We start from the raw sequence: 115,343 nt of genomic DNA on the forward strand, positions 1-115,343 counted from the left end.
CGCCAGCAAGGCCTTGCGCGTTTCAATGAACTTGCCATCCACGCCGGCAATATCGAGTTCGCGCAGATACATCCCCGGTCGTGGATGGGCGACAAACCATTGCAGGATCGCCAGGATGCGTGACCATGCGCCCGCCTGTTCCAGCACCGTCATCGAACGGCGCTGCAGCCAGCCGGCCAGCGCTGGAAACAGCTGCAGGGTGATGGCGGCAAGCTGCTCGAAACGCCGCTTGTCCGCCGCCTTGCCGATCAGTTTCAAGGCATCCGTTTCGTCGGCCACCACCACTTGCACCGGCACCCGGTTGCGCCCCAGCTGGCGATGATTGATCTCCCGCCACTCGATCACATAACCATAGCCCTTGTGGCTTTTGCTGCCGTCCTCCAGTTGCCGTATCCAGCGCCGCACGGCGTCGAACTGCTCGCCCATCATCGCGGCGCCGGGCTGGCGTACAGGCAGCGTCATGGGAAACAGCGGTATTGCCGTGACATGCGCGGCCAGCCAGCTGCCGCTGTTCCACAGGCGCAACAAGTGCGCCTGGATGGCGGCCGGCGTGGTCCATTTGCTGCTCATGTCACTCATGCGCTGCGCGCCTCGCGCTCGGCCTGGTACTGCTCGATGCTCAGGCAACGCAACATCGATTGCCGGCCCTCTTCGCTGTGCACGAAACCCAGGCCGGCGACATAGGGTTCGATGATATGGATTTTCTGCAAGGGTGTGACGATCAGCAATTGCAGATTCATGCGCTTGAACAGTTCCAGTCCATAGCGCGCGGATTCATCCGAACCGCGGCCGAACGCTTCGTCGATCACGACAAAACGGAAGGAGCGCGAGCGCACCACGCCCCATTCGAGGCCGAACTGGTAGGCCAGGCTGGCAGCCAGCACGGTATAAGCCAGCTTTTCTTTCTGGCCGCCGGACTTGCCACCGGCATCGGTGTAATGCTCATGTTCGCGGTCATCTTCACGCCAGCGCTCGGACGCCGAAAAGACAAACCAGTTGCGCACGTCGGTCACCTTGCGCGTCCAGCGCTTGTCCACTTCGGCGCTGCCGCTGCGGCCACGGAAACGCTCGATGATGGTTTTCACTTGCAGGAATTTGGCTTCCGAATATTCTTCGTCGCTCGACCCGGTCAGCGCGCCTTCGGTGCAGGCACGCAAATCGGCCTGGAAATCGCGCAAGTCGGCGTCCAGGTTGGGCTCGGCTTCCAGCGCGATATAGCGGTTGGGGTTGTAATCGATATCGTGCAGCGAGCGGTTGATGATATCGATGCGTTCGCGGATGGTTTCCCGCTCGCGCTTGAGCTGCGACTGGAAGCCGGCAATTTCGCGGATCGTGTTTTCATTGAGCAGCTCCTTGAAGCGCTGCGCAAAGCGCGGCAAATCATCGGCCTGCAGCGCCGCCAGCATCTTGCCGAATTCACTGGCGGCATTGATGCTGACATCGACTTCACGCGTATCGAGCGGCCAGGCCGTCACGTAATCGCTCATGGCACTGATGATACGGTCGCGCAAGCCGGCGATTTTCTTGCTGTCAGCATCGATACGCGCCTGCAGGAAACCGCGCATGTCTTTTTCACGGTTATCGCACGACTCCACCGTCAGCTTGTGTTCGGCCAGGGCTTCCGCCTGCAACTGCCGCAGCAGAGGAAAATACAGCGCACGCGCAGGCGCCGGCGTGGCGTCCAGCAACCGTGCGCAGTCGGCCAGCTGGCGCCGCGCCAAGTCCTGGCGTTCGCTGAACCTGGCATGCTCGGAGGTGTGACGGCTGAGGTCCTCGTCCGTGCCGGCTTGCGCTTGCGTCAGCGCCTCAAGCTGGCCCTGCAGCTCTTGCAGCAGATCGGACGCCGCTTCCAGTGCCTCTTTTTCACGCAGCAATTGTTCGATCGCCAGCAGCAGCGGCTTCCAGTCCAGTTCGCCGAAATGCTGGAACACCGCCAGTTGCTGCCAGTGACCCAGGCGGTCCTGATGCGTTTTGACATCAATCCCCAGTGCACTGATGCGCGCACGATGGGCGGTGATGCGCAATGACAAGTCACGCGCCTGCTTTTCCAGCGCCGCGATCTTGGCCTGGTTGGTCCAGCCCAGCACATAACGGGTGCGGTCTTGCAACGAATGACGGTCATCCTTTTCATGGCGCTCGCCGCCCGCCTTGATCTGGCCGTTGCGCGTGATGGCCAGTTTTTCGCGCTGGAATTGCTGCAGCGAGTCACAGCAGGCATAGTCGAAACGCCGCGCCAGTTCACTGGCGATCCAGGGATAAAATGCGGAATCGGGCTTGATCGACAGCTTGCGCACCAGCGAATCCGGATGCAGCGGACGCGCTTCCGGCAGATTGAGCGCGCGCACCCGAAAATACACCAGGCGGGCGCCAAGATGGCTGCGGTCAACCCACGCCGCCACCGCCGCATAATGGGCTTCCGGCACCAGCAGCGCCAGACCGAAATTGTGCAGCAGGCGTTCGGCCGCGCCCTCCCACTCGCCGGCATCGTCGCGTACCTGGATCAGCTCGCCAACAAAAGGCAGCTCGTCACCATCGAGATCGAGCGCGCCACACAGCAAGTCGCGCAGTTTCAGCATCTGGCCCGGAATATTCGAGCGGCGCTGGCGCAACGATGCGAGCTCCGCCGATATCTCGCCATGACTGGCACCCAGTTCGCGCACCATGACGCCCGCCTCGGTCAGGCTGTTCTGGCACTCGTCGCGCTGCGCCACGCATTGCACCTGGCCACTGTCGATGGCACGCAGATTGGCGCGAAAACCTTCGTCATCGGCCGCACCCGGCAAGCCCAGCGCTTGCGCCAGTTGCTCGTAGAGCGCCGCGCGCCGCGCGCGCTCATCCTTCAGCGTTTGCTGGCGAGCAATCTCGGCGTCGATCTGCGCCAGGCGATTGCCGCCGTTGGCGGAAATGGCTTCGCGGATGGCATCGCGGCGCAGGCCTTGCTCGATACGCAGCTGTTGCAGCCGCTGCAGGCGCGCGGCCGTTTTTTCCAGCTCCAGCGCCAGTTGTTCCAGGCGGCTTTCCAGCAGCTCACTTTTCAAGGCGGCAAACCACGGCCGCAGCGCTTCGCGGCAACCGCGCAATTGCTCATCCTGCTGCTGCAAGCCGGCATGGCGCGCGCAATCGGCAGTCAGCGGCAGCAATTGCTCGATCTGCTGTTTCGCCTTCAGTACCGCTTCGTGCGCGCGATGCAGATCATCGAAATGGGCGATCAGGGCGGCGATGCGCTCTTCGACGGGAAACGCTTCGAGCATATGCTCGCGCACGAAGTCGGTCAGGTTGCCGACCGATTTCATCGATACCGTCTGGTGAAACAACTCCATCGCCTGTTCATTGCCGATGCCGAAACGGCGGCGGAAATCGGAGCCATACGGTGGAAAGCTGTCGTGCAGGGTGACGCCCTTGCTGGCGCGCAGGCGCTTGCGCAACTGGTTGATATCGGTGCCGAAGCCGGCGAACTGGTCCGCGATCGACAAGGCACTGTCCGCCACCACATAAAAGCGCTCGGGCTGGCCGCGCGCATCCTTGAGCCAGAAGACCTGCGCCAGGGTCACTGTCTGATCGTAGCCCTCGTTATAAAACACGCCAAGGATCACGGCATAGGTATTCTGGTCGCGCAAGGCGACCGCGCGCGCCGTGCTGCCCGTGTCGCCGCGTTCCGATTTGTAATGGCCCAGCACATAGGTGCGCAGGCTGCGCTCATGCGCATCGGCGCCAGCGGCCTTGTTGTAGGAAATCTTTTGCGCGGGCACCAGCAAGGTGGTGATCGCGTCGACCAGCGTCGACTTGCCCGAACCGATGTCACCGGTCAGCAGCAGATTGTCGCCGCCCGGATGCAGCTTCCACACGCGCGCATGGAAGGTGCCCCAATTCAAGACTTCGAAGTGATGCAGGCGAAAGCCGGCGCGCTCCAGGCTCGCCGGGTTGGCGACATCAAGCTGGGGCGTTACACCGTCCTCATGGTCACGCGCCGTCATCCCGCATCCTCCGACAGTCCCACGCCATGGCTGGCGTAATCGTTCAGGCGTTGCTCGAAATCGCTGAGCCATTGAGCATCGACAAAAGCCTTCAAAATGCGCCGCACCTCGAATTGCTGATCCTGGCCACGCAAACGATACAGGAAGCCCAGTTCGACCACCTTGTTCAAATGCGTCTCCATGCGGTCGAGCAAACGCGCTTCATTGGCGGTATCGGGGAGGAAAAGACGCAATTGTTCGGTGATCTGCTCACGGCTGACGATCAAGCGCGTGTCGCCGGCATTGCTGTCGAACTCCGCCAGCTTTTTACGCAACAGCACCAGGATCAAACTGACCGGATAACTGAGCTGGCGGCGCGGCACCAGGCGCGGCAGGGCAACCTCCCCCTCCGGCGTGGCGCGCTGGCGCAGATAGGCATAGCCCTCGGCTTCATCGAGTATCAGTTCCAGGCCGATGTGCTGGCAATAGTCACGCACGCGCGCTTGCAACAGCAACAGCGGCTGCCACAAGGCGACATCGTTTTCCTGGTACAACACGCCTTGCATCAAGGCGATCAGGATCTGGCTGTAATGGGTTTCGCTGGAAGAATTCATCATGCGCTGAAAATAAGGAGAGGCACCGTGGCAATGCGCGCACGACCTTGGGCATCGGTCCAGTGTATCGTTTCTTCTTGCGTATCGTCGATCACGCTGGGCAATTCCTGCGTCGCCAGGCTCAGATAAGTCGCCAGTTCCGCCAGGCCTTGCTCGAGCGGATACTCGGCGATCAGTGCGGCGAGCGACACTTGCTTGCGCTCCTGCAGCGCACGCCGTATATGCGACGCCAGTTTCAGGCGATCGACGTAGACCTGCTCGAACAAGGCATCCGACGGCACCGGTTCGGCCGCTTCATCGAGTACGCCCTGCAAGATGACGGGTTTGAACGGCGGCGCAAACAAGGTGCGGTCCATCGGCGCCAGCACATTCGGCGCCGCGGCGTCGATATCGATAAAGGCCGCATGCTCGACCACCGCGCGCGCATCGAGCGCCTTTTTTTCTATATCGCGTATCAACTGCATGATGCGGCGATTTTCCAGCCAGGCCTGGTCGTCGAGATAGCGCCGCAGCTGTTCGGACAAACGCGCCACCGTGCGCTGCGTCACTTCGCCCGCCTCCAGCCAGTCGTAATGAATCCGCAGCAAACGGCCATCGGGCGCCAGTTCGCGTACCGGATCGAGCGCCATGACCGCATTCAACAGCGCCGTCAATTCATCCTGGCGCGATGGCGACATCAACAGGTCCCAGAAGGCGCGAAAACTTTTACCCTCATCGGAATCGGCGATCACATCGCGCTTGCCGAAAATCTCCTGCAGCAATTCACCCTTGCTGCCCTCCCAGGTAGCAATACGTTCACGTACCGAGCGGTCCAGGCTGCGAAAATTATGCTCGACGGCGCGAAAGTCGGACAACAGCTCGCGCGCCGTCGACGACATTTGCAGGAAGCGTTCGCGTATCTGGGTCGGCTCCATCATGTCGAGCCGGCCCTGGGCGATTTGGGCGATTTCCGCATCGATGGCCGCCTTGCGTTTTTGCAGCTCGGCGATACGGGTACGGGGATTCAATTCCGTGCCATCGATAATCTGCCGCAGCAAATCGAATACCGTCATCAGGCGCGATTCGGTACCGATGAATTGGCGCTGCCCCAGGCCGAGCAGCCATGCGATCGCCTGTTCGGTCGGCGACGTCAGATCGTAATGTGGCTCATCCTGGCCACTCGGATAATATTTACGCAGCCAGCCCCGTTCGTCGGAAGCCCAGTCGTCCAGATATGCCGTCGCGCTTTTCGGAAACAACACCTCGCCAGCCAGTTCATGCAGATGATACAGATGGTCGTCCAGATGCGACGCCAGTTGCTGGCGTGCGATGGTACGGATATTGGGCGCAATAAAATGACGATGCAGGAAACTGGCGATCATCGGTGCATGATCGGCGGCAAGGAGGCGCCACGCCGGATGGCTGCGCCGCTGGGCTGAGAGCTGTTGATAATCCATCGGCATGCGTTTCGTGGTGTATGGAGCACTGTAGCACCGAACGATATGCATGTTGATGCTAAAACCACCAGACGAAAAAAAACCCCGACCATTTCTGGCGGGGTTTTTCTCTACTGCGTATAACAAGCCTGACGATAACCTACTTTCACACTGGTTGCAGCACTATCATCGGCGCAAAGTTGTTTCACGGTCCTGTTCGGGATGGGAAGGGGTGGGACCAACTTGCTATGGTCATCAGGCATAACTTGTACCGGCATTTGTCCTCAGTGGAGCGACAACGCCATGAATCTGGAAGAAGCAAAGATTGGGGTAATGACTGGTCATATCAACATACACGCAACGTTGTACCGTCTTATCCTCTGCACCTGCTAAGGTTATAGGGACAAGCCGTACGGGCAATTAGTACTGGTTAGCTTAATGCATTACTGCACTTCCACACCCAGCCTATCAACGTCCTGGTCTCGAACGACCCTTCAAAGAGCTCAAGGCTCTGGGAAATCTCATCTCAAGGCAAGTTTCCCGCTTAGATGCTTTCAGCGGTTATCTCTTCCGAACTTAGCTACCCGGCAATGCCACTGGCGTGACAACCGGTACACCAGAGGTTCGTCCACTCCGGTCCTCTCGTACTAGGAGCAGCCCCCTTCAAATTTCCAACGCCCACGGCAGATAGGGACCAAACTGTCTCACGACGTTTTAAACCCAGCTCACGTACCACTTTAAATGGCGAACAGCCATACCCTTGGGACCGGCTACAGCCCCAGGATGTGATGAGCCGACATCGAGGTGCCAAACTCCCCCGTCGATATGAACTCTTGGGAGGAATCAGCCTGTTATCCCCAGAGTACCTTTTATCCGTTGAGCGATGGCCCTTCCATACAGAACCACCGGATCACTATGTCCTACTTTCGTACCTGCTCGACTTGTCAGTCTCGCAGTTAAGCACGCTTATGCCATTGCACTATCAACACGATGTCCGACCGTATCTAGCGTACCTTCGAACTCCTCCGTTACACTTTAGGAGGAGACCGCCCCAGTCAAACTGCCTACCATGCACTGTCCCCGATCCGGATTACGGACCAAGGTTAGAACCTCAAACAAACCAGGGTGGTATTTCAAGGTTGGCTCCACGAGAACTAGCGTCCCCGCTTCAAAGCCTCCCACCTATCCTACACAGATTGGTTCAAAGTCCAATGCAAAGCTACAGTAAAGGTTCATGGGGTCTTTCCGTCTAGCCGCGGGTAGATTGCATCATCACAAACATTTCAACTTCGCTGAGTCTCGGGAGGAGACAGTGTGGCCATCGTTACGCCATTCGTGCAGGTCGGAACTTACCCGACAAGGAATTTCGCTACCTTAGGACCGTTATAGTTACGGCCGCCGTTTACTGGGACTTCAATCAAGAGCTTGCACCCCATCATTTAATCTTCCAGCACCGGGCAGGCGTCACACCCTATACGTCCACTTTCGTGTTTGCAGAGTGCTGTGTTTTTATTAAACAGTCGCAGCCACCAGTTTATTGCAACCCTTTCACCCTCATGGAGTAAACCAATCAAGCTACCGGGGCGTACCTTTTCCCGAAGTTACGGTACCAATTTGCCGAGTTCCTTCTCCCGAGTTCTCTCAAGCGCCTTAGAATACTCATCTCGCCCACCTGTGTCGGTTTGCGGTACGGTCTCGTATGACTGAAGCTTAGAGGCTTTTCTTGGAACCACTTCCGATTGCTTCGTGAACAAGTTCACTCGTCCCATCCCCTTGAATCCTGCGCCCGGATTTGCCTAAGCGCCTTCTATGAGACAGAAACTGACTATTCCAACAGTCAGACAACCTTCCGCGATCCGTCCCCCCATCGCATCATACGACGGTGCAGGAATATTAACCTGCTTCCCATCAGCTACGCATCTCTGCCTCGCCTTAGGGGCCGACTCACCCTGCTCCGATGAACGTTGAACAGGAAACCTTGGGCTTACGGCGTGGAGGCTTTTCACCCCCATTATCGCTACTCATGTCAGCATTCGCACTTCTGATACCTCCAGCATCCTTTACAAGACACCTTCGCAGGCTTACAGAACGCTCTCCTACCATATATATCTGTGATAAATCACAGAACAATATCCGCAGCTTCGGTGACTGGCTTAGCCCCGTTACATCTTCCGCGCAGGACGACTCGATCAGTGAGCTATTACGCTTTCTTTAAATGATGGCTGCTTCTAAGCCAACATCCTGACTGTTTTAGCCTTCCCACTTCGTTTTCCACTTAGCCAATCTTTGGGACCTTAGCTGGCGGTCTGGGTTGTTTCCCTCTTGACGCCGGACGTTAGCACCCGACGTCTGTCTCCCAAGCTCGCACTCATCGGTATTCGGAGTTTGCAATGGGTTGGTAAGTCGCAATGACCCCCTAGCCATAACAGTGCTCTACCCCCGATGGTGATACTTGAGGCACTACCTAAATAGTTTTCGGAGAGAACCAGCTATTTCCAAGTTTGTTTAGCCTTTCACCCCTACCCACAGCTCATCCCCTAATTTTTCAACATTAGTGGGTTCGGACCTCCAGGGCGTGTTACCGCACCTTCATCCTGGCCATGAGTAGATCACTTGGTTTCGGGTCTACACCCAGCGACTGATCGCCCTATTCGGACTCGATTTCTCTACGGCTTCCCTATCTGGTTAACCTTGCCACTGAATGTAAGTCGCTGACCCATTATACAAAAGGTACGCAGTCACGGAACAAGTCCGCTCCTACTGTTTGTATGCACACGGTTTCAGGATCTATTTCACTCCCCTTCCGGGGTTCTTTTCGCCTTTCCCTCACGGTACTGGTTCACTATCGGTCGATTACGAGTATTTAGCCTTGGAGGATGGTCCCCCCATATTCAGACAGGATGTCACGTGTCCCGCCCTACTTGTCGTACGCTTAGTATCACCGGTCCGATTTCACATACGGGGCTATCACCCACTATGGCTCCACTTTCCAGAGGATTCTGTTATCGGTCCGACTATCACGTACAGGCTCTTCCCATTTCGCTCGCCGCTACTTTGGGAATCTCGGTTGATTTCTTTTCCTGCAGCTACTTAGATGTTTCAGTTCGCCGCGTTCGCCTTGCATGCCTATGTATTCAGCATGCAATACCCTAAAAGGGTGGGTTGCCCCATTCGGAAATCTGCGGATCAAAGTGTGTTTGCTCACTCCCCGCAGCTTATCGCAAGCTACTACGTCCTTCATCGCCTGTAATCGCCAAGGCATCCACCATGTGCACTTATTCGCTTGTCCCTATAACGTTAGCCTCTGACTACTAGGTAATCAAAGAGCGCTACAGGGATAAGAAAGTACAACGTTGTTGCTTGTTTGTTGATACATACAATCATTACCCATCAAGTCGCCTCATGCATTCCTGCACGCATAGACTTGATCAATAAATAATCTTTACTTCTTCCAGATTGTTAAAGAACGAAACAGCAATGATCGCTAAAAGATCAAACCTAAACCCACTGGCTTACGTTTGCACTTTCAAAGTCTTGGTGGAGGATGACGGGATCGAACCGACGACCCCCTGCTTGCAAAGCAGGTGCTCTCCCAGCTGAGCTAATCCCCCTGAGATTTACTAATTAGCTGGTAGGGCTGGTTGGACTCGAACCAACGACCCCCGCGTTATCAACACGGTGCTCTAACCAGCTGAGCTACAGCCCCAACGCGGTGCTACAAAACGACTACTGTTTCTTCTTCAGCTAACAGTCGATAAGTGTGAACATTTGATGGTGAAGCATTGCTGCCTCGTGCAAACTCTAGAAAGGAGGTGATCCAGCCGCACCTTCCGATACGGCTACCTTGTTACGACTTCACCCCAGTCACGAATCCTACCGTGGTAAGCGCCCTCCTTGCGGTTAAGCTACCTACTTCTGGTAAAACCCGCTCCCATGGTGTGACGGGCGGTGTGTACAAGACCCGGGAACGTATTCACCGCGACATGCTGATCCGCGATTACTAGCGATTCCAACTTCATGCAGTCGAGTTGCAGACTACAATCCGGACTACGATACACTTTCTGCGATTAGCTCCCCCTCGCGGGTTGGCGGCGCTCTGTATGTACCATTGTATGACGTGTGAAGCCCTACCCATAAGGGCCATGAGGACTTGACGTCATCCCCACCTTCCTCCGGTTTGTCACCGGCAGTCTCATTAGAGTGCCCTTTCGTAGCAACTAATGACAAGGGTTGCGCTCGTTGCGGGACTTAACCCAACATCTCACGACACGAGCTGACGACAGCCATGCAGCACCTGTGTACTGGTTCTCTTTCGAGCACTCCCTGATCTCTCAAGGATTCCAGCCATGTCAAGGGTAGGTAAGGTTTTTCGCGTTGCATCGAATTAATCCACATCATCCACCGCTTGTGCGGGTCCCCGTCAATTCCTTTGAGTTTTAATCTTGCGACCGTACTCCCCAGGCGGTCTACTTCACGCGTTAGCTGCGTTACCAAGTCAATTAAGACCCGACAACTAGTAGACATCGTTTAGGGCGTGGACTACCAGGGTATCTAATCCTGTTTGCTCCCCACGCTTTCGTGCATGAGCGTCAATCTTGACCCAGGGGGCTGCCTTCGCCATCGGTGTTCCTCCACATATCTACGCATTTCACTGCTACACGTGGAATTCTACCCCCCTCTGCCAGATTCTAGCCTTGCAGTCTCCAATGCAATTCCCAGGTTGAGCCCGGGGATTTCACATCAGACTTACAAAACCGCCTGCGCACGCTTTACGCCCAGTAATTCCGATTAACGCTTGCACCCTACGTATTACCGCGGCTGCTGGCACGTAGTTAGCCGGTGCTTATTCTTCAGGTACCGTCATTAGCAGAAGATATTAGCTTCCACCGTTTCTTCCCTGACAAAAGAGCTTTACAACCCGAAGGCCTTCTTCACTCACGCGGCATTGCTGGATCAGGCTTGCGCCCATTGTCCAAAATTCCCCACTGCTGCCTCCCGTAGGAGTCTGGACCGTGTCTCAGTTCCAGTGTGGCTGGTCGTCCTCTCAGACCAGCTACTGATCGATGCCTTGGTAGGCTTTTACCCTACCAACTAGCTAATCAGATATCGGCCGCTCCACGAGCATGAGGTCTTGCGATCCCCCACTTTCATCCGTAGATCGTATGCGGTATTAGCGTAACTTTCGCTACGTTATCCCCCACTCCAGGGTACGTTCCGATATATTACTCACCCGTTCGCCACTCGCCACCAGAGCAAGCTCCGTGCTGCCGTTCGACTTGCATGTGTAAGGCATGCCGCCAGCGTTCAATCTGAGCCAGGATCAAACTCTTCAGTTTAATCTCTGTTACTTTGCCCTGTTACAGGCACCATCATTGCTGATGGGTCGCTCACTCAAAAAACTGACAGGCTACTTCCGAAGAAGTATCCTATTTCATTATTTCTTGTGAACATTTGATATTTTAAGTTTTACAGCAATCCGAAGATCACTGCTGCACTTCATCAAATGCCCACACTTATCGACTGTTAATTGTTAAAGAACGGTATTCGGTACTGCGTTTCGCGCTATCGACAAAGCGTTGTGTTTGTCAGCTGCGAAGAAGGAAGAGTATGAAGCGTTTCGGCCATTTCGTCAACCTTCTTTTTCTCTCGCTTCACTGTGCGACACGCTGTTTTGTGTGCATCGTTTTGCGAGGAGGCGAACTATAGCAAACGGCCATGGCGGGCGCAAGGCTTTTGCCGGCTATTTTTACTCCACTGCTACAATTTCGCCCCCTCGGCGTCGGTTGACGCTTATATATAGTGAAGAATCACATGAAACAACAAAAACGCGCAGGCTTCAGTTCCAGCTTTGGCGTACTGGCCGCCACCCTCGGTTCGGCCGTCGGTCTCGGCAATATCTGGAAGTTTCCTTACCTGACGGGCGCCAATGGCGGCGCCGGCTTCTTGCTGATCTATCTGCTGGCCACCTTGCTGGTAGGATTGCCCGTGATGATTGCGGAAATCACCCTGGGCCGGCGCGCCAAGGTCAATCCCATCTCGACCATGGAACAGCTGGCGCCCAAGGGCAAGCCGTGGTGGCTGGTCGGCGTGATCGGCCTGGTGGCCGCCTTTCTGATCGTGGCGTTTTACTCGGAAGTGGTGGGCTGGGTGTTTGCCTATATCGTCAAGGCCATCGACGGCTCTATCCTCAGCAGCGACCGCCACGTGACGGAAGCGGCGTTTGCCTCGCTGATCAGCAACCCATTGCAGGCATTGCTGTGGCAATGGGGTGTACTGCTGTTTATCGGCGGCATATTGATGCTGGGCGTCACCAAGGGCATCGAGGCGATCGCCAAGAAACTGATGCCGTTGCTGTTTTTGCTGCTGCTGTTGCTGTGTGCGGTCAGCCTGTCGCTGGACAAGGCCGGCGAAGGCCTGGCCTTCCTGTTCCGTCCCGATTTCTCGAAACTATCCGCCGCCGTGGTGCTGACGGCGATGGGCCTGGCCTTTTTCAAGCTATCCGTTGGCATGGGCACCATGATGACCTATGGCAGTTACTTTCGCGATGATCAGGATATTCCACTGACCACCTTGCGCGTGATGGCGGCCGACCTCGGTGTATCGATGCTGGCCGGCATCGCCATCTTCCCTGCCGTGTTCACCTTCGGCTTTGCGCCCAGTGCGGGGCCGTCGCTGGTGTTCATCACCATCCCGGCCGTGTTCTCGCAGATCCCGATGGGCCAGGCGCTGATGGTGGTGTTCTTTATCCTGGCGGCCGTGGCCGCTACCGGTGCGATGCTGTCGCTGATGGAAGTGCCGGTGGTGATCTTTCATGAGCGGCTGGGCTGGAGCCGGCGCAAATCAACCCTGGTCACCATGCTGTCGCTGGCCGCGCTCGGTTCCCTGTGCGCCCTCAGCAACAGTACCCTGGCGCATTTCACGCTGTTCAATCTGAACATGTTCGACCTGTTCGACTTCGTGTCGTCGAATATCTTCCTGCCGATCGGCGGTATCGCAATTGCCTTGTTCACGGGCTGGGCCTGGGGCAAGGACAACTTCAGGCAGGCGATCAGCAACCAGGGCCGCTTGCAGAATGGCATGCTGGCCAATGTGCTGCTGTTCCTGCTGCGCTATATATCACCGGTATTGATCCTGCTGGTGATGCTGAAGGGCTTGAACGTTTTCTGATTACAACACCCGGGTGTAGGTCTGGCGCACCAGCACCCGGTCGCCGCAGTCGAAATGCCACCATTCGCTGTTGATGCCAAAAAATCCCGCCTGGAACATGGCGCCGCGCAACAGACGCCGATTGTCCACCTGCTGCTCGGTGATGTCGCCCCGTTCCAGCATGGCCAGTTCCAGCGCCGGGTGCGAGCGCTCGCTCAAATCGTCGAACCCTGTCCCCATGTCGAGTTCGGCGCCATCGGGCCCGACGATGGTGATATCCAAGGCCATGCCGAACGAGTGGATCGAGCCGCGCGACGGTTCGGCGATATAGCCCACCAATTCCGTTCCCTGCAGGGCATCCCACAATTGTTGCTGCACCCGCTGCGGGCGCAAGGCGTCGAGCACCAGCAGGTGATGGTCGGGCCGGTGCGCCACCAGCCAGGCCACGGCGCTTTCCAGTGCCGCGGCCGCATCGCGGTGCAACCAGGCGCAATCGATGGGGCTGTACAGGTCGCGGCCGACGAAATTGTCGGGGGTGGCGTAGCGCAAGTCGACGGCAATGCCGGCGATGCTGTTCAAGTGACGAAATTGCGGATCGCTGGCGACCGCTTCCAGTTGCAGGCTTGCACCAGCCATTACATTCCTCTTTCCAGGCAGTTGCGGGCCGCCACGCCGATGCTGTCGGCCAGGCGGCGCGCGCCATGCGACAACGGCGAATGGCTGGCCGTCAATAAATACAGTTGTATCGGCACCGCCGGCGCCCATGGCCGGCGCTGCAATAGCTCGGGCGAACCGGAGGCGGCCGTGAACGGGTCGACCACCGCCATGCCGGCGCCCGCTTCCACCAGCGAGCGGGCGATCTGGTAGGTTTGCACCACGGTGGAAAACACGGGGTGGATATCCTGCGCTTCGCAGCCGGCAATCACCAGTTCGCCCAGCGGATCGTTGTCGGCATGGCCGATCAGCTCGCCCGTCAGCCCCTGCGCCGTCAAGGGCGTGCCACAGTCCGCCGCGCGCCAGGTACCGGCCGGCGCGATCACCGTCATCACGCCCTGGGCGATCGGTTCGGCGACGATGCCGGGATGGCGCGGGTCCTGCAGCGACAGGGCCAGGTCCGCTTCACCGAGGCGCAGGGTATTGACGATCTCGCTGGTATGGTGGGTCGCCAGCTGGCAGCGCGTATGGGGAAAGTCACGGCGCCAGGCCGTCATGGCAAACGGCAGGACGCTGATGGCGATCGTCGGCGTCGACACCAGGCGGATGGTTTCCACCGCATGGCCTTTCAGGCTGGCGGCCAGGCGGCGGATGCCGATCAGATCGCGGTTGAGTTTTTCGGTCTCGACAAACAGGCGGTGCGCCTCGGGCTTGGGATACAGCTTGCCGCGCACGCGCTCGAACAAGGGCATGCCCAGTTGCAGCTCGCAATGTTGCAGCACCTTGGTGACGGCCGGCTGCGAGATATGCAGCACTTGCGCCGCGCCACTGATGGTGCCGACCTGCATGATGGCGTGGAAGACTTCGATATGGCGCAGCCGCATGACTTGTTCCTTTGCTCTTTACATTCGACCGCTGAGGCCGGAAAGGTTCAGCTTAATGGAAAAAGTCATGGGCTGGAATGGCATGCTACTTGGCTGCAACAGCCGGCGCAGGGGCAACCACGGGCAGTGGCGTCGTCAATACTTGCAGCAAGGCTGCCGTTTCCGCATCCGCCGTGCCGTCAAACAAGGTGTTGCGGTATTTCATCTGGAAGGCGATCAGCACGTTCTTGGTTTCTTCGTCGAACACGCCCGTCTGCGGCGTGGCATAGCCATGTGCCGCCAGTTTGCTCTGGAACCAGACGGCGTCCGGCAGCGACTGCTCATATACGGCACGCTGGGTGGCCACGCGGGTGGCGTCCGGCCAGACGATCAGGCCGGCATCGGCCAGTTGCTTCCATGGAAACAGCGGACCCGGGTCCTGCTTGCGCTGCGGCGCGATTTCATTGTGGCCCAGGATGTTTTCCGGCGCGATATTGTAGCGGGCCTGGATGTCTTTCAAGAGCGGAATCAGCTGGTCGATCTGCGCCTGCGGGAATGGATACCAGATGCGGCCTTGCGGCGACTCGGTAAAGCCCGGGTTGACGATCTCGATGCCGATCGAGCTGACGTTCAGCTGGGTATATGTCTTCCAGTTGCTGACACCGGCGTGATTCGCCTGGCGCGATTCGTCGACCAGCGCATAGAACTTCGGCTGGGCCGTATCGGTCAGCAGGTAATGGCTGCTGACAACTTGTTCCGTCAGGATCTTGATCGAGCGGGGCAGGTCGCTGACCGTGTAATGGATGACGATGAATTTCACGCGCGGACTCTGGCCGCGCGCCGTCAGGCTGCGGTCGATCTGGGGAACGGTGGTGGTACAGGCCGACAACAGGGCAACCAGCAGGGCAAGAGCGATTTTTTTCATACGGTATCCATAACAGGGTTAATCAATGCATGCTGCAGCCAGCCGGGCGGCCGCCTCATGCGAACGAGCCATCTTTTGTTCCATCATCAACGAGTCCGGCAAAGCGGCGCGCATGGCTGCCGCGATTGCCGGGTGCAACTGCGCCGCGCGGCCGGCCAGCACCACGGGGCGTGGACCATGGCGCGCCGTCAGGGCCAGCGCCAGGCGCGCCAGTTCCTGCCCGGCCCGCTGCAAGATGTCCAGCGCCAGCGGGTCGAGCTCGGCACTGGCGGCCACGGCCAGCGCCAGCCGGCCGATGGCGCCGCGGTCCTGGCCATACATGAACTGGCGCGAACTGTCCCAGTCGCTGCCGCCTATCCGTTCGAACACGGCGCGGGCCATCGCCGATTGCTGCCAGCTGCCCGGCGCTTCATCTTCGCGGCGCCAGATCTGGCGCAAGGCCTCGCGCGCGATCCAGTAGCCGCCACCGCCATCATCCAGCAGCACGCCGCGCCCGCCCGCACGGTGAAACACGCCGCCGGCATCGATCCAGGCGGCAATCGAGCCCGTGCCGGCATACACCAGGTAGCCTTCACCGGGCGCAAAGCTGTCCAGATAGGCGATTTCAATATCATTGCACAAAGTCACGTCCGATGGGCGCAGCGCCAGCAGCGTCGCCAGGGACTGCGCCAACAGCGCGCCATCGCCGCCAAAACCGGTGAGTCCTGCATGCACATGGGCCGGTTGGCCGACGGCAAGCACGGCCTGGCTCAAGGCGGCAAAGGTGGCGTGCAAGGCCGCGCGGCCCGCATCGTTGCTCATTTGCAAGGCCGACAAGCCGTCCACCGCGCCGCTGGCCACGATGGCGCCGTCGCTGGTCGCCAGCGCCCAGCGCGTCTGGGTGCCGCCGGCGTCGATACCCAAGCCTAAGCGGGAAGCTGTATGGAAAGAAGTCATGTCGTGAGTGTAAAGCCAGACGAGACTGGCAGGCATGAAAGCTTACGCACGATACATGCCTGCAGGTTATGGACCAGCTGTCGATCAGGAACGGTTACTGCGCCGCCACCACCGTCGGCTGGCGCAAGGTGATGCGCGGGCTTTCATTGCCGAGGCGGTCGACGGCGCTGACCACCACCGCATTGACCCTGCCGATGGCGTCGTCCACCAGGTTCAGCTCGGCTTGCGTGCCGGACACCACCAGGAAACGCCATTCCTCGCCATAGCGCGCCCACACCGCGTATTGCGCCACCGGCTTGCCGCCGCCGGCCGTCAGTTTCACATTCACGCCGTCGCCAGCGCGCCGCATCGCCACCAGCGGCGTGCCGGGCGCTTCCGTGCCCAGCCATGGCGTGGCGGGGATCAGGGCCGGGCTTTGATACACGCCCGCCTTCAGTTGCTCGCTGATGCCTTTGCGGTTCTGCATCAGGGGCACCATGCTGAAATGCACCTGGCCATTGGCGCCGGGGCGCGTGCGCGTCACTTCGATCTGCTTGACGATTTCCTGCGGCGTGAAGGACTTCGGCGTATTGTCGATGCGGCTGGTGTACAGGCCCGGCCACACATGGCGGCCATACGGGTTCTGCGCCAGCCAATAGTCAAGCAGCACGCCAAATGCCTGCGGCGCCTGCGCCACCGGCCAGTACAGCTGCGGCGACAGGTAATCGAGCCAGCCCTTGGCCAGCCACAATTCCGCATCCGCATACAGTTTGTCGTACTGGCTGAAACCGACGATGCCGGGCGGACGCAGGTTGGGGCGGCCGATGCCGAACGGGCTGATGCCGAAGCGCACCCAGCTTTTCTCCCGGTGGATGCCGGTATACAAGCCCTCGATCAGCTGGTTGACGTTCTGGCGGCGCCAGCCGGCGCGATCGAGTTGTCCGCCACCGAGCAGGTATTGCTGCCACGATGGTTCGTCGGGAAATGGCAGCTCGCGCTTGGCGGCGCCGCTGCCCGCGTCCAGCGCGGCGGTTTCCGCACCGGCGCCTGCGCCCGGCGCGTCGATCGGGTAGGGATAGAAATAATCGTCGATATGCACGCCGTCGATATCGTAGCGGCGCACCACGTCGAGCACCACGTCGGTCGTGTGTTTGGATGCGGCGGCATCGCCCGGGTCCATCCACAGGTAGCGGCCGTACTGTTTCACGGACGCGGGGTTGGTCGAAGCGAAACTGTCGCGCGCCAGCGGCGACTTGGCGGTGGCGTGGCGGGCGCGGTAGGGGTTGAACCAGGCGTGCAGTTCCAGCCCCCGCGCATGCGCCTGGGCCACCCAGAACGCCAGCGGATCATACATCGGCAGCGGCGGCTGGCCCTGCTTGCCGGTCAGGAATTCCGACCACGGCTCCAGCTGCGACGGGTAGATCGCATCGGCGCTGGGGCGCACCTGCAACACGATGGCGTTCAAATTGAGCGACCTGGCGCGGTCGAGGATGGCGATCGCCTCGGCCTGCTGCTTGGCCACCGTCAGGTTGCTGCGGCTGGGCCAGTCGATATTGGCGACCGTCGAGACCCAGGCGGCGCGGAACTCGCGCGGCGCCGGCGGCGGCACTTCACCACGAATATGTTGCACGGGCGGTACGGCCGGCAGGGCGGCCGGGCCGGCTGTCGCATCGACGGGCATGCGGGAACTGGTGCAGCTGCTGAGCAAGCTGGCGGTGGCCAGCGCGGCCACGATGGTGGCGGTGGCAGCCAGCCGTTTCTTAAAAGTAGACAACAAAACAATTCCTTGCAAGGGTAGGGCGCAGGTCTATCGGTGCGGGCATTCTACTGTGCGCGGCCATGCCGCGGCGCGCACACTTGAAAAGCTCAGGCCTCGGCCTTCTTGCCGAATTCGGGATCGATCCTGACCAGGGCCGCCATGATGAAGGCGGGGATGGTGGCGATGCACACCCAGATAAAGAAGTGCTGGTAGCCCAGCATCTGCTGTATCCAGCCGCTGGCCATGCCAGGCAACATCATGCCCAGCGCCATGAAACCGGTGCAGATGGCGTAATGGGCCGTCTTGTGGGCGCCGTCCGAGACCATGATCATGTACAGCATGTAGGAAGCGAAACCGAAGCCGTAGCCAAACTGTTCCAGCGCGATACCGCCCGCGATCAGATAGATATTGCTGGGTAATGCCGTGGCCAGGTAGACAAATACCAGGTCGGGCAGGTGCACCGACAGCACCATCACCCACAAACAGCGTTTCAAGCCGAAGCGCGAAATGATGTAGCCACCCAGCAAACCGCCCAGGGTCAGCGCGATCACGCCGATGGTGCCGTAGACCAGGCCCACCTGCTCGGTGGACAGGCCCAGGCCGCCCTTGGCGACGGGGTCGAGCAGGAAGGGTGCCGCCAGTTTCAGCAGCTGCGCTTCGCCGAGGCGAAACAGCAGCAAAAAGCCGAGGATGACGACAATATCCTTCTTCTTGAAAAACGCCGCGAAGGTGGCGACGAATTCCTGCAGCGGAGAAACACCGGCATCGGTGATGCTGGGCCGGTCAAGGGCCGGCTTGGGCAGGATGAAATAGTGGTACAGGAACAGGGCGATGAACAGGCCCGCCAGGATGGCGAACACCACCGACCAGGCCAGCTGCACGCTGCCGGTCGAGTGCGTCAGGTAGCCGGCCAGATAGACCAGCAGGCCCTGGCCGGAAATCATCGCCAGGCGGTAAAAGGTGCTGCGCACGCCGACAAAGGCCGCCTGCTGGTGCTCTTCCAGGCCCAGCATGTAAAAGCCGTCGGCGGCGATGTCATGCGTGGCGGAACTGAAAGCCATCAGCCAGAAGATCGCCAGGCTGATCTGGAAAAAGTGCGGCAGGGCGGTGGTCAGGGCCACCAGCGCCAGCGCCGCGCCAATCACCAGCTGCAAGCCGACGATCCAGAAGCGCTTGGTGCGGTACATGTCGATAAACGGCGACCACAACGGCTTGATCACCCACGGCAGGTACAGCCAGCTGGTATACAGCGCAATATCGGTATTGGAAAAACCGTAGTTCTTGTACATGATCACCGACAGTGTCATGACCACCACATACGGTATGCCCTGGCCAAAATACAGCGAGGGGATCCACAGCCAGGGGTTTTTCACGCGCGCGGGTGCGGTGGCCGGGGCGGTTTGTTTCACAAGCTTCATACATCCTTCATTGTCAAACAAGCAGAAGAATGCCGCGCCATCGGCTCAGGCGGCCAGTGCCGAGCGCACACTGCCGCCAGCGCCGGCCAACAATGCTTGTGCCTGGTCTGTGGTAATTTTTTTTAACAAGGCAACAATCGCCACCTTGACGTGAAACTGGCATTGCTCCAGCACGCTTCTTGCCTGCGCTTCCTCGGCGCCGGTGGCATGCATGGTCAGTTTGACGGCCCGCAAGATCAGCTTGGCGTTGGTCGGCTTCAAGTCTACCATCAAGTTTCCATAGGTTTTGTGCAAACCGACCATCAGCGCACTGGAAATGGTATTGAGGGTGATCTTCTGCGCCGTGCCCGCTTTCAGACGGGTGCTGCCGGAGATCACTTCGGTGCCCGTGTCGAGCACGATGCCACAGTCGGCTTGCATGGCCACCGGCGCACCGGCATTATTGGCAATGCCGACCGTCAGGGCGCCCGCCTCGCGCGCGGCGCGCAAGGCCCCCAATACATACGGCGTGGCGCCGGACGCGGCCAATAAAAACACCACGTCGTTGGGCTGCGGTTGCAAGGCCAGCAGGTCGGCCGCCCCTTGGCCCTCATCATCTTCCGCGCCTTCGACGGCCGCGAACATGGCGCCGGCGCCACCGGCCAGGATGGCCACGGCGCGCTCGGGCGGCCAGGAAAAAGTGGGATGCAGTTCCACGCTGTCGAGCACGCCCAGCCGGCCCGAGGTGCCGGCGCCGACATACAAGAGCCGGCCACCGGCGGCGATACGGGGCAGGGCGGCCGTGATGGCGGCCGTGATATGCGGCGAGGCCAGCCGTACGGCCTCGACGGCCCAGAACTGGTCATCGACCAGTGCGGCCACCAGTTGCGCGGTTGGATACAGATCGAGTTCCGCATGCCGCGTGCTCGGGGTTTCAGTTTTTAACATGACTCATGGACATGGTTGAACGATGAAACCAGTTTAATACCAACGAGCACAGCCAGCCATGAAAGGATGGCGAACAAGCATAACGGGAGCTTATGGGGCGCGGCGCATCTCGGCCACGAAGTCGTAATGGTCACTGCGGCAATACGAATGCGTGAGTTCCACCGCGACACCCGACTCCAGGTAGGCGAGGCGGGTAATGAACAGCACGGCCTGGCCGTCCGGCACGCCCAGCTGCCCGGCCAGCACGCCGGTGGCGTTCATGGCGCGGATATGCTGCAGCGCGCGCACGGGCGACTTCTTGATCTGGGCCAGGTAGGCGTACAGCGAGTCGCCCACGGCGGCCGGGTCCGGCACCACGCTGAAGGGCAGCACGCTGACCTCATAGGCCATCACCACGTCGTCGGCCAGGCGCAGGCGCTCCAGGCGCGCCACCTTGGTGTTTTGCGCCAGGCCCAGGCTCAGCTGTTCCTCGCTGCTGGCGATCACCACGTCGCGCTTGAGCCAGCGCGAGCCGGCCCGGTAACCGCGTTGCTGCAATTGTTCCGAAAAGCTCGACAGGTTCGACAGCGGCTGCTCGATGCGCGGCGCGATATAGTTGCCCGAACCGCGGCGGCGCACGACCAGGCCCTGCTCGACCAGCTGGTCGATGGCCTTGCGCGCGGTGACGCGCGAAACGTCGAGCAATTCCGACAGCGTGCGTTCGGACGGCAGGGCCTGGTCTACCTGGTAGCGGCCATTGCGTACGTCATCGCCCAGCTTGCGGGCGATCTGCATATACAACGGCGAATTGTCATTTAAATCGACCTTGAGTTCCATGCTGGTCTGGCTCATTACCGTTCTCCTAGTCTGCCTAGTGTAATGGCGATGGCGCTTGCGCGTGGCGCGCCGCCCATGAATAAATGGAAAACAGGCATAAATAACGGTTATACGCTTTTAAAACACTGGTTTTTTCGAATAATTCGCTTGAGGCATAACTTGAAATTATAGATAAATAAGCAATTTTCATTGGCGCCGCCCTGCGGCGCCCCCTATGCTGGCCCATCATGGCAAGCGTATTCAAGGAAAACCACATGAATCAGACGATGCTGCGGTGGCTCGGCGGCTGGATGGGCGGATTGCTGCTCGGTAGCACGGCAATGGCGGCGGCAGGCGAAGTGGGCAAGGTCAAACTCGACAATCAGCTGGCGGCCATCGTCGGCGACGTGCGCCAGCCCTTGGCCAGCCTGTCGGTGCTGGCGATACGCCGTGGCCAGCCTGTGTACCAGCAGCAATTCGGCGACCGTTATCTGCCGGCGCAAGGAGGGCAAAGCCTGCCCGTCACTGCGGACACCCTGTTTCGCATCGCCTCGGTCTCGAAAATGATGACCACGCTGGCACTGATGCGGCTGGTGGAACAGAATAAATTACAGCTGGACCAGGACGTCGGCATCTACCTGGGCTTTTCCCTGCGCAACCCGTACTTTCCCACACAGGCGATTACCCTGCGCAGCCTGCTCAGCCATACCTCGTCGCTGCGCGATGCGGCTGGCTATTCCTGGGGCGCCGAACGCAGCCTGCGCGATGTCTTTACGGCCGGCGGCGATGCCATGTGGGCGAACAACGCCGCACCGGGCCGCTATTTCAGCTACGCCAACCTGAACTGGGGCGTGATCGGCACGGTGATGGAAAAGGTCACGGGCGAACGCTTCGACCGCCTGATGCGGCGTTTGCTGCTGGCGCCGATGGGCTTGCGCGGCGGCTATAACCCGGCAGAATTCTCTCCGGGCGAACTGAACGACATGGCCACGCTGTACCGCAAGCGGCCAGCCGACAGCGAAACGTGGAACCCGGACGGCCCGTGGATCGCACAGGCCGATGATGTCCATGTACAGGCACCCGTACAGCCGGCCGGACTCGACAACTATGTGATCGGCAGCAATGCCACACTCTTCAGCCCCACCGGCGGCCTGCGCATCTCGGCGGCGGACATGGGCAAGGTCATGCAGATGCTGCTGGCCGGCGGACGCTATCGGGGCCAGCAACTATTGCAGCCGGCCAGCATCGCACTGATGTTTACAAAGCAATGGCAACTGGCGGCGGACGGCGGCAATGGCGACAGCGATCAAGGACTGTTCCGTGCCTGGGGCCTGGGTAACCAGCAGTTCGATGCGGATGGCGCACGCGGCAACGGGCTGGTGGCAGAGGCGCGCTTTTCCGCCGCCGGCCACCTCGGCGACGCCTATGGCTTGCGGTCCGCCTTCGTGCTCGACTTTGCCAACAGGAACGGCATGATTTACCTGATCGGCGGCACCGGCAGCGATCCGGACCAGCAGCGCGGCCCGCATACCGCGCTGTCACGGCCGGAAGAGGCGGTGCTCGACGCGCTCTACCATGGCGCCATTGTCAATCTTGACTAATGCGCACCAAATTAGTGCATTCCTGTAAGTTATGGCTGCACCATGATGTTTCATTGGCCCGCCCCGTACGCACCCTCTAAGCTCTCACCGAATGCTCCCGTGCCATGGGAGTACCTACGCAGCGAGGCAGCATGCAGCAACAACAAGTCATCATTATCGGTGGCGGCGTCGTCGGCCTGACGTCGGCCTGGTGGCTGGCCGAGGCCGGCTACAAAGTCACGGTGCTGGAACGCAACGCACAGGTCGGCACCGCCGCCAGCTACCGCAATGGCGGCCAGCTCAGCTATCGCTACGTGGCGCCGCTGGCGGACGCCGGTGTCCCCCTGAAAGCGCTGCAGTGGCTGCTGCAGAAAGATGGACCGCTGCGCTTCCGCCCGGAAGCGGACTGGCGCCAGTGGCGCTGGATGGCCAGTTTTTTGCGCAACTGCAATGCCGCCAGCAATGCCCGCACCACCGCCAAGCTGCTGGAACTGGGCGAACTGAGCCGCGCCGGCATGGCCCAGCTGGAATGGGCGGTGCCGCCCGAAGCCTATGCCTGGCGCGATGCGGGCAAACTCATCGTCTACCGTTCACCCTCCATTTTCCAGCGCGCCGTAGCCCGCCCCGAATCGGAAGAGGCGCGCCTGGTATTGACGCCGGAACAGGCCGTGCAGCGCGAGCCGGCCCTGGCGGCGCTGCAAAAGTCGCTCGCTGGCGCCATCTTTACCGAAGGCGAAGCGGTGGCCGACTGCCACGCGTTTTGCCTGGCGCTGGAAGCGCGGCTGCGGCAACACCCGAATTGCGCGCTGCTGCTCAAGGGCGAAGCCCACAAATTGGTGCTGCGCAATGGCAAGGTGACGGGCGTCGAGACCAGCCTGGGCCTGCTGGACGCCGACCAGTACGTGCTGGCGGCCGGCATCCAGAGCCGCGACCTGGCCGCCACGGCCGGCATCTATCTGCCGCTGTACCCATTGAAAGGCTACAGCCTGACGGCGACCATCCGCGCGCAGGATCTGGCGCCCGCAATCAGCATCACGGACTTCGAGCGCAAGGTACTGTATGCGCGCATCGGAGGGGCGTTGCGCGTGGCGGCCATGGTCGACATGGTGGGCGCCGATACCAGCATCACGCCAGCCCGCATTGCCGGCCTGAAGCGGCTGGCGCGCGAAGCGATGCCGCAGGCGGCCGACTACGAGTCGGCCACGGCCTGGGCCGGCTTGCGGCCGGCCACGCCGAACAGCGCGCCGCTGGTCGGCGCCAGCAAATACCCGAACCTGTGGCTGAACGTGGGCCACGGCCCATTGGGCTTTACCTTTGCGGCCGGCACGGCGCGCATCCTGGCCGACCTGATGGCCGGCAAGGCGCCACCGTTTGCGCTGGACTTCCTGCAGCCCAAGGCCTAGTGCCGAAGCGCAGCACGCGCCTTTCCCTTATGGCGGATAATTGCGGAACTTTCCGCTCTTGCCGCCTATCGCATGTCCAACTCGTCTCTTCCCACCGCCTGCCCCTGCGGCGGCGGCGCCTATGCCACTTGCTGCGGCCCGTATATTGCGGGCAGCGCCTTGCCGCCCACGGCCGAAACATTGATGCGCTCGCGCTACACGGCATTTACCCTGCGCGACGAGCCATATTTGCGCGCCACCTGGCATGCCAGCACCTGCCCGAGCGATGCTTTATTCGCCGAAGAAGAAAAAGTCCAGTGGCTGGGACTTGAGGTAAAATCTGCTTTACGTTTACGTCAACGTAAAGCAGAATCTGCCGATCAGGCCGAAGAGATCCACCGCGATACCGTCGAATTCGTGGCCCGCTACAAGGTCAAGGGCCGCGCCCACCGCCTGCATGAAGTGAGCCGCTTCGTGCGCGAAGCGGACACTGGCGGCACCGTGCGCTGGTTGTATCTCGACGGCAGTTTTCCCGAATAGCGCGACCCGAGAGACCGGGCGATAATAAAAAGGAACAGCAATGCCGCACATCGAAAGCAAACTCAATCCGCGCAGCGACGATTTCAAGGCCAATGTGGCCGCCATGCAGGCCATCGTCGACGATTTGCGCGACAAGGTAGAGCGCATCGCGGCCGGTGGCGGGGAAGCCGCTGCCGCCAAGCACCTGGCGCGCGGCAAACTGCTGCCGCGCGACCGCGTGCAGATGTTGCTCGATCCCGGCACGCCCTTCCTCGAGTTTTCCCAGATGGCGGCCTACGCCATGTACCAGGACGCCAATGGCGTCGATGCGGCGCCCGCCGCCGGCATCATCACCGGCATTGGCCGGGTCTCGGGCCAGGAATGCGTGATCGTCTGCAATGACGCCACCGTCAAGGGCGGCACCTATTACCCGATGACGGTGAAAAAACATCTGCGCGCCCAGGAAATCGCCGACCAGAACAACCTGCCCTGCATCTATCTGGTCGACTCGGGCGGCGCCAACCTGCCGAACCAGGACGACGTGTTCCCCGACCGCGACCATTTCGGCCGCATCTTCTACAACCAGGCCAACCTGTCGGCCAAGGGCATCCCGCAGATCGCCGTGGTGATGGGCTCTTGCACGGCCGGCGGCGCCTATGTGCCGGCCATGAGCGACGAATCGATCATCGTCAAGGAGCAGGGCACGATTTTCCTCGGCGGCCCGCCGCTGGTGAAAGCGGCCACCGGCGAAGTGGTGACGGCCGAAGACCTGGGCGGCGGCGACGTGCATACGCGCTTGTCCGGCGTGGTCGACCACCTGGCGCAGAACGATCTGCATGCGCTGTCGCTGGCGCGCACCATCGTCTCCAACCTGAACCGCAAGAAATCGCAGCAGATGGCGCTGCGCGAGTCGATCGAGCCGCACTATCCGCCGCAGGAACTGTATGGCGTGATTCCCGTCGATACGCGCAAGCCCTTCGATGTACGCGAAGTGATCGCCCGCATCGTCGACGCCAGCGCTTTTGACGAATTCAAGGCCCGCTACGGCACCACGCTGATCTGCGGTTTTGCGCATATCCATGGCATCCAGGTCGGCATCATCGCCAACAACGGCATCCTGTTTTCCGAGTCGGCGCTGAAGGGCACGCACTTCATCGAGCTGTGCTGCCAGCGCAAGATTCCGCTGGTGTTTTTGCAAAATATCACCGGCTTCATGGTCGGGCGCAAATACGAAAACGAGGGCATCGCCCGCAATGGCGCCAAGATGGTGACCGCCGTGGCGACCGCCGCCGTGCCGAAGTTCACGGTGATTATCGGCGGCAGTTTTGGCGCCGGCAATTACGGCATGTGCGGCCGCGCATTCTCGCCGCGCTTCCTGTGGATGTGGCCCAATGCGCGCATTTCCGTGATGGGCGGCGACCAGGCCGCGTCGGTGCTGGCAACCGTCAAGCGCGACGGCATCGAGGGCAAGGGCGGCGCCTGGAGCGCGGACGAGGAAGCGGCCTTCAAGCAGCCGATCAAGGATCAATACGAACACCAGGGCCACCCCTACTACGCCACCGCGCGCCTGTGGGACGATGGCGTGATCGACCCGGCCGACACCCGCATGGTGCTGGGCCTGGGCCTGTCGGCCGCGCTCAACGCAGAGATACCCGAGACGAAGTTCGGCGTATTCCGGATGTAAGGGAGAACAACCATGGAATTTGAAACCCTGAAACTGGTCATCGAAGGCAATGTCGCCACCGTGACCCTGAACCGCCCCGACGTGCGCAACGCCTTCAACGAGACGACGATCGCCGAACTGGCGCGCGCCTTCGAGGGCCTGGGCCGCAGCGACATGGTGCGCGCCATCGTGCTGGCCGCGAATGGACCCGCGTTTTGCGCCGGCGCGGACCTGCACTGGATGAAGAAGATGGCCGGCTACACGCATGCCGAAAACCAGGCCGACGCGCTGCAGCTGGCGCAGATGCTGCGCACGATTTACGAGTGCCCGAAACCGGTGGTGGCCAAGGTCCAGGGCGACTGTTATGCCGGCGGCATGGGCCTGGTGGCCGCATGCGATATCATCCTGTCTGCGGAAGACGTGCAATTCTGCCTGAGCGAAGTGCGGCTGGGCTTGATCCCGGCCACCATTTCACCGTATGTCATCAAGGCCATGGGCGAACAGGCGGCGCGCCGCTACTTTATCTCCGCCGAGCGATTCTCCGCCCACGAAGCGCTGCGCATCGGCTTTGCCCACGAGGTAGTCGCTGCCGATGCGCTCGATGCGAAAACCGCCGAGGTGCTGAAAGCACTGACCGGCAACAGCCCGCACGCGGTGGCGCAAGCGAAAACGCTGGTGCGCGAGATCGCCGGCCAGCCGGTGACCGACGCGCTGCTGCTGGACACCGCCGAACGCATCGCGCAGATCCGCGCCTCGGAACAGGGGCGCGAAGGCGTGCAATCATTCCTGGACAAGCGCAAGCCGGGTTGGCTCATGGGCTAGCGCATGGACTAAGAAAATCATTGGAGCAGTTTTGAAATCAGAAAAACAATCGGCATGGGTTGAGCGCAGCCTGCGCAGCGTGTGGCATCCGTGCACGCAGATGCAGCACCATGAAAGTGTGCCACTCATTCCCGTCAGCCATGGCCGCGGCGCCTGGCTGTACGACCACGACGGCCGGCGCTACCTGGACGCCATCAGCTCCTGGTGGGTGAACCTGTTCGGCCATGCCAACCCGCGCATCAACGCGGAACTGAAGGATCAATTGGACCGGCTGGAACACGCCATGCTGGCCGGTTTTACCCACGAGCCGGTGATCGAGCTGTCGGAAAAACTGTCGGCATTGACCCACGGCGTGCTCGGTCACAGCTTCTATGCGTCCGATGGCGCCTCGGCCGTGGAAATCGCGCTGAAAATGAGTTTTCATGCCTGGCGCAACAGCGGCAAGAGTGACAAGCAGGAATTCGTCTGTTTAAAAGGCAGCTACCACGGCGAGACCATCGGCGCGCTGGCCGTCACCGATGTGGCCCTGTTCAAGGATGCCTACGGCCCGCTGCTGCGCGCCACGCAGACGGTCATGTCGCCGGACTTCCGCCAGGCAGGCGAGGGCGAAACCGCCGCAGATGTGGCGCGCCGCGCGGCGGCCGAAGTGGAAAGCCTGTTCCAGCAAAAGGCCGACAAGATCGCCGCCATCATCATCGAACCGCTGGTGCAGTGCGCGACCGGCATGGCGATGCACGATCCGCTGTACCTGTCGCTGGTGCGTGAGTTGTGCGACCGCCATCAGGTACACCTGATCCTCGACGAAATCGCCGTCGGCTGCGGCCGTACCGGTACCTTCTTCGCCTGCGAACAGGCGGCCATCTGGCCCGATTTCGTGTGCCTGTCGAAAGGCATCAGCGGCGGTTATCTGCCCCTGTCGCTGGTAATGACGCGCGAAGAGATCTACCAGGCCTTCTACAGCACCGACGTGCGCCGCGGCTTTCTGCATTCGCATTCGTACACTGGCAATCCGCTGGCCTGCCGCGCCGCGCTGGCGACCCTGGCCATCTTCGAGGAAGACGATGTGCTGGCCACCAACCGCATGCGCGCCGACAAGATCACGCAGGCACTCATGCCGCTGGCCCAGCATGGCAAGGTAAAACACTTCCGGCAGCAGGGCATGATCTGGGCCTTCGATGCGGTGGACGCCACGCCTGATTTTTCACGCCGCTTTTTCAGCACCGCGCTCGAACATGAACTCCTGATGCGCCCGATCGGCTCCACCGTCTACCTGATGCCGCCGTATATCCTCGACGACGAACAGATCGCCGGCCTGGGCACGCAGATGCTGGCCGTGTTCAATCACGTGATGGGAGCGTGACATGGAACTGATCACGCGACTGCAGCAGCAGTTAAGCACACTGGAAGAACGCAGCCTGATACGCCGGCGCCGCACGGTCGAGACCCCCTGCGCGCCGCGCATCACGGTCGATGGCCGCGAGATGCTGGCCTTTTGCAGCAATGATTACCTGGGCCTGGCCTCGCATCCGCGCATCGTGGATGCGCTCAAGGACGGCGCCGACCGGTATGGCGCCGGCAGCGGCGCGTCGCACCTGATCAGCGGCCACAGCCGTGCCCATGCGCTGCTGGAAGAGCGGCTGGCCGAGTTTGTCGGCGCCAACCTGGAAAGCCCTCGCGCGCTGTATTTCTGCACCGGCTATATGGCCAACCTGGCCGTGTTGACCGGCCTGGCGGTGGGCGACAAGGATACCGAGATTTTTTCCGAAGCGCTCAATCACGCTTCGCTGATCGACGGGACGCGCCTGGCGCGCGTGGCCACACGCGTCTATCCGCATGCCGATCTCGATGCGCTGAAGGCTTTGCTGGCCGCCAGCCAGGCGGCCACAAAAATCGTCGTCACCGACAGCGTCTTCAGCATGGACGGCGACATGGCGCCCTTGCCCGCGCTGCTGGCCCTGTGCGAGCAATACGGCGCCTGGCTGGTGGTCGACGATGCGCACGGCTTCGGCGCGCTGGGCGACAACGGCCGCGGCGCGCTCGAACATTTTGACCTGCATTCGCCCAACCTGGTGTATGTGGGCACGCTGGGCAAGTCGGCCGGCGTCGGCGGCGCTTTCGTGGCCGCGCATGAAGCCGTGATCGAAACGCTGATCCAGAAGGCGCGCCCGTATATCTTTACCACCGCCGCACCGCCCGCGATGGCCCATGCGCTGCTGGCCAGTCTGGACATCATCGCCGGCGAAGAAGGCCGGCAGCGCCGCGCGCACCTGGCCGCGCTGGTGGCACAATGGAATGCCGGCCTGCAATTGCGCCACTGGCAGCCGCTGGCGTCCAGCACCGCGATCCAGCCCGTGATCATCGGCGAGAATGCCGCAATGATGGACATCGCGGCCAGCCTGTATGCGCAGGGCCTGTGGGTGGGTGCGATCCGTCCACCGACCGTACCACTCGGCACGGCGCGCCTGCGCGTCACGCTGTCGGCCGGCCACACGGAGCAGGAAGTGGCACTCTTGATCAATGCAGTGAATAACCTGGAAAGGACGCGCCATGAGTCTTGATGATCCCATCGTCATCGGTACGGCCGAAGTCAATGAACTGGAACCGGTGCTGGAAACAGCCCTGGAACCGGCACCCGTGGCAGCCAGCCTGCCATCGCGCTTTGCCTGTTTTGTCACCGGCACCGACACGGAAATCGGCAAGACGCTGACGTCTTCGGCGCTGCTGCACGCGCTGGTGCAACGGGGCGTGCGCGCCTGCGGCATGAAGCCGGTGGCGGCCGGCGCGGAGCTGCGCGATGGCGAGCTGCATAATGAAGACGCCGACAGCTTGAAGGCGGCCGGCAACGTCACGCTGCTGCGCAATCTGACCACGCCCTACATGTTCAGGGAACCGGCCGCGCCGCATATCGCCGCCGCGCTCGAAGGCGTCACCATTGAATCGGTGCCGATCCTGGCCGCCTACCTGGAAGTGGCGGCCGCCTCGGATGCGGTGGTGGTCGAGGGCGTGGGCGGCTTTCGCGTGCCCTTGTCTGCCACTTTTGACACGGCCGACCTGGCGCAGCAGCTGGACCTGCCGGTGATCCTGGTGGTCGGCATGCGCCTCGGCTGCATCAACCAGGCCTTGCTGACGCTCGAAGCGATCGAAGCGCGCGGCTTGACCGTGATCGGCTGGGTCGCCAATACGCTCGAAGTGGAAATGCGCTTTATCGACGAAAATATCGATGCGCTGATCGAGCGCATCCCGGCGCCGCTGCTGGGCAAGGTGCCGCGCATGGCGCAGGCGAGCGCCGCGGAAGCGGCGTCGTATCTCGATTTTACCGGCCTGCCGAACTGGCCGGCGCAACACCCCAACAATTGAAGCAACTGAAAACCAAGGAATCACGATGTCATTCATCCAAGAAGCAGCAAAAACCGTCGAACTGCACCGCCCGACTGCGCGCATTACCGTGCCGGAAGCGGCCACCTGGCCCGTCGCCGACGTGCTGGCCCTGTTCGACCTGCCGTTCAACGACCTGATGTTCAAGGCCCAGCAAACCCACCGCGTCAACTTCCCGGACGGCGACGTGGAACTGGCGACCCTGTTGTCGATCAAGACCGGCGGCTGCGAGGAAGACTGCGGCTACTGCCCGCAGGCGGCCCGCTACGACACGGGCGTGGAAGCGAAAAAAATCCTCGATATCGACACCGTACTGGACGCCGCGCGCCAGGCCAAGGCCAATGGCGCCACGCGTTTTTGCATGGGCGCCGCCTGGCGCGGCCCGAAGGATCGCGACATGGAAAAGGTCGAGGAAATGGTCAGCAAGGTCAAGGCCCTGGGCCTGGAAACCTGCGCCACCCTGGGCATGCTGGAAGAAGGCCAGGCCGACCGCCTGAAAAACGCCGGCCTCGATTTCTACAACCATAACCTGGACACCGCGCCCGAGTTCTACGACAACGTGATCTCGACCCGCGAATACCAGGACCGCCTGGACACCCTGGGCCGCGTGCGCGAAGCGGGCCTGAAAGTATGCTGCGGCGGCATCGTCGGCATGGGCGAGACGCGCCTGCAGCGCGCCGGCCTGATCGCCCAGCTGGCCAACCTGAATCCGTATCCGGAATCGGTGCCCGTCAACCACCTGGTGCAGGTGGAAGGCACGCCGTTGTTTGGCCTGGAAGCGCTGGACCCGTTCGAATTCGTGCGCACCATCGCGGTGGCCCGCATCACCATGCCGAAAGCGCGCGTGCGCCTGTCGGCCGGCCGCCGCCAGATGGGCGAAGCCGTGCAAGCCATGTGCTTCCTGGCCGGCGCCAATTCGATCTTCTACGGCGACAAGCTGCTCACCACCGACAACCCGGAAGCGGAAGACGACCGCACGCTGCTCAATAAACTGGGCCTGCAGACGCGCGGTGCGATGCTCGAATCGGTGCAGAAAGAGAAGTGCGGCTGCTGATACAGCAATAGCAGCAGGTTTCACAAAAGAAGGCTGGGGTCAGACCCACCGGGTCTGACCCCGAATAAAAAAACTTCCAGCCACGAGCTGCAAAGAGAGAGACCATGTTCACCAAAATCCTGATCGCCAACCGTGGCGAAATCGCTTGCCGTGTGGCCGCTACCGCGCGCCGCATGGGCGTCAAGACGGTCGCCGTGTATTCCGAAGCGGACGCCAATGCCAAACACGTGGCCGTGTGCGACGAAGCCGTATTGATCGGCCCCGCGCCGGCCAAGGAAAGCTATCTGTGCGGCGACAAGATCATCGCCGTGGCGCTGGCCACCGGCGCGCAGGCGATCCATCCTGGCTACGGCTTTTTGTCCGAAAACGCCGACTTTGCCGATGCCTGCGCAGCGGCCGGCCTGGTATTTATCGGCCCGCCGGCGTCGGCCATGCGCGCCATGGGGTCGAAATCGGCGGCCAAGTCGCTGATGGAAAAGGCCAACGTGCCGCTGGTGCCCGGCTACCACGGCGAGGAACAGGATGCGGACTTTTTGCACGCGCAGGCCGACCAGATCGGCTACCCGGTGCTGCTGAAGGCTTCGGCCGGCGGCGGCGGCAAGGGCATGCGCGTGATCGACAGTTCGAATGACTTCAAGGCCGCGCTGGCCTCGTGCAAGCGCGAAGCGATCAGCTCTTTCGGCGACGACAAGGTGCTGGCCGAAAAATACCTGTCGCGCCCGCGCCATATCGAGATCCAGGTGTTTGCCGATACCCTGGGCAATTGCATCTATCTGTTCGAGCGCGACTGCTCGGTGCAGCGCCGCCATCAAAAGGTGCTGGAAGAAGCACCGGCGCCGGGCATGCCGCTGGAACGCCGCGCCGCCATGGGCGAAGCGGCCGTGGCGGCGGCAAAAGCCGTCGGTTATGTGGGCGCCGGCACGGTGGAATTCATCGCCAACCAGGACGGCTCGTTCTACTTCATGGAGATGAACACGCGCCTGCAGGTCGAGCATCCGGTGACCGAAATGATCACCGGCACCGACCTGGTGGAGTGGCAGTTGCGCGTCGCCTTTGGCGAGCCGCTGCCGAAAACGCAAGGCGAATTGACCATCCACGGCCACGCCATCGAGGCGCGCATTTATGCGGAAAATCCGGAGAAGGGTTTTCTGCCGTCGATCGGCACCTTGCGCCATATGCGCGCACCTGCGGCGGTGACGTTCGAGCTCGGTGGCACAAGCGTGCCGGCCGGCGTGCGTATCGATTCGGGCGTGCGCGAGGGCGATGCGATTTCGCCGTTCTACGACCCGATGATCGCCAAGCTGATCGTCTGGGGTGCGGACCGCCGCGAGGCGCTGGCACGCATGGCGCAGGCGCTGTCCGAATACCAGATCGTCGGCCTGGCCAGCAATATCGCCTTCCTGAAACGCCTGGTCGAAGGTGAGGCGTTCAGCACTGCAGATCTCGATACGGGCCTGATCGAGCGCAACCAGGAAGCGCTGTTCCCGGCCCTGCAGGCAGCGCCCGACACGGCGCTGGCACTGGCGGCGGTGGCGCTGCTGACGCAGGAAGCGGCCGCCAGCCATGGCAGCGGCCCGTGGGGCGATGCGCTGGGCTGGCGCTTGAACAGCACCCTGGGACGCAGCTTGTCGTTTGCCGATGAATTCGCGATCGCTGGCGAGAGCAAGGCCTATGCGGTGCGCATCGCCTACCAGCCGGATGGCTGGCTGTTCAACGGCCAGCGCTTGCGCCTGAGCGCGCGCGACGGCCAGGAACTGCATGTGAAACTCGGCGAGCGCGCCGTGCATGGCACCGTGCACCGCGACGGCGAGCAGTTCCACGTATTTACGGGTGGCGCGCATTACACGCTGCAGTACAACGACCCGATGGCGCATGCGGGCGAAGCGGAAGCCGAAGGCGGCCGCCTGACGGCGCCGATGCCCGGCAAGGTGGTGGCCGTGCTGGTGAACAAAGGCCAGGACGTGAAAAAAGGAGAACCGCTGGTGATCATGGAAGCGATGAAGATGGAGCACACCATCGCCGCGCCGCATGACGGCCTGGTGGAGGACGTGCTGTATGCGGTCGGCGACCAGGTGGCCGACGGCGCGCCACTGCTGGCCTTCAAGGCCGCGGCCTAGGAGCCATCATGCGCATACTGCTGCAACGCCTGGACGGCAAGGAAGCGGAGTGGATCAGCGAATTTGCCGGACAGCTGCCCGAAGCCGAGGTGATCGCCTGGCGCGAGGGCGAGTCCATACCCGACTGTGATTACGCCGCCGTCTTCCGGCCACCGGCCGCCATGCTGGGCGACCTGGGCAAGGTCAGGGCGATTTTCAATCTGGGCGCCGGCGTCGATGCGCTGCTGAAATTCGGCGAGGCGCTGCCGGCCCACGTACCGCTGGTGCGCCTGGACGACGCCGGCATGGGCGTGCAGATGGCCGAGTATGTGAGCCACGCCGTGCTGCGCCACTTCCGCCGTTTCGACGACTACGAGGCGCAGGCGCGCGCCGGCATCTGGCAGCCGCTGCCCGCGTTCGACAAGGTGGATTTCCCTGTCGGCGTGCTGGGCCTGGGGGTGCTCGGCACGCGCGTGCTGGACGCGCTGGCGCAGTTCGAGTTTCCCCTGCGCGGCTGGAGCCGCAGCCAGAAACACATCGATGGCGTCGACTGCTTTGCCGGCGAGGAGGGGCTGGAAGCCTTCCTGCGCGGCACGCGCGTGCTGATTTGCCTGCTGCCGCTGACACAAGACACGCACAATCTGCTCGACCGCGCGCGGCTGTCCATGCTGCTGCCGGGCGCCTATGTCATCAACGTCGCGCGCGGCGCGCACCTGGCCGAACCGGACCTCTTGAGCCTGATCCGTTCGGGCCATATCGCCGGCGCCACGCTGGACGTGTTCCGCAACGAGCCGCTGCCGCAGCAGCACCCGTTCTGGCAGGAGCCGCGCATCACCATCACGCCGCATGTCTCCGCCAATACCCTGCGCCGCGAAAGCGTGGCGCAGATCGCCGCCAAGATACGCCGCCTGCAAGCTGGCGAGCCTGTGGCCGGCACCGTCAACCGTTTGCAAGGATATTGAAATGAACAGCCAACCGAGTTTGCCGAAACAGGTCAAGATCGTCGAAGTGGGCCCGCGCGACGGCCTGCAAAATGAAAAGGAGACCATCAGCGCCGCCGTCAAGATCGAGCTGGTCGACCGGCTGACGCAGGCGGGTTTCGCCAATATCGAGGCGGCGTCGTTCGTGTCGCCCAAATGGGTGCCGCAGATGGCCACCAGCACGGAAGTCATGGCCGGCATCGCGCGCCGCGCGGGCACGATCTATTCCGCGCTGACGCCGAACATGCAGGGTTTCGAAGCGGCGCTGCTGGCCAAAGCCGATGAGGTGGTGATCTTCGGTTCAGCGTCGGAGGCGTTCTCGCAAAAGAACATCAACTGTTCGATTGCCGAATCGATCGCCCGCTTCGAAGGCGTGGCGAAAGCGGCGAAGGAGAACGGCTTGCGCCTGCGCGGCAGCATCAGCTGCGCCTTCGGCTGCCCGTACCAGGGCGAGGTGCCGCTGGACGCTGTCGCCGACGTGGTGGGGCGCATGCGCGACCTCGGCTGCGACGAGATCGATATCGCCGACACCATCGGCGTAGCCACGCCGAGAAAAACCCAGGCGGTGATGGCGCGCGCCATCGAGGCGTTTCACGTGGGCGGCCTGTCCGGCCATTTTCATGACACCTACGGCCAGGCGCTGGCGAATATCTACGCCAGCCTGGAGCTGGGCATCGCCATCTATCACTCGTCGGTCTCGGGCCTGGGCGGCTGCCCGTACGCCAAGGGCGCCACCGGCAATGTCGCCACCGAAGACGTGCTGTACATGATGAACGGCCTGGGCATCGCCACCGGCATCGACCTGGACCTGGTGGTGGACGCGGGCCAGTTCATTTCGCAGCAGCTGGGACGCAAGGGGTCGAGCCGCGCCGGCAATGCGCTGGCGGCAAAGCGCCTGGCCTGAAAAAACGACTCCTGCAGTGTGAATGCAGGAGTCGTTTTTCGCTGGACATGTACAGACGAAAAAAAACCCGAGAGCCGTAACTCTCGGGTTTTTTTCTACAAATTTGGTCGGAGTACAAGGATTCGAACCTTGGACCCCCTGGTCCCAAACCAGGTGCGCTACCGGGCTGCGCCACACTCCGAAGACCAAGATAATACAGACCATATTCAATTCGGTCAAGGGTCAGGCAAAACTTCCCGTAAATAATTTACGCCCCTGCCGGCCTCATCTGTTTTGATGCCAAAAAAGTATGCGACACTGGGCGCCAGTTTTCTCTCACAGGATGCGAAAACATGACGGCATTACCTTTCAGCTATTCGTCTCATGATTACCCGGGCCCGGCGCGCCGGCACCACCTTGTGCTGGGCGCTGGCGTCTTGCTGCTGCACCTGGCTTTTCTGTATGGCTGGCGTTATGCCAAACCGCCACCCCTGCCCGACGCGGGGCCGAAGGTGGAATCGGTCGCCGTCTGGATACGCCCGCCCACGCCCATCATCAAGCCACTGCCGCCGCCACCGCCCTTGGCCAGGGTGGAACCGCAGCGCGAAAAGAAACCGCTTCGTGTCGCGGCCTCACCCAGGACAGCGGCGCCGGCCACGCCGGCGACAGAACCCATCGCGAACGCCATCACGGTGGCGCCGTCACCCACGCCAGCCGACCCGCTGGCGGCGGACGCACCGAAGTTCGACATGGAAGCGGCCCTGAAAACCGCGCGCAAGGTGGCCAGCGAACGCGATCCGGCCAAGGCCGGCACGGCGGTCGGCCAGATCCCCGACAAGCCGCTGCGCACGGAAACCCAGCTCGCGCGCGATATCGCCAGTGGCAAGCGCGGCGATTGCCGCACTGCATATGCGGGTGCCGGGCTATTGGCCCCGTTGGTGATGCTGCTGGATAAAAAGGATAGCGGGTGCAAGTGGTGACGATCTCAAGACATAAATAACTTGAATATACCCATATTGGGTACTATCATACCCAATATGGGTATATATGCAGATACGTTATTTTCCAAGACACAGCAACGCGTGCTGGCCTTGCTGTTTGGCCAGTCGCAACGCTCGTTTTACGCCAACGAGATTATCACTTTCGCCGCCATGGGTTCGGGTGCGGTACAGCGCGAGCTGGCGAAGCTGGTGAAGTCGGCGCTGGTGACCGTGAAAAAAGTCGGCAACCAAAAGCACTATCAGGCCAATCACCAGGCACCGATTTTTGATGAGCTGCGCAGCATTGTCATGAAGACCTTTGGCGTGGCCGACGTGCTGCGCGTGGCGCTGCAAGCACACTGGCCGCAGATCGAGCTGGCGTTCGTGTATGGCTCGATGGCCAAAGGAAGCGAGCAGGCCCACAGCGACATCGATCTGATGGTGATCGGCGAGCAGATCTCGAATGCCGCCCTGCTCGACGCATTGCAACCGCTACAGCAGCAACTGGGCCGCACAGTCAACCCGACGCTCTACACGCCGGCGGAGTTTATCCAGCGCGTACGCGACGGCAAGTCGTTTATCGTGCGCGTGCTGGAACAGCCGAAGATCTTTGTCAAAGGCAGGGAAGATGAACTCATCCGCCTCACAGGCACTGGAGAATCTGGCGCGGATCTGGCGGCGGCTCAGACACTCGCCATCGAACCGCCAGCCTGATTGTCTTACTCCTGCCCCTTCAACTGCAGCGCCCGCTCATATAAAGCATTTTTCTTGCGCCCGGTAATTTGTGCCGTCAGGTTGGCCGCCTGCTTGACGCTGCATTCGGCCAGCAGAATATTGAGGATGCGTTCGGCTTCCACGTCTTCGGCGTCCTGGGCTTCGGTGGCGCCGTCGAGCAGGATCACGAATTCGCCTTTTTCGCGGTGGGCGTCGGCGCGGATCCAGGCTTCGGCCTCGGACAGCGGGCAGCGGTGGATTTCTTCGAACAGTTTCGTCAGTTCGCGCGCGAACACCACCTGGCGCGTCGGCTCGAACGCTTCGGCCAGCGCGGTGGCGCAGTCGAGGATGCGGTGCGGCGCTTCATAAAAGACCATGGTGGCGGTTACGCCGCGCAGGCTGTGCAGCATGTTTTCGCGCTGCTTGGCTTTCGCGGGCAGGAAGCCGACAAAATAAAACTGGTCGTTCAGCAAGCCGCTGGCGGAAATCGCCGTAATCGCCGCCGATGGACCGGGCAGGGGCAGCACGCGCAGGCCGGCCGCGCGCACGGCGTCGACGATGCGCGCGCCGGGGTCGGACACGGCAGGGGTTCCCGCGTCGGAGACCAGCGCGATGCGCTCACCGGCATGCAGGCGGGCAATCAGGGTCTGCGCCACTTCGCGTTCGTTATGTTGATGCGCAGCAATTAACGGCTTGTTCAGACCAAAACGCGTCAGCAGGTGCGCCGTATTGCGGGTATCTTCACAGGCGACGGCGTCAGCCAGGCTCAGCAAGTGCAAGGCACGCAGGCTGATATCGGTGACATTGCCGATGGGCGTGGCCACTACATACAATGTTGCGATAGGATAGACCTGGTGCGCCGCCTCTGTCATGATGGGCAGGCTGGCGATGGAACTGATTTCTTGTACGGTCATTTTGGAGGTTGAATGCTTGCTAATAGTGTGAAGTTACTGCTTGTTTGTGCCGCGACCGGCATGCTGAGCGCTTGCAGCACGCCTTGCGACGCGCCCGGGCAATTGTGCGCGCCTATTGAATCAAACACAAGGGCGCTGCTGCCGCCACCGCCGCCACCTGTCCCCGCGCCGCTGCCCAAGCCGGCCGCACCGGAACCGGTGACCTTTGCCGTGGCCGTGCCCGACATTACCTCGTATGACGACAGCGGCAAGGCCAACGTGGCGCCCATGACCGGCACGCCGGCCACGGGCACCGCGCAGGACATGCCGGCCGCCACGGCGCCGGCGCCGTCCGACGGCAAGATCCACCATATCGGCCTGTTGCTGCCGCTGCGCTCGGCTTCGCTGGGTCCGGCGGCCAGCCTGTTGCGGGCCGGCTTCATGGCCGCCTACGAGCGCGACCGCAGCGGCTTCGAAGTGGCCGTGATCGATACGGGCGACGGCAGCGCCGATGTACTGGACAAGTTTGCGCAGGCCCAGCAGGAGCAGGATATCGTGGTCGGCCCCTTGTCGCGTTCGGCCGTCACGGCGGTCGCCAACAGCGACCTGGTGAAAAAGCCGACCATCGCCTTGAACCACCCCGACAACCGCGGCGAAGCGCGCCTGCCGGCCAGGCTGCTGGTGATGGGCCTGTCGATCGAAGCGGAAGCGCGGCAGGTGGCCGCCTGGGCCGCCAGCGAACAGCCGCGCGCCAATGCCTTGATTTTGTCGGCCAATTCGGCCTCGCAGCGCCGTACCAGTACCGCCTTCAAGCAGGAATGGCTGCGCCAGGGCGGCAGCGCCGACCAGGTCGACCTGACGGCCACCAACGGTTACCTCGGTGACGCCGAGCTGGTACAGCTGCGCGCCCGCCTGTCAAGCAATCCACCGGCCCTGATCTTTGCCGCGCTGGACGCCGACCAGGCGCGCCAGCTGCGCGTGGCGATCGGTCCCGACCTGCCGCTGTACGGCACCTCGTCGCTGAACCCGGGCCTCGGCCGCGGCGCCAGCGGCCCGGAACTGGACGGTGCGCGCCTGCTCGACCTGCCATGGCAGGTGCAGCGCGATCATCCGCAAGTGATGGTGTATCCGCAGCCGCCGCAGCCCGCCGACGGCCGCCTGACGGCCGACATGGAGCGCCTGTATGCGCTGGGCATCGACGCCTTCCGCGTGGCGCGCGAAGTGGCGCTGCGCCCCGAGGCGCCATTCACGCTCGATGGCGTGACGGGCCGCCTGGCCGTGCGTTATGACGGCGGGCAGGCGCGCTTCGAGCGCACCGAGCAGGCCGCCACCTATCAGCAGGGCGTGGTCGGTACCTGGCCACCGAAGCCGGTCGCCGAGCAAGCGCCGGTGTTGCCGGCGGCGCAGTAAGGAAAGCACCCATGCCGCCGCCAGACAAGCGGGAACTGGGGCGGCTGGCGGAAGACGATGCGCTGGCGTATCTGCTGCTGCAGGGACTCAAGCTGATAGAACGCAATTTCCTGTGCAAGGGCGGCGAACTGGACTTGATCATGCGCGACGGCAAAAGCGTCGTCTTCATCGAAGTGCGCCAGCGCAGCGGCAGTGCTTTCGGCGGCGCCCTGGCCAGCATCACGCCGGCCAAGCAGCGGCGCATGACGCGTGCCGCGCAAACCTGGCTATTGAGCCAGAAGAACTTGCCGCCATGCCGTTTCGACGCCGTCGTCATCGATGGCGGACGCATGGAATGGCTGAAGAACATTCTCGATATGTAAGCATTTTTAACAGCGCTTGTTCGCCTTGCCGCGCGCCTGCACTATAATCGGCAGACTATGAATAATCAACGCATCCTCTCGCACTTCCACGAAAGTGCCGAACTCAAGATCCAGGCCGCTACGGTGCTGGCGCCCGCGATTGCCCAGGCGATCGAGCTGATGTTTGCCGCGCTGTCGAACGGTAACAAGATCCTGGCCTGCGGCAATGGCGGTTCCGCCGCCGACTGCCAGCATTTTGCCGCCGAGCTGGTCGGCCGCTTCGAACGCGAACGCTTTCCGCTGCCGGCGCTGGCATTGACCACCGACACGTCGATCATGACGGCGGTGGCCAACGATTACAGCTACCGCGAAATTTTCTCGAAGCAGGTACAGGCCTTCGGCCAGGCCGGCGACATCCTGCTGGCCATTTCCACGTCGGGCAATTCCGGCAACGTGATGGCGGCGGTGGAAGCGGCGCTGGAGCGCGAAATGCGCGTGGTGGCGCTGACGGGCAAGGACGGTGGCGCGATCGGCAAGCTGCTGACCGATGCCGACGTGCATATCTGCGTGCCGGCCGAACGCACGGCGCGCATCCAGGAAGTTCATCTGACAACCATACACTGCATTTGCGACGGCATCGACGTCGCACTATTCGGAGGAGACGTGAATGACTAAATTCGGTACTGGCCCAGGCTGGAAACGCGTACAACGCCCATTGGCGACCGCTCTGTTGTGCGGCGCCATGCTTACCTCGCTGACCGGCTGTATCGAATTGATGGTCGGTGGCGCGGTGATGAGCGGCGTGGCCGCGGCGGACCGCCGTACCCTGGGCGCCCAGACCGAAGACAAGGCGATCGCCGTGAAGGGCGAATCGCGCGTGCCGGCCGTCACCGGTGACGCCGGCCATGTGAATGTCACCAGTTTCAACCGCCGCGTGCTGCTGACGGGCGAAGTGCGCGACGAAGCGATGAAAAACGCCGTCGAACGCGAAGTGCGCAATATCGCCGGCGTGGAATCGGTGGCCAACGAGCTGATCATCGCTGGCCCGGCCAGCTATACCTCGCGCTCGAACGATGCGCTGATCACCACCAAGGTAAAAGCCAGCCTGGTCGACATGAAAACCATCTCGGCCGCCTCGTTCAAAGTCGTCACCGAAAACGGCACCGTCTTCCTGATGGGCCGCGTGACCCAGCGCGAAGGCACGGTGGCGGCCGACGTGGCGCGCGGCGTGGGCGGCGTGCAGAAAGTGGTCAAGCTGTTCGACTACATCTCGGAAGCGGAACTGAAGCAATTCCAGGCCGATCCGGCGCCGGCGCGCGTCAACAACCCGGTCGGGCAGTAAAACCCCTAGGCCTTCCGGCCTACGGCGCGAACACAACGATGGGGCTATAATGGCCCCATCGTTACGTATCTGGTGTGTAAAACTATGTCAACATCGACTTCCAAATCCTGGCTCAAGCCTGTCCTGATCGCCGTACTGGTGGCGGGCGTGGCGGCGGCAGGCTATCTGTCGCTGAACAACAAGCAAAGCGCACCGGACGTGACCTTCCACGCCATCGACGGCGAAAAGATCTCGTCAAGCAGCCTGCGCGGCAAGGTGGTGCTGGTCAATTTCTGGGCCACCTCCTGCACCACCTGCGTGGCGGAAATGCCGGAAATGGTCGAAACTTACAACAAATACAAGGCGCAGGGCCTGGAGTTTGTCGCGGTCGCCATGCAATACGACCCGGCCAACTACGTGCTGAACTTTGCCCAGACGCGCCAGCTGCCGTTCAAGGTGGCGCTCGACGTGACGGGCGAGGCCGCCAAGGCGTATGGCGACGTGGCGATGACGCCGACCACCTTCGTGCTCGACAAGCAGGGCAAGATCCTCAAGCGCTACGTGGGCAAGCCCGAATTTGCCGAACTGCACAAGCTGCTGGAAACGGCCATCGCGGGATAAATACCCGCACACAACACATAACGTTGTTGCAAATGATTGCCTGCTTGATATAACCTTCCATTTCGTGAATCCCGTTCACCTTGTGAAGGTTAGCCGTGTCTCCTGACGCCCCATCGCTCGACCCGCAACAACTGAAAGCCTGGCTGCTCGCGGCCGGCAACAAGGACGCCAAGGCGTTCCGTCAACTATATAACGCCACATCATCGAAACTGTTTGGCTTCGCGCTGCGTATATTGCATAAGCAAGAGCTCGCTGAAGAAGCCTTGCAAGAGGGTTTCGTCGCCATCTGGAACAACGCCGCCACGTATCAAAGCCACTTGGCGGCGCCGATGACCTGGATGGCCACCATCGTGCGCAACAAGGCGTTCGATGTGCTGCGGCGCAGCGACGACACAGTTGAAATCGATGCCGAACAGTTTGATAGCGAAGTCATGAACGCACTACGAGATCCCCAGGCCACGCCGATAGAGTCGCTGCAGATGAGTGGCGACGCCAAGGCGCTGGCGTTTTGCATGTCGGCCCTGGAAGGGCTGCACCGCCAGGTGGTCGCGCTGGCGTATTACCATGACCTGTCGCACAGCGAAGTGGCGCAGCAGATGTCGCTGCCGATCGGCACCGTCAAGACCTGGATACGGCGCAGCCTGGAACGGCTGCGTACCTGCCTGGCCAAACGGGAGGCACCATGAATATCCGCGGCAATGATCCGCTGCGCCAGAAGCTGGCGTCCGAATACGTGCTGGGCACCTTGAAGGGGGGCGCGCGGCGCCGTTTCGAAGGCTGGCTCTACAACGACGCCGACCTGCGCAATATCACGGCCGAATGGCGCCAGCGCCTGGAACCGATGGCCGAGTTCGCCACCCCGGTGGCGCCGCCCAAGCGCGTCTGGCAGCAGATCGAGCAGCGGCTGCACCTGGCGCAGGCGAAGCATGGCGGCTGGACACTGTGGCGCGAGTCGGTCTCGTTCTGGCGTTCGCTGGGCCTGGCCTCAAGCGCGATTGCCGCGCTGCTGGTGATCGTCATGTCGACGCAATTGATGAACACGCCGCAGATCAGCCATGTGGCGACCCTGATGGACGAGAAATCGCAGACGGCCTTGCTGCTGACGGCCGACAGCCGCCACGACACGCTGGAAGTGCGCATGGTGGGCAATGCCCCGGTGCCGAGTGACAAGGATCTGGAACTGTGGGCCGTGCCGAAAAGCGGCAACCCGCGCTCGCTGGGCCTGCTGGCCGACAAGGGCAGCGTAAAGCTGGCCTTGTCCGACCGCGCGATCGGCAACGATGTGGCCCTGCTGGCCGTGACCCTGGAGCCGCGCGGCGGCTCGCCCGATCCGAATGGACCGACCGGGCCGATCTTGTATAAAGGTAATTGGGTAAGGTTGTAGCCTTATTTCGGATACAGAATCATCTGCGTGCAGCGAAACAGGGCCAGGGTCTTGCCGGTTTCCTTGCTTTTCACCACGGCGTCCCACACTTGCGTGTTGCGGCCCTTGTGCTCGACTTTCGCCGTGCAGACGATGGTGCCGTCGCGGGCCGTGCCCAGGTGGTTCGATTTCAGTTCGATGGTGGTGAAGTTGTTGGCGCCTTCGGGCAGGTTGGCGATGCAGCCATAGCCTGAAGCCGTGTCCGCCAGGGTCACCACGCTGCCGGCGTGCAGATAGCCGTTCGGCGCCAGCAAATGCGGCTGCACTGGCAGTTCGGCCGTCACCTGGCCGTCGCCGACGGAGGTGATGACAATGCCCAGGTGGCCGGGCAGGCGGCCGATGCCGCGCTGGTTCAATACTTCCAAGGTGATCTCGGGATTGCTCATGGTTATCTTTCTTATAGGGTCAGAAACACTATGATGATAGCAACTTTCCCTTGCAACGGTATGTTGTGCCACTGCTTCATAAAGCAAATCAATTGCAACAGACGCTGACAACGATACCGTTTTCTTGCTACCATGCGCCACATGTCCACCCGCCAACCACCTTGCAAGCCAGCTTATCAAGCGGCGTCCGCCTTCGCGCGCACGCCGTGGCAGCTGTGCGTGGCCCTGTTCAGTGCGCTGGCCCTGGTGTTCCTGCTGTCGACCGCCGCCTCGCATCTGCACAAGACCAGCCTGGACGCGGAAGAGTGCACGCTGTGCGCCACCGCCATCGACAAGGTGGCCGACCTTGCCGTGCCGCCGGCCCTCGTCGAGCCGCCGGCGCAATTGCTGCCGTATCGCTTGCTGGCCCTGCTGCCGGCGCTGCCCGCTCCCATTATCACCCTGCTGTTGCCGCCCGTGCGCGGCCCCCCGTCGACCTCGCTGTAGTTCCCACGCTTTTACTTTTTTTCAGGCTGCCTTGCCGCGTCCACCGGGACCGCGCCATGCCGCCTGGCGTACACTATTTTGAGGTTCACCATGCAACACACTCCACGCCTGAGCGCGCTGTCGCTCGCCATTGCCAGCCTGTTTGCCGTTTCCGCCCATGCCGATGAGGCAGCGCCGCAGGAGATGCAGACCGTCGAAGTCACCTCGGCCCACCTGCGCAGCGCGCGCATCGAGCTGTCGCCGAAAGTGGGCACCACCATCTACAGCATCGACAGCCATATGGTCGACATGCTGGCCCAGGGCGACAACACGCCGTTCAATGAAGTGCTGCTGCGCCTGCCGGGCGTGTCGCAGGATTCGAAAGGCTCGGGCGCCCTGCACGTGCGTGACGACCATGCGAACGTGCAATACCGCATCAATGGCGTGCAGCTGCCGGAAAGCATCAGCGGCTTCGGCCAGTCGATCGACACGCGGCTGATCGACAAGACCGATTTCATCACGGGCGCCTTGCCGGCCCAGTTCGGCCTGCGCACGGCCGGCATCGTCGATATCGAAACCAAGGAAGGCGGGCTGACACCAGGCGGACGGATCGGCATCCTGGTGGGCAGCCACAACCATATCGAACCGAGCGCCGAGTTTTTCGGCAGCGTCGGCAAGTTCAATTACTATTTGTCCGGCAGCTACCTGGGCAACTCGCTGGGCGTGGAAAACCCACAGGACACGCGCAATGCGCTGCACGACAAGACGCGCCAGAACAAATCGTTCGGCAATCTGTCGTATTTCCTTGATGACAATACCCGCCTGGGCGCCATGTTCGGCACTTATAACGGCCGCTTCCAGATCCCGAACAATCCGGACCAGGCGCCCGGTTTCACCCTGGCCGGCCGCAGCGACGCGCAGGCTGGCACCTCGACCCTGCCATCGTCGCAGCTCGATGAAAACCAGCGCGAAGTGAACCGCTTCGTGGTGCTGTCGCTGCAAAAAAGCCTGGGCGACCTCAACTACCAAGTCTCCGCCTTCCACCAGTATTCGCAATTGCACTTCACGCCCGATTCGATTGGCGACCTGATCTACAACGGCGTGGCTTCGGATTCACGCCGTTCGAACAGCGCTTCCGGTGCCCAGTTTGACATCAGCTACAAAGTGCACCAGGACCACACCTTGCGCGCCGGCCTGGCCTACACGCGCCAGAAAACGGCCAGCGACAATACGGTGGGTGTATTCCCGGCCGATGACAACGGACAGACCTCCACCACACCGGTCACCATCGTCGACAACAGCGGCAAGACCGGTACCCTGTCCAGCTTTTACCTGCAGGATGAATGGCATATCAGCAAACCGCTGACCCTGAACTACGGCGCGCGCTTCGACAAGGTTTCGGCCTATACCAGCGAACAGCAATGGAGTCCGCGCGTCAACCTGGCCTACCAGCTGGCGCCAGGCACGGCCTTGCACGCCGGCTACTCGCGCTACTTCACGCCGCCACCGCAGGAACTGGCCGCGCAGGGCAGCATCGACCTGTATGCGAACACGACGAATGCGCCGGAAATCGCCACCTCGGACAACGTCAAGGCCGAGCGTACCCACTATTACGATATCGGCATCAGCCACCAGGTCAACTCGAAACTGACCTTGACGGCCGACGCCTACTACAAGAAGATCAGCAACCTGCTCGACGAAGGCCAGTTCGGCCAGGCGCTGATCCTCACGCCGTTCAACTACGCCGAAGGGTATGCCAAGGGCCTGGAATTGTCGGCCATCTACAGCGAGAAAGACTGGGGCCTGTTCCTGAACGCCAGCACGCAAAAGGCGCAGGGCCGCAATATCAATTCCGGCCAGGCCCTGTTCGGCGCCGATGAGGTGGCGTATATCAAGAACAACTATGTCTTCCTCGACCACGACCAGACCTACACCATGTCCGGTGGCGGCCATTATCACTTCGGCGATTCGCAAGTAAGCGCTGACTTCCTGTACGGCAGCGGCCTGCGCATGACACCGGACGGCGGCGCACCGAATTCCGGCCACCTGCCGCATTACTTCACGGTCAATACCGCGCTGACGCACACCTGGAAAAACACGCCGCTGGGCAAGGTGGAAGGCCGCCTGGCGCTGATCAACCTGTTCGACAAATCGTATCTGCTGCGCGATGGTTCCGGCGTCGGCGTCGGCGCGCCGCAATATGGCGCACGCCGCAGCTTGTACGCTGGCCTGTCGACCAGTTTCTAACACCAGACCAAACCTACTGCGCGGCGCGATTTGCGGCCTCCGATGCTCACTACCTCGGCGGCCCCGTGCATTCGCACAGCTCCGCTTCTCAGCCACAACTCGCTGCCGCTCGCTACGGTTTTGTCCGGCGTTATGTTCTAAAGAGTTACGTGCGAAGACAGCGGCCGGGAGCAACGCCTGCCGCTGTCGGTTGCCGTGGCTTCAGCCCCAGATGATCGGCTGCTGGCCGTTTTCCTGCAAATAGGCATTGGCCTGGCTGAACGGCTTGCTGCCGAAAAAACCCCGGTGCGCGGACAGCGGCGACGGGTGCGGCGAAGTCAATACCTTGTGCTTGCCTTCGTCGATCAGCGCGCGCTTGGCGATCGCATACGCTCCCCACAAAATGAAGACGACGCCTTCGCGCTCCTGCGACAGATGGCGGATCGCGCTGTCGGTCAGCTTTTCCCAGCCCTTGCCCGCGTGCGAACCGGCCGCGCCCGAGCGCACCGTCAACACGCTGTTGAGCAAAAACACGCCTTGCCCGGCCCAGTCGGTCAAGTCCGTGCTGGTGCGCGCGACGCCGATATCGCTTTTCAATTCCTTGAAGATATTTTGCAAGCTGGGCTGAGAGCGGGTGCCCTCGGGAATCGAAAAGCACAAGCCCATGGCCGCGCCCGGCGTGTGATACGGGTCCTGTCCCAGGATCACCACCTTGACCTGCTCGAACGGCGCCAGGTCGAATGCCCGGAAGATCGCTTTACCGGCCGGGAAGCACGGTCCCGCCGCATATTCTTCCTTGACGAACGCCGCCAGAGTGGCCCACCAGGGCTGCTCGAATTCGGCCTGCAGCCGCTGCTTCCAGGATTCCTCGATACGTACTTCCATGCTTTACCTCATTAATATGTTGAAGAACATCATGGGCAAAGTATAACGGCGGCAAGACCGGGCGGCGTTACCGTTGCCAATGGCAACACTTACTTTTCGTCATAGTGATAGCGGCAGGCAGCGACATAGATGCAGCCACCATCGGGCAAATACACCAGCCGATGCTGACGGTCGATGCGGCGCGACCAGAAGCCGGTCAGGTCGCCTTTCAAGGGTTCCGGTTTGCCGATGCCCTTGAACGGATCGGCCAGGCAGCCATCGATCAGTTCATTGATGCGCTGGACGATTTTCGGATCGGCGCCTTGCCAGTACAGATAATCTTCCCAGCCATGATCGGACCAGGCCAGTACGGCATTGCCGCCTTGCTGCTTGTTCTCAGCCTTCTTGTTTTTCATGGCGCAGCAATTCACGGGCCTTGGCTTTGCCAGCCTTGATCTGCGCCACCGACGCCATCAGGCGGCTGGCGTTCTTGGCAGTCCCCAGCAGGTACAACGTTTCTTCCATGCTGTTGTAGTCGGCCAGGGACAACATCACCACATGCTCGCCATTGACCCGCGTGATCACGGTCGGCTGATGGTCATTGCAAACGTCGTCCATCACGCTTTTCAAGCCCGCGCGCGCTTCGCTGAAAGTGAGAATATTCATGTTGAATCGTTGCCTCCGTGGTTATGCCTGAGCGACAATCGCCCATCACTCTTGAAATAATTGTACAGGATCTTGTACTTTACTTCAAAGAGGCGTAAAAAAGCCGCCCGGCTTGCGCGGGGCGGCTCGATCTGGTTGTTGCCGGTGCTTAGTTATTCAGCGCCGACTCCACCCCAGCCATATGCGCCTGCTCATCCGCGTGGTACGAGCTGCGCACCATGGCGCCGATGGCGGCGTGGGTGAAGCCCATCTTGTAGGCTTCTTCTTCGAACATCTTGAACACGTCCGGGTGCACGTAGCGGCGTACCGGCAGGTGGCTGTTCGATGGCGCCAGGTATTGGCCGATGGTCAGCATGTCGATGTCGTGCTCGCGCATGTCGCGCATGACTTGCAGGATTTCCTCGTCCGTCTCGCCCAGGCCGACCATGATGCCGGACTTGGTTTTCACGTCCGGGTACATGGCCTTGAAGTCCTTCAGCAGTTTCAGCGAATGCATGTAGTCCGAACCGGGGCGCGCTTCCTTGTACAGGCGCGGCGCGGTTTCCAGATTGTGGTTCATCACGTCCGGCAAGCCATCCTTGAACAGGTTCAGGGCTTTTTCCAGGCGGCCGCGGAAGTCGGGCACCAGTACTTCGATGCGGGTGTTGGGCGACAGGGCGCGCGTTTGCTGGATGCACTCGACGAAGTGGCCGGCGCCGCCGTCGCGCAGGTCGTCGCGGTCGACCGAGGTGATCACGACGTAGTTCAGGCGCAGCTTGGCGATGGTTTTCGACAGGTTGGCCGGCTCTTCCTTGTCCAGCGGATCAGGGCGGCCGTGGCCGACGTCGCAGAACGGGCAGCGGCGCGTGCACTTGTCGCCCATGATCATGAAGGTGGCGGTGCCCTTGCCGAAGCATTCGCCGATATTCGGGCAGCTGGCTTCTTCGCACACGGTCACCAGCTTGTTTTCGCGCAGGATGTCCTTGATTTCATAGAAGCGGGTCGAGGCGGAAGCGGCCTTGACGCGGATCCAGTCCGGCTTTTTCAGGCGCTCGACTTGCTCGATCGGAATGATCTTGATCGGGATGCGCGAGGTCTTGCTGGCGCCTTTTTGCTTTTCGCTCGGGTTGTAGACGGGAGCGGCGGTGGCTACGGGGGCGGTGCTGGAAATGGTCTCAGAAGTCATGGCTGCGAGCCCTTGGGGGGCATGTTGGTTTGTTTGCTCAGGCATCCGCTGCCTGAGGCGCGCCTGCGGCGCTCTGCTGTACATCGAGTAATTCGGTCAGTTCACGGGCCAGCGCGTGCTGCACGCCGGCCAGCGGGGCGTCCACGCCCATGCTGCGCATGTCGACCGTTTTCAGCCCGGAATAGCCGCAAGGGTTAATCCAGGAAAACGGCGCCAGGTCCATCGCCACATTGAGCGACACGCCATGGTAGGTGCAGCCGTTGCCGCGCACTTTCAAGCCCAGCGCAGCGATCTTCGCACCCTTGTCGGGTCCACCGGCGATATAGATGCCGGGCGCGCCATCGATGCGCTCGCCTGCAAGATTATACGCCGCCAGCACATTGATGATGGCCTGCTCGATTTTATGCACGAACTGGCGCGCATACAGCTTGCCGCCCGGCTTGTTGCGGCGCAGGTCCATCAGCAAATAAATCACCACCTGGCCGGGGCCGTGGAAAGTCACTTCGCCGCCGCGGTCGGTCTGCACCACCGGAATCGCCTCGGCGCCGGCCAGCAAATGGCCACGGTCGGCCGCCAAGCCCAATGTAAATACGGGCGGGTGCTCGACGATCCACAGTTCGTCGCGCGTTTCCGTCGTGCGCGCGTCGGTGAACGCGCGCATGGCGGCAAAGGTCGGCTCGTAATCGACGCGGCCCAGCTCGCGGATCAGGGCCGCTTCGGTTCGGGTGGTGGTCATGACAGATTCTGTGGTCGGCTGCCGGCGCGGGTGGACGCTGCGGCGAAGCCGTGATTATACCGCCACCGGGGGGCGAGGGCGGGCCATGGCTCAGATCTGCAACAACAACTGCGCCAATTGCGGCGCCGCCAGCCGGATCTGCGCGCCGCTCAGGGCCGTGTAGCCGACCAGCACGGCCGGCGGCAAACGCGCCTGCTGGCAAAATTCGCCCAGCCCCTGCAGCGCCAGCCCTGCCTGCGCGGCGCGCGCGCAGAAGGCCGCTTCATCGCTGCCGGGCTGCAGCCACAGCACGAAATGAAAACCGGCTTGCTGGCCGGAGATGCTGTAGCGGCCGGGCGCCAGTTGTTCCAGGCAGGCCAGCAGCACGTCGCGCCGCTCCTTGTAGGCCAGGCGCGCCTGGCGCAGATGGCGCACGAAGGCGCTTTCCTCCATCCAGGCGGCCAGCGCCAGCTGGTCGGTCATGCCCACCGAGCGGCCCGTCAGCTGCAAGGTGCGCAGCAGCAGCGGACGCAAGCCGGGCGGCAGCACCATGAAACCCAGGCGCAGCCCGGCGAACAGGGTCTTGTTGAAGCTGCCGCAATAGATCACGCGCTGGTACTGGTCCAGCGATTTGAGGGCCGCCAGCGGCGCGCTGTGGTAATTGAATTCGCTGTCGTAGTCGTCTTCCACCACCCAGGCGCCATGATTGCTGGCCCAGTCGAGCAGCGCCAGGCGGCGCGTGACGGACATGGTCACGCCCAGCGGCGACTGGTGTGCCGGCGTGACATATACCAGGCTGGCGTCGGCATGCGCCTGCAGGGCGGCGCAATCGATGCCTTCGGCGTCGACGGCAATATCGACGGGAGCGGCGCCGGCCAGGGTGAACAGGGTGCGCGCGGCCGGGTAGCCGGGGTCTTCCAGGCAGACCTTGTCGCCCGGACGCACGGTGGCGCGCGCGATCAGGTCGAGCGCATGGCGGATGCCGGTGGTGATCACGATATCCTGCGGGTCGCAGCGGATGCCGCGGTACTTGGCCAGGTAGTCGGCCAGTTGCCGGCGCAACTCGGACGCGCCGGCCGGGTCGGCGCTGCACAGTTGACCCGGCGTGGCGGCGGCCAGCGCCCTGGCCGCGCAGCGCGACCAGGAGGCGGTCGAAAACAGGGCCGCGTCGGCGCGCCGGGCCACGAAGGGCAGGCCGTCCCGCACGCCGGTGTCCAGCGCGGGCGCAGGGGCGACGGCTTGAGTGCCGGGCAGATCGAAGCCCGCCATCAGGAAGCGTTCCGGCACCACCGCGCACACGCGCGTGCCGGAACCGGGCACGCGCGTCACATAGGCTTCCGCATGCAGGCGGTCGAACACGGTTTCGATGGTGCCGCGCGACAGTTCCCAGCACGCGGCCAGGACCCGGCTGGACGGCAGGCGGCTGCCGGCCGGCAAGACCTTGCCGAGGATGGCTGCGCGCAGCGCTTCATACGCGCCATCCTGCTTGCTGATGCCCGGATTGTCGAGCCAGCTGGTAGGGCGTGGCAACTCCAGGGCTAGCGGTAATTTTCCTCGCGGCATAGGTAACTGTCCAAGTGGTCCAATGATTTTTCGTGTTAATGGCTCTTCGCATTACACCACAACCATTTTACTCTCACCGTTCTGGTGCGCCAGCCCTGGCGCATCACTTTTTTGTATTGTGGACAACATGAAAAAACCGCCGCCGCCCTGGGCCTGGAGCGCCATCCTGCTGCTGCTGGTCTGCCTGCCGCGCCTGAGCATCGATTTGTACCTGCCGTCGCTGCCGGCGATGGCCGATGCGCTGCACGCCAGTGATGGACAATTGCAACTGACCCTGAGCGTGTTCATGGCCGGCTCGGCCGCCTCGATGCTGGTCTGCGGGCCGCTGGCCGACCGCTACGGACGCCGTCCGGTGCTGCTGGCCGGCACGCTGATCTACGTGCTGGCCAGCCTGGTGTGCGCCTGCGCCGGCAATGCGCCGGTGCTGATTTGTGCGCGCCTGCTGCAGGCCTTTGGCGGCTGCAGCGGCACCATGCTGGGTCGGGTGATGGTGCGCGACCGCTTTGATCGCGCCACGCAGGCGCGCCTGCTGGGCCGCATCTCGATGGGCATGGGCCTGTCGCCCATCGTCGCGCCGCTGGCCGGCAGCGTGCTCGATGCGGCCTTCGGCTGGCGCGCCGTGTTTGGCGTGCTGTGCGCGCTGGGCTTGCTGTCGCTGTGGATGACCTTGTGGTACGTGCCGGAAACCCGGCCGGCCAGGGTGGAATCGAAGGAAAGCGTGCTGGCGCTATACCGCCGCCTGCTGGGCGACGCCTACTTTCTGCGCTATGCGCTGGCGATCGGTTTTGTGTATTGCACTTATTTTCCGTTTATCGCGGAATCGTCGGTGCTGCTGCAAAGGGGCATGCATTTGTCCCCTGGCGCCTATGCGCTGGTGTTTGCGCTGACGGTCAGCGGCTACATGCTGGGGTCGACGCTGTTTCAGCGCTGGGGAGCGCAACAGGGAGCGGACCGCATGCTGGGCCTGGCCGCCGGGCTGAACCTGGCGGGCGCGGCCAGCCTGCTGGCGGCCGGCAGCCTGGCGCCGCAGCACCTGGCCTCGCTGGTGGCGCCGATGCTGCTGGTGATGGTGTCGGTCGGCATGGCGATTCCGGCCTGCCAGCTGGCGGTGCTGCAGCCGTATGGCGCGCAGGCGGGCAGCGCCACCGGCCTGTTCTTTTTTATCCAGATGGTGATCACGGCCGCCTGCGGCGCGCTGGTCGCGGCCATCTCGGACGGCAGCGCGCGGCCTATGGTGTGGGTCACGGCCGGCGCCAGCGCCGCGTTTGTGCTGGTCGTATCAACCACCAGGCGCCGCGCGGCGGCACATACCGCAGTTACATCACGATCTTGACCATCGGGTGCGCCGACAGCGCGTTGTACAGGGCGTCGAGCTGTTCGCGGCTGACGGCGCGCACGGTCACGGTCAGGCCCGTGTAATTGCCCTTGCCCGACGGACGCACTTCCAGCCGGCCTTCGTGGAAGGTCGGATCATGGCTGATCACCAGCGCGGTGATGGTGGGCGCGAAATCGACATGCGTCGGGCCCATGATCTTGATGGGGAAGTCGCTCGGATACTCGATCAGCGATTCGCTGGGAGGGATGGTTTGCATGGTGGTTCCAATCAGAAGCGGTCAGGGCGGACGTGTCGCGCCCGCATAAGCCTGTATTGTAGCGAAATTCGACAGCGGGCGAAGCGGCCGCCGGCGGCGCGCCGGACGGGCAAAAAAAAGCCAGCTGGGTAAGCTGGCCAAAACTATTTCGTTTGCACAAACAAAATAGCCGGAAAAATCGGTGCTGTCTTGCCGCAAGGCATTGCGCCGTGCTGCAATGACGCTACTGTAGACAAAACACCGACGCTTTACTTCCGGCATGTGACGAACTGCCAGTTTGGCGGCATGAAGCGCCTGAATCGCCGCCAGACGGTAACGCTCAGCGCTCCGCTTCCTGGATGCGGCCATTGTTTCTGCCCTGGCTGGGGCGTTCACGCGCAGGATTTCCGCGCTCGCCGCCACGCTCACCGCCGCGCTCGACACGCGGTTCGGCGGCGGGCCGCGGCGCGGGCATGGCGGGTGGTGGCGCCGCAGGCCGTGGCGCGGCCACCGGCGCAGCGGCGGCGGCCGGTTGCGGCGGTGGCCGGTTGCCACGGTCGCCACGGTCCACGCGTTCGGTGCGGTCCGGGCGTTCGATACGCTCCGGACGGTCGCCGCGTGGCCGCTCTTCGCCGCGCCAGGCCGGACGGCCCGGCTGGGCGATCGCATCCTGTACCGGCGGCAAGGCGGGTGCGGCGGGCATGGCGGGCGCCGGTGGGGCGGCCGGTGTCGCCGGCATGGCCGGTACGGCCGGGCGCCTTGGTTCGCGCACCGGCATGGCGCCGTCCTCCGTCTGCAAGCGTCCGGGCCGGTTATTCCAGTCGCGGCGCGGAAAATCGGGACGGTTCGTTTCGCGCGGCGGACGCTGTCCGCCGGCGCCGGGACCAGGCTCGGGCGCCGTACTCAGGGGCACATTGTGGATTTGCGGCGGCGGCATCGTCACGCCGTCGCGGCGACCTGGATTGCGGTCACGGTCCCGGTCGCGGTCCATCGGGGTGGGACGGCGGCCATCGGGAAGACGGTGCACGCGGTCGCCCGGCACATAACGGTCGCGCGGCGACAAGGGAAACCAGCCCATGCCGGGACCCGCCCCCGCGCCCGGGCGCGGTCCATGCTGCAGGCCCGGCCGTGGACCGTGATCGCCGCTGGCCCAGCCCACCAATGCCGGCGCCCAGGCGTTGCGGGTCCGTTCGCGGCCCGGCGCCCAGCCCCAGCGCTGGCCGACCTGCACCCAGCGGCCATAGTGCGACGGCGCATAGCCCCACGGCGCATTGTCGATCCAGGTCCAGCCCCACGGCGCGATCCAGCTCCAGCGTCCATCGCTGTAGGGCGCCCAGCCGACGGGCACGGCGCGCGGCAGCCACAAGGGGCCGTATTCGGCGCTTTCCTGCCATGCGCCATGGCGGTCCAGCTCTTCATAGCCGGTCACGTCTTCGGTGACATAGCGCAGCGCCGGCGAGGCGGACACCACCGTTTCGGGCCAGCTGTCAAAGGCGATGCGCTGCAACGGCCCGGTGCGCAATTCCTCGTCCGTCAATTCGGCACGCTTGCCGGCGCGTAGCATCACGCTGGCCGTGCTGCCGTCGACGTCGGCCGCGCCTTCGAGCACGCTGACGACGCTGGTGCCGGGCGGACGTTCGGCGTCTATCCGCACCCAGCCTGGCTGCGTCAGCACCACGCGCGCCTGGGCGGTGGTGATTTCCAGGCCGCGCAGGGCGTCCGGATTGCGTACCCGCACGCTGGCGCTGCCGTAACCAAGGTGCAATTTGAAACTGTCGTCATCGAGCTGCGTCACTTCCAGCTCGGAATCGCCGTCCAGGCGCACGGCGGCGCCGCCCACGCGAAACTCGGCCAGCGCATTGCGCCTGGTGGTGATCAGGTTATCGGTGCTGACCGGCCAGTTCAGCAGGGCGTCCTGCGGCGCGCCATCGCCGGCGCGCACCAGCACCTGCCCTTCGACCGTGGAAATGCGCCCGACGCGCTCGGGGGAATCGGCCAGCGCCGGCGCGCCTGCAGAGGACAGCACGAGGGCAAATACGGTATTCAGGAAAGTCGGACGCATGATGGCGCTCCAGTCAGGGACAACAATCAAAGGTGGCGTGGATACTGATTACAGCCCGATGCGCGCGGCGCCACAAGCCGGCTTACAAATCATTGCAACTGCTACATCATGATGCATGCGCGCCGCGCTTGACGAAAAACAGCGCCGCGCCGACCGCCATCAGCAGGCCGCCAAAAAAGCGGTTCTGCTTCCTGACCGCCCTGGCGTCGCGAAAAAAGCGCTGCATCGACGAGGCCAGGTAGGCATAGCTGTGCATGACGATCAGGTCGATGGTGCACATGGTCACGGCCAGTATCAGCAGCTGCGGCAGCACCGGCGCGGCGGGACTGATAAATTGCGGCAGCACCGCCACCATGAAGATGATGCCCTTGGGATTGGTCACATTGGTCAGGAAACCGGTCAGCACGCGCCGGCCCATGCCCGGCAGCACGGCGGCCGCATGCAGGTCGCCGGCCACCGCGATCTTCGCGCGCCACTGCGACAGCCCCAGCCAGATCAGGTACAGGGCGCCGACGGTTTTCACGATATTGAAAGCCACTTCCGAGGCCAGCAGCAGGGAACCGACGCCGGCGCCGGCGATGAACAGCACTACCAGCAAGCCCATCTGCAGGCCGAGGATGGTGGCGCTGGTCTTTTTCACGCCGTACGACAGGCCGTGCGACATCGACAGCACGGCGCCGGAACCGGGCGAGACGGCGATGATGGAAGCGGCAAGGACAAAGGCGATCCAGGTGGCAAAGCTCATGCGAAATCCAGAAAGGAGAAGAAGACGGCGATTTTACCGCGCCGCGTGCGTCGCTGCCGGCCGGGCTGGGTTAAGATCATGCCACCTCCTTTCTTGCATCTCAACCAATAAGAACATGATGAACATTCCCCTTATTTTATTGTCGCCATTCGCTTCCACCACCCTGGGAGGCGATTGAAATGGCCGGCTCCAGCCTGTTTGCCCTGCTCGACGATATCGCCAGCATCCTCGACGATGTTTCCCTGATGACCAAGGTGGCCGCCAAAAAAACGGCCGGCGTGCTGGGCGACGACCTGGCCCTGAACGCGCAGCAAGTGTCGGGCGTGCGCGCCGAACGCGAATTGCCGGTGGTGTGGGCGGTGGCGGTCGGCTCGCTGAAAAACAAGGCCATCCTGGTGCCGGCCGCGCTGGCCATCAGCGCGTTTGCGCCGTGGGCCATCACGCCGCTGCTGATGGTGGGCGGCGCCTACCTGTGCTTCGAAGGCTTTGAAAAGATCGCCCACCCGTACTTGCACCCGGACGACAGCCACAAGGCCGAGCTGGCCGAGGCGCTGCGCGACCCGAACGTGGACCTGGTGGCGCTGGAAAAAGACAAGATCAAGGGCGCCGTGCGCACCGATTTCATCCTGTCGGCCGAAATCATCGTGATCGCGCTCGGCACGGTGGCCACCGCCACCTTTGCCGAGCAGGTGGCGGTGGTGGTCGGCATCGCCATCATCATGACGGTCGGCGTGTATGGCCTGGTGGCCGGCATCGTCAAGCTCGACGACGCCGGCTTCTGGCTGGCCGCGCGCAAGGGCGCCGGCGCGCTGATGGATGGCGTGCGCGCCTTTGGCCGCATGCTGGTGGCGGCCGCCCCCAAGCTGATGAAATTTTTATCGGTGGTCGGCACCCTGGCCATGTTCATGGTCGGCGGCGGCATCCTGACGCACGGCTGGCCGTGGGCCAGCAACCTGCTGCACCAGATGGAACATGCGGTGGCCGGCGTGGCGGTGGCCGGCGGCGTGCTGGCGGCCATCCTGCCCAGCGTGGTCAACGCCATCGTCGGCGTGATCGCCGGTGGCCTGGTGCTGGCGGTGGTCAGCGGCGTCCAGGCTTTGTTGCGCATGGTCAAGCCCGCCAAATGAACTTTCTGGTCTGATCAGGTGGCAGCCGCAAGCGTGGCTGCCTTCCGCATCCCTTTTAACCACCTCAGGAGCCTAGCATGCCGCAACCAACCTTCCAACGTCCGAGCAGCGCCTTTGTCGGCGCCTCGTGGGCCGCGCTGCTGATCGGCGCCGTCACCTATCTGGCGGGCCTGTGGAACGCCGGCATGGCACTCAATGAAAAAGGCTATTACTTCACCCTGCTGATGTATGGCCTGTTCGCCGCCATTTCCCTGCAAAAATCCGTGCGCGACCGCAGTGAGGGCATCGCCGTCACCGGCATCTATTTCGGCCTGTGCTGGATCTCGGTGCTGCTGGCCTTGCTGCTGCTGACGGTGGGCCTGTTCAACGCCACCATGCAGAACAGCGAAAAAGGCTTTTATGCCATGTCATTCCTGCTGAGCCTGTTTGCGGCGGTGGCGGTGCAAAAAAACGTGCGCGATGTCGCGCAAACGGCCAGCGCCACGCCTGACGAGTCCGCCAGTGCGCCGCCCCCCCTGAACCGGCCGGGAACTAAAATCCGCTTTGCCCCTCTATCTGTTTTTATGAGGGGACGGCGTGATGGGGGACCAGCAAAAACGTTTGCAAATGGCACTGGATGCGGCGCACATGGCGATCTGGGATTCGCACATCGTCGGCGGCCAGGTGATCGACGGCACGGTGACCTGGTCGGCGCGGGGCGCGGCGCTGCTGGGGGTCGCTGAACGGCCGCTGACGCAGTCCTTCCGCGATTTTCTCGCCTGCGTGCATGCCGATGACCGCGACCACGTGGTGCAGGTGCTGCAGGACGGCGTGCAGCGGCATGGCGCCTACGCGCTGCAGTACCGCGTGGTGTGGCCAGACGGCAGCGAACGCTGGCTGGCGGCACGGGCCCACGCCTTCATGGACGCCAGCGGCCAGCCCGAACGCACCCTGGGCATCATCTGGGACATCACCGAACACACGCAGCAGGAAATCATGATCGCCGAACGCAAGGAACTGGCGGAAGTCACGCTCAGTTCCATCGGCGACGCGGTGATGACCACCGACCCGCAGGGCAAGACGCGCTACCTGAACCGCATGGCCGAGCAATTGACGGGCTGGACCACCCAGCTGGCGCTGGGGCGCGATATCTGGGACACCATGCCGCTGGCCGACGAGCACACCGGCGCGCCGCTCGAGCACGTCGCCGTCAAATGCCTGCACCAGCGCCAGGCCATCGCCACCTCGGCGCATACCAACCTGGTCACGCGCGACGGGCGCCAGATCGCCATCGAGGATTGCGCCGCGCCGATCTGGTCGCGCGACGGCGAGATCCTCGGCGCGGTGGTGGTGTTTCGCGACGTCAGCCATGAACGCAAGCTGAGCCAGCAACTGTCGTGGCAAGCCACGCACGACCACCTGACCGGCCTGATCAACCGGCGCCATTTCGAACAGCTGGTGGCCGGCGCCCTGCACACGTCCAAGGAGCAGGGCCATGTGCACGCGCTGCTGTACCTGGACCTGGACCAGTTCAAGGTCATCAACGATACCTGCGGCCACAGCGCCGGCGACGTGCTGCTGCAGCTGCTGGCCAAGCTGCTGCAATCGCAGATGCGCGACAGCGACATCCTGGCGCGCCTGGGCGGTGACGAACTGGGCGTGCTGCTGCCGCACTGCCCGATGGAACATGCGCGCCAGATCGGCGAACAATTGCGCCAGTCGATCCGCGATTTCCATTTCGCCTGGGATGGCCGCAATTATGAGCTGGGCGTGAGCATCGGCATGGTGGAAGTCAACCAGGACAGCAAGTCGCTGAGCGAACTGCTGATCGCCGCCGACCAGGCCTGCTACCTGGCCAAGGAACAGGGCCGCAACCGCATCCACGTGTACCAGGAAGCCGACGTGATGCTGGCCCAGCGCCATGGCGAAATGCTGTGGATTTCGCGCCTGAACGAAGCGTTCGAGCAGCAATATTTCCGCCTCTACGCGATGCCCATCGTGCACCTGCGCGAGGGCCAGGAAAGCCACGACGAGGTGCTGCTGCGCATCCGCAACAGCAAGGGCGACCTGATATTACCCGGCGCCTTTATCCCGGCCGCCGAGCGCTATGACATGATGATCTCGATCGACCGCTGGGTGATCCGCGCCGTCTGCGCCCATATCCAGAGCATCCGCGACAGCCTGGCGCCGGTCGAGGCGCTGGTGGAAGAACGCCGCCGCGCACCGGCCCTGTATTCGATCAACCTGTCGGGCATGTCGCTGGCCGACACCGGCTTGCAGCATTATATTACCGAGCAATTCGTGCAATACGCCATCGCGCCCGAGCAGATCTGCTTTGAAATCACCGAAACGGCGGTCATCGCCAACCTGCCCAAGGCGCAGGTCTTCATGCGCAAGCTCAAGGCGCTGGGATGCCGCTTCTCGCTGGACGACTTCGGCGCCGGCTTTTCCTCGTTCGGCTACCTGAAAGCCTTGCCGGTCGACTACCTGAAGATCGACGGCGTGTTCGTGCGCGATATCGCCGCCAATGCGATCAACCGCGCGATGGTCAAGGCCATCAATGAAGTGGGCCACGTGATGGGCCTGAAAACCGTGGCCGAATACGTCGAAGACGAAGCGACGCTGGCCGTCATCCGCGAACTGGGCGTCGATTATGCCCAGGGCTACGCGGTGGGCAGCTTGCGCCCGCTGGTGGCCGGCATGGATTGAAGCGCCAGCTACGCCAACTTGCCAAGGCCATGGTCACTATGGCGGTAGCGGCCAAACCTCCTCCTCTGCAAAAATGACTAGCCGTGTCTGCGCGCCGTCAAATTACCCACTCCAATTTTAAGGATTTTGATCTACATCAATAAATTTGCGCTGGCGACTCCTTACACTGATCCACGTTCTTGCAATCCTGCAAGCTTTATTCAATAAACGCGTCCGACTGCCGTTCGACGCACCTGTCCGGGAAGCCGTCATGCGCCAGAATTTGCCAGTTACCAACCGTGAAACCCTCGTGCTGGAAGACCAGGCCATCGTCTCGAAAACGGACATGAACGGCAACATCGTGTATGTGAACCCGTATTTCAGCCAGGTCAGCGGCTTTACCGAAGCCGAATTGATCGGTTCGCCGCAGAACATCGTGCGCCACCCGGACATGCCGGCCGAGGCGTTTGCCGACATGTGGGCCTCGCTGCAGGCCGGCACGCCGTGGACCGGGCTGGTGAAAAACCGCTGCAAGAACGGCGACTACTACTGGGTGCGCGCGAATGTCACGCCGATCCGCGAGGCCGGCCAGACCATCGGTTACATGTCGGTGCGCGTCAAAGCCGACAAGGATCAGGTCAAGGTGGCCGAGGAAGCCTATCATGCCATCCGCAACCAGGAGGGCGGGCGCATCGTCATCAAGCACGGCCAGATCGTGCGCCCGGGCCTGGCCCACGTGCTGCACAAGCTGACCCATATGTCGCTCAACCTGCGCATCTGGATGGCGACCAGCGCCGTCAACTGCCTGCAGTTGCTGGTGTGCGCCATCACCCTGTTTGCGGCGGGCGGCGCGGCGACCAACTACGGCATCTTCGGCGCCACCCTGGTCGGCTTCCTGATCAACGTCTTCCTCTGGTACACCCTGCGCACCTCGGTGCTGCAGCCCCTGAACAAGGCGCTGAACGGCGCGCGGGCGATTGCCGCCGGCGACCTGTCGGGCAGCTTCGAGACCGACAGCACCGACGAAGTGGGCCAGCTGCTGCGCGCGCTGCAACAGATGAACAGCAACCTGATCGCCACCATCCGCGACGTGCGCATCAATGTGGAAACCATGGCCGTGGCGACCAAGCAGATTGCGGCCGGCAATATGGACCTGTCGGGCCGCACCGAATCGCAGGCCGCCAGCCTGGAAGAGACGGCGTCGAGCATCGAGGAATTCTCGTCGACCGTCAAGCAGAACGCCGACAACTCGATACAGGCCAGCGACCTGGCCGTGGCCGCCTCGAAGGTGGCGGTGCAGGGCGGCGAGATCGTCGCCGACGTGATCACCACCATGGATGACATCAACGCCTCGTCGAAGAAGATCGTCGACATCATCGGCCTGATCGAAGGCATCGCCTTCCAGACCAATATCCTGGCCTTGAACGCGGCCGTGGAAGCGGCGCGCGCCGGTGAACAGGGCCGCGGCTTTGCGGTGGTGGCTGGCGAAGTGCGCAACCTGGCGCAGCGCTCGTCGGTGGCGGCCAAGGACATCAAGCAGCTGATCGATATTTCCGTCAGCAAGGTCGGCGCCGGCATGGTGCAGGTCAACCGCGCCGGCACCACCATGGAACAGGTGGTCAGCTCGGTGCAGCAGGTGACGGCCATCATGCAGGAAATCTCGATCGCCTCGCGCGAGCAGAGCATCGGCGTCGACCAGGTCAACACCGCGATTGCCCACATGGACCAGGTGACGCAGCAGAACGCGGCGCTGGTCGAGGAAGCGGCGGCGGCCGCCACCCGCCTGTCGGAGGAAGCGGCCAGCCTGTCGCAGGCCGTCAGCCTGTTCAATTTCGGCAAGATGCCGCCAGCGCGCCGGGTCACCCTGACCGGCAAGGGCCGCGGCGGCGCCGCCAACGCCGGCAAGAACGCCGGCCTGAAACGCCTGGCCGCCTGAACTTTACAAGAATCGATCCATCATGACCACATTACTCAGCAATGCTTCCGGCGAACTCGACGCCGTCGTCGAATTCGATCCTGTCATTATCGGCAAGATGAGCCAGTCCGGCCCGCGCTACACCTCCTACCCGACCGCCGACCGTTTTACGGCCGATTTTGGCTACGGCAACTTCCTCGAAGCGGTAGCCGCGCTGCGCATGCGCGGCGGGCGCCGGCCGCTGTCGCTGTATGTGCACGTGCCGTTCTGCGACACCCTGTGCTACTACTGCGCCTGCAACAAGATCATCACCAAGGACCGCAGCAAGGCGGCCACCTACCTCAGCTACCTGAAGCAGGAAATCGCCATGCAGGCCAAGCTGTTTGCCGGCATCAACCAGATCGAACAGCTGCACTTCGGCGGCGGCACGCCGACCTACCTGAGCGAAAAGCAGATGGACGAGCTGATGGCGCACCTGCGCCAGCACTTCGACTTCGCACCCGACGCCGACGGCGAATATTCGATCGAAATCGATCCGCGCACGGTCTCGCGCGAACGCGTGTTTTCGCTGCGGGCGCAGGGCTTCAACCGCATCAGCCTGGGCGTGCAGGACTTCGACGCCGAGGTGCAGAAGGCCGTCAACCGCATCCAGCCGGAAGCGGAAACCGTGGCCGTGATGCAGGCCGCGCGCGACGCGGGATTCCGTTCCGTCAGCATCGACCTGATCTACGGCCTGCCCAAGCAAAGCATGGAGACCATGACGGAAACCCTGCGCAAGGTGATCAACGCCAGCCCGGACCGCATCGCCCTGTACCACTACGCGCACATGCCGCATCTGTTCAAGCCGCAGCGCAGGATACTGGACGCCGACATGCCCGACAGCGCCACCAAGCTGGCCATGCTGGGCCTGTGCATCGCGCGCCTGACGGCGGCCGGCTACGTGTATATCGGCATGGACCATTTCGCCAAGCCGACCGACGACCTGGCCGTGGCGCAGCGGCAAGGCCGCCTGCACCGCAACTTCCAGGGCTATTCGACGCGCGCCGAAGCGGACCTGATCGCCTGTGGCGTGTCGGCCATCAGCTCGGTGGGCGCCGTCTACAGCCAGAATGAAAAAACGCTGGACGCGTATTACGAAAAACTCGACGAAGGCGTGCTGCCGATCGCGCGCGGCATCAAGCTGGAAACGGACGACATGCTGCGCCGTATCATCATCCAGATGCTGATGTGCAATTTCGAACTGTCGATCGCCACCATCGAGCAATCGCATCCGGTGATCTTCCGCAGCTACTTCGCGGCCGAACTGGAAAAACTGCGCGAACTGGCGCGCGACGGCCTGCTGGTCATCGAGGAAGACTGGCTGACGGTGACGCCGAAAGGGCGTTTGTTGATCCGCAATATCTGCATGGTGTTCGACCGCCACCTGGCCGAAGCGCGCGCCAAAGCCGCGCTGGTGTCACCGGACGCGCCGCAGCCGCTGCGCTACTCGAAAACGGTGTAGCGCCGCGCCATGAACGCCTTCAGTTTCCTGCCGCTGTTTATGGTCGGCCTGGCCGGCAGCGTGCACTGCATCGGCATGTGCGGCGGCATCATCGGCGCGCTGTCGGTCGGCGTATCGACGCCGGCGCCACGCGCCGTGATCGCCATCCACGCGCAGCGTGCGGTATCGGACAGCCATGCCCTGCGCGTGCTGGCCTATAACGGCGGGCGCATCGGCAGCTACATGCTGGCCGGCGCCTTGGCCGGCGGCCTGGCCGGCGCCGGCATGGTGCGCATGGCGTCCTTGCAGGTGGCCGGCTACTGGCTGGCCAACCTGATGCTGGTCGCCCTGGGCCTGTACCTGATGGACGCCTGGCGCGGCCTGGCGCGGCTGGAAGCGGCCGGCAACCTGGTGTGGCGCCGCGTGCGCCCGCTGCTGGCGCCATTGATGCCGATGGATACGCCCTTGAAAGCGCTGGCCGTCGGCGGGCTGTGGGGCTGGGTGCCGTGCGGCATGGTCTACAGCGCCTTGCTGACCGCCATGATGGGAGGCTCCGCCGTGCATGGCGCGGCCGCCATGGCCGCCTTCGGCCTGGGCACCCTGCCGACCCTGCTCGGCATGGGCCTCTTGGGCGCGCGCCTGCGCCGGCAACTGCAGCGCCGCCCGGTGCGCATCGCCAGCGGCCTGCTGGTGCTGGGCTTTGGCTTGCTGGGCCTGCTGCGCGCCGCCCATGGCGTCTCGCTGGGCTGGCTCGACGCCCTGTGCGTGGCGCCCCATCCATGAAAAGTCGCTTATGAACGCCGTATTACAATCGACCGACTGCTTCCACTGCGGCTTGCCCGTGCCGCCCGGTTCCCACTGGAGCGTCACCGTCGACGAGCTTGAGCGCGCGATGTGCTGCCCCGGCTGCGAAGCGGTGGCGCAAACCATCGTCGACATCGGCCAGAGCAAGTACTACACGGAGCGCGACGACTACGCCGCCAACGCATTTGGCGCCACCCTGATGCCGCCCGAGCTGCGCCTGTACAGCAATGACGATGCGCAGTTCGCGCGCGACGCCAGCAGCTGCGAAGCGACCCTGTCGGTCGAAGGCATACGCTGCGCCGCCTGCGTCTGGCTGATCGAGCGCCAGCTGATCCGTTTGCCCGGCGTGCAGGCGGCCAGCCTGAACGTCGCCACCGAACGCCTGTATGTGCGCTGGAGCAAGGCGCAGTGCGAGCCGGGCGATATCCTGCAGGCCGTGCGCCAGGTCGGCTACACGGCCTATCCCTACGACGCCGTGCGCCATGGCGAGCAGTTGCAAAAGGCCAGCAAGACCCTGGGCCGCCAGCTGTTCGTGGCCGGCCTGTCGATGATGCAGGTGATGATGTATGTGGCGCCGTCCTACCTGGCGGCCGAAGACGGCACCCTGGACCCGGACATGGCCACCCTGATGCGCTGGGCCAGCCTGATCCTGACGCTGCCGGCCATCTGCTATTCCGCGCTGCCGTTTTTCCAGGGCGCCTGGTCCAGCCTGCGCGCGCGCACCCTGGGCATGGACGTGCCCGTCACACTGGGCATCCTGGCGGCGTTCTTCGGCAGCCTGGTGGCGACTTTCACGGGCCAGGGCGAGGTGTATTTCGACTCGGCCACCATGTTCATCTTCCTGCTGCTGTGCAGCCGCTACTTCGAACTGCAGGCGCGCCGCAAGGCCGCCTCGGCGCTGGAACGCTTGCAGCATGCCTTGCCCGCCTCGGCCACCCTGCTGCCGGGCTTTCCCGACAGCCGCGCCACCGCCATGGTGCCGGCCGGCAGCCTGGCCGTCGGCGACGTGATCCTGGTGAAACCCGGTGAAGCGGTCGCCGCCGACAGCGTCATCATCGAAGGCAACAGCGCGCTCGATCTGTCGCTGCTGACGGGCGAAAGCGCGGCGCAGCGCAGAAAAACCGGCGAACAGGTGCCCGGCGGCGCCATCAACGCCAGCGCGGCGCTGCTGCTGCGGGTGCTCAAACCGGCCCGTGACAGCACCTTGTCCGACCTGCTGAAACTGATCGAACGGGCCGGCAGCGGCAAGCCGCAGATCGCGCAGTGGGCCGACAAGGTGGCCGCCTGGTTCGTGCTGGGCCTGCTGCTGTTCGCCGTCGCCGTCTTCGCCTTCTGGAGCTGGCACGATCCGTCGCAGGCCTGGCCGGTGGCGATTGCCGTACTGGTGGTGTCGTGTCCGTGCGCCTTGTCGCTGGCGACGCCGACGGCGCTGGCGGCGGCCACCGACAGCCTGCTGCGGCGCGGCGTGCTGATCGTCCAGCCGCATGTGCTCGAAACCCTGCACCGCGCCACCCATATCGTGTTCGACAAGACGGGGACCCTGACCCTGGGCCGCCCGGTGCTGCGGCAGATCGACAGCCTGGACACGCTTGACGAACACGCTTGCCTGCAGATCGCCGCCGCGCTGGAAACGGGCAGCGCCCATCCGCTGGCGCAAGCCATTTCAGAGGCGGCAGGCAGCATCGAGCACGGCCACGCGCAGCAGTTGCAGGAAGTGCAGGGCCAGGGCCTGGAAGGAATCATCGACGGCGTGCGCTACCGGCTCGGCAATGCGGCGTTCGTGGCGGCGATCGCCGGCCCGCCGCTGGGCGACACGGCGCTCGGCGTCGACGGCATGACGCCGCTGTACCTGGGCGCGCAAGGGCAGTGGCTGGCGCGTTTCCTGCTGAGCGATGCGCTGCGGCCGGAAGCGCGCGAGGTGGTCGGCTATTTCCAGCGCCATGGCAAGCAGGTGGTGCTGCTGAGCGGCGACCAGGAAGCGCTGACGCAAGGCGTGGCGCGCGAGCTGGGCATCGCCACCGCCTGCGGCGAATGCCTGCCCGATGAAAAACTCGATTTCGTGCAGCAGCTGCAGGCCACCGGCGCGGTGGTCGCGATGGTCGGCGACGGCATCAACGACGCCGCCGTGCTGAGCGCGGCCGACGTCTCGTTCGCCATGGGTTCGGGCGCCGCGCTGGCACAGGCCCATGCCGACACGGTGCTGCTGTCGAGCCAGCTGCGCTCGGTGCTCGACACGGCCAGCACGGCCGCGCGCAGCATGCGCATCATCCGCGAAAACCTGGGCTGGGCCACCTTGTACAACCTGACCGCCATTCCCGCCGCCGCGCTGGGCTTTCTGAACCCGTGGCTGTCCGGCGTCGGCATGGCCGCCAGCTCGGCGGTCGTGATCGCCAACGCGCTGCGCCTGAGGAAAACCTGATGGAGTCCTTGTACCTGCTCATTCCGCTCAGCATCGTGGTGGTCTTTATCGCGCTATGGGTCTTCTTCAAGGCCTCCGACGGCGGCCAGTTCGACGACCTGGTCGGCCCGGGCATGCGCGTGCTGCAGGACGACGACACAACGCCGGAAAAACCGGCGCAGCAGCAAGCGGATCAGCGCGAGTAACCCTGCGAACCGGGCCGCGCATCGTAACGCCGGCCCCACCAGGGCAGGAACACGGTATTGCCACCGCGCGCGCGGAACCACGGCGCATCATGGTCGACCGGCCGCACCACCGCCGGCGGCGCCACCACCACGGCGCTCACCTGCCGCGCGTCGCTGGTGCCCGTTACCAGCACCGGTCCGCCCACATGATTCGCATAGGCAATGGCCAGTGCCACGTTCGTCAGCGCCGTGCCGGCGCCCGTCTCGCCCAGCAGCGCCGGCAGATTGAAGCTCTGCTTGTTGAAATCGAATTCCGGCAATTGCTCCGTCACGCTTTGTGCCAGCGGACCGATGCGTTCGGACGAGGCCGGATACGTGACGCCGGCGTCGTGGATCAGATAGCCGATGGCGGCCTCGCTGGTCTGCGCATTGGTCGCAGCCTCTTCGATGGCCTGGCTCCACGCCTGCACGATGCGCGGAGATTGTCCCTTTTCCGCCTTGAAATCGGCCACCGCGCGCATGACGGGAAAGCCCAGCCACGCCAGCGGCGCACGCCCGGTCTTGTAGCCGGGCCCGGCCAGCACCAGCAGCACCATGTTTTCATTGATTTGCTCATCCTTGGGCGGAAAGCTCGGCGCATCCCAGCTCATCACCCACACGGTTTTGTCCGGGTTGGCCTGCAGATACGCCAGGCCGGCCGTCAACGACGCAAAGCCGGCATTGGCGCCACCCATGGTGACGCGCACATCGGGCGGGGTGGCGGTGGTCCAGGAGTCGGGGAAGGAAGTATTGCCAATGTCGAAAGCATCAGTGATCGTTTCAACCATATATTTTCCCGCTTCGATTGGATCGAGGCGTCCTTCAGGCAAGGCATACTCGACATGGATGCCGGCCAGTTCTCGCCGTGTGGATTTGTCGGTCAGGGAATGGGCATTGTAAAAATACTCTGCGCTGGAAAAATAAATGTCACGAAAACGGTAAATCAGCTCCGTCACATATTTGTGATGGTAACCGTGGAAGGTTTCCTCGCCGTCATTACCTGCAGCAATCATGCCGATCGATTGCACCTTGCCAAAGCGCACAGGATTTTCTTTCACTTTGGCATCATCCTTGTTCGGCTTGGCCAGACCGAGTGTCCACAGCAGTTGCCATTCGGTTGGATAGTCGCGCCGCTGCAGCGGATTCAACCACTGCACGCCCACCACTTGCGCCATGTATGGCCGTACTGGCGAGGTTGGTGCGGGTACGGTAGCCGGTGTTGCTACAGTTGCTCTGCTGGCACAGGCTGACAGAAAGAAAAGGAACGTAAGCGCCAGCAGCGCTGGCAACAGCAATAATCGTTTCATCAATATTCCTTCTCGAAGAGACTCATCGAATGGCGTGGCGTGTGTTACAGACCAGAGTGCAATAGAAAAGGCAAGACCGAATACCAGCAGACTCCAGCCAAGCCGGCGCGGTAAGGTAGCAATCAACGTGCGCATCAGGAGGTCTCCGGCCGCTGGTACATGCGTTCGTCTTCGATCTCGGACGGCATGGCACCGGTGCTTCCACCGCTACGTACCCAATTAAGCAATGACAATTTTTTGAACAGTCCAGACACAAAATACTCATTAAATATTTTCTGCGGATTGTTATCGCCGAGACCATTTAGCAATCGCCAGTCTGCTGCAATGCGCAGTTTTTTCATCGCCTCCTCGCTGATCAGACTGAGGTGTACTGTCAATAGCGGACACTCTTGTTTCAAGCCACCCGCGGCTGTTTGCTGAATTTTTCAGCGAACAACGCGGGCGGAACATTGCCAAGGCGCGAATGGCGTCGCTGGCGGTTGTAAAAGCTTTCGATATATTCCTGTATTGCGGCTTTCGCGTCGGCCCGGGTCGCGTAACGTTGATGGTGCACCAGCTCGTTTTTCAGGGTGCCCCAGAAGCTTTCCATGGGCGCGTTGTCATAGCAGTTTCCTCGGCGCGACATGGACGGCTTCATGCCGAACTGCGTCACCAGTTTCTGATAGTCGTGGGCGCAATACTGACTGCCACGGTCGGAGTGGTGAATCAAGCCCGGCGCGCGGCGTTTGTTGCGCACGGCCTTCCACAGTGCTGTTGCCGTCAGCGTTTGCGTCATGCGCTCGTCCATCGCGTAGCCCACCAGCTCGCAGGTGAACACGTCCTTGATACCGGCCAGGTAAAGCCAGCCCTCGCCGGTCGCCACATAGGTGATGTCGGTCACCCAGGCTTCGTTCGGCCGGGTCGGCGCGAAAGTCTGATTGAGCAGGTTGTCGGCCACCGGCAGGTCATGATTCGAGTTCGTGGTGGCCTTGAACTTGCGCTTTTGCTTGCAGCGCAGGGCGAGCTCGCGACGCAGACGGACGATACGATCACGGCCGGCCGGAAAGCCTTGCGCCGTCAGTTCCGGCTGCATGCGCAACGGGCCATAAGTCTGCCGGCTCTGCGCGTGCACGGCCTCGATGGCGACCTTCAGGCGTGCGTCGTCCTGCGCCCGCTGCGACGGTTTGCCGTTCGACCAAGCGTAGAAACCGCTGCGCGAGACGCCAAAGACGCGGCACATGATGGTGACAGGAAATTCGAGTCGCAAGGTCTTCATGACCGCGTACTTGGCAGCGACTCCCGCGCAAAGTACGCTGCCGCTTTTTTTACGATATCGCGCTCCATGCGTGCCTCGGCAAGCTCTTTGCGCAGCTTGGTTACCTCAGCCTCAAGCTCCGGCACGGAGCGGCTACCAGGGGCTACTTTGGGCGACGTGCCGCGCCTTGCCGCACTGACCCAGTTCGCTAGCGTGCCCTTGGGAATGGTGAGACGCAACGCGGCGTCTTCCAGCGTCAGGCCTTGTGTCAGGACCAGTTTTACCGCTTCTTCCCGAAGCTCCGGTGTGTATGTTGTTGAGCGTGTCATAAGTTCTCCAGTTGGTGAAGTTTACCAAACTAGAGTGTCCGAAAAAGTCAGGGTACCTCAGACTCACCCCGATCGCCACGTCATACGCCAGCGCCATTTCCGCATGCGCGCCGTTCGTCAGAATGGTGGAATGGTCGGTGGCATGGGTATCGCAGGTGGCCGCCAGTTGCGCCTGGATTTCCTGCCTGCGCCAGTGTCGATATTCGGGCGTGGCGGTCGACAGGTCGTCTTCCATGCTGACCTTTTCGCCATTGCCATACCGCTTTTCGCGCCGCGCCTTCATGCGCAGCCGGGCGTGATCCTCGTAGCGCAACACCGCCTCCGTATCGCGGTTGCCGGCCGGCGGGGCGCCCAACTCCTCGTCCGCATAGGGATCGTCCACGTCGCGCACCTTGCCGGCATGGCGGTGCGTGGCGGGTGGGTCGAGATCCTGGTCGAATTGCGCGCTGGGCGTGCCGAAACGCACGGCCTGCGGCAAAAAAGTGTTCGGCAGCGCAGGCGCATTGACGGGAATGCGCCAGTCACCGGGCGGCACGGCGTGGATCGGGATGCTCAGCCACTTCATCAGTTGCGAGGTGGCGGCGGCCGTGCGCACGGTGGCGGCCTTGCCCGCGGCGCTGGTATTGGCACGCACGCCCTTGTTCGGGTCGTATTTTGAGATCGGCGAATGGGGAAACCAGAAATCAAGGCTGCCACGCTCGGGCTGCCGATAGTGGTTGCTCCAGTAGTCATAATTACCCTGCTGGCCCACCGGGTGGCCCTGCGCAAAGACACGTTGGCTGAACACGCCATCGCCGCGCGTGCCCTGGATCTCTTCGGCGCTGAGGCCTAGCCAGCCGATGCCCTGTATCGGCGTGGCCGAGATCACCTGGTCATGCGGATTGCAATACAGCGTGACGCGGCCGCGCGTCGACCGCTGCGGGCCGCAGCCATACATGGCCTTGTCCTGGTCCAGGCTGAAATCGTGTTTCTGGTTGTCCGCCATGCGGCTCAGGCAGGGATCGACAGGGGGTTCCTGCGCCTGGCCGCGCACGATATCGAAGAAGGCCGCCAGCGTCTTGCGGCGCGCCTTGCCGCTTTGCCGGCCGACATTGCCGTCGACATCACGGACTTGCCCCTGCAGCCAGCCTTCGGTGTCGTTCCGGCGCAGCAGGCTGTAGGGCGGGTTGCACAGCACATAGGTGTCGGCCACGCAGCGGCCGGCCTTTCCCACCGCATCCTGGACATTGGCCATCTTATTACCAAGAAATGCCGCCGCCATGCCCACCATATTGCCCTGGCTATGACAGACAATGGTAATCGGTACGTCGGCCTGTTCCTTGCGGATCGCTTGCACCAGATGCGCCAGGCGCAGCGCGGCCAGCACGAAGTAGGGACGCGGCGGACAGGCATACACGATGCGGTCGTTGACGGGGTTCAGGTGCTCGATATGGATCCACAGGAACAGGGCGTCCGACAGCCCCTCGCCCCACAGATCCGGCAAGGACGAGCAGCCATTGGCGAACGGGCCGCCGCCCCAGTAATCGTGTTCGTTCAGGTAGACCGAATCGCCATAGTGCTGCAATTCAGTGGCGCTGGCCTTGTAGCCCCAGCGGAAGTGGATCACCGGCGAGAAATGCGCTTGCGGCGCGATGAAGGTGCTGGCCGTGTAATCGGGATCGACGTAACCGTCATCTGTCAGCTCGCCTTTGTAGCGCACCGGCGTCAACTGCCCGGCTTGCGCCGTGGCATGGCACAGGTGCTCGTCGCAACGCTTCATGCGTGTATTCAAGCCCTTGCACAGGCCTTCCTCCGCCGCGCGGTACCACTCGCCGTCGGAATTGACGCCGTGCACGAAGATGACGATGCCGGGGGACGGCATCTGCTGCACGCACGTGAGCAGGCTGTGGCTGTACAGGCAAGTGCCACTGAAGCGCCCTACGACATAATTGGCGGCATCATCACCCGGGTTGCTGGCATCGGTCATGGCAAGCCTTTGAAGTAACTGGACTCACCACTGTAAGGCGTTGCTTATATGCACTTGTTAAGCCAAATCAATCATGAAGCCAGATCAATTGCGCGTCTCCGCCCGCTGGCACACCACCCCATACCAGCCCAGTCCCTTGTACGTTTCGTAGCCCGGCGTGGCGGCGAACGAGACGGTCATGCCGCCGTCCTGGTAGAAGCCGGCACGGCGCTGGTCGGGGCGCAGCGGGAACACTTCGGTGAGCACCCCCTCGCCATCGGAACTGGCCAGCACGCGAAACGAAGAATCGAGGATCATGCAGCGCGTGCGCGCCCATTCCGCGTCCGTCAGGCGCACGCCCTTGACCACCGCTTGCGCCTGTGGCGCCCAGTCGAAAAAGATCACCAGCGCGCCCAGCACCTTGCCGTGCGTCGCGCCGCCTTCGCGGATCGCCGTCGCATAGGTGGCCACCTGGGCGTTGTGCAGCAGCGAGGTGGTGCACACGTCATCGGCCACATACTCCTCGCCGCTGACCGTGTTCAGCGCCGCCTTGAACCAGGGCGCCCTGGCGACGTTGCGGCCGGCCACCGGATACTGCTCGGGGCGGCCGCTGGCGACGATCATGCCGTCGGCATCGAGCACCCAGATATCCTTGTAGACCGTATAGCTGTCGAGGATCACCGACAGGCGCCGCGACGCATGCGCGCGCGCCGCCGCACCCGCATCACCGAGGCACTCCACCAGCGCCGAGTCGGTGGCCCACCAGCGCACGTCGCACGAGCGCTCGTACAGGTTGCGGTCGATGATGTCGATCATGTTCAGGGCCAGGTCGGCGCAGCGCTGGCCTTCATGCGACTGCATGCGCCCGATCATCAGGTCGCCGAGCGCGGTCAGGCTCGACAGCGAGCCGACCAGCTCCCGGTTCAGGCTGTCGGTCACTTCGCCGATGCGTTGCGAGACGTGCTTGACCTGGTTCGCCACCACGGCAAAACCGCGACCGGCGGCGCCCGCCCGCGCCGCCTCGATCAGGGCGTTGAGCGCCAGGAAATTGGCTTCGCGGTTGATGTCATTGATGTCACCGATCTTGCTGGTGGCAAGTTTACGGACCTGGTGCGTGAGATCGACGATTGCCTGTGGATTTGCCATGTGGACGCCCTCCTTTTTGAATTAACAGACATGCAAAAAGCGGGCCAGCAAATTAAATATGGAAAATTTATTCCAAAACAACTTTATATGCCAAATTGCACTATTTTGTCGCATTATTTTGTGCGCCGCACAATCCGGTGCGACAGCAGCACAACATTGGTGAGAAATCATGCATTTTGTCGTGCTGTCATGCCGCGGCCGTACTTTCCATGACGGCGCCACGGTGCGCTTGCAGGGATCTTGTCCGGCTTTTTTTACCTGGGTCAGGATTTATTTTGATGCTGCCGCACTAGCCATCTTTCATCTTGGGAATTTTGATCCACATCAAAGTTTTTTGGCCCCCAAACACTTAACCTCTGGCCACCATCATAAATAGACATTCCAGGGAGTCTTTGTGGATCAATCGCTGAACTATAACTACAAGATCGTGAAGCAATTCGCGATCGCTACTGTGGTATGGGGCGTCATCGGCATGCTGGTCGGCGTCATCATCGCCGCCCAACTGGCCTGGCCCGCCCTGAACCTCGACATACCGTGGCTCACTTACGGTCGTTTGCGGCCGCTGCACACGAATGCGGTCATTTTTGCGTTCGGTATCTGCGGCCTGTTTGCCACCTCGTACTACGTGGTGCAACGCACCTGCCAGGTTCGCCTGTTTTCCGACAAGCTGGCCGCCTTTACCTTCTGGGGCTGGCAAGCGGTGATCCTGTGCGCGGTCGTCAGCTTGCCGATGGGCCTGACGCGCGGCAAGGAATACGCCGAGCTGGAATGGCCGATCTCGATCCTGATCGCCGTCGTCTGGATCGCCTACGCGATCGTCTTCTTCGGCACCCTTATCAAGCGCAAGGTCAAGCATATCTACGTGGCCAACTGGTTCTTCGGCGCCTACATTCTGGCCGTGACGATTTTGCACGTGGTCAATGGCGCCGTCATGCCGGCCTCGTTCACCAAATCCTACTCGGCCTATGCCGGCGTGCAGGACGCCATGATTCAATGGTGGTACGGCCATAACGCGGTGGGCTTCATCCTGACCGCCGGCTATCTGGGCATGGTCTACTACTTCATCCCGAAACAGGCCGAGCGCCCGGTCTATTCCTACCGTTTGTCGATCGTCCACTTCTGGGCGCTGATCTTCACCTACATGTGGGCCGGCCCGCATCACCTGCACTACACGGCTTTGCCGGACTGGACCCAATCGATCGGCATGGTGTTTTCCCTGGTGCTGCTGGCGCCAAGCTGGGGCGGCATGATCAACGGCATCATGACCCTGTCGGGCGCCTGGCACAAGCTGCGCACCGATCCGATCCTGAAATTCATGATCGTCTCGCTGTCGTTCTACGGCATCGCCACCTTCGAAGGCCCGATGATGTCGATCAAGACCATCAACTCGCTGTCGCACTACACCGACTGGACCGTGGCCCACGTGCATGCGGGTGCTTTGGGCTGGGTCGGTTTCATCACCATGGGCTCGATCTACTACATCCTGCCGCGCGTGGCCGGCCAGACCAGGATGTACAGCACGCGCCTGGTCGACGTGCACTTCTGGGTCGCCACCATCGGTATCGTGCTGTATATCGCCGCCATGTGGATCGCCGGCGTGATGCAGGGCCTGATGTGGCGCGCGGTCAACCCGGACGGCACCCTGACCTACACCTTCGTCGAAGGCGTGAAAGCGACCTACCCGTACTACGTGGTGCGCGTCGGCGGTGGCCTGCTGTACCTGGCTGGCATGTGCGTGATGGGCTACAACACCTACATGACCTTGCGCGGCACCAAGTTGCCGGTCGCACGCATCCCGGAACTGAACGCGGCGCACGCCTGATAGGAGCGAAAGCAAATGAAATTCTCACATGCATGGATTGAAAAAAACCCCTGGCTGCTGATCGGCCTGGTCACCCTGGTGATCAGCGTCGGCGGCGCCGTTGAAATCGTGCCCCTGTTCTTCCAGAAGAGCACCACCGAGCCGATCGCCGGCCTGAAACCGTACTCGCCGCTGCGCCTGGCGGGGCGCGACATTTATGTGCGCGAAGGCTGCTACAACTGCCACTCGCAGATGATCCGTCCGCTGCGCGCCGAAACCGAACGCTATGGCCATTATTCGGTGGCCGGCGAGTTCGTCTACGACCGTCCGTTCCAGTGGGGTTCCAAGCGTACCGGGCCCGACCTGGCCAGGGTCGGCGCGCGCTACAGCGACGAATGGCACCGCACCCACCTGAACAATCCGCGCGACGTGGTGCCGGAATCGAACATGCCGTCCTACCCATGGCTGGCGAAGACCAAGCTGGCGCCGGAAGACATCGTGCCGAAGATGCGCGCCCTGAAACGCCTGGGCCAGCCGTACAGCGAGGAAGAGATCGCCGCCGGCCCGGAACAGCTGAAGGACAAAACGGAAGAAGACGCCTTGGTGGCCTACCTGCAAGGCCTGGGCACATTAATCAAAACGAGGAATTAGCATGGCAATCGAGAATCTGTTCGACAGCGCCAGCAGCGTCATGACGGTGGTTTCCTTTACGACGTTCCTGGCCATCCTGTGGTGGACATTCAGCCGCAGCAACAAGGACTTCGACGCGGCGGCCAACCTGCCGTTCGCCGATGAAGCGCTGGACTATCCGACCAACGCCGGAGCGGCAAAAGAGGAGCGCGGCCATGTCTGACTTTACCAGTGGTTTCTGGAATATTTACATTGTCGTGCTGTCCCTGCTGGGCATCATCGGCTGCGGCGTGCTGCTGTACTCGCAGTCGAAAGTGACGATACTGCCGGGCGCACCGGCCGACGGTACCACCGGCCACGTGTGGGACGAAGACCTGAAGGAACTCAATACGCCGATGCCGCGCTGGTGGATGTGGCTGTTCTACATCACCATCGTGTTCGCGCTGGCGTATCTGTTCCTGTACCCGGGCCTGGGTACCTATGCCGGCAAGCTGGGCTGGAAATCGTCGGGCCAGTACGAGCAGGAACTGAAAAAGGCGGAAGCCGACTACGGCCCCCTGTTCGACAAGTACCTGAAGCAGGATCTGAAAACCGTGGCCGCCGATCCGCAGGCGAACGCCATCGGCCAGCGTTTGTTCCTGACCTACTGCGCGCAGTGCCACGGTTCGGACGCGCGCGGCAACAAGGGTTTTCCGAACCTGACCGACAAGGACTGGCTGTATGGCGGCGATCCCGACATCATCAAGACCACCATCATGCACGGCCGTAACGGCATCATGATCCCGATGGGCGCCGCCCTCGGTTCGGAGCAGGATATCGAGAACGTGGCCCATTACGTGCTGAGCCTGTCGGGCTCGACCTCGGACCCGGTCAAATCGGTGCTGGGCAAATCGAAATTCGGCGCCTGCATGGCTTGCCATGGCGCCGATGCCAAGGGTAACCAGCAGCTCGGTGCACCGAACCTGACCGACAAGATCTGGCTGTATGGCGGCAGCGCCGACACCATCATGGAAACCATCCGCAAGGGCCGCAACAACACCATGCCCGCCTTCGGTGACTTCCTTGGCGAGTCGAAAGTACATGTGCTGTCGGCGTATATCTGGAGCCTCTCCAACCCTCAGCCTGCGGTTCCTGTGAAGTAATGTAATGGAACCCCAAGTCATCAAGATGTATGCGGCCCGCGAGCAGATCTACCCTCGCGAGGCCAAAGGACGCTATGCAACATGGCGCTGGGTGTGCGTCTGGCTCACCCAGCTGGCGTTCTACGGCTTGCCGTGGCTCAACTGGAACGGCAGGCAAGCCCTGCTGTTCGACTTGACCACGCGCAAGTTCTACATTTTCGGCGTGGTGCTGTGGCCGCAGGATTTCATCTATCTGGCGGCCCTGCTGATCATCGCGGCGTATTTGCTGTTCCTGGTCACGGCGATTGCCGGGCGGGTCTGGTGCGGCTTTTCCTGCCCGCAAACGGTGTATACCGAAATCTTCCTGTGGGTCGAACGCAAGATCGAAGGCACGCGCAGCGCGCGCATGGCGCTCGACCGCCAGGGCCCCTCCGTGCGCAAGACCGGCAAGAAGGTCGCCAAGCACCTGGCGTGGGGCGCGATCGCCCTGTGGACCGGCTTTACCTTTGTCGGCTACTTCACGCCGATCCAGGACCTGGTGCAGGAAGTGCGCACCTTTAACTTCGGCCCGTGGGAATGGTTCTGGATTCTGTTCTACAGCCTGGCCACCTACGGCAACGCGGGCTGGCTGCGCGAACAGGTGTGCAAATACATGTGCCCGTATGCGCGCTTCCAGAGCGCCATGTTCGATCAGGACACCCTGATCATCACCTACGATGACAAACGCGGCGAGCCGCGCGGTGCACTGAACAAGAAGGCGGCCAAGGAGGGGACGGAAAAAGCGCTGGGCGACTGCATCGACTGCACCCTGTGCGTGCAGGTGTGTCCGACCGGCATCGATATCCGCAACGGCCTGCAATATGAATGCATCGGCTGCGCCGCCTGCGTCGACGCCTGCAACAGCGTGATGGACAAGGTCGAGCGGCCGCGCGGGCTGATCCGCTACAGCACCGACCATGCGATGGAAAACAACTTCAGCTCGAAGCAGATCCGCCGGCGCGCCATGCGCCCGCGCGTGCTGATCTACACCTCGATCCTGGGGCTGATCATCATCGCCGTCTGTACCTCGCTGTTCCTGCGCACGCCCCTGAAAATGGACGTCATCCGCGACCGAGGTTCGATGGGCCGCGAAGTCGAAGACGGCATGATCGAAAACGTGTATCGCCTGCAGATCATGAACACCTCGGAAGAGCAGCAGCACTTCAGGATCGGCGTGTCCGGCTTGCCAGGCTTGAGCCTGGTCACGCGCGAGGAAGTGACCCTGCAGCCGACCGAAACGCTGGGCTGGCCGGTGCGTTTGCGCGTGCCGCACGGCGTCGGCGAGAAGGGCTCGAACAAGATCCATATCGAGCTGCAGTCGCTCGACGATCCGTCCTTGCATGTGCGCGAAAGCGCGGTATTCATCGTGCCGCGTTAAACCAAGAAGCGGCGCCTGGCCTTGCCTGGCGCCGTGTTGAATCAGGAGAAACACCCATGTCCAAGACCGCCAAACTGCAAGCTCCCGTCGATCCCTGGTACAAGCACCGCTGGCCTTGGCTGCTGATGATCGGCCCCGGCCTGTCGGTCGTCGTCGGCAGCTTCATGGGGTACATCGCGTTTACGCAACCCGATGCGCTGGTGGTGGGCGACTACTACAAGAAAGGCAAGGCGATCAACCAGGACTTGCGCCGCGACACCGTCGCCAGCGACCTGGCGATGGATACCAGCCTGGCCTACGACGTGGCGCAATCGCGCATCACCGGTTCCGTGCACAGTTTCGGCAAGGCCTACCAACAGCCTTTGCTGCTGCACCTGGCGCACGCCACCTTGCCGGAAAAAGATATCCGGCTGATGGTGCAGCCCGATGCGGACGGCAATTTTTCGGTATCGCTGCCGATGCTCGAACGCAGCCGCTGGCAGGTGCTGGTGGAAGACCAGCAGCGCGTGTGGCGCCTGTCGGGCATCTGGACCTGGCCGGCCCAGCGCGACATCACCATCCAGGCCGACAAGGAACTGTAATTATTTGCAGACGTCGGTGCCGGCCGTAATCGCCTTGAGTTTGGCCGGCTGCAGGATTTCAATCTCGCGGTTCGACACGCGCAGCCAGCCTTCCTTCTTGAATTTCGAGAGCAGACGGCTGATGCTTTCGATCGTCAGGCCGAGGTAGTTGCCGATTTCCTCGCGCGACATGCGCAGCTGGAAGTTACTGCCCGAATAGCCGCGCGCTTCATAGCGCGACGCCAGGTTGACGATAAAGGCGGCAAAGCGCTGGGTCGCCTGCATATTGCCCAGCAATAGCATCACGCTTTGCTCGCGCGTGATTTCCTGGCTCATCATGCGGTGGAAATGGCGCAGCAGGATCGGCATATTGCCCAGCAGTTGTTCCAGGCTGGAAAATGGAATTTCACACACTTCACTGTCTTCCAGCGCCACCGCATTGCAATGATGGCGATCGGCGCTGATGGCGTCCATGCCCAGCAGTTCGCCGGCCATCTGGAAACCGGTCACCTGTTCTTCGCCACCCTGGTTGATCTGGTAGGTCTTGAAATGACCGAGGCGGATCGCATACAGGTTCTGGAACGCGTCGCCGATACGGAACAGCGAGGCGCCGCGCACCACCTTGCGGCGCCGGCCGATAATCTGGTCGAGACGGTCCATGTCACCCACATCGAGTCCCATGGGCAGACACAACTGGTGCATGCTGCACGTCGCGCAACGCGCACGCAACACTTCCACGTTCACGGTGGGCAGGGTTGGCGTCAAGAGCTCTGGTGTCATGGTGAGTACCTTTTATAAAATACAACAACAAGTTTACTGTATATGCAGAGGTAGTGTGCCAATTTCGGCGAAATACGCCGAATAAACGACTTTCGTCATTTATTTTCATGGCAACCCCGCCACAAGCACACGCTTGCCAAGTTGATGTATTGATAGGAGAATTCCTCATAGCATCTCTCGCAGCGCGCTTGTGCCGCTTGCCCGTTTGCCAAGGATAAGGAAATGATGAAGCCTCTGGGCATTAAAGCAAAAGTCGCGCTGGCCACCAGCCTGACCTCGATCGCCATGATCGCCCTGGTGACCCTGGTGCAAGTGCAGCGCATGCGCGACGATTTCACCAAGGTACTATTAAGCCAGCAGACGGCGATGATCGACCGCACCGCCGAGGAACTCGACGACAAGCTCGGCATGCTGCTCGACGTGATCAGCGAAACGGCGCGCCGCCAGCCGGCCGCGCTGATGGCGCAGCCGGCCCAGTTGCGCCAGTACTATGAGCAGCGCGCCATGCTGGCCCTGTTCGACGACGTGCTGGTGCTCGATGCGCGCGGCAAGGTGATCAGCGACGTGCCCGAAGTACCGGGCCGCAGCGGCGTCGAGGTGGGCGACCGCGACTATTTCCGCACCGTCATGCGCACGCGCCAGCCGATGATCACCGAACCCTTGCTGGGCAAGAAAAGCGGGATGCCGATCGTGCAGATGGTCGCGCCGGTGCTGGGCGCCAACGGTGAAGTGGCCGGCATCGTGATCGGCGTGCTGCGCCTGTACAAGGACAACCTGCTGGGCGACCTGCGCACGACCAAGGTCGGCAAGAACGGCTATTACTTCATCCTCACGCAAGGCAAGGTGCCGCTGTACGTGCTGCATCCCGATCCGGCCAAGCTGCTGCAGCCGCGCGCAGCCAACGCCAATCCGGCCACCAGCGAGCTGATCGCGCGCGGCGGCGAAGGCAGCATGGTCAGCACCAACAGCCGTGGCATCAATGCTGTCAACAGCTTCAAGCATTTGAAATCGGTGAACTGGCTGCTGGCGGCCTCGCTGCCCATCGATGACGCCTTCGAGCCCTTCGATGGCGTGCTGTACCGGCTGGTGCTGTGGAGCGCCTGCGCCTCGCTGCTGGCAGCGCTGGTATTGGGCTGGGTCACGGTGCGGCTGCTGTCGCCGCTGGTGCGCCTGCGCGATACCCTGCTGGCCCTGCGCAGCAGCGGCCAGCGCTTCACGCCGCTGCCGGTCGAGCAGCGCGATGAAATCGGCGAACTGACGGCCGCCTTCAACAGCCTGATGAGCGAGCGCGACCGCCTGCAGCACGAGCTCGAAGCGCGCGCCAGCGAGCTGGAAAACGAGCGCGACCGCGCCGAAGCGGCCAACCGCGCGAAAAGCGATTTCGTCGCCAACATGAGCCATGAAATCCGCACGCCGCTCAATGCCGTGCTGGGCATGGTCTATTTATTGGGCAATACCAGGCTCAATACGGAACAGCGCAAATACCTGACCATGGTGCGCGTGGCCGGCCAGTCGCTGCTGGGCATCCTCAACGACGTGCTCGATTTTTCCAAGATCGAGGCGCGCCGCATGGACTTGTCGCCGGTCGAATTCGACCTCGATGAAGTGATGAACACGCTGGCCACCACCATGACCATGAATGCCGGCGAAAAGGAACTGGAACTGGCCATCGCCGTGGAATCGGACGTGCCGCGCCGCCTGGTGGGCGACGCCCAGCGCCTGCAGCAGATCCTCGTCAACCTGGCCGGCAACGCCATCAAATTTACCGCAAGCGGCGAAGTGGTGGTGGCCGTCAGCCTGGCCGAACAAACACCCGGCCAGGCCTGGCTGCGCTTCGAAGTGCGCGATACCGGCATCGGCATGACGCCGCAGCAGCAGGAACAACTATTTACCGCCTTCTCGCAGGGCGATCAAAGCATCACGCGGCGCTTCGGCGGCACCGGCCTGGGCCTGGCCATCAGCAAGCACCTGATCCACATGATGGGCGGCGATATCGCCGTGGCCAGCAGCGAAGGCAAGGGCAGCCGCTTCTGGTTCAGCGTGCCGTTCGAGGCGCTGGCACAACCAAACGAAGAGCGCCGCAAACCGGCCCTGGGCCAGCTGCGCCTGCTGGTGGCCGACGACAACCGCACCACGCGCGAACTGATCGTCAAACTGATCGAGGCCTGGGGCTGGGCCGCCGATGAAGTCGATTCCGGCTTTGCCGCCATCGAACTGTACCGCGAACGCCTGGAAAGCCAGCAGCCGTATGACGTGGTGCTGGCCGACTGGCACATGCCCGTCATGGACGGCCTGGCCACGGCCAAGGCGATACGCCAGGCGGCCACCGGCCAGCGCCAGCCGATCGTGGTGATGGTCAACGCCTTTGCCCGCAACCACCTGGAGGAAATCTCCAGCGCGGCCGAGGCCGACGTGGTGCTGATGAAGCCGATCACCGGATCGAGCCTGTTCGATGCGCTGCACCAGGCTTTGAGCGCCAAGCAGGATGGCGAACAGCATATCGCGCTGCAGCAGACCGGCACCGAACTGGCCGGCGTGCATTTCCTGCTGGTGGAAGACAATCATCTGAACCAGGCGGTGGCGCGCGGCATCCTCGAACACATGGGCGCCACGCTGGACGTGGTGGGCGACGGCCTGCAGGCGGTCGAGCGCCTGCGCATGGAGTCCCTGCGCTACGACATCGTGCTGATGGACATGCAGATGCCGGTGATGGACGGCTTCAGCGCCACCCACATCATCCGCACCGAACTGCGCCTGCAGTTGCCGGTGATCGCCATGACGGCCGGCGTGCTGGCCTCCGAGCGCGAGCGCTGCATGACGGCCGGCATCACCGACTTTATCGCCAAGCCGGTGGTGGTCGAGGAAATGATGGAAGTGATCAGCCGCCACCTGCCGAAACGCCCGACAGTACAGGCGGCAGCGGCCGCGCCGCTCGACGAGGAAGTGTTTTCCATGGCCGCGCTGATGCGCGTGATGGGCAAGGACCCCAAGGGCAGGGGCGTCTTGCGGCGCATGGTGGAAGACGCGCTGAACAAGGGCATGGCGCCCTTGCGCGACGCCGAAGCCGTCTTGCAGGCAGGCCGCCACAGCGACGTCGCGCGCATCCTGCACGGCCTGCGCGGCTCGGTGGGCACCCTGGGCACCAAGCGCCTGATCCGCGCCTCGTTCGCCACCGAGCAGGCCATCGACGAAGGCCGCCACGACGAAGTGCCGGCGCTGCTGGCGCAGACGGTACTGGAACTGGAGCAGGTGCTGGCGGCGGCGGCCGACTGGTTGTCGCGGCTGGAAGAGTAGGGCAAAGTAGGTCGGATTAGCGCTTGCGCGTAATCCGACATCACCACCGGCGCCAACAATGTTGTCGGATTACGCGGGCACACCCAGAATCACGCTCGACGCCTTGAACATCGCCGTCAGCTTGCTGCCGATGGCGATTGCCATCTCGCTGGCGCTCTGGTTGGTGATGATGGCGGCGATGGTTCCGCCACGCGGCAGATCGAGCACCACCTCGGTATTGACGGCGCCCGTCTGCACGCGCGTGACGGTGCCGGCCAGCTGGTTGCGCGCCGAGAAGCGCGCGCCTTCGCCATCCGCCACCAGGATGATGGACGAGGCCTTGATCAGCGCGAATGCTTCCACGCCGGGCGCCAGGCCCAGGCTGTCGCTGCTGCCCTGGGTGATGACGGCCACGATCTGCTGGCCGCCGGGCAGTTCCAGGATCACTTCGTCGTTGACCGCCCCGGACTTCAGTTCGGCCACCTTGCCCAGGAATTGATTGCGTGCCGTGGTTTTCATGGCCATTCTCCGTATCAGTAAAAGGTCGTCGGCGATGCCCTCGGCCTGGCTGCCCAGCTGGCGCAGGTAGCGCTCGTGCTCGCGTTCGATGATGCGAAAGTTGTCGACCAGCTGGCGCCCGCGCTGCGTCAGGCGCGTGCCGCCGCCGCCCTTGCCGCCCGCCAGGCGTTCCACCAGCGGCTCGCCAGCCAGGTTGTTCATCGCGTCGATGGCGTCCCAGGCCGCCTTGTAGCTCATTTTGACCGCCTTGGCCGCCTGCGTGATCGAGCCGCATTCGGCGATCGCGCCCAGCAACGCCACCCTGCCGGCGCCACCGAGGTGTTCACCGCCCACCGTCATCCATACCGAGCCTTGCAGGCCGATTTCTGCCTTATCCAATTTTCACCTCGTGTCTGTTTTCTTCCATCGTGTCGATGCGGCCATCGCGCAAGTAAAGCACATGGTCGCCGAGGATGCGCGCGTCTTCCGGGTCGTGCGTAATCAATATCATCGGCACGCCCAGGCGCTGCTGCCACTGGCTCAGTTCCAGCCGCATGGTGACACGCAGGGCCGGATCGAGGGCGGCGAACGGTTCGTCCAGCAGCAGCGCGGCCGGCTCCGACACCAGTGCCCTTGCCAGCGCCACCCTCTGGCGCTGGCCGCCGGACAACTCGTCGGGATACTGGTGCGCCAGTTCCTGCAAATGAAACGCATCGAGCCAATGCTCGACCTTGGCCAGTTTCTCACGCGCGCGCGGATTGAACCAGCCGCGCGCCAGCCCGAAGCCCACGTTCTGGCGTACCGTCAGGTGCGGGAACAGCGCATAGTCCTGGAACAGATAGGCCACATTGCGCTGTTGCGGCGCCAGGTTGATGCCGGCAGCGGAATCGAACAGCGTACGGCCATTGAGGCGGATATGGCCGGCGTCCGGGGTGAAGAGTCCGGCAATTGCCTTCAGGGTCATGCTCTTGCCGGCGCCGGACGGGCCATACATGGCGATGCGCTGGCTGGTCGAGCTGCACTGCACGTGCAGCTCAAAATGGCGTTTGCCGGAGCGCAAGGTGGCGCGGATATCGAGGTCGAGTTGCATGGTTTTACTTGTGAACGATGCGGCCAGGCGCCAGCGTGCCGGCCGACAGCAGCACCACGATGCAGACCACCGAGGTAATCAGTACCAGCATATTGGCGACCTCATCCTGGCCCGCCTGTACCGCCTCGTACACGGCCACCGACAGGGTCTGTGTCTTGCCGGGTATGCTGCCGGCCACCATCAAGGTCGCGCCAAATTCGCCCAGCGCGCGCACAAAGCCCAGCAGAACGCCGGCCAGGATGCCGCGCCAGGCCAGCGGCAGGGTGACGCGAAAGAAAATGGCGATTTCGGATATGCCCAGCACGCGCGCCGCCTGTTCCAGCTGGCCATCGACCGCTTCAAACGCCGCCCGCGCCGGTTTGAACACCAGCGGAAAAGCGACGATGGTGGAGGCGATCACGGCGCCCTGCCAGGTAAAGATCAGGTTGATGCCGAAGTGTTCCTGCAGCCAGATGCCGATGCTGCCGCGCCGCCCCAAGAGCACCAGCAGATAATAGCCCAGCACCGTGGGCGGCATCACCATCGGCAGGGTCAATACCGCGTCGAGCAGGTCGCGCCCGGGAAAGCGGGCGCGGGCCAGCAGGTAGCCGGTACCGATGCCCAGCAACAAATTGAGCGCCGTGGCCCATGCCGCCACTTTCAGCGACAGGGCCAGCGCGGTCCAGGCGATATCCATCCGGTGCGATCAGCTTATGGTTTTTTGAATCCGTATTTGGCCAGGATGGCTTGCGCCGGCGCCGTTTGCAGATAGCTGACAAAGCGTTTGGCCTCGGCCGCATTGGCGCTGCCCTTGATGGTGGCGATCGGGTACAGCACCGGCGCTTCCAGCGGCACCTCGAACACCACCTTGACCTTGTCTTTCATGATGGCCGCGTCGGTGCCGTACACAAAGCCCGCATCGACTTCGCCACGCGCCACATAGTCGAGCGACTGGCGCACATTCTGCGTGCTGATGGCCTTGGCCTGCACGCCGTCCCACAGATTCGCCTTTTTCAGCGCGCCTTCCGAATAGCGGCCCACCGGCACGCTGGCCGGATTGGCGATCGCCACGCGCGTCACGCTTTTCTGCGTCAGGTCATTCAGGTTCCTGAGTCCGAGCTTGCTGTCCGACGGCACGATCAGCACCAGGCTGTTGCTGACGAAATCATGGCGGTCGGCTGGCAGCACCAGGCCTTCTTTTTGCGCCGTGTCCATGGTTTCCTGGTCGGCCGAGGCAAACACGTCGACCGGCGCGCCCTTGACGATCTGCTGCAGTAGTACACCCGAAGCGGCGAAGTTCAAGGAGACCTTGCTGCCCGGATACTGCGCCTCATAGCTTTGCGCCGCATCCTTGAAGGCGTTCGTCAGGCTGGCCGCAGCCGACACCACCACTTCGCCGGCCATGGCGGAGGTAGCGGCAGTGGTCATGAAAAAAGCGGCGGCAAGAAGGCGGGCAGCAGAGGTCAGGCGCATGGTCATATCCTTGAGAGTGAGCAATCAACAGAAGCGTAATATACACGGATATATAGCGTCTTGCCATTGCATGGATCAAGCAGGCGTTAGCCGGCCATCCCTGATATACTGTATATACATACAGTATTGAGGTGCCCCATGGAATTGACGGACAAGCTGGAAATCCTGGCCGATGCGGCCAAGTACGACGCGTCCTGCGCCAGCAGCGGTGCGCCCAAGCGCCACTCGATCGGCAAGGACGGCTTTGGCGCCACCTCGGGCATGGGCATCTGCCACAGCTATACGCCGGACGGGCGCTGCGTGTCGCTGCTGAAGATCCTGTTGACCAATTACTGCCTGTACGACTGCCAGTACTGCGTCAACCGCCGCACCTCGAACGTGCCGCGCGCCCGCTTCACGGTGGCCGAAGTGGTGAAACTGACGGCCGACTTTTACCTGCGCAACTACATCGACGGCCTGTTCCTCAGTTCCGGCATCATCCAGTCGGCCGACTACACGATGGAGCAGCTGGTGCAGGTGGCGCGCGAGCTGCGCGAGGTGCACCAGTTCCGCGGCTATATCCACCTGAAAACCATCCCCGACGCCGACCCGGCCCTGATCGAACAGGCGGGCCGCTATGCCGACCGCCTCAGCGTCAATATCGAACTGCCGACCCAGGACAGCGTGCAGAAGCTGGCGCCCGAAAAAAGCGTGCACACCATCAAGCTGGCGATGGGCTCGATCCGCCGCAAGCTCGATGAAAAAGCCGAGGAACCGAAGTCACCCCGTTTCGCGCCGGCCGGCCAGAGCACGCAGATGATCGTCGGCGCCGACGCCAGCGACGACCAGCAGATCCTCAACACGGCCGAGACCCTGTACGGCAGCTATAAACTCAAGCGCGTGTATTACTCGGCCTTCAGTCCGATTCCCGACAGCCCGAAAAGCGTGCCGCTGGCGCCGCCGCCGATGCTGCGCGAACACAGGTTATATCAAGCCGACTTTTTGCTGCGCAGCTACGGCTTCCAGGCCAGCGAACTGCTGCCCGCCAGCGGTGGCAACCTGGCGCTCGATATCGACCCGAAACTGGCCTGGGCGCTGGCGCACCGCGAGCATTTTCCGATGGACCTGAACCGCGCCGCGCTGCACATGATCGCGCGCGTGCCTGGCATCGGCCTGCGCAACGCGCAGCGCATCGTCGATCTGCGCCGCCTGCGCCAGGTGCGCTACGCCGACCTGTCGCGCCTGCGCTGCAGCATGAAAAAGATCTCTCCCTTTATCATCACGGCCGACTACTTTCCCGCGCGCGACACCACCACCTCCGAAAACCTGCGCCGCGCCATGACGGAAGCGCCGCAGCAGATGAACTTGTGGCCGGAGCTGCAGGCGGCATGAACCAGGTCGTGCGGCTGGCGCAGTCGTTCGGCGAGTGGCGTGCTGCAGCGCGGGAGCTGATCGCGCTTGGCGTGGCGCCAGTCCATATCGCCTGGCAATCGCAGCCCGGCGACGGCGACCTGTTTTCGTCAACACCGGACGCAACCGATACCAGCGCGCCGCCGCTGCGCCTGCCGCGATCCCTGGTGGAACTGCTGGAAAGCGCCGCCTGCTTCAATGTGCAGGATCGCTGGGCGTTTTTATATCAGGTGCTGTGGCGCTGGCAGCAGGGCCAGCACGATGTGATCTCGCCGGCCGATGCGGATGGCGCGCGCTTGCACGGCATGGCCAAGGCCGTGCGCCGCGAAGAGCACGACATGCACGCCTATGTGCGTTTCCGCGAGCGCGAAGAAGCGCAGGGTGCGCCGCGTTTCGTGGCCTGGTTCGAGCCCGTGCACGACGTGCTGCCGCAAGTGGCGCGCCACTTCGCGCGCCGCATGGGCCCCATCAGCTGGATGATCGCCACGCCGACCGCCACCATGCTGTGGGACGGCACAACCCTGCACGCCGGCCCGGCCCTGATGCGCGGCGCGGCCGAGCGCGGCCCGGCCGATATCGACGACGCCGGCGAAGCGCTGTGGCTGACCTACTACCGCAGCATCTTCAACCCCGCGCGCCTGAATGCCGACCTGCTGCGCAGCCATATCCCCTCGCGCTTCTGGAAAAATCTGCCGGAAGGCGCCATCGTGCCCGCCATGGTCAGCAGCGCCGCCAACGGCGAGCGCCGCACGGGCCAGACCGCCACCGTCGGCCAGCGCAGCGGCGCAGCGATGATCCCGATCTCCGCCGAACGCGCCCAGCCCGCGCGCGAACTGCCCACCACGCTGGACCAGTGCCGCCGCTGCGAACTGTGGAAAAGCGCCACCCAGGCCGTGCCCGGCGTCGGTCCCGCGCAAGCGGCCATCATGCTGGTCGGCGAACAACCGGGCGACCAGGAAGACCTGGCCGGCTTGCCGTTTGTCGGCCCGGCCGGCGCGGTGCTGGAGCGCGCCATGCTGGAGGCGGGCGTGGCGCGCGACAGCATTTATCTGACCAACGCCGTCAAGCATTTCAAATGGGAACCACGCGGCAAGCGCCGCCTGCACAAGACGCCAGCACAACGCGAAATCGCCGCCTGCCATGACTGGCTGGAACAGGAACTGGCCAGTGTAAAACCGCAAGTGATCGTGGCGCTGGGCAGCACGGCCTTGAAGTCGATATTGCAGGATGGCTCGGCCACCATGACGCCGCTGATCGGCACGCCGATTCAGCATGACGGCCGCTGGGTGGTGACCGTGTATCACCCGTCGTATGTGCTGCGGGCGCCGGATGAGGAGGCCAGGGGGCAGGCGTATCGGGTGATTGTCGAAGGGCTGCGGCAGGCATTGCGGCTGATCGACGGCAAAGGGCCGGTCGCTCCCGCTTGAACAACAAATTTGTATTGACATTATTATTGATGATGATAGCGTTCATTGAGAGCGGTGACAAAACCTGCGCTCTCAAACAGCGCCTGCTGCGGGAGTTGCTGACCGGAAGGATCGCCTGGCATGAAAGAATCCCAGAACATCGAATGGAAGCAGTCCTGGCGGGATGACTACCTGCGATGGATCTGCGGCTTCGCCAATGCAGAGGGTGGTACGCTGGAGATCGGCAAGAACGACAGCGGCAAGGTGGTGGGGGTCGACAACGCGGCCAAGCTGCTGGTGGACATCCCCAACAAGGTACGCGATATTCTGGGTATTGTGGTGGCGGTCAATTTGCACACGCAGGCCGGGCGAGACTGGCTGGAGATCGTGGTCGAGGCCTACCCGAGTCCAATCAGCTACAAGGGTGAATACCACGTGCGCAGCGGCAGTACCAAGCAGGAGTTGCGTGGCGCGGCACTCGATCGTTTTCTTCTGCGCAAACTAGGCAGACATTGGGATGGCGTACCAGTGCCGCATGTGGCGATGACCGATCTGGCGCCACGCGCCATGCTGGCGTTTCGCAAGCTGGCGGCGAGAAGCGGCCGCCTGAGCGCGGAGGCATTGGTCTAGGATGATGCCGCGCTGCTTGACAAGCTGCACCTGACCGAAGGGCAGTATCTCAAGCGGGCGGCGACCTTGCTGTTTCATGCCGATCCCGAGAAGTTCACCACCGGTGCCTGCGTGAAGATCGGTTTCTTCCGTACCGACTCCGACTTGCTTTACCAGGATGTGATCGAGGGCGATCTGTTCACGCAGGTGGAAAAAACGCTCGAGCTGCTGCAGACCAAATACCTTCGCGCCGGAATTTCCTACCAAGGCGCGCAACGCATGGAGCGCTTGCCGGTGCCTGAGGCAGCCTTGCGCGAGGCCGTGATCAATGCCATTGCGCACAAGGACTATGGCGCCGCGATTCCGACGCAGATCAGCGTGTACGATCACAAGCTGATCATCTGGAACGCCGGCCAGTTGCCGCCTGACTGGTCGCTGACGCGCCTGATAAGCAAGCACTCGTCGCAGCCCGCCAACCCGGACATTGCCCGCACCTTGTTCCTGGCCGGCTTGATCGAATCGTGGGGCCGTGGCATCGACCTGATTCGCCGGGCATGTGTGGCCGAGGCCAGTCCGGTACCGAGATTCGATTGTGACAGCGCGGCATTCTGGGTGGAGTTTCCGTTTCCTTTGCTTGCATCGACAAATGCATCGCCGGTGTACGGCGTCGGTGAAAAAACGCCGGTTAAAACGCCGGTTAAAACGCCAGTTAAAACGCCGGTTAAAACATCAGAAGCAATCCTGCAATATCTTGCGGCTAACCCGGACATGACGCTGGCCGAAGTGGCGGCCCGGATCGGCAAATCGCTCAGTGCGGTCCAGCGGGCCAGCGCAAAGCTCGTCAAGGATGGCAAGCTGAAATATATTGGCCCTCAGAAGGGCGGCCATTGGGAAGTGCCGACATGACATCACGCACTCACTTCGCAGCGCCTTTCTTTACAAGGTAGACACCGGCACTTCTTTCTCCTCATCCCTGCGCGCATACCGCTGCGCAATCACCGCGCACACCATCAGCTGGATCTGGTGGAACAGCATCAGCGGCAGGATCACCATGCCCAGCGAGCGGGTGGAAAACAGTACCTTGGCCATCGGCACGCCGCTGGCCAGGCTTTTCTTGGAGCCGCAAAAGACGATGGCGATTTCGTCTTCCTTGGAAAAGCCCAGGCGGCGACTGACAAAGGTGGAAATGCCCAGCACCAGCGCCAGCAGCAGCAGGCTGATCAGGCCCAGGGCCACCAGGGTTTCGACCGACAGGGTGTGCCAGATGCCTTCATTGACCGCTTCGCTGAAGGCCGTGTAGACCACCAGCAAAATCGAGCCCTGGTCGACGTATTTCAGGGTGGCCTTGTGGCGGTCGACCCAGCGGCCGATCCAGCGGCGCAGGAACTGGCCGGCCAGGAAGGGCAGCAGCAGCTGCATCACGATCGACAGCACGGCGTCGACGGACGATTTGCTTTCCGCGCCTTTCGCCACCAGCAGGCCCACCAGGATGGGCGCCAGGAAAATGCCGATAAAGTTCGAGGCCGAAGCGCTGCAGATGGCGGCGGGAACGTTGCCGCGCGCCATGGCCGTCATGGCGATCGAGGACTGCACGGTGGACGGCAAGGCGCACAGGAACAGAATGCCCATGTACAGGTCGGGCGTGAGGAAAGTCAGGGCCAGCGGACGCAGCGCCAGGCCCAGCAGGGGGAACATGACAAAGGTACTGGCCAGCACCAGCAGGTGCAAGCGCCAGTGCAGGGCGCCGGCCACCACCGCTTCGCGCGACAGCTTGGCGCCGTGCAGGAAAAACAGCAGGCCGATGGCGACCGTGGTGACATGGCCGAACACCACGGCAGTGGTGCCCGAACACGGCAGGAAGCTTGCCAGCGCGACGGTCACCAGCAGGGCGATCGTGAAGTTATCGGGTTTCAGATTGCGCAGCAGGGCGCCGGGAGAGAAAGAAGACATGCGTAGGCCTGGTTGCGGCGCACCCTTGCGCCAGTGCCAGGCATTCTACCTGCTTGCCTGGCGGCATGCCTTTAAACTGCATGCCGCCTTGACTATTTCACTTAGACAATACCGCTGCTGCTCGCTCCGGCTTTGGGAGGGCGCGCCACGCCGCGCGCTTCGCGGTAGCCGCTGCTGCGGTAGCAGGCGACCGGATCGATGGCCGCGCCCGAACGCAGGCGCGCCATGGCCAGGATGGCGCTGACATCGGTGCGGAAGGCCTGTTTCAAGGCTTGCGCCGAGGCATGCACGTCATTGCTTTCCTGCAGCTGGCGCAGGCCGGCGCGGTCGACCAGCGCGGACTGGATAAAGGCGCGCTGGACTTCCACGGCGCTGCTCATCAGGCTTTCGATCGGGTCGGTCACATTGTGCGACTGGTCCAGCATATAGGCTGGGTTGAAGGTGCTGCCTTCGCGCTCGGCCGCATCGGCCAGTTCGTTGAAGACCAGGAACAGCTGGAACGGATTGATGCTGCCCGAATCGAGGTCGTCGTCGCCGTATTTGCTGTCGTTGAAATGGAAGCCGCCCAGTTTGCCGAACTGCGCCAGGCGCGCGACGATCATTTCGATGTTGGTGTTCGGCGCATGGTGGCCCAGGTCGACCAGGCATTTGGCTTTCGGTCCCAGGGTGGTGGCGCAGGCAAAGCTGGTGCCCCAGTCGGCGATCGTGGTGGCGTAGAAGGCCGGCTCGAACAGCTTGTGCTCGATGAAAATATTCCAGTCGGCGGGCAGGGCGCCGTAGATGTCGCGCATGCTGTCCAAGTAGCGCTCCAGCGCGCCGCGCAGGTTATGCTGGCCGGGGAAGTTGGCGCCGTCACCGACCCACACCGTCAGCGCTTTCGAACCGAGTGCACGGCCCAGTTCGATGCACTCGATATTGTGCTCGACCGCCTGCGCGCGCACTGCCGCGCTTTGCGAGGTCAGGCTGCCGTGCTTGTAGGTATGCGCCTGGCCCAGTTGGTCTTGAAACGTGTTCGAGTTGACGGCGTCAAAGCCCAGGCCGTAGCCTTCGGCGACTTCGCGCAACGCGGCCGTGTCACTGACCTTGTCCCATGGAAAATGCGGCGAGACGGCCGGCGTGGCTTGCGTCAGCTGGTTGATGACGGCGCAGTCTTCCAGCTTTTCAAAGATATTGCGCGGCTCGCCCACGCCCGGGAAGCGGGCAAAGCGCGTGCCGCCGGTGCCGGCGCCCCAGGTGGGCACGGCCACGGCAAAGGTCTGCGCCAGCGCCGTCAGTTTTTCAATGTCCTGGCCGCGCCGCTCCAGCACGCCGGCCAGCGCCGCATAGTCGGCGTCGAGGTTGGATTGCAGTTTGGCATTGTGTTCGGCCACCAGGCCTTCGTTGATCATGGTGTTCATGGTTTGTCTCCTTGTGCGCAGCGCGGCGCGTCGGCCGGCTGCTTTTTTATAGGACTTGATTATCGCGGATTATCGGGTAAACGCGGCCGCATTGCCGGCGTCCACATTGATGATATTGCCGGTGCTCTTGGCGGCTTTTTCGCTGGACAGGAAATACACGGCTTCGGCGATGTCTTCCGGCAGCACGCTGCGTTTGAGCATGCTGCGCTGGCGATAGAATTCCTCGATATCGTCCGAATCGATCTTGTTCGACGCGGCCCGCTCTTCCTTCCACTTGCCGTCCCAGATGCGCGAACCGCGGATCACGGCGTCGGGATTGACCACATTGACGCGGATGCCATGCGGCGCGCCTTCCAGGGCCAGGCAGCGCGCCAGGTGGATCTCGGCCGCCTTGGCGGTGCAATAGGCCGAGGCGCCACCGGAGGCCACCAGGCCGTTCTTGCTGGCCACATATACCATGCTGCCGCCCAGTTGCTGCTGCTTCATGATGCGGAAGGCGGCGCGGCTGACGAGGAAGTAGCCGGTGACCAGAATCGACTGGTTGCGCTCCCACATTTCCAGGGTCGTGTCTTCCACCGGCGCGGACGAGGCGATGCCCGCGTTCGACACCAGCAGGTCGACGCCGCCAAAGCGCAGCGCGGTGGCGTTCAGGATGGATTCCACCTCCTGCTCACCCGTGATATTGGCGCGCACGGTGGCGATATTGTCGCGGCCAGCTACCTTGAGCAGGTTCTGCTCGGCTTCTTCCAGGGCGCCGCCATCGATATCGGTCAGCATCACGCACGCGCCTTCCTGCAGCAGCTGGCGGGCCACGGCCTGGCCGATGCCGCCGCCGCCGCCCGTCACCAGGGCGATACGGCCGGCCAGGCTTTTCGGTTTCGGCATGCGCTGCAGCTTGGCTTCTTCCAGCAGCCAGTATTCGATATCGAACGCTTCCTGTTCCGGCAGGCCCACATAGGTGTCGACGCCATTGGCGCCGCGCATCACGTTGATCGCATTGACATAGAACTCGCCGGCGATGCGCGCCGTCGCCTTGTCCTTGGCGAACGACAGCATGCCCACGCCGGGGATCAGATAGATGATGGGGTTCGCGTCGCGCACGGCCGGGCTGTTGTCGTGCTTGCAGCGCGTGTAGTAGGCGATATAGTCCTCGCGGTAGGCGGCCAGCGCCTCGTCCAGGCCCGCCACCAAGCGATCAAAATCGGGGCTGGCGGGATCAAAATCGATCACGAACGGGCGGATCTTGGTGCGCAAAAAGTGATCGGGGCAGGAGGTGCCGAGCGCGGCCAGCGGCAGCAAGTCATTGCTGCAGACAAAATCGAGCACATTGGCGCTGTCGTCGAAGTGGCCGAGCTTGTATTCGTCCTGGCTGATCTTGCCGCGCAGCAGTGGCATCAGGCGCTGCGCCAGCGCGGCGCGTTCTTCCGACGGCAGCGGTGCGACCTTGGCGCCGCCGAATGCCGGTTGTTTGGTGTTCGCCGCCAGCCAGTCTTCGGCGCGCTTGATGATGGCCAGGGTCACTTCATAGCAGGACTTGGCCGTGTCGCCCCAGGTAAACAGGCCGTGGCCTTCGAGGATAATGCCTTTCAGGTTCGGCTGCGCCTGCGACACGGCTTCCAGTTTCAGGCCCAGGTCGTAGCCGGGGCGCTGCCATGGCAGCCAGCCCAGTTCGCCTTCGAAGATCTTTTGCGTGAGCGCGCGGCTGTTGGCGCAGGCGGCGATCGCGATCACCGCGTCGGGGTGCATATGGTCGACATGCTTGCGCGCGATATACGCGTGCAGCGGGGTATCGATGCTGGCCGCGCGCGGGTTCAGGTTGAAGGTGCAGTGCGGCAGATAGGCCACCATCTCGTCTTCCAGCGCCAGGCCCCGGTAACGGCCTTTCAATGCGTTCAGCTTGTCCATGTACAGGGTGGAAAAGCCGTCGAGCTTGATGCTGCCCAGGTCGCCGCCGGAACCTTTCACCCACAGCACTTCGGCTTCGGTACCCGTCAGCGGGTCGGTCATGGTGATCTTGGCCGAGGTATTGCCGCCGCCAAAGTTGGTGATGCGCATGTCCGAACCGAGCAGGTTCGAGCGGTACAGCAGCAGTTCCGGTTCGCTCAAGGTTGCGGCGTGCGCGTCGTCCCACAGCGAAGCCATGGGCGCGGGCGATTTGGTGTCCATCGTGGCGGTCATACAGTGTCTCCATTATTGGTTATGTGTGCCCATTGCCATGGCCGCATCTGTGTGCGGAACGCCATGACGGCAGCAGCGCTCAGTAGAAATCAGTGGCCTGGTCATGTCAATCAACAAGCAATCAAAACGGTGAGAGAAACGCAAATAATCATCATGTTGATCGGAACCCCGATCACCCATTTGCGCGATCGCCAAATAATCACCATGTTGATTGATTGATTGTTGACATGGACTGCTCAACTGCTTAGGCTGGCTCACCGATAAAGAAGTCGTCCCTGGCCTTTGCGCACCGCGCCGCAGCCGCCAAGGAGATGACTCAAGAGGAGACAACGTGATCAATCACAAACGCCGCAAAGGGCTGTTGAAGTTACTCGCCGAGCACACCACGGCGAGCGTCGACCAATTGGTCGGCTGGCTCAATTCGTCGCCGGCCACCGTGCGGCGCGATATCGCCTGGCTGGCCGAGCGCAATCTGCTGGTGCGCACCCGTGGCGGCGCGGAAAGCCTGCCGCAAAAAAAACAGCGTACCTTTGCGCTGTCGGGCGAGACATTCCAGAACAATATCGACCGCTGCGCCGCACAGAAACGCGCGATTGCCAGGCACGCCTGCGGCCTGTGCGCGGACGGCGACACCATCATCATCAATGGCGGCACCACCACCTATCGCATGGTGGAATTTCTGGTCGACAAGCGCCTGAAAATCCTCACCAATTCCTTCATGATGGCCGAGCGCCTCCTGATGACGAGCGAGAATGAAATCATCCTGCCGGGCGGCAAAGTCTACCGCGAGCAGAACGTCATTTTGAGCCCCTTCGACAACGATATCAGCCAGCACCATTACGCCGGGAAAATGTTCATGGGCGTGTACGGCCTGTCGATGCTGGGCCTGATGGAAGCGGACCCGATGCTGATCCAGGCCGAGAAGCGATTGATCAGCCAGGCCGAAGAACTGATCGTGCTGGCCGACAGCAGCAAGTTTGCGCGCAAGGCCGGGCTGATCCTGTGCGGCCTGAACCGCGTGTCCTGCGTCATCACGGACACGGGCGCGTCGGATGCGGCCGTGCAGATGCTGGAACAGTCGGGCGTGAAAGTGCTCACGGTGGCGCCCGAGCCGATGCCGGAATCGACCCTGCTGCCGGCGGAACCGGAATGGCAAGTCAACTAAAAACCAATAACAAGATGGCAGGGGACATGGTGTCTACCGCCACATCAATAATAAAAGGAGACGTGGCATGAAGATGAACAAAATGATGGTGGCGGTGCTCGGTACCTGCATGATGGCCTGCCTGGCCACCGGCGCCCAGGCGGCGGAAAAAATCAAGATCGCGATGGTGGTGAAGAACCTGGGCAACGGCTTTTTCGACGCCGCCCACGAAGGCGCGAACGAAGCGGCCAAGCAGCTGGGCGATGTGGAAATCATCTACACGGGCCCGACCACGGCGACGGCCGAAGGCCAGATCGAAATCATCAGTTCCCTGATCAGCCAGAAGGTCAAGGCCATCGTCATTTCCGCCAACGACGCCAATGCGCTGGTGCCGATCACCAAGAAAGCCATGCAGCGCGGCATCAAGGTCATTTCCTTCGACAGCGGCCTGGCCAAGGACGGCCGCCTGATGCAACTCAATCCATCGAGCCCGGCCCTGATCGGCCAGAAGCAGATCGAGATGGCGTCCGACGCCATCGGCGGCGCCGGTGAAATCGCCATCCTGTCGGCCACCGCGCAAGCGACCAACCAGAATATCTGGATCGGCGAAATGAAGAAAACGCTGGCCCAGCCCGCGTATTCGAAAATCAAACTGGTATCGACCGTGTATGGCGACGACCAGTCCGACAAAAGCTACCGCGAAGCGATTGGTTTGCTCCGCAGCAACCCGAACCTGAAAGCCATCATCGCCCCGACCACGGTCGGCATCAATGCGGCCGGCAAGGCCGTGGTCGATGAAAAACTGGTCGGCAAAGTGTATGTGACGGGCCTGGGCCTGCCATCGGAAATGGCCGGCCACGTGAAAAGCGGCGCCGTGAAAAGCTTCGCGATCTGGAATCCGATCGACCTGGGCTACGCCGCCACCTATGCCGCGCATCAATTTGTTATTGGCAAAGCCACCGGCAAGGCCGGCGAATCGATCGCCGTGGGCCGCATGGGCAAGCTGACCGTCGATGCGGCGGGCGAAGCGGCGCTGGCGCCACCGTTCACCTATGACAAGGATAACGTCGACAAGTTCTCGAAGATTTTCTAAGTAGGTCGGATTAGGCGCGTGGCGCCGTAATCCGACAACACCTGCGATGTCAACAATGTTGTCGGGTTACGGCCTTCGGCCTAACCCGACCTACGAATATCTCTCAAGTGTGAATGGCTATGTCACAGAATCCCCCAATTTCGCAGATGGACGCGCCGGTATTGCGCCTGCACGGCATCTGCAAGCATTTCCATGGCGTCACCGCGCTGAAAGACGTGGCGCTGACGGTGCGCGCCGGTGAAGTGATGGCGCTGATCGGCGAGAACGGCGCCGGCAAGTCGACCCTGGTCAAGACGCTGACCGGCATTTATCAACCGGACGCCGGCCATATCGAAGTGAACGGCCAGCGCGTGCTGTTTGCCAGCCCGCAAGACGCAATGGATGCCGGCATTACCGCCGTGCACCAGGAAACCGTGATGTTCGACGAACTGACGGTGGCCGAAAACATCTATATCGGGCGCCAGCCGCAGACCGGCTATCCGGCCCGCATCGACTGGGCGCTGATGGCCAGCCAGGCCGAAGCGATCTTCGCGCGGCTGGAAGTGCAGCTGCCGGTCCTGGCCAGGGTCAAGGACCTGAGCGTGGCGCAGCGCCATTTTGTGGAGATCGCCCGCGCCCTGTCGCAGGACGCGCGCGTGGTGATCATGGACGAGCCGACGGCCTCGCTGTCGCAGCGCGAAATCCACGAGCTGTACCGCATCATCGGCCAGCTGCGCGCGGCCGGCACGGCGGTCATTTTCATCTCGCACAAATTCGATGAAATCTTCGCCGTCGCCGACAGCTATACGGTGCTGCGCGACGGCCATTTTGTCGCCGCCGGCCAGCTGGCCGACATCAGCGAACCGCAGCTGGTGTCGCTGATGGTGGGGCGCGCGATTCACCAGGTATTTCCCAAGGTCGAGGTAGCGCTGGGAGCGACCCTGCTGGAAGTGTCGCAGTTCTGTCATCCGACCGAATTTCGCGATATCAGTTTTTCGGTGCAGCAGGGAGAGATCGTCGGCTTCTACGGCCTGGTGGGCGCCGGCCGCTCCGAGGTGATGCAGGCGCTGTTCGGCCTCACGCAGGGCGTGACCGGTAAAGTCAAAATTGCCGGCAAGGAAGTGGCGATCCGCAGCGCCAGCGACGCCATCAAACACGGCATCGCCTATGTGCCGGAAGACCGCCAGCACCAGGGCGCGCACCTGTCGCTGTCCATCGTGCAGAACATTACCTTGCCGATCCTGGACGGCATCGGCTTTTTCCTGCGCAGCAAGCGTTCGCGTGAAACGGCGATTGCGCGCCAGTTCAGCGAACAGCTGGAACTGAAGGCGCACCACTTCACGCAGATGGTGTCGGAACTGTCGGGTGGCAACCAGCAGAAAGTGGTGCTGGCCAAATGGCTGGCCACCAAACCCAAGGTCATCATTCTCGATGAGCCGACCAAGGGCATCGATATCGGCTCGAAGGCGGCCGTGCACCGTTTTATCAGCGAGCTGGTGACGCAAGGCCTGTCGGTGATCCTGGTGTCGTCGGAATTGCCGGAAGTACTCGGCATGGCCGACCGCGTGGTGGTGATGCACCAGGGCCATATCAATTGCGTGTTGCCCCGCGCCCAGGCGACGCCGGAAAAAGTGGTCGCCGCCGCGTCCGGCAGCGCGCATACCAACGAGGAACTCATATGCACTACCTGAAACAACGCGAAGTCCAGCTGGCGCTGCTGATCGTGCTGCTGGCCGGCGCCGTGGGCCTGCGCGCGCCCGTCTTTTTGACGCCGGGCAGCCTGGCCAACCTGCTGACCGACAGCACCTTGTTGATCATGCTGGCGCTGACGCAGATGTTCGTCATCGTCACGCGCGGCATCGATCTGTCCGTGGCGTCCAACCTGGCCCTGTCCGGCATGATGGCGGCGCTGCTGGCCGTCAATTATCCCGAGCTGCCCCTGGTGCTGGTGATGCTGGTGGCGGTGGTCATCGGCCTGCTGCTGGGCCTGGTCAACGGCTATCTGATCGGCTACCTGGACCTGCCGCCCATCGTCGTGACGTTGGGCACCATGAGCGTGTACCGCGGCCTGGTGTTCGTCTTGTCCGGCGGCGCCTGGGTCTCGTCGCACCAGATGCCGGCCAACTTTATCGCCTTTCCATTGAGCCATTTGTTCGGCATCACGCACCTGGTGTGGATCGCGGCCGCCACCATCATCGCCACCTGGCTGCTGGCGCGCTACACCCGTTTCGGACGCGACCTGTATGCGATCGGCAACCAGCCGCTGGCGGCCCGCTATGTCGGCATCTCGACGGCGCGCCGGCTGTTCTGGACCTATGGCCTGTCGGGCATGATGGCCGGCCTGTGCGGCTATCTGTGGGTGGCCCGTTATGCGGTCGCGTATTCGGAAATTGCCTATGGTTTTGAATTTACCGTGATCGCCGCCTGCGTGATCGGTGGCATCAGCATCGCCGGCGGCGCTGGCACGGTGGCCGGCGCGGTACTGGGCGCGCTGTTCCTGTCCGTGATCAACAACGCCTTGCCGATCATCAAGGTCTCTCCATTCTGGCAGAGCGCGCTGACGGGCATCGTGATCCTGACGGCCGTCCTGATCAATGCACGCGGCAATAAAAAGGCCGGGCGCCAGATCCTGCCGCTGGCCATGCTGCAACCCTCATCAAGGAGCGCCGCGTGAACGCGATTTCCACTTCCCTCCACAGTGCCGACATGAACGATACATCACTGCCCAAAGCGCCCGGTTCGCGCTATACCATCCTCGACCGCAAGGCGCCGCGGCTGTCGCATTACCTGGCGCACTGGGAAGCGCTGCTGGCGCTGCTGCTGGTCGCCGTCTTCATCGGCAACAGCGTGTTCCTGCCGAACTTTTTCGATGCCTATAATCTCGCCGACAGCACCTTCAATTTCAGCGAAAAAGCCCTGATCGCGCTGCCGATGGCCTTGCTGATCATCTGCCGCGAAATCGATATTTCCGTCTCCGGCACCTTGGCGCTGTCGTCGGTGGCGATGGGTTTTGCGCACCACCATGGCGTGCCGCCGGAAGGCCTGTTGTTCGTGGCGCTGGCCATGGGCGCCGTCTGCGGCAGCCTGAACGGCGTGCTGGTGACGCGCTTTGCCTTGCCGTCCATCGTCGTGACGATCGGCACGGTGGCGCTGTTTCGCGGCCTGGCCAGCGTGATCCTGGGCGACCAGGCCTACACCGGCTATCCGCAACTGCTGATCGACTGGGGCCAGGGCTATTTCTTCGACATCATTCCCCGCCCGTTCGTGATCCTGCTGGCCTTCGCCATGCTGTTTGCCGTGCTGCTGCATGCGACCAGCTGGGGCCGGCGCATCTTTGCCATCGGCTGCAACCCGATGGCCGCGCGTTTCTCGGGCGTGGCGGTGGACCGCTACCGCTTTGCCCTGTTCGTGCTGACGGGCGCCATGGCCGGCCTGGCGGCGTACCTGCTGACGGGACGCATCGGCAGTACGCGGCCGAATATCGCCATGGGCTGGGAACTGGAAGTGATCACCATGGTGATTCTGGGCGGCGTGAGCATTGCCGGCGGCAAGGGTACGATCGGCGGCGTGATGCTGGCCGTGCTGCTGCTGGGCATGGTCACCTACGGCCTGGCGCTGCTCAATATTCCCGGCGTCATCATGACGATCGTGGTCGGCATTTTGCTGCTGATTACGATTGCCCTGCCACGCCTGCTGAACCGCAAATCGACGAAAAAATAATCAAGAAAATGCGCATGGAACAAATCGCTTTCAGAATGCAGCTCAAACCCGGCAATGCCGTGGAATATCAACGCCGCCACGACGCCATCTGGCCCGAGCTGGCGGCCTTGCTGCACGAGTCCGGCGTACGCGACTACAGCATCTTTCTGGACGAGGCCACCGGCGCGCTGTTCGCCGTGCTGCGCCGCATGGATGGCCACGCGATGGCGGCGCTGCCGCAACATCCGGTCATGCGCCGCTGGTGGGACCATATGGCCGACCTGATGGAGACGCAGGCGGACGCGTCGCCCGTCGCCGTGCCGCTGGCCCCCGTGTTTCATCTCGCCTGAGGAGGGCCTTGATCATCGACGCCACCGTTGTACTCGATATCGGCAAGACCAATGCCAAGCTGACCTTGCTCGACGCCGCCGGCGCCATCCTGGCCGAACAGCGCTGCCCGAACACCATACTCGACACGGCACCGTATCCGCACCACGATACGGAGCGGCTGTGGGACTGGCTGCAAACCACCGTGGCCGCCTTTTCACAGTTGGCCCGCATTACCGCCATTGTCCCCGTCACGCACGGCGCCACGGCGGCGCTGGTCGACGATGCGGGGCTGGTGCTGCCCATCCTCGACTATGAATCGACCTTGCCGCAGGCGCTGGCGGCGGAGTACGACACGCTGCGTCCCGCGTTTGCCGACACCCTGTCGCCGCAACTGCCGTGCGGCCTGAACCTGGGCTTGCAGCTGTACTGGCTGGCGAAAACGTGTCCGCAGGAATTTTCCCGCGCGCGCCATATCCTGACGTACCCGCAATACTGGGCCTGGAGATTGTCGGGCGTGGCCGCCAGCGAAGTGACCTCCCTCGGTTGCCATACGGATTTGTGGCAGCCGCAGCAAGGGTCGTTTTCTTCGCTGGTGCATCGCATGGAATGGACGCAGCTGTTTCCACCGTTGCAAGCGGCGTGGGCTCCGCTGGGGCCGGTGCGAGCCAACCCCGCGCTGCCCGACTGCCAGGTACTGTGCGGCATCCATGACAGCAATGCCTCGCTGCTGCGCTATCTGGATGCGGAGGCAAATAACCAGCCGCGCACGGTGCTGTCGACCGGCACCTGGGCGATTGCCGCCGCGTTTGGCGCTTCCCTGGCCCGGCTCGATGAAACGGCCGACATGTTGGCCAATGTCAATGCGCTTGGCCAACCCGTGGCCTGCATGCGCTTTATGGGCGGACGCGAGTTTTCCGTACTGGCGGGAGCGGCGCCGCAGGTGTGCGATAGCGCCGATCTCGAGCGGCTGGTCAGGCAGGGCACGCTGGCGCTGCCGTGTTTTGCCGAGTCCGGCGGACCTTTCGTGGGGCAGGCGGGCCGCATCGTCGGGCCGGCACCGCAAACGGCGCAGGAACATTATGCGCTGGCCACCCTGTATTGCGCGCTGATGAGCGATTATTGCCTCGACGCCCTGGATGCGCAGGGCACGATCACCGTGGAAGGCAGCTTTACCGACAATCCCCATTTTGCCTGCGTGCTGGCGGCGTTAAGGCCAGCGCAGGACGTGGCCGTATCGACCGACGCCAGCGGCACCACCTGTGGCGGGTGGATGTTGCATCGCTGGGGTGAGGTGCCGGTGATGGAGGCGACGGTGGCGCCAGTAATGGAAGTGGATGGTTTGACCGCGTACCGTGCGCAGTGGCGGGCGCACATTAACCCAACGGCGTAAAAATGGCCGGGATCGGACCCGGCGGGGGAATACGTCCCAATGGGAAGTATTCCGATCGCGAAGCGACTGACCCCGGGGTTTGCTTTTGGGGTAAAAATAAGGGCAAAAAAATGCCCTGTCCGCAGACAGGGCAACCCGGAGTAAAGTACAGCGCGAGGGCGTTAGCCGGCGGCTTTGACTTTCAGTTCGTTCTTGATTTCTTTCACGCCGCTTACGGAAGCGACGATCTGCACGATGCGGTCGCCGGCTTCGGCGCTTGGCACGTCGCCCGACAGGACCACGACGCCTTGTTGCGTTGCCACGTTCACCGGCAGGGTAGCGGCTTGGGCATCGGCGCCCAGGGCGGCCTTGGCCGACGAGGTGATGGTTTCATCAGGGACTGCGGCAGCAGCGTTGGCGGCTACGACGGTGTCAGCAGGAGCTTGTGCTTTTGGTGCGGAGTCAGCGGCATGCGAAGCGGTGATCGAGGCGCCCGACAGTACGATAGCGGCAACCAGGGTATTGAACAGTTTCGATGTTTGCATGGTAGTTCCTCTCAATGAAGTTAAAAGCTTCTTACTTGGTTAAGGCAACACTTTGAAGCGTTACATAGGTCCATACAGCAAGCAGCGTGCCAGCTTTTATAACTTCTTTAAAATCAACCACTTACATAAAAACTGCATTTTTCCGGCCTGGCATGGCCCGGAAAACCGCGCTTTTTGTCGCCTGACAGCGACAGCTTGTGAGCGTCAAATTAGGCACCAGCGATAAATCATTGATTTCAAACGATTTTATCTTGTCGCTATTCGGCGACAGGGTCGTTTTCGCCCCGAAACAAGGCCGGCGTCAGCTCGTATTTCTGCAGCAGCCGGTAGAACTCGGTACGGTTGCGGTCGGCCAGTCTGGCCGCATCGGCCACGTTGCCGTCGGTCAGGCGCAGCAACTGGATCAGGTAATCGCGCTCGAAGCGCTGCTTCGCCTCGTTATAGCTGAGCGCTTCCAGTGACGGCACGCGCAAGGCGCGCTGTACCAGGCTCAGGGGCACCAGCGGCGCCATGGCCAGCGCGCACACCTGTTCCACCACATTGACCAGCTGGCGCACATTGCCGGGCCAGGGCGCGCTGACCAGCGCCGTCAGCGCATCGGGCGCAAAGCCGTTCAGCGGCTTTTGATACTTGTCGGCCAGCTTGTGCAAAAAATGATTCGCCAGCAGGGCGATATCTTCACGGCGCTCGGCCAGCGGCGGCAGGGTGAGGGTCACCACGTTCAGGCGGTAATACAGGTCTTCGCGGAATTGGCCGTCCGCCATCGCCACGTCCAGGTCGCGGTGGGTGGCTGACAGCAGGCGCACGTCGATCGCCCGCGTCTGGTCGGAGCCGACGGGGCGCACGGCCCGTTCCTGCAGCACGCGCAGCAATTTCACCTGCAGCGGCAGCGGCATGTCGCCGATCTCGTCCAGGAACAGGGTGCCGCCGTCGGCCGCCTGGAACAGGCCTTCGCGGTTGCCGACCGCCCCCGTAAACGAGCCTTTTACGTGACCGAACAATTCGGATTCCAGCAATTGCTCGGGGATGGCGCCGCAGTTGACGGCGATAAACGGCGCCTTGGCGCGGCGGCTGGCGTTGTGCAGGGCGCGCGCCAGCAATTCCTTGCCGGTGCCGCTGGGACCACGGATCAAAATGCTGGCGTCGGACCCGGCCACCAGCTTGGCTTCGGCCAGCAGCTCGGCCATCTGCGAACTGCGGCTGATCAGCTCGGCACGCCAGCTTTCGTCGCTGGACGCGGCGGCCGGCATCACGGTCGACAGGTTGACGGCATACGCCACTTTTTCCATCAGCGCCTTGCCGTCGAACGGCTTGGTCAGATACGCAAACGCGCCGCGCGCGGTGGCGTCGACGGCGTCGGGGATGGTGCCGTGCGCGGTCAGCAGGATCACGGGCAGGGCCGAATGCTGGCGCCGGATATCGTCGAACAGGGCCAGGCCGTCGCGGCCCGGCAATTGCACGTCGGTAATGACCAGCGCCGGCAACTCCACCGCCAGGCGCGCCAGCGCCGCTTCCGCGCTGCCCACCGCCGTCACCCGATAGTTTCCGGCCTGCAGGCGGATCGTCAGCAATCGCAGCAGGTCCGGGTCGTCATCGACCAGCAATATATGAGGATGGTTCACGGCATTCATTTCGGCGCTCCCGCGGCAGGCCGCACCGACAGGCTGCGTTCGATATTTTTCAGCGCTTCGAGTTTTTCATTCAATTGATCGTTGCGGCGCTGGGCCTCGCGCACCTGGCCGTTGAGCCGTTCCACCGCCTCGTCCTGGCGCCGCAAGTCCGCATACTGGCCGGACAGGAACTGGGCCAGCGGCGCCAGCAGTTTCGCTTCGTCGCTGGAGGCTTGCGTGATCGAATCGAGCAGGGTCTGCGCGCGCGCGAGATCCCCCGGCGTGCGCAAGGTGGCCTGCAGCATGGCGCGCCGTATCGTGTTTTGCGGCGCATGGTCGGCCCTGGACAGTTCCAGCTGGGCTTTCACCAGTTCGGCCGGCGTCATCGGGCGCAAGCTGGCCTGGTAGGCCAGCAACTCGCTGAGCTTGGGATCGGCCACGACGACGATGCGCGGCGGCGTCTGCACCAGCACGGCAGTCTGTTTCACGGGCGGTGGCGCGGCGCAGCCAGCCAGCAGCAGGGCGCAGGCGGCCACTAGCGGCGCGGAAAGTTTGATCATCATAAGGGCAGTTCTATCCGAAAGTGAGCGCCGGCCGGGCGCGGTAAGAGGAGGACGCGGCCATCGTGGGCGGCAATATATTCGCGCACGATGGACAGGCCGATGCCATTGCCGTTGCGCGCACCGGCCATCTGGCGCACGCCCTGGTAAAACGGCTCGAAAATACGTTCGGCATCTTCGGGCGCGACGCCGGCGCCCTGGTCGATGCAGTCGATGCGGGCACAGCCCTGGTCGCCCGACAGTTCAAAGCGCACGCTGCCGCCCTCGGGGCTGAAGCGCACGGCGTTCGACAGCAGGTTGGCCAGCACGGTGGCCAGCTTGTCGCGGTCGGCCTTGACCACCAGCGACTCGCCGCGCACGTCGATGCTCAGGCGGCGCGCCTGCCATTGCAATTGCTGCGCCGCCACGACTTCCTGCAGCAGCGCCAGCAGGTCCACCTTGCTGTGCGCCAGGTGCTGGGCGTCAAAGGCGGCGGTATTGTAGCGCAGCAAGTCTTCGATCTGGGTTTGCAGGGAGGCCGTGTTCTGCTGCAGGATGCCGGCGATTTCGCGCTGGCCATCGCTGAGTTTGCCGGCCACCTCGTCTTCCAGCAGGGCCACGCCTTCGCGCAGCGCCGCCAGCGGGGTTTTCAGTTCGTGCGAGATATGGCGCAAAAAACGTTCCTTGTCGGCGTCGAGGCTGGCCAGGCGCTGGCGCAGCCAGTCCAGCTGCTGGCCCAGCAAGCGCGTGTCGGCCGGGCCGCCGACGACGATGGTCTGGTCGTAGCGCTTGTCGCCAAGGCGCTCGATGGCGCGCTCGATGCGGCGCAGCGGGCGCGACAGCAGAAAGCCGAAACAGGTGGCCAACACGGCCGCCAGCAACACGGCGCCGATCACCAGCAGGCCCAGCAGGCGGCGCTGGCGTTCCAGTTCGACCAATAAATCGTCATTGCGGCTGCCGATTTCCGTCTTGCTGTCGCGCGCCACCGTGTCGTTGATCTGCGCCATGCGCACAAAGGCGCGCGACACCACCGCGTGACCGTCGCGCTTGCGTCGCTTGCCCGCCTGTAATACTTCCCAGGCCGATTCGGCCTGCGCCGTCCATTCGTCGGCCAGCTGCGGCGCAAAGTGCGGCGTGGCGCGGTTCAGTATTTGCAAGGCCGCCGCCGCTTCTTCGCGCGCGGCCGCATAGCGCTCGCGGAACACCGGGTCGTCCAGCACCATGAACTGGCGCGCGCTGCGCTCCATCGCCAGGGTGCGTTCGGCCAGGCGCTGCGACTGTTCCGTCAGGGTGATCGCCTGCGCCGCCGTTTCGCGGCCGAGACGGGCCAGGTGCTCCAGGGTCAGCAAGGCTTGCACGGAGGTGGCCGCCATGATGCCGGCCGTCAGGATAAACGCGGCAAATAGCAGCTGGCGAAAGGAAAGTCTGGACAAGGTGCGGCCTTCGGCTCGGTGAGCGTGGGAAAAGGCGCATGGTACGCCAAGCAGGCGCAGCATGACGCCGCCTTCCCTCAAATGGCCGATATTACAAGATTGCCGGATTGCCTGCTGTCCAGGGTAGCGGCGGCGCACGGCGAATAGTCCTAGTACAATAGGAAAAAACCTCAAATCACCATCACACCGGCGGCCAGCCCTGGCTTTTCGCCGTGTTGCCCCAAGATACGATGCAAGCCCCGAGCCAGTCCCAGTCACCTACAGCAGAGATCCCATACCGCATGAGCACATTTGAAAAAGTCAGCAGCAACTTCATTCCAGTCTTGCAGGCAACCATCGAGCAATACGTCGAGCCCGCATCGGGCATGCGCCATATCCACATGCATACCGAGCAGGCTGAAATGGTGTTCCTGGTGGCCTTTCCCACCGTGCCTGAAGTGAGCGACGGCCGCGCGCATATCCTGGAACACCTGGCCTTGTGCGGTTCGGCCCGCTATCCGGTGCGCGACCCGTTCTTCTCGATGCTGCGCCGCTCGACGGCCACCTTCATGAATGCGATGACCTATCCGGACCGCACCGTGTATCCGTTCGCCAGCACCGACCGCAAGGATTTCTTCAATCTGCTGGACGTCTACCTGGACGCCGCCTTCTTCCCGAATCTCGACTACCTGAACTTCCGCCAGGAAGGCTGGCGCCATGCGTTCGAAGGCGACAAACTGGTGTACCAGGGCATCGTCTTCAATGAAATGAAGGGCGCCTTCAACAGCCCCATGCGCGCGCTCGACAGCGGCATCGCCAGCACCTTGTTGAAAGGCACCACGTACGAAGTGGAATCGGGCGGCGATCCGCTCGATATCCCGGAACTGACGCACGCCATGCTGAAGGAATTCCACGCCAGCCACTACCATCCTTCGCAAGCCGTGATCATGACCGCCGGCAATATCGAAGCATCGGCCGTGCAGGAACAGGTGGCCGAGCGCGTGCTGTCGAAACTGAGCGGCTTTTCACCGCGGCGCCTGCCGCAACTGGCCCCGGCCTGGACCGCGCCGCAGGAAAACGTCGTGAAAATTCCGTCGCAGGAAGCGCGCGACGATGAATTCGGCCTGCAGTTCGCCTGGCTGCTCGGCGAATCGTCCGATCCGCTGGCGTTCTACCACGCCCACCTGCTGTCGGCCGGCCTGCTCGGCGAATCGTCGGCACCCGTGATGCGCGCCATGGAATCGGCCGGTTACGGCCGTCCGTCGGACATGAACGGCCGCGACGCCGGCACGCGCCAGATGGTGTTCCATATCGGCATGGAAGGCTTGACGGAAGAACAGATCGCCGACGCCCATGCCCGCATCTGGACCGCGCTGGAAGAAACGGCCGAAGAGGGCATTCCGGCCGCCGTGCTGCATGCGGCCCTGCGCGACATCAAATATGGCCAGCGCGAAATCAGCAGCGGCCGCATGCCATACGGCCTGGGCCGCTTGCTGCACGCCTTGCCGCTGGCCATGTATGACGGCGACGTGATGGATGCCTTCGACAATGCGGCCATCCTGGAAACGCTGGAACAGCAGATCGACGACCCGGAATTTTTCAAGCAGCTGGTACGCGAGCTGATCGCCAATCCGACGCGTTTGACCACCCGCGTGGTGCCCGATGCCGCCTTCTTCACGGAACGCGCGGCCCAGGAAGACGCGAAACTGGCGGCCTTGCAGGCCAGCCTGAGCGACGAACAGCGCGCCCATATCGTGGCAGAGTCCGCAGCGCTTGACGCGCACCAGCAACTGCCGTCGAACTCGGAAGTGCTGCCGCGCATCCGCCCGGGCGACGTCAGCGCGCATCCGCGCCCGGCGCTGGCGATTCCCGACGCCGTCAACGGCGCGGTGGCGTTTTCGATCGCCTCGAACGGCATCAGCTACGCCAACGTGCTGTACGACGTGTCGCATCTGCCGGAAGCGTCGTGGCCATGGCTGCGCCTGTACACCGACCTGGCGCCGGAACTCGGTGTGGGCGACATGTCGTTCGACGACGCCAGCGCCTGGCGCCAGAGCATGGTGCCCTCGTTCCATATCGGCCTGGAAGCGATTCCACGCCCGCAGCAGACCATGCGCGTGGAACTGTCGTTCTCGGCCAGCGGCCTGCGCGAAGAACACGAGGCGATCGCCGCCGTGCTGTCGGCCTGGATCGCAAAACCGCGCTTCGATGAGGAAGAGCGCCTGGCCTTCCTGATCGAAAGCCTGGTGCAGGACAAATTGAGCAGCCTGGCCGAGTCCGGCAGCCGCTACGCCATGCTGGCCTCGACCGCGCCGCTGTCGCCGATGCGCCGCTTCGACGACCTGATCGGCGGCCCGGCCGCGCTGCCGTTCTACCGCCGCTTGCAGCAGCTGAGCAAGACCTCCGAGGGCTTGCAGGAAATCGCGCGCGAACTCGACGCCCTGCACGCCCACATCATCGCCCAGCCGCCGACCGTGCTGTGCGCCGGCCTGGACCAGGACGGCGTGATCCTGGCCGGCCTGCTGGACCTGCCACGCGTCGACCAGACTGCGGCAAAGGCAGAAGTGGTGGAAGAAGGCGCGGTGAACGCGCCACCGGTGGTGCCGCTGGTGCTGGCCAATACGGCCTTGCACGCGACCAGCCAGATCAACCATTGCTTCGTCTCCTGGACCGTGCCCGGCGTGCACAGCCCGGACGCATCGGCGCTGGCCGTGGCGGCCGAACTGATGACCAACCAGGTGCTGCATACGGCCCTGCGCGAAAAAGGCGGCGCCTATGGCGGCAGCGCCAGCTATGCGGCCGGCGCGGGCACGTTCACCCTCAGCTCCTACCGCGATCCGCGCCTGGCCGGCACCTATGCCGACTTCGACGTGACCCTGACGCAGATCCTCGACGGCACGTTCTCGCAGGAACAAGTTGAAGAAGCCATCATCTGCGTGATCAAGGGCCTGGACAAGCCGCACTCGCCGTATGCGGAAGCGCTGACGGCCTGGAATATGCAGCAGCGCGGCACGACGGAAGCCGTGCGCCAGCAGTTCCGCACTGGCGTGCTGACCTGCACGCTGGAGCAGATCAAGGCCGTCACGCGTACCTGGCTGAAAGACGGCCAGCCGAGCCGCGCCGCGTTTGCGGGCAATACGACGCAAGACCTGGCGGGGCTGGAAGTGGTGGATTTGCTGGCGCTGGCGAGTTAAGGCCAATAAGGCCAACAATGTTGTCGGGTTACGCGCGAAGCGCTAACCCGACCTTGTATTATTCCTCTCATGCGGTTGGTGGTGTTGCGAACAACATCGACCGCTGTCAAAATTCTTGGTAGGCATATCAAGACCGGGTAACTGGATGCCGTATCCGCCCTTAGGCTCAAAGCCAGCGATGTAGATCTCGCACCAGTTACCCACCCTCCATGTCAAGATCGGACAGTATCTTTGGCACCGGCACGCCGGTAGCCCGCATTCACAAGGTAGATCGCAAGAGGACCACAGCATGTTTAATTTAGGAATCGACGTTGCCAAGGCCAAGCTGGACTGCGCACTGCGCCTGCCCAATGGCAAGCACCGTAACAAGGTAGTAGAGAACAATCACAAAGGATTTGCTGCACTGAGCGAATGGCTGCTCAAGCATGATGCCGGCAACCCGAGAGTATGTATGGAAGCGACTGGCACTTACTGGGAAGGGGTTGCCGAATATCTGGCCGGACTTGGCATGGTGGTCAGTGTCATCAATCCGGCACAGATGAAGGCCTTTGGCGCCTCGCGCATGGTACGCACCAAGACCGACAAGGTCGACGCGCAGTTGATTGCCGACTTTGCCCATGAGCGCCAACCGCAGCCGTGGACAGCGCCGTCGCCCGCCGCGCAGGCACTGCGCGCCTTGGTGCTGCGCCTCGAAGCGGTGCAAGCGATGCGGTTGCAGGAAACGAATCGGCTCGACGTCGCGCGAGAAGCGGTACGCCAGGGTATCGAGGATCACATTGCCTGGCTCGACAAAGAAATCAAGGAACTCATTCGCGCCATCAAGCGCCATATCGACGATGATCCGGATTTACGCGATAAGCGCGAGCTGCTCGACAGCATCCCTGGTCTGGGTGAGCGCACGATACCAGTGTTGCTGTCGTACTATGCCGATACCGAGCGCTTCGACAACGCCAAGCAAGCCGTGGCGTTTGCGGGACTCGACCCGCGCCAGCACGAGTCAGGATCGAGCGTACGTGGCAAGCCACGCATGTCGAAGATTGGTCACAGTTTCCTGCGAAAGGCGCTGTACATGCCAGCCATGGTGACCGTATACAGGACACCATGGGGTCAGCGCTTTGGTCAGCGGCTCAGCGCTGCCGGCAAGCCACCGAAACTGATCATCGGCGCCATGATGCGCAAGCTGGTGCACGTGGCATTCGGCGTGCTCAGGTCGGGAAAAATATTTGATCCAACCTTGCACAACGCTTGACGGGGATAACAGTATCTACCCGACCTACATCATGATGGGATCGCTTCCGGTTCCATAAACATCACTTCCCACTGATGGCCGTCCGGATCCTGGAAACTGTGGCCATACATGAAGCCGAAATCGAGCGGCTCCTTGTAGAGGCTGCCGCCGGCCGCCACGGCTTTCGCCACCAGCTGATCGACTTCGGCCCGGCTCTCGGCCGACAGACACACCAGTACTTCTGTCGCCTGCGTTGTATCGCACAGCTGCTTGGGCGTGAACTGTTTGAATTTTTCCTCCGTCAGCAGCATCACGAAACTGCTCTCGCTGACGATCATGCAGGTCGCCGTTTCATCCGTAAAATGGGCGTTGAAACTGAAGCCCAGTGCGGTGAAAAACTGTACCGAGCGGTCGAGTTCCTTGACGGGCAGGTTGACAAATAGTTTGCGGGACATCGTATCTCCTTGAAGTCGATCGAATAAAAGTGCCCGCCGATTTTACCTGCACTGCTCAAACGCCGGCGCGCCCCACCGTCTTCGCCGCATAGCCAAAATACCGGCTGAAGGCGGCGCTGAAATTGGCCGGATGGCGGTAGCCCACCTGCCAGCCCGCTTGCGCCACCTGGCAGCCGTTTTCCAGCAACAGATGGGCACGCCGCATGCGCAGCGCCAGCAGGGTGCGATACGGGCTGTCGTGGTAGCGGTGGCGCCAGCCCTGTTTCAGCTTGAACAGGCTCAGGCCCACCTGTGCGCACAGATAGGCTAGCGTCAGTTCCTGCGCCAGCTGTTCTTCCATCAGCGCATGGACGCGCTCGATTTTCGCGATCTCGGCCTCGCTCCAGCGCGTCGTCATGACGGGCGCCGGCTGCAGCGCGCGCAGCTGTTCGGACAGCAAGCTGAGCACGCCGATATGCATGGCCAGCGCATCGTGTGCATGCAGCAGGGAACGCACCAGCAAGCCGCTGGCGCGCGTGGTGGCGCCAAACCCCAGCGGCCGCACGCCATGCTCGGGCAGCAACGCCGCATGGCCATAGCGCGCCAGCGCCGGTTCATCGACCAGCAGGCGCAATTGCGCCACGCGCTGGCCCGCCTCGAAACGGCGCTCGCCGCTGCCCTGGCGAAACGCGGACACCGTCGTATGGCCCTGTTCGAAGCGCAATCGGGCGCCGTCGTGCCCGACATAGCCGGACCGGCCGTGCAGCCCGACGGTAATCACCAGTCCTCCCGCCTCGCCGCTGCGCACGGCCTGCTCGACCAGCGCCTGGCGCGGGCGGAAATCGGAATGCACCAGCAGCAGCCCGTCGTCGATGGTCGTCTGCTCGAAACGGCCTTCGCCATCGCCGGCATCGCGCTGGCGGCGCATCCATTCGGGCGTGTCGGATTCCTGTAACAGCATGCCTGCTCCTTTCAACGCAATGCAGATGAAATGCGCCTGATGGCATACAAATGCAAATGATAATTATTCTCATTGTTGCATAAAATAGCTGGCATGCCTATCCATCCCTACCGGAGCCCGCCAGCATGTCGTCTTTTCCCCTCACCGGCCCTTTGCGGCCCCGCTTCATCCTCTCCACGCTGCTGCTGTCGGCGCCTTGCGCCGTTCATGCGGACGAGGCCGCCTTGCCGGTGGTGACCATCAGCGCCAGCAAGCAGGAGCAATTGCTGGCGCAAACGCCAGCCAGCGTGAGCGTATTCGACGACGACCGCCTGCAGGCCGCCGGCGCGCGCGGGCTGGAAGACCTGGCCACCATGACGCCGGGCCTGTCCTTCCAGCCTTTCGGCCAGGCGGGCGTGCTGTCGCCCGTGATGCGCGGCCTGACGGCCAATTTCTTTTCCTTTTCCAGCGCCACCCTGCTGCTCAACGATGGCGTGCCGGTGCTGATGGCGCAGGGCTTTGACGACAATCTGCTCGGCGTCGAACGGGTGGAAGTACTGCGCGGCCCGCAAGGCACCTTGTATGGGCGCAACGCGGAGGCGGGCGTGATCGCCATCTATTCCAGGCTACCCGGCAACGTGCCGCACAGCACGGTGGAAGTGGTGGCGGGCAGCCGCGACAAGCGCGCCGTGCGCGTGGATTTATCGCGCGCGCTGATCGCCGATACCCTGTACGCCAGCGTCGGCCTGGAAAAACGCCGCCAGAATGGCTTTATCAGCAACCGGAACACGGGACGCAAGGAAGACGGCCGCGACAGCGAACACCTGAAACTGGCGCTGCGCTGGACGCCCGATGCGCTGACCGAGGCGATTGTCCGCTACCGCCATGTCGCCTATGACGATGGCAGCGCCCTGTGGGGTGCCGTCGCCACCGGCCCCACGGCCGCGCGCGCCACGGTGCAGTCGGGCACGCCCAGCTGGAACCGATCCACCGGCAGCAGCGTGTCGCTGGACCTCACGCGCCAGCTGGCGCCCGACCTCGCGCTGCGGTCGATCACGGCGCGCAGCGACGTCCATGACAAGGCGCAACAGGATACGGATTTCCGGCCGGCCGACCTGCTGCATATCGCGCGCGACCACCACTTCCGCACCATCTCGCAGGAGCTGCGCCTCAATGGCAAGCTGGGCGCGGCGCAGTGGCTGGCCGGCGTGTATGCCGACCGCGATGATCACGACCTGCTGAACCAACAGAAACTGCCGCTGGCCCTCACGCGCAGTGCCGCGAAACTGGGCGGCAATTCGGCGGCCGTGTTCACCGACTGGAACGTGCCGCTGGGCGGCGCCTGGAGCATCGATGGCGGCGCGCGCTACGAACGCGACAAGGTCCACTACGCCACGCCCGCCGGCGCGCGCCAGGATGGCAACTGGAGCCGCTACACGCCCAAGCTGTCGCTGCGGTATCAGCTGAGCCAGGCGCAGCAGCTGTACGCCACCTGGAGCGACGGTTTCCGCGCCGGCGGCTACAACGTGTTTGCGCCGTCATCGCGCTATACAGCGTTTTCGCCGGAAACCGTGCGTGCCATCGAACTGGGCGCCAAAGGCACGCTGGGGAAACGGCTGCGCTATGCGGCCGCCGTCTACCGCATGCAGATCGACGAAATGCAGGTGCAGCAGATGCCCACGCCCGGCATGGTCTACCTGACCAATGCGGCCAGCGCGCGCTCGGCGGGGGCGGAGTTGGAAGTCGACTACCTGCTGGGGCGTGGCTGGCAGGCGCAGGCGGCGCTGGCCTGGAACCGCACGCGCTTCGCGCAGTTTCGCGATGGCGCCAGCAACTACGACGGCAAGCACAATCCCTTCGCGCCCGACCGCAGCGCCCAGCTGTCCCTGCGCCATGACACCGACAAGGGCTGGCATGGCCAGGCCGCCCTCAGCGGCGTGGGCGCCATCTTCCTCGACGCGGCCAACCGCTACCGGCGCAATGGCCATGCCCTGCTGAACCTGTCGGCCGGCTACCGCAGGGGCGACTGGGACCTGGTGGCCCATGTCAACAATGCCGCCGACCGCCGCCATGACGCGGTCGGCTACCAGAACGGCATCGTCACCGTCTACAGTCCGCCGCGCGAGGCGGGCCTGACATTGCGCTGGTCGCGCTGACCGGCCTTATCCACGAAAGGAACACCATGTCATTCCATACCCCTCATCGCCTGCAACCGTACTGGGACCTGGCCGTCGCGCCGGTCCAGGCCGATGCACTGGCCGCCACACTGGAACTGGGCATTTTCGATGCCCTGGAAACGCCGCATACGGCGGCCCAGTTGGCCTTGTCGCTGGCGCTGCACGCGCCCCATACGGCACTGCTGCTGGAACTGCTGTGGAGCATGCAGCTGCTCGACCGCAACGTGGCCGACGAGGCCGGCGACAAGCCGGCCAGCTACCGCTGCGCGGCCACGGCGCACCGGTATTTCTGCCGCAGCTCGGCTGCCTTTTGCGGCGACGCGTGGCTGTACCGCCTGCATGCGCTGCGCCATTTCGGCACGCAGCTGCACAGCCTGGTGCGCGACGGCGGCAAGCCGACCTTGTCGTCCTATAACACCTCGACCGGCGTCAACTGGGCCGCCGCCGCGCAGCAGCAGATCGGCCAGGAGCAGCGTGCGGTGACCATGCGCGCGGCGCTGTCGGTGATGGAGCGCATCGCGCCGTTCACGTCACGCGACACGCCACTGCGCCTGCTGGACCTGGGCGGCGGTCCCGGCTGGGTCGCCATCGCGCTGGCGCAAGCCCATGCGCGCATGCAGGCCACGGTGTTCGACTGGCCGGAAACGGTGGCCGTGGCGGCTGCCAATATCGCCCATGCGGGGCTGTCGGAACGTATCGATACGCTCGCTGGCGACCTGGGCGTTGACGAGATCGGCAGCGGCTACGACCTGGTGTGGTGCTCGTCCGTGCTGCACTTCGTGCCGGACATGCAGGCGGCCCTGCACAAGATGCATGCGGCGCTGGCGCCCGGTGGCGTGCTGGTCTGCGTGCAGGCGGAAATCGCGCCCACGCCCGACGATGCGTCGCGCGTGCTGCCATATTATTTGCCGATGCGCATGCTGGGCCGCAACGTCACGCGCCAGGGTGAACTGGCGATGCACTTGCAGGCGGCCGGCTGGCGGCAGGTGGAGCAATACCAGGCCAGCGACTTTCCCATGGCGCCGGTGCAGGTACTGATCGCCCGCAAGGCCAGCCTGTGAACGCGGCGCGGCAGACCGCCTTGCGCCAGGCCTTGTTCGGCTGGCTCAACCTGGCCCTGACGGCGCCCGCCGTCTACCTGTGGCTGGGCCTGCCCCTGCTCATGCGCCAGCAGGGCTGGTCAGGCGTCGACATCGGCCTGTTCCAGCTGGCCGGTGTGCCGGCCCTGTTCAAATTCGTGCTGGCCGCCCCCATCGAGCGCAGCGCCGGCGCCGGCAAGGGGCGCGCTTACCGGCGCTGGAGTATCGCCCTGTGCCTGCTGTTCTGCGCGCTGCTGCTGGTGCTCGGATGGCGCGACTGGCTGGACCACCGCATGACGCTGTTCGCGCTGGCCATGGGCGCGGCGCTGCTGGCCACCTGGACCGACATTCCCGTCAATGCGCTGGCCATCCGCATGCTGCCCGAAGCGCAGCGCCTGCGCGCCGGCGGCATCCGTTCGGCGGCCCTGTCGCTGGGCGCGATTGTCGGCGGCGGCCTGATGCTGTTGCTGCAGACACGCTGGGGCTGGCGCGCGCCGTTCTGGCTGATGGCCGCCTTGCTGGCCTTCGGCGCGGCGGGACTGTGCTGGCTGCCGCGTCCCTCCCGGGACGACGCC

The 115,343-nt window shown here is 62.9% G+C and carries 98 protein-coding genes, 3 tRNA genes, 3 rRNA genes and 1 pseudogene (2 of these 105 cut by a window edge); 57 read left to right on the forward strand and 48 right to left on the reverse strand.

The genetic code is table 11. From position 1 onward, the window contains the following. From Q8L25_RS00735 to Q8L25_RS00775, 9 genes are all read right to left on the reverse strand, one after another. Nucleotides 1–579: the 5' portion of a Wadjet anti-phage system protein JetD domain-containing protein gene (locus Q8L25_RS00735; RefSeq protein WP_308923097.1), read on the reverse strand. The gene continues 636 nt to the left of window position 1, outside the view; only the first 579 of its 1,215 coding nucleotides appear in the window; the start codon lies at nt 577–579; its stop codon lies beyond the left edge, outside the window. Further along, nucleotides 576–3,974, reverse strand: coding sequence for an SbcC/MukB-like Walker B domain-containing protein (locus tag Q8L25_RS00740; protein ID WP_308923098.1), 3,399 nt, complete (start codon nt 3,972–3,974; stop codon nt 576–578). The genes Q8L25_RS00735 and Q8L25_RS00740 overlap by 4 nt, the downstream gene beginning before the upstream one ends. After that, nucleotides 3,971–4,567, reverse strand: coding sequence for a DUF4194 domain-containing protein (locus tag Q8L25_RS00745; RefSeq protein WP_374694280.1), 597 nt, complete (start codon nt 4,565–4,567; stop codon nt 3,971–3,973). Before Q8L25_RS00745 ends, Q8L25_RS00740 begins: the two co-directional genes overlap by 4 nt. Further along, a complete protein-coding gene (locus tag Q8L25_RS00750; RefSeq protein WP_308923100.1) occupies nt 4,567–6,003 on the reverse strand; it encodes a DUF3375 domain-containing protein in 1,437 nt (478 codons plus the stop codon). Before Q8L25_RS00750 ends, Q8L25_RS00745 begins: the two co-directional genes overlap by 1 nt. 126 nt (nt 6,004–6,129) lie before the next feature. Beyond that, a 5S ribosomal RNA gene (gene rrf / locus Q8L25_RS00755) occupies nt 6,130–6,242 on the reverse strand. A 139-nt stretch (nt 6,243–6,381) separates the two neighbouring features. Beyond that, nucleotides 6,382–9,271 (reverse strand): 23S ribosomal RNA (locus Q8L25_RS00760). Between the two features lie 246 nt (nt 9,272–9,517). Then, nucleotides 9,518–9,593: transfer RNA gene (locus Q8L25_RS00765), tRNA-Ala, on the reverse strand. Between the two features lie 18 nt (nt 9,594–9,611). Continuing rightward, a tRNA-Ile gene (locus tag Q8L25_RS00770) sits at nt 9,612–9,688 on the reverse strand. Between the two features lie 99 nt (nt 9,689–9,787). Next, nucleotides 9,788–11,318: ribosomal RNA gene (locus tag Q8L25_RS00775) — 16S ribosomal RNA — on the reverse strand. The 16S, 23S and 5S rRNA genes sit together here with 2 tRNA genes alongside, the layout of an rRNA operon. Before the next feature lie 475 nt (nt 11,319–11,793). On the opposite strand from Q8L25_RS00775, the gene Q8L25_RS00780 reads away from it, so the two are divergent. After that, nucleotides 11,794–13,149 (forward strand): sodium-dependent transporter, encoded by a 1,356-nt coding sequence (locus Q8L25_RS00780; protein WP_308923101.1) that lies wholly within the window; start codon nt 11,794–11,796, stop codon nt 13,147–13,149. On the opposite strand, the gene Q8L25_RS00785 is transcribed toward Q8L25_RS00780, so the two are convergent. The 8 genes from Q8L25_RS00785 to Q8L25_RS00820 all read right to left on the reverse strand — a co-directional run bounded on the left by Q8L25_RS00785 (nt 13,150) and on the right by Q8L25_RS00820 (nt 21,420). After that, nucleotides 13,150–13,764 (reverse strand): M15 family metallopeptidase, encoded by a 615-nt coding sequence (locus Q8L25_RS00785; RefSeq protein ID WP_308923102.1) that lies wholly within the window; start codon nt 13,762–13,764, stop codon nt 13,150–13,152. It lies immediately after the preceding gene. Continuing rightward, nucleotides 13,764–14,666, reverse strand: a complete 903-nt coding sequence (locus tag Q8L25_RS00790; protein ID WP_308923103.1) for a LysR family transcriptional regulator — start codon at nt 14,664–14,666, stop codon at nt 13,764–13,766. Before Q8L25_RS00790 ends, Q8L25_RS00785 begins: the two co-directional genes overlap by 1 nt. Before the next feature lie 85 nt (nt 14,667–14,751). After that, nucleotides 14,752–15,570 (reverse strand): N-acetylmuramoyl-L-alanine amidase, encoded by an 819-nt coding sequence (locus tag Q8L25_RS00795; RefSeq protein WP_308923104.1) that lies wholly within the window; start codon nt 15,568–15,570, stop codon nt 14,752–14,754. Between the two features lie 18 nt (nt 15,571–15,588). Then, complete coding sequence (locus Q8L25_RS00800) at nt 15,589–16,506, reverse strand: N-acetylglucosamine kinase (RefSeq protein WP_374694222.1); 918 nt, start codon at nt 16,504–16,506, stop codon at nt 15,589–15,591. A 94-nt stretch (nt 16,507–16,600) separates the two neighbouring features. After that, complete coding sequence (locus tag Q8L25_RS00805) at nt 16,601–18,262, reverse strand: family 10 glycosylhydrolase (protein WP_308923106.1); 1,662 nt, start codon at nt 18,260–18,262, stop codon at nt 16,601–16,603. A gap of 89 nt (nt 18,263–18,351) precedes the next feature. Then, the gene (locus Q8L25_RS00810; protein WP_308923107.1) at nt 18,352–19,662 is read right to left on the reverse strand and encodes an MFS transporter; all 1,311 of its coding nucleotides are present in this window, start codon (nt 19,660–19,662) and stop codon (nt 18,352–18,354) included. Nucleotides 19,663–19,707: 45 nt separating this feature from the next. Continuing rightward, nucleotides 19,708–20,589 carry an N-acetylmuramic acid 6-phosphate etherase gene (locus tag Q8L25_RS00815; protein WP_308923108.1) on the reverse strand — a complete coding sequence of 294 codons (882 nt, stop codon included), beginning with the start codon at nt 20,587–20,589 and terminating at the stop codon, nt 19,708–19,710. 90 nt (nt 20,590–20,679) lie between these two features. Further along, nucleotides 20,680–21,420, reverse strand: a complete 741-nt coding sequence (locus tag Q8L25_RS00820; RefSeq protein WP_308923109.1) for a GntR family transcriptional regulator — start codon at nt 21,418–21,420, stop codon at nt 20,680–20,682. 239 nt (nt 21,421–21,659) lie between these two features. Between Q8L25_RS00820 and Q8L25_RS00825 the strand changes: the two genes are divergently transcribed. From Q8L25_RS00825 to Q8L25_RS00880, 12 genes are all read left to right on the forward strand, one after another. Beyond that, nucleotides 21,660–22,985: a serine hydrolase domain-containing protein gene (locus Q8L25_RS00825; RefSeq protein ID WP_308923110.1), complete on the forward strand. Its 1,326-nt coding sequence runs from the start codon at nt 21,660–21,662 to the stop codon at nt 22,983–22,985. A gap of 131 nt (nt 22,986–23,116) precedes the next feature. Further along, nucleotides 23,117–24,367, forward strand: a complete 1,251-nt coding sequence (locus Q8L25_RS00830; RefSeq protein WP_308923111.1) for a D-amino acid dehydrogenase — start codon at nt 23,117–23,119, stop codon at nt 24,365–24,367. A gap of 72 nt (nt 24,368–24,439) precedes the next feature. Next, the gene (locus Q8L25_RS00835) at nt 24,440–24,886 is read left to right on the forward strand and encodes a YchJ family metal-binding protein (protein WP_308923112.1); all 447 of its coding nucleotides are present in this window, start codon (nt 24,440–24,442) and stop codon (nt 24,884–24,886) included. A 40-nt stretch (nt 24,887–24,926) separates the two neighbouring features. Beyond that, the gene (locus Q8L25_RS00840) at nt 24,927–26,549 is read left to right on the forward strand and encodes a carboxyl transferase domain-containing protein (RefSeq protein ID WP_308923113.1); all 1,623 of its coding nucleotides are present in this window, start codon (nt 24,927–24,929) and stop codon (nt 26,547–26,549) included. A gap of 12 nt (nt 26,550–26,561) precedes the next feature. Further along, the gene (locus Q8L25_RS00845; RefSeq protein WP_308923114.1) at nt 26,562–27,350 is read left to right on the forward strand and encodes an enoyl-CoA hydratase/isomerase family protein; all 789 of its coding nucleotides are present in this window, start codon (nt 26,562–26,564) and stop codon (nt 27,348–27,350) included. 31 nt (nt 27,351–27,381) lie between these two features. Beyond that, complete coding sequence (gene bioA, locus Q8L25_RS00850; protein ID WP_308923115.1) at nt 27,382–28,710, forward strand: adenosylmethionine--8-amino-7-oxononanoate transaminase; 1,329 nt, start codon at nt 27,382–27,384, stop codon at nt 28,708–28,710. Between the two features lies 1 nt (nt 28,711). Beyond that, nucleotides 28,712–29,908 (forward strand): 8-amino-7-oxononanoate synthase, encoded by a 1,197-nt coding sequence (gene bioF / locus Q8L25_RS00855; RefSeq protein ID WP_308923116.1) that lies wholly within the window; start codon nt 28,712–28,714, stop codon nt 29,906–29,908. After that, nucleotides 29,898–30,707: a dethiobiotin synthase gene (bioD, locus tag Q8L25_RS00860; RefSeq protein WP_308923117.1), complete on the forward strand. Its 810-nt coding sequence runs from the start codon at nt 29,898–29,900 to the stop codon at nt 30,705–30,707. Before bioF ends, bioD begins: the two co-directional genes overlap by 11 nt. A gap of 25 nt (nt 30,708–30,732) precedes the next feature. Then, on the forward strand, nt 30,733–31,779 hold the full coding sequence (gene bioB, locus Q8L25_RS00865) for a biotin synthase BioB (RefSeq protein WP_308923118.1): 1,047 nt from the start codon (nt 30,733–30,735) through the stop codon (nt 31,777–31,779). 104 nt (nt 31,780–31,883) lie between these two features. Then, the gene (locus Q8L25_RS00870) at nt 31,884–33,896 is read left to right on the forward strand and encodes an acetyl/propionyl/methylcrotonyl-CoA carboxylase subunit alpha (RefSeq protein ID WP_308923119.1); all 2,013 of its coding nucleotides are present in this window, start codon (nt 31,884–31,886) and stop codon (nt 33,894–33,896) included. Nucleotides 33,897–33,904: 8 nt separating this feature from the next. Further along, nucleotides 33,905–34,837: a glyoxylate/hydroxypyruvate reductase A gene (locus Q8L25_RS00875; RefSeq protein ID WP_308923120.1), complete on the forward strand. Its 933-nt coding sequence runs from the start codon at nt 33,905–33,907 to the stop codon at nt 34,835–34,837. A gap of 1 nt (nt 34,838) precedes the next feature. Further along, the gene (locus Q8L25_RS00880) at nt 34,839–35,759 is read left to right on the forward strand and encodes a hydroxymethylglutaryl-CoA lyase (RefSeq protein ID WP_308923121.1); all 921 of its coding nucleotides are present in this window, start codon (nt 34,839–34,841) and stop codon (nt 35,757–35,759) included. A gap of 104 nt (nt 35,760–35,863) precedes the next feature. On the opposite strand, the gene Q8L25_RS00885 is transcribed toward Q8L25_RS00880, so the two are convergent. Beyond that, a tRNA-Pro gene (locus Q8L25_RS00885) sits at nt 35,864–35,940 on the reverse strand. Between the two features lie 151 nt (nt 35,941–36,091). On the opposite strand from Q8L25_RS00885, the gene Q8L25_RS00890 reads away from it, so the two are divergent. Beyond that, nucleotides 36,092–36,718, forward strand: a complete 627-nt coding sequence (locus tag Q8L25_RS00890; RefSeq protein WP_308923122.1) for a hypothetical protein — start codon at nt 36,092–36,094, stop codon at nt 36,716–36,718. Between the two features lie 102 nt (nt 36,719–36,820). Beyond that, on the forward strand, nt 36,821–37,432 hold the full coding sequence (locus Q8L25_RS00895; RefSeq protein WP_308923123.1) for a nucleotidyltransferase domain-containing protein: 612 nt from the start codon (nt 36,821–36,823) through the stop codon (nt 37,430–37,432). Nucleotides 37,433–37,437: 5 nt separating this feature from the next. Here Q8L25_RS00895 and rsmI read toward each other — a convergent pair whose 3' ends face one another. Continuing rightward, the gene (gene rsmI / locus Q8L25_RS00900; RefSeq protein ID WP_308923124.1) at nt 37,438–38,346 is read right to left on the reverse strand and encodes a 16S rRNA (cytidine(1402)-2'-O)-methyltransferase; all 909 of its coding nucleotides are present in this window, start codon (nt 38,344–38,346) and stop codon (nt 37,438–37,440) included. 60 nt (nt 38,347–38,406) lie between these two features. Here rsmI and Q8L25_RS00905 point away from each other — a divergent pair, with 60 nt between their 5' ends. The 7 genes from Q8L25_RS00905 (at nt 38,407) to Q8L25_RS00935 (ending at nt 43,402) form a co-directional block, all read left to right on the forward strand. Further along, on the forward strand, nt 38,407–39,735 hold the full coding sequence (locus Q8L25_RS00905; protein WP_308923125.1) for a penicillin-binding protein activator: 1,329 nt from the start codon (nt 38,407–38,409) through the stop codon (nt 39,733–39,735). An 11-nt stretch (nt 39,736–39,746) separates the two neighbouring features. Then, nucleotides 39,747–40,097 (forward strand): YraN family protein, encoded by a 351-nt coding sequence (locus tag Q8L25_RS00910; RefSeq protein WP_308923126.1) that lies wholly within the window; start codon nt 39,747–39,749, stop codon nt 40,095–40,097. A gap of 57 nt (nt 40,098–40,154) precedes the next feature. Further along, nucleotides 40,155–40,751, forward strand: a complete 597-nt coding sequence (locus Q8L25_RS00915; RefSeq protein ID WP_065306202.1) for a phosphoheptose isomerase — start codon at nt 40,155–40,157, stop codon at nt 40,749–40,751. Further along, entirely contained in the window at nt 40,744–41,418 is a 675-nt protein-coding gene (locus Q8L25_RS00920) for a BON domain-containing protein (protein ID WP_308923127.1), read from the forward strand. Before Q8L25_RS00915 ends, Q8L25_RS00920 begins: the two co-directional genes overlap by 8 nt. Before the next feature lie 84 nt (nt 41,419–41,502). Then, complete coding sequence (locus tag Q8L25_RS00925) at nt 41,503–42,018, forward strand: TlpA disulfide reductase family protein (RefSeq protein ID WP_308923128.1); 516 nt, start codon at nt 41,503–41,505, stop codon at nt 42,016–42,018. 95 nt (nt 42,019–42,113) lie between these two features. After that, nucleotides 42,114–42,704 (forward strand): sigma-70 family RNA polymerase sigma factor, encoded by a 591-nt coding sequence (locus Q8L25_RS00930; RefSeq protein WP_308923129.1) that lies wholly within the window; start codon nt 42,114–42,116, stop codon nt 42,702–42,704. After that, entirely contained in the window at nt 42,701–43,402 is a 702-nt protein-coding gene (locus Q8L25_RS00935; protein WP_308923130.1) for an anti-sigma factor domain-containing protein, read from the forward strand. Before Q8L25_RS00930 ends, Q8L25_RS00935 begins: the two co-directional genes overlap by 4 nt. Nucleotides 43,403–43,404: 2 nt before the next feature. On the opposite strand, the gene Q8L25_RS00940 is transcribed toward Q8L25_RS00935, so the two are convergent. Further along, on the reverse strand, nt 43,405–43,827 hold the full coding sequence (locus Q8L25_RS00940; RefSeq protein ID WP_308923131.1) for a PaaI family thioesterase: 423 nt from the start codon (nt 43,825–43,827) through the stop codon (nt 43,405–43,407). A gap of 141 nt (nt 43,828–43,968) precedes the next feature. On the opposite strand from Q8L25_RS00940, the gene Q8L25_RS00945 reads away from it, so the two are divergent. Then, nucleotides 43,969–44,313, forward strand: a complete 345-nt coding sequence (locus tag Q8L25_RS00945) for a hypothetical protein (protein WP_308923132.1) — start codon at nt 43,969–43,971, stop codon at nt 44,311–44,313. A gap of 90 nt (nt 44,314–44,403) precedes the next feature. Next, entirely contained in the window at nt 44,404–46,539 is a 2,136-nt protein-coding gene (locus Q8L25_RS00950) for a TonB-dependent receptor domain-containing protein (RefSeq protein ID WP_308923133.1), read from the forward strand. A 201-nt stretch (nt 46,540–46,740) separates the two neighbouring features. On the opposite strand, the gene Q8L25_RS00955 is transcribed toward Q8L25_RS00950, so the two are convergent. The 6 genes from Q8L25_RS00955 to Q8L25_RS00980 all read right to left on the reverse strand — a co-directional run bounded on the left by Q8L25_RS00955 (nt 46,741) and on the right by Q8L25_RS00980 (nt 51,491). Next, nucleotides 46,741–47,403 carry a uracil-DNA glycosylase gene (locus tag Q8L25_RS00955; RefSeq protein WP_308923134.1) on the reverse strand — a complete coding sequence of 221 codons (663 nt, stop codon included), beginning with the start codon at nt 47,401–47,403 and terminating at the stop codon, nt 46,741–46,743. 89 nt (nt 47,404–47,492) lie between these two features. After that, complete coding sequence (locus Q8L25_RS00960; RefSeq protein WP_308923135.1) at nt 47,493–47,798, reverse strand: Txe/YoeB family addiction module toxin; 306 nt, start codon at nt 47,796–47,798, stop codon at nt 47,493–47,495. Continuing rightward, nucleotides 47,779–48,048: a type II toxin-antitoxin system prevent-host-death family antitoxin gene (locus Q8L25_RS00965; RefSeq protein ID WP_308923136.1), complete on the reverse strand. Its 270-nt coding sequence runs from the start codon at nt 48,046–48,048 to the stop codon at nt 47,779–47,781. Before Q8L25_RS00965 ends, Q8L25_RS00960 begins: the two co-directional genes overlap by 20 nt. 148 nt (nt 48,049–48,196) lie before the next feature. Then, complete coding sequence (lipA, locus tag Q8L25_RS00970) at nt 48,197–49,213, reverse strand: lipoyl synthase (protein WP_308923137.1); 1,017 nt, start codon at nt 49,211–49,213, stop codon at nt 48,197–48,199. Nucleotides 49,214–49,250: 37 nt separating this feature from the next. After that, nucleotides 49,251–49,949, reverse strand: coding sequence for a lipoyl(octanoyl) transferase LipB (lipB, locus tag Q8L25_RS00975; RefSeq protein WP_308923138.1), 699 nt, complete (start codon nt 49,947–49,949; stop codon nt 49,251–49,253). A 90-nt stretch (nt 49,950–50,039) separates the two neighbouring features. Beyond that, complete coding sequence (locus Q8L25_RS00980; RefSeq protein WP_308923139.1) at nt 50,040–51,491, reverse strand: PLP-dependent aminotransferase family protein; 1,452 nt, start codon at nt 51,489–51,491, stop codon at nt 50,040–50,042. A gap of 127 nt (nt 51,492–51,618) precedes the next feature. On the opposite strand from Q8L25_RS00980, the gene Q8L25_RS00985 reads away from it, so the two are divergent. Continuing rightward, nucleotides 51,619–52,824, forward strand: coding sequence for a multidrug effflux MFS transporter (locus tag Q8L25_RS00985; RefSeq protein WP_308923140.1), 1,206 nt, complete (start codon nt 51,619–51,621; stop codon nt 52,822–52,824). On the opposite strand, the gene Q8L25_RS00990 is transcribed toward Q8L25_RS00985, so the two are convergent. The 3 genes from Q8L25_RS00990 to Q8L25_RS01000 form a co-directional block, all read right to left on the reverse strand. Then, the gene (locus tag Q8L25_RS00990; protein ID WP_065306217.1) at nt 52,808–53,083 is read right to left on the reverse strand and encodes a DUF493 family protein; all 276 of its coding nucleotides are present in this window, start codon (nt 53,081–53,083) and stop codon (nt 52,808–52,810) included. The two genes, Q8L25_RS00985 and Q8L25_RS00990, sit on opposite strands and share 17 nt — an antisense overlap. A 319-nt stretch (nt 53,084–53,402) precedes the next feature. Continuing rightward, entirely contained in the window at nt 53,403–55,124 is a 1,722-nt protein-coding gene (locus Q8L25_RS00995; RefSeq protein ID WP_308923141.1) for a DUF6600 domain-containing protein, read from the reverse strand. A gap of 106 nt (nt 55,125–55,230) precedes the next feature. Further along, nucleotides 55,231–55,869, reverse strand: coding sequence for a LysE family transporter (locus tag Q8L25_RS01000; RefSeq protein WP_308923142.1), 639 nt, complete (start codon nt 55,867–55,869; stop codon nt 55,231–55,233). A 179-nt stretch (nt 55,870–56,048) separates the two neighbouring features. Between Q8L25_RS01000 and Q8L25_RS01005 the strand changes: the two genes are divergently transcribed. The 8 genes and pseudogenes from Q8L25_RS01005 to ccoS all read left to right on the forward strand — a co-directional run bounded on the left by Q8L25_RS01005 (nt 56,049) and on the right by ccoS (nt 66,466). Beyond that, a complete protein-coding gene (locus Q8L25_RS01005) occupies nt 56,049–56,996 on the forward strand; it encodes a DUF808 domain-containing protein (RefSeq protein WP_308923143.1) in 948 nt (315 codons plus the stop codon). Between the two features lie 77 nt (nt 56,997–57,073). Continuing rightward, nucleotides 57,074–57,493, forward strand: a pseudogene (gene yiaA / locus Q8L25_RS01010) (inner membrane protein YiaA); the annotation flags it as partial. A 130-nt stretch (nt 57,494–57,623) separates the two neighbouring features. Beyond that, nucleotides 57,624–59,684, forward strand: coding sequence for an EAL domain-containing protein (locus Q8L25_RS01015; protein WP_308923144.1), 2,061 nt, complete (start codon nt 57,624–57,626; stop codon nt 59,682–59,684). Between the two features lie 250 nt (nt 59,685–59,934). Continuing rightward, nucleotides 59,935–61,599: a methyl-accepting chemotaxis protein gene (locus Q8L25_RS01020; protein WP_308923145.1), complete on the forward strand. Its 1,665-nt coding sequence runs from the start codon at nt 59,935–59,937 to the stop codon at nt 61,597–61,599. A gap of 22 nt (nt 61,600–61,621) precedes the next feature. Then, nucleotides 61,622–63,079, forward strand: coding sequence for an oxygen-independent coproporphyrinogen III oxidase (gene hemN, locus Q8L25_RS01025; RefSeq protein ID WP_308923146.1), 1,458 nt, complete (start codon nt 61,622–61,624; stop codon nt 63,077–63,079). Nucleotides 63,080–63,088: 9 nt separating this feature from the next. Then, nucleotides 63,089–63,841, forward strand: coding sequence for a sulfite exporter TauE/SafE family protein (locus Q8L25_RS01030; protein WP_308923147.1), 753 nt, complete (start codon nt 63,089–63,091; stop codon nt 63,839–63,841). 10 nt (nt 63,842–63,851) lie between these two features. Continuing rightward, nucleotides 63,852–66,281: a heavy metal translocating P-type ATPase gene (locus Q8L25_RS01035; protein ID WP_308923148.1), complete on the forward strand. Its 2,430-nt coding sequence runs from the start codon at nt 63,852–63,854 to the stop codon at nt 66,279–66,281. Next, a complete protein-coding gene (ccoS, locus tag Q8L25_RS01040; RefSeq protein ID WP_308923149.1) occupies nt 66,281–66,466 on the forward strand; it encodes a cbb3-type cytochrome oxidase assembly protein CcoS in 186 nt (61 codons plus the stop codon). Before Q8L25_RS01035 ends, ccoS begins: the two co-directional genes overlap by 1 nt. Here ccoS and Q8L25_RS01045 read toward each other — a convergent pair. The 5 genes from Q8L25_RS01045 to Q8L25_RS01065 all read right to left on the reverse strand — a co-directional run bounded on the left by Q8L25_RS01045 (nt 66,454) and on the right by Q8L25_RS01065 (nt 72,445). Next, a complete protein-coding gene (locus Q8L25_RS01045) occupies nt 66,454–67,926 on the reverse strand; it encodes a hypothetical protein (RefSeq protein ID WP_374694223.1) in 1,473 nt (490 codons plus the stop codon). The genes ccoS and Q8L25_RS01045 overlap by 13 nt on opposite strands. Further along, nucleotides 67,926–68,132 carry a hypothetical protein gene (locus Q8L25_RS01050; protein ID WP_308923151.1) on the reverse strand — a complete coding sequence of 69 codons (207 nt, stop codon included), beginning with the start codon at nt 68,130–68,132 and terminating at the stop codon, nt 67,926–67,928. The genes Q8L25_RS01045 and Q8L25_RS01050 overlap by 1 nt, the downstream gene beginning before the upstream one ends. 53 nt (nt 68,133–68,185) lie before the next feature. Then, nucleotides 68,186–69,297 (reverse strand): IS3 family transposase gene (locus tag Q8L25_RS01055; protein ID WP_374694281.1). Its coding sequence is split into 2 segments (ribosomal slippage): nt 68,186–69,087 and nt 69,087–69,297, totalling 1,113 coding nucleotides; the frame shifts between segments, so codons are not numbered across the junction. After that, the gene (locus tag Q8L25_RS01060; RefSeq protein WP_308923152.1) at nt 69,179–71,320 is read right to left on the reverse strand and encodes a hypothetical protein; all 2,142 of its coding nucleotides are present in this window, start codon (nt 71,318–71,320) and stop codon (nt 69,179–69,181) included. Before Q8L25_RS01060 ends, Q8L25_RS01055 begins: the two co-directional genes overlap by 119 nt. A gap of 84 nt (nt 71,321–71,404) precedes the next feature. Next, on the reverse strand, nt 71,405–72,445 hold the full coding sequence (locus tag Q8L25_RS01065; RefSeq protein WP_308923153.1) for a methyl-accepting chemotaxis protein: 1,041 nt from the start codon (nt 72,443–72,445) through the stop codon (nt 71,405–71,407). A 394-nt stretch (nt 72,446–72,839) separates the two neighbouring features. Here Q8L25_RS01065 and ccoN point away from each other — a divergent pair, with 394 nt between their 5' ends. From ccoN to Q8L25_RS01095, 6 genes are read left to right on the forward strand one after another with little or no spacing between them, the layout of a single operon-like run. Continuing rightward, complete coding sequence (gene ccoN / locus Q8L25_RS01070; protein ID WP_308923154.1) at nt 72,840–74,267, forward strand: cytochrome-c oxidase, cbb3-type subunit I; 1,428 nt, start codon at nt 72,840–72,842, stop codon at nt 74,265–74,267. A 15-nt stretch (nt 74,268–74,282) separates the two neighbouring features. After that, nucleotides 74,283–74,897 carry a cytochrome-c oxidase, cbb3-type subunit II gene (gene ccoO, locus Q8L25_RS01075; RefSeq protein ID WP_308923155.1) on the forward strand — a complete coding sequence of 205 codons (615 nt, stop codon included), beginning with the start codon at nt 74,283–74,285 and terminating at the stop codon, nt 74,895–74,897. A gap of 1 nt (nt 74,898) precedes the next feature. Beyond that, nucleotides 74,899–75,099, forward strand: coding sequence for a cbb3-type cytochrome c oxidase subunit 3 (locus tag Q8L25_RS01080; RefSeq protein ID WP_308923156.1), 201 nt, complete (start codon nt 74,899–74,901; stop codon nt 75,097–75,099). Continuing rightward, on the forward strand, nt 75,092–76,018 hold the full coding sequence (ccoP, locus tag Q8L25_RS01085; protein ID WP_308923157.1) for a cytochrome-c oxidase, cbb3-type subunit III: 927 nt from the start codon (nt 75,092–75,094) through the stop codon (nt 76,016–76,018). The genes Q8L25_RS01080 and ccoP overlap by 8 nt, the downstream gene beginning before the upstream one ends. A 4-nt stretch (nt 76,019–76,022) precedes the next feature. Next, a complete protein-coding gene (gene ccoG / locus Q8L25_RS01090) occupies nt 76,023–77,414 on the forward strand; it encodes a cytochrome c oxidase accessory protein CcoG (RefSeq protein ID WP_308923158.1) in 1,392 nt (463 codons plus the stop codon). A 56-nt stretch (nt 77,415–77,470) separates the two neighbouring features. Further along, nucleotides 77,471–77,995: a FixH family protein gene (locus Q8L25_RS01095; protein WP_308923159.1), complete on the forward strand. Its 525-nt coding sequence runs from the start codon at nt 77,471–77,473 to the stop codon at nt 77,993–77,995. On the opposite strand, the gene fnr is transcribed toward Q8L25_RS01095, so the two are convergent. After that, nucleotides 77,996–78,754, reverse strand: a complete 759-nt coding sequence (gene fnr, locus Q8L25_RS01100) for a fumarate/nitrate reduction transcriptional regulator Fnr (protein WP_308923160.1) — start codon at nt 78,752–78,754, stop codon at nt 77,996–77,998. Nucleotides 78,755–78,976: 222 nt separating this feature from the next. On the opposite strand from fnr, the gene Q8L25_RS01105 reads away from it, so the two are divergent. Beyond that, a complete protein-coding gene (locus tag Q8L25_RS01105; protein ID WP_308923161.1) occupies nt 78,977–82,048 on the forward strand; it encodes a response regulator in 3,072 nt (1,023 codons plus the stop codon). 69 nt (nt 82,049–82,117) lie between these two features. On the opposite strand, the gene Q8L25_RS01110 is transcribed toward Q8L25_RS01105, so the two are convergent. The 4 genes from Q8L25_RS01110 to modA are packed head-to-tail and all read right to left on the reverse strand — an operon-like array spanning nt 82,118 to nt 85,067. Continuing rightward, nucleotides 82,118–82,885 (reverse strand): TOBE domain-containing protein, encoded by a 768-nt coding sequence (locus Q8L25_RS01110; protein WP_308925627.1) that lies wholly within the window; start codon nt 82,883–82,885, stop codon nt 82,118–82,120. 31 nt (nt 82,886–82,916) lie between these two features. Further along, the gene (locus Q8L25_RS01115) at nt 82,917–83,615 is read right to left on the reverse strand and encodes an ATP-binding cassette domain-containing protein (protein ID WP_308923162.1); all 699 of its coding nucleotides are present in this window, start codon (nt 83,613–83,615) and stop codon (nt 82,917–82,919) included. A 4-nt stretch (nt 83,616–83,619) separates the two neighbouring features. Beyond that, nucleotides 83,620–84,291 carry a molybdate ABC transporter permease subunit gene (gene modB / locus Q8L25_RS01120; RefSeq protein ID WP_308923163.1) on the reverse strand — a complete coding sequence of 224 codons (672 nt, stop codon included), beginning with the start codon at nt 84,289–84,291 and terminating at the stop codon, nt 83,620–83,622. 14 nt (nt 84,292–84,305) lie between these two features. Beyond that, nucleotides 84,306–85,067 (reverse strand): molybdate ABC transporter substrate-binding protein, encoded by a 762-nt coding sequence (gene modA, locus Q8L25_RS01125; RefSeq protein WP_308923164.1) that lies wholly within the window; start codon nt 85,065–85,067, stop codon nt 84,306–84,308. 138 nt (nt 85,068–85,205) lie between these two features. Between modA and Q8L25_RS01130 the strand changes: the two genes are divergently transcribed. From Q8L25_RS01130 to Q8L25_RS01145, 4 genes are all read left to right on the forward strand, one after another. Then, entirely contained in the window at nt 85,206–86,438 is a 1,233-nt protein-coding gene (locus tag Q8L25_RS01130) for a putative DNA modification/repair radical SAM protein (protein ID WP_308923165.1), read from the forward strand. Then, nucleotides 86,435–87,883, forward strand: a complete 1,449-nt coding sequence (locus tag Q8L25_RS01135; RefSeq protein WP_308923166.1) for a UdgX family uracil-DNA binding protein — start codon at nt 86,435–86,437, stop codon at nt 87,881–87,883. Before Q8L25_RS01130 ends, Q8L25_RS01135 begins: the two co-directional genes overlap by 4 nt. Before the next feature lie 120 nt (nt 87,884–88,003). Further along, entirely contained in the window at nt 88,004–88,492 is a 489-nt protein-coding gene (locus Q8L25_RS01140; protein ID WP_308923167.1) for an ATP-binding protein, read from the forward strand. Nucleotides 88,493–88,558: 66 nt separating this feature from the next. Beyond that, nucleotides 88,559–89,377, forward strand: coding sequence for an ATP-binding protein (locus Q8L25_RS01145; RefSeq protein WP_308923168.1), 819 nt, complete (start codon nt 88,559–88,561; stop codon nt 89,375–89,377). 30 nt (nt 89,378–89,407) lie between these two features. Here the strand turns inward: Q8L25_RS01145 and Q8L25_RS01150 are convergent, their stop codons facing one another. The 3 genes from Q8L25_RS01150 to Q8L25_RS01160 form a co-directional block, all read right to left on the reverse strand. Further along, nucleotides 89,408–90,421: a bile acid:sodium symporter family protein gene (locus Q8L25_RS01150; RefSeq protein ID WP_308923169.1), complete on the reverse strand. Its 1,014-nt coding sequence runs from the start codon at nt 90,419–90,421 to the stop codon at nt 89,408–89,410. A 101-nt stretch (nt 90,422–90,522) separates the two neighbouring features. Then, nucleotides 90,523–91,818 carry an L-rhamnose catabolism isomerase gene (rhaI, locus tag Q8L25_RS01155; protein WP_308923170.1) on the reverse strand — a complete coding sequence of 432 codons (1,296 nt, stop codon included), beginning with the start codon at nt 91,816–91,818 and terminating at the stop codon, nt 90,523–90,525. Nucleotides 91,819–91,887: 69 nt separating this feature from the next. Then, a complete protein-coding gene (locus tag Q8L25_RS01160; RefSeq protein ID WP_308923171.1) occupies nt 91,888–93,996 on the reverse strand; it encodes a bifunctional rhamnulose-1-phosphate aldolase/short-chain dehydrogenase in 2,109 nt (702 codons plus the stop codon). Between the two features lie 63 nt (nt 93,997–94,059). Between Q8L25_RS01160 and Q8L25_RS01165 the strand changes: the two genes are divergently transcribed. From Q8L25_RS01165 to Q8L25_RS01200, 8 genes are all read left to right on the forward strand, one after another. Beyond that, entirely contained in the window at nt 94,060–94,215 is a 156-nt protein-coding gene (locus tag Q8L25_RS01165; protein ID WP_308923172.1) for a hypothetical protein, read from the forward strand. 112 nt (nt 94,216–94,327) lie between these two features. Next, nucleotides 94,328–95,161, forward strand: a complete 834-nt coding sequence (locus Q8L25_RS01170; protein ID WP_308923173.1) for a DeoR/GlpR family DNA-binding transcription regulator — start codon at nt 94,328–94,330, stop codon at nt 95,159–95,161. 73 nt (nt 95,162–95,234) lie between these two features. After that, nucleotides 95,235–96,233: a rhamnose ABC transporter substrate-binding protein gene (rhaS, locus tag Q8L25_RS01175; protein WP_374694282.1), complete on the forward strand. Its 999-nt coding sequence runs from the start codon at nt 95,235–95,237 to the stop codon at nt 96,231–96,233. A 119-nt stretch (nt 96,234–96,352) separates the two neighbouring features. After that, nucleotides 96,353–97,903, forward strand: coding sequence for a sugar ABC transporter ATP-binding protein (locus Q8L25_RS01180; RefSeq protein WP_308923174.1), 1,551 nt, complete (start codon nt 96,353–96,355; stop codon nt 97,901–97,903). Then, complete coding sequence (locus tag Q8L25_RS01185) at nt 97,891–98,886, forward strand: ABC transporter permease (RefSeq protein ID WP_308923175.1); 996 nt, start codon at nt 97,891–97,893, stop codon at nt 98,884–98,886. The genes Q8L25_RS01180 and Q8L25_RS01185 overlap by 13 nt, the downstream gene beginning before the upstream one ends. 32 nt (nt 98,887–98,918) lie before the next feature. Beyond that, entirely contained in the window at nt 98,919–99,932 is a 1,014-nt protein-coding gene (locus tag Q8L25_RS01190; protein WP_308925629.1) for an ABC transporter permease, read from the forward strand. A 14-nt stretch (nt 99,933–99,946) separates the two neighbouring features. After that, entirely contained in the window at nt 99,947–100,261 is a 315-nt protein-coding gene (gene rhaM, locus Q8L25_RS01195) for an L-rhamnose mutarotase (protein WP_374694224.1), read from the forward strand. Between the two features lie 8 nt (nt 100,262–100,269). Further along, nucleotides 100,270–101,631 carry an FGGY family carbohydrate kinase gene (locus tag Q8L25_RS01200; RefSeq protein WP_308923177.1) on the forward strand — a complete coding sequence of 454 codons (1,362 nt, stop codon included), beginning with the start codon at nt 100,270–100,272 and terminating at the stop codon, nt 101,629–101,631. Nucleotides 101,632–101,792: 161 nt separating this feature from the next. Here Q8L25_RS01200 and Q8L25_RS01205 read toward each other — a convergent pair whose 3' ends face one another. From Q8L25_RS01205 to Q8L25_RS01220, 4 genes are all read right to left on the reverse strand, one after another. Beyond that, nucleotides 101,793–102,155: a BON domain-containing protein gene (locus Q8L25_RS01205; RefSeq protein WP_308923178.1), complete on the reverse strand. Its 363-nt coding sequence runs from the start codon at nt 102,153–102,155 to the stop codon at nt 101,793–101,795. Between the two features lie 257 nt (nt 102,156–102,412). After that, nucleotides 102,413–103,786, reverse strand: coding sequence for a sigma 54-interacting transcriptional regulator (locus tag Q8L25_RS01210; RefSeq protein WP_308923179.1), 1,374 nt, complete (start codon nt 103,784–103,786; stop codon nt 102,413–102,415). Next, complete coding sequence (locus Q8L25_RS01215; RefSeq protein ID WP_308923180.1) at nt 103,783–104,328, reverse strand: hypothetical protein; 546 nt, start codon at nt 104,326–104,328, stop codon at nt 103,783–103,785. Before Q8L25_RS01215 ends, Q8L25_RS01210 begins: the two co-directional genes overlap by 4 nt. Further along, complete coding sequence (locus Q8L25_RS01220) at nt 104,325–105,737, reverse strand: HAMP domain-containing sensor histidine kinase (protein WP_308923181.1); 1,413 nt, start codon at nt 105,735–105,737, stop codon at nt 104,325–104,327. Before Q8L25_RS01220 ends, Q8L25_RS01215 begins: the two co-directional genes overlap by 4 nt. Before the next feature lie 281 nt (nt 105,738–106,018). Here Q8L25_RS01220 and Q8L25_RS01225 point away from each other — a divergent pair, with 281 nt between their 5' ends. After that, nucleotides 106,019–108,910 carry an insulinase family protein gene (locus tag Q8L25_RS01225; protein ID WP_308923182.1) on the forward strand — a complete coding sequence of 964 codons (2,892 nt, stop codon included), beginning with the start codon at nt 106,019–106,021 and terminating at the stop codon, nt 108,908–108,910. A gap of 289 nt (nt 108,911–109,199) precedes the next feature. Then, nucleotides 109,200–110,159 (forward strand): IS110 family transposase, encoded by a 960-nt coding sequence (locus tag Q8L25_RS01230; protein ID WP_308923183.1) that lies wholly within the window; start codon nt 109,200–109,202, stop codon nt 110,157–110,159. A gap of 29 nt (nt 110,160–110,188) precedes the next feature. Here the strand turns inward: Q8L25_RS01230 and Q8L25_RS01235 are convergent, their stop codons facing one another. Both Q8L25_RS01235 and Q8L25_RS01240 read right to left on the reverse strand, forming a co-directional pair. Then, nucleotides 110,189–110,593, reverse strand: coding sequence for a VOC family protein (locus tag Q8L25_RS01235; RefSeq protein WP_308923184.1), 405 nt, complete (start codon nt 110,591–110,593; stop codon nt 110,189–110,191). 55 nt (nt 110,594–110,648) lie between these two features. Then, nucleotides 110,649–111,533: an AraC family transcriptional regulator gene (locus tag Q8L25_RS01240; protein ID WP_308923185.1), complete on the reverse strand. Its 885-nt coding sequence runs from the start codon at nt 111,531–111,533 to the stop codon at nt 110,649–110,651. 125 nt (nt 111,534–111,658) lie between these two features. Between Q8L25_RS01240 and Q8L25_RS01245 the strand changes: the two genes are divergently transcribed. The 3 genes in view from Q8L25_RS01245 to Q8L25_RS01255 are tightly spaced (at most 26 nt apart) and all read left to right on the forward strand, a layout consistent with a single transcriptional unit that may run on beyond the window. Then, on the forward strand, nt 111,659–113,668 hold the full coding sequence (locus tag Q8L25_RS01245; RefSeq protein ID WP_308923186.1) for a TonB-dependent receptor: 2,010 nt from the start codon (nt 111,659–111,661) through the stop codon (nt 113,666–113,668). Between the two features lie 26 nt (nt 113,669–113,694). Further along, nucleotides 113,695–114,750, forward strand: a complete 1,056-nt coding sequence (locus Q8L25_RS01250; RefSeq protein ID WP_308923187.1) for a class I SAM-dependent methyltransferase — start codon at nt 113,695–113,697, stop codon at nt 114,748–114,750. After that, a protein-coding gene (locus Q8L25_RS01255) for an MFS transporter (RefSeq protein ID WP_308923188.1) crosses the window boundary here: on the forward strand, nt 114,747–115,343 show its beginning. Its footprint extends 627 nt past the window's final position; the window shows 597 of its 1,224 coding nt (coding positions 1–597); its start codon is at nt 114,747–114,749; its stop codon lies beyond the right edge, outside the window. Before Q8L25_RS01250 ends, Q8L25_RS01255 begins: the two co-directional genes overlap by 4 nt.

It is taken from the genome of Janthinobacterium sp. J1-1 (genome assembly GCF_030944405.1).
Taxonomy (GTDB): domain Bacteria; phylum Pseudomonadota; class Gammaproteobacteria; order Burkholderiales; family Burkholderiaceae_D; genus Janthinobacterium.

Coding starts and splice junctions, on each gene's coding strand:
- Q8L25_RS00740 (WP_308923098.1), bottom strand. CDS start 3,974: ATGACGGCGCGTGACCATGAGGACGGTGTAACGCCCCAGCTTGATGTC.
- Q8L25_RS00745 (WP_374694280.1), bottom strand. CDS start 4,567: ATGAATTCTTCCAGCGAAACCCATTACAGCCAGATCCTGATCGCCTTG.
- Q8L25_RS00750 (WP_308923100.1), bottom strand. CDS start 6,003: ATGGATTATCAACAGCTCTCAGCCCAGCGGCGCAGCCATCCGGCGTGG.
- Q8L25_RS00780 (WP_308923101.1), top strand. CDS start 11,794: ATGAAACAACAAAAACGCGCAGGCTTCAGTTCCAGCTTTGGCGTACTG.
- Q8L25_RS00785 (WP_308923102.1), bottom strand. CDS start 13,764: ATGGCTGGTGCAAGCCTGCAACTGGAAGCGGTCGCCAGCGATCCGCAA.
- Q8L25_RS00790 (WP_308923103.1), bottom strand. CDS start 14,666: ATGCGGCTGCGCCATATCGAAGTCTTCCACGCCATCATGCAGGTCGGC.
- Q8L25_RS00795 (WP_308923104.1), bottom strand. CDS start 15,570: ATGAAAAAAATCGCTCTTGCCCTGCTGGTTGCCCTGTTGTCGGCCTGT.
- Q8L25_RS00800 (WP_374694222.1), bottom strand. CDS start 16,506: ATGACTTCTTTCCATACAGCTTCCCGCTTAGGCTTGGGTATCGACGCC.
- Q8L25_RS00810 (WP_308923107.1), bottom strand. CDS start 19,662: ATGAAGCTTGTGAAACAAACCGCCCCGGCCACCGCACCCGCGCGCGTG.
- Q8L25_RS00815 (WP_308923108.1), bottom strand. CDS start 20,589: ATGTTAAAAACTGAAACCCCGAGCACGCGGCATGCGGAACTCGATCTG.
- Q8L25_RS00820 (WP_308923109.1), bottom strand. CDS start 21,420: ATGAGCCAGACCAGCATGGAACTCAAGGTCGATTTAAATGACAATTCG.
- Q8L25_RS00825 (WP_308923110.1), top strand. CDS start 21,660: ATGAATCAGACGATGCTGCGGTGGCTCGGCGGCTGGATGGGCGGATTG.
- Q8L25_RS00830 (WP_308923111.1), top strand. CDS start 23,117: ATGCAGCAACAACAAGTCATCATTATCGGTGGCGGCGTCGTCGGCCTG.
- Q8L25_RS00835 (WP_308923112.1), top strand. CDS start 24,440: ATGTCCAACTCGTCTCTTCCCACCGCCTGCCCCTGCGGCGGCGGCGCC.
- Q8L25_RS00840 (WP_308923113.1), top strand. CDS start 24,927: ATGCCGCACATCGAAAGCAAACTCAATCCGCGCAGCGACGATTTCAAG.
- Q8L25_RS00845 (WP_308923114.1), top strand. CDS start 26,562: ATGGAATTTGAAACCCTGAAACTGGTCATCGAAGGCAATGTCGCCACC.
- bioF (WP_308923116.1), top strand. CDS start 28,712: ATGGAACTGATCACGCGACTGCAGCAGCAGTTAAGCACACTGGAAGAA.
- bioD (WP_308923117.1), top strand. CDS start 29,898: ATGAGTCTTGATGATCCCATCGTCATCGGTACGGCCGAAGTCAATGAA.
- bioB (WP_308923118.1), top strand. CDS start 30,733: ATGTCATTCATCCAAGAAGCAGCAAAAACCGTCGAACTGCACCGCCCG.
- Q8L25_RS00870 (WP_308923119.1), top strand. CDS start 31,884: ATGTTCACCAAAATCCTGATCGCCAACCGTGGCGAAATCGCTTGCCGT.
- Q8L25_RS00875 (WP_308923120.1), top strand. CDS start 33,905: ATGCGCATACTGCTGCAACGCCTGGACGGCAAGGAAGCGGAGTGGATC.
- Q8L25_RS00880 (WP_308923121.1), top strand. CDS start 34,839: ATGAACAGCCAACCGAGTTTGCCGAAACAGGTCAAGATCGTCGAAGTG.
- Q8L25_RS00890 (WP_308923122.1), top strand. CDS start 36,092: ATGACGGCATTACCTTTCAGCTATTCGTCTCATGATTACCCGGGCCCG.
- rsmI (WP_308923124.1), bottom strand. CDS start 38,346: ATGACCGTACAAGAAATCAGTTCCATCGCCAGCCTGCCCATCATGACA.
- Q8L25_RS00905 (WP_308923125.1), top strand. CDS start 38,407: ATGCTGAGCGCTTGCAGCACGCCTTGCGACGCGCCCGGGCAATTGTGC.
- Q8L25_RS00910 (WP_308923126.1), top strand. CDS start 39,747: ATGCCGCCGCCAGACAAGCGGGAACTGGGGCGGCTGGCGGAAGACGAT.
- Q8L25_RS00915 (WP_065306202.1), top strand. CDS start 40,155: ATGAATAATCAACGCATCCTCTCGCACTTCCACGAAAGTGCCGAACTC.
- Q8L25_RS00920 (WP_308923127.1), top strand. CDS start 40,744: ATGACTAAATTCGGTACTGGCCCAGGCTGGAAACGCGTACAACGCCCA.
- Q8L25_RS00925 (WP_308923128.1), top strand. CDS start 41,503: ATGTCAACATCGACTTCCAAATCCTGGCTCAAGCCTGTCCTGATCGCC.
- Q8L25_RS00935 (WP_308923130.1), top strand. CDS start 42,701: ATGAATATCCGCGGCAATGATCCGCTGCGCCAGAAGCTGGCGTCCGAA.
- Q8L25_RS00940 (WP_308923131.1), bottom strand. CDS start 43,827: ATGAGCAATCCCGAGATCACCTTGGAAGTATTGAACCAGCGCGGCATC.
- Q8L25_RS00945 (WP_308923132.1), top strand. CDS start 43,969: ATGTCCACCCGCCAACCACCTTGCAAGCCAGCTTATCAAGCGGCGTCC.
- Q8L25_RS00950 (WP_308923133.1), top strand. CDS start 44,404: ATGCAACACACTCCACGCCTGAGCGCGCTGTCGCTCGCCATTGCCAGC.
- Q8L25_RS00955 (WP_308923134.1), bottom strand. CDS start 47,403: ATGGAAGTACGTATCGAGGAATCCTGGAAGCAGCGGCTGCAGGCCGAA.
- Q8L25_RS00960 (WP_308923135.1), bottom strand. CDS start 47,798: ATGAAAAACAAGAAGGCTGAGAACAAGCAGCAAGGCGGCAATGCCGTA.
- Q8L25_RS00965 (WP_308923136.1), bottom strand. CDS start 48,048: ATGAATATTCTCACTTTCAGCGAAGCGCGCGCGGGCTTGAAAAGCGTG.
- lipA (WP_308923137.1), bottom strand. CDS start 49,213: ATGACTTCTGAGACCATTTCCAGCACCGCCCCCGTAGCCACCGCCGCT.
- lipB (WP_308923138.1), bottom strand. CDS start 49,949: ATGACCACCACCCGAACCGAAGCGGCCCTGATCCGCGAGCTGGGCCGC.
- Q8L25_RS00980 (WP_308923139.1), bottom strand. CDS start 51,491: ATGCCGCGAGGAAAATTACCGCTAGCCCTGGAGTTGCCACGCCCTACC.
- Q8L25_RS00985 (WP_308923140.1), top strand. CDS start 51,619: ATGAAAAAACCGCCGCCGCCCTGGGCCTGGAGCGCCATCCTGCTGCTG.
- Q8L25_RS00990 (WP_065306217.1), bottom strand. CDS start 53,083: ATGCAAACCATCCCTCCCAGCGAATCGCTGATCGAGTATCCGAGCGAC.
- Q8L25_RS00995 (WP_308923141.1), bottom strand. CDS start 55,124: ATGCGTCCGACTTTCCTGAATACCGTATTTGCCCTCGTGCTGTCCTCT.
- Q8L25_RS01000 (WP_308923142.1), bottom strand. CDS start 55,869: ATGAGCTTTGCCACCTGGATCGCCTTTGTCCTTGCCGCTTCCATCATC.
- Q8L25_RS01005 (WP_308923143.1), top strand. CDS start 56,049: ATGGCCGGCTCCAGCCTGTTTGCCCTGCTCGACGATATCGCCAGCATC.
- Q8L25_RS01015 (WP_308923144.1), top strand. CDS start 57,624: ATGGCGATCTGGGATTCGCACATCGTCGGCGGCCAGGTGATCGACGGC.
- Q8L25_RS01020 (WP_308923145.1), top strand. CDS start 59,935: ATGCGCCAGAATTTGCCAGTTACCAACCGTGAAACCCTCGTGCTGGAA.
- hemN (WP_308923146.1), top strand. CDS start 61,622: ATGACCACATTACTCAGCAATGCTTCCGGCGAACTCGACGCCGTCGTC.
- Q8L25_RS01030 (WP_308923147.1), top strand. CDS start 63,089: ATGAACGCCTTCAGTTTCCTGCCGCTGTTTATGGTCGGCCTGGCCGGC.
- Q8L25_RS01035 (WP_308923148.1), top strand. CDS start 63,852: ATGAACGCCGTATTACAATCGACCGACTGCTTCCACTGCGGCTTGCCC.
- ccoS (WP_308923149.1), top strand. CDS start 66,281: ATGGAGTCCTTGTACCTGCTCATTCCGCTCAGCATCGTGGTGGTCTTT.
- Q8L25_RS01045 (WP_374694223.1), bottom strand. CDS start 67,926: ATGCGCACGTTGATTGCTACCTTACCGCGCCGGCTTGGCTGGAGTCTG.
- Q8L25_RS01050 (WP_308923151.1), bottom strand. CDS start 68,132: ATGAAAAAACTGCGCATTGCAGCAGACTGGCGATTGCTAAATGGTCTC.
- Q8L25_RS01060 (WP_308923152.1), bottom strand. CDS start 71,320: ATGACCGATGCCAGCAACCCGGGTGATGATGCCGCCAATTATGTCGTA.
- Q8L25_RS01065 (WP_308923153.1), bottom strand. CDS start 72,445: ATGGCAAATCCACAGGCAATCGTCGATCTCACGCACCAGGTCCGTAAA.
- ccoO (WP_308923155.1), top strand. CDS start 74,283: ATGAAATTCTCACATGCATGGATTGAAAAAAACCCCTGGCTGCTGATC.
- Q8L25_RS01080 (WP_308923156.1), top strand. CDS start 74,899: ATGGCAATCGAGAATCTGTTCGACAGCGCCAGCAGCGTCATGACGGTG.
- ccoP (WP_308923157.1), top strand. CDS start 75,092: ATGTCTGACTTTACCAGTGGTTTCTGGAATATTTACATTGTCGTGCTG.
- ccoG (WP_308923158.1), top strand. CDS start 76,023: ATGGAACCCCAAGTCATCAAGATGTATGCGGCCCGCGAGCAGATCTAC.
- Q8L25_RS01095 (WP_308923159.1), top strand. CDS start 77,471: ATGTCCAAGACCGCCAAACTGCAAGCTCCCGTCGATCCCTGGTACAAG.
- fnr (WP_308923160.1), bottom strand. CDS start 78,754: ATGACACCAGAGCTCTTGACGCCAACCCTGCCCACCGTGAACGTGGAA.
- Q8L25_RS01105 (WP_308923161.1), top strand. CDS start 78,977: ATGATGAAGCCTCTGGGCATTAAAGCAAAAGTCGCGCTGGCCACCAGC.
- Q8L25_RS01110 (WP_308925627.1), bottom strand. CDS start 82,885: ATGACGGTGGGCGGTGAACACCTCGGTGGCGCCGGCAGGGTGGCGTTG.
- Q8L25_RS01115 (WP_308923162.1), bottom strand. CDS start 83,615: ATGCAACTCGACCTCGATATCCGCGCCACCTTGCGCTCCGGCAAACGC.
- modB (WP_308923163.1), bottom strand. CDS start 84,291: ATGGATATCGCCTGGACCGCGCTGGCCCTGTCGCTGAAAGTGGCGGCA.
- modA (WP_308923164.1), bottom strand. CDS start 85,067: ATGCGCCTGACCTCTGCTGCCCGCCTTCTTGCCGCCGCTTTTTTCATG.
- Q8L25_RS01130 (WP_308923165.1), top strand. CDS start 85,206: ATGGAATTGACGGACAAGCTGGAAATCCTGGCCGATGCGGCCAAGTAC.
- Q8L25_RS01135 (WP_308923166.1), top strand. CDS start 86,435: ATGAACCAGGTCGTGCGGCTGGCGCAGTCGTTCGGCGAGTGGCGTGCT.
- Q8L25_RS01140 (WP_308923167.1), top strand. CDS start 88,004: ATGAAAGAATCCCAGAACATCGAATGGAAGCAGTCCTGGCGGGATGAC.
- Q8L25_RS01150 (WP_308923169.1), bottom strand. CDS start 90,421: ATGTCTTCTTTCTCTCCCGGCGCCCTGCTGCGCAATCTGAAACCCGAT.
- rhaI (WP_308923170.1), bottom strand. CDS start 91,818: ATGAACACCATGATCAACGAAGGCCTGGTGGCCGAACACAATGCCAAA.
- Q8L25_RS01160 (WP_308923171.1), bottom strand. CDS start 93,996: ATGACCGCCACGATGGACACCAAATCGCCCGCGCCCATGGCTTCGCTG.
- Q8L25_RS01165 (WP_308923172.1), top strand. CDS start 94,060: ATGACGGCAGCAGCGCTCAGTAGAAATCAGTGGCCTGGTCATGTCAAT.
- rhaS (WP_374694282.1), top strand. CDS start 95,235: ATGAACAAAATGATGGTGGCGGTGCTCGGTACCTGCATGATGGCCTGC.
- Q8L25_RS01180 (WP_308923174.1), top strand. CDS start 96,353: ATGTCACAGAATCCCCCAATTTCGCAGATGGACGCGCCGGTATTGCGC.
- Q8L25_RS01185 (WP_308923175.1), top strand. CDS start 97,891: ATGCACTACCTGAAACAACGCGAAGTCCAGCTGGCGCTGCTGATCGTG.
- Q8L25_RS01190 (WP_308925629.1), top strand. CDS start 98,919: ATGAACGATACATCACTGCCCAAAGCGCCCGGTTCGCGCTATACCATC.
- rhaM (WP_374694224.1), top strand. CDS start 99,947: ATGGAACAAATCGCTTTCAGAATGCAGCTCAAACCCGGCAATGCCGTG.
- Q8L25_RS01205 (WP_308923178.1), bottom strand. CDS start 102,155: ATGCAAACATCGAAACTGTTCAATACCCTGGTTGCCGCTATCGTACTG.
- Q8L25_RS01210 (WP_308923179.1), bottom strand. CDS start 103,786: ATGAATGCCGTGAACCATCCTCATATATTGCTGGTCGATGACGACCCG.
- Q8L25_RS01215 (WP_308923180.1), bottom strand. CDS start 104,328: ATGATGATCAAACTTTCCGCGCCGCTAGTGGCCGCCTGCGCCCTGCTG.
- Q8L25_RS01225 (WP_308923182.1), top strand. CDS start 106,019: ATGAGCACATTTGAAAAAGTCAGCAGCAACTTCATTCCAGTCTTGCAG.
- Q8L25_RS01230 (WP_308923183.1), top strand. CDS start 109,200: ATGTTTAATTTAGGAATCGACGTTGCCAAGGCCAAGCTGGACTGCGCA.
- Q8L25_RS01235 (WP_308923184.1), bottom strand. CDS start 110,593: ATGTCCCGCAAACTATTTGTCAACCTGCCCGTCAAGGAACTCGACCGC.
- Q8L25_RS01240 (WP_308923185.1), bottom strand. CDS start 111,533: ATGCTGTTACAGGAATCCGACACGCCCGAATGGATGCGCCGCCAGCGC.
- Q8L25_RS01245 (WP_308923186.1), top strand. CDS start 111,659: ATGTCGTCTTTTCCCCTCACCGGCCCTTTGCGGCCCCGCTTCATCCTC.
- Q8L25_RS01250 (WP_308923187.1), top strand. CDS start 113,695: ATGTCATTCCATACCCCTCATCGCCTGCAACCGTACTGGGACCTGGCC.